We start from the raw sequence: 115,343 nt of genomic DNA on the forward strand, positions 1-115,343 counted from the left end.
AATCTACTGGTAAAGGAAAATCTGTCTCTTTATTTGTAAGTGCTCCAGAAGGGCAATCATTATTTCCTGTCCATGAGCAACCAGCTGCAGATCCTTTAATACATTGCTCATAACCTAGGTCATCTCGTTCACCTACGATAAGTGGCCATCCATAATTTTTACCTCCTACTAGAACATGAACCTCGTCATCTACTCTATCTCCATGCTCGGATTGAAATAAAGTTCCGTTACTATCAAAAACAATTCCCTGCGCATTTCTATGTCCATAAGTAAAAATATGAGATTGTACCTTATCAGAATCTGGGCGCATAGTATCCGCATTATTTGGTACTGGCGAATTAGAAAATGGATTACCTGCACTTCCATCAGGTACAGCAAATGGGTAAAATTTAGGATTATCAACTGGAATCGTTCCATCTAAGTTAATACGTAATGATTTCCCTTTATAGGCTGACCAATCATTTGCATTAACCGCAGCTTGTGTAGGTAATGCTTGCGACTGTACTAACTGACAGAAATTTTGAAATTGATTTGCTCCTAAATCACCAGAAGTGTAATAAATTTTAAGGTCTGGCCCTATTTTCATTCTACCAGAATTATGATCATTACTAGCATCCATTCCTTGGATGAGTACATTAGAAGTACCATCACTAATAGTTCCTGTAGTAGATGTGTTAGGTACTAATGTATTCGTTGAATTATCATATTCAAATCGTTCTATTCTTAAACTGCGATCTCTACCGTATGGAGATGAAGTATTAGAGTATGTATAAGCTAGGTAAACATAATTATTAGTCGTAGTCGTTATATCTGTATAAAGATCTGGATGTATAGCCATTCCCATAAGACCATCTTGTCCAGCTGCGCTATACACCTCATTATGAAGGTCTAACATTACGGTTTTTGCACCAGTATTAGGATCTATACGCACCACGCGTTCTCCGTTAGTAGCATCTGATGTATTATCTAGCGCTGCTCTTTCTGTAATCCACAAAAAGCCATCAGGTCCATAAGTAATTTCATTAGGATAAGAAACTAACTGATCCATGTTAGCCAACTTTGTAACTGTCCAGTTTCTACCGTTAGTTTCAGGATTTTGTGCTAGAGAAAAAATACTCCAACAAAATGCTAATACGAGTAAAGTTTTATTCATGATTTTATTTTAATTGATTAGGGCAATTGAAAAAAAAACTGCTTTTGTTTTTACTTACAATAGCAGTTTTCAAATTAATACTGTTTAGTTTACTATGATCTTTACAGATTTTTTAGTTCCTTTTACATCTATCTCAACAAGGTAAATGCCTGAAGAAACTTGAGGGATGTAAATACCGTTTTGTATGTTGGTAAGTTCGCTTTCGCGGAAGCTGAATAATGATTTACCTGAAAGGTCATATACATTCATTGCACTTACAGATTCTTGTAAATGATCTACATAAATCTTACCATCATTATTTAAATAATAAATATCTATTTGTTCTAAAGTCTCCTCGTCTAAGCCTAAAGTTCTTTGTTCAAAGACGATTTCAAATCTAGAACTGTTTTTACCATCTGCAGAAAGTGTGAAGTAATATTCTCCATTTCTTAAATCATGATAAGTATTAGTCTCGTTATCTCTTAAATATAGTTCTTGAGATGCAGAAATGTTAGCAATCTCCTTTGCACTTATCTTGTAATTAACTGTAGAAATTCCATGAACGGTTAATGGTACTACCTTAGAAGGTGTAATTTGATCAAAAGATCTTATTACAAAGTTTTTACCATTATAAGAGGTGTACATATCTGTATCTCTTAAAGCTTCAAACATAGCTCCATCATATCCATAATCTACTCCATCGGTAAGAAAATCTGCAAAACCTAAAACGATCTCTTTGGACGCTCCATTATCAGCTTCTAACTCTAATCTTAATATATCAATAGTCTCATCTTGATAATCAGATCTATCTGCTGTAGGTTGTGGTGAACCTGGTGCGCTTACAAATATACTTTCTCCTAAACTTTCTTGTTTAAAGACACGTTGCCCATTGTTAAAGTTCAATGTACCATTATCTGTTAGAGTTACAAAGAATCCTTGAGATACTGGTAAGAAAAATGTAGGGACTACTGTACCTACAGTTGTACCTCCTAAAGCTCCACTTCCTGCAATTTGTGTTGCATTTACTGTTGCCATTTTTGTTATAGTTGCATAACCACCTTCATAGTTTGCTAGTATATGGTCGGTACTACCGAATTGATCCCATAAGTAAACGGCACCATCTATAACACTTGCATTATCATCTATAAATGTACGTGCATCGATCGCACTAGGATAAGGATTACCTAATAATGAAGTAGTTAGATCTACAGTTGGATCACCATCGGTATCTATTGCTGTAATATTTATAGAACCGTTGTTAGGTTTACCTTCAAATAAATATTCTTGATCACCTACTGCTCCTGCCCCTTTCTGACTCCATCCATGACCTGCATCTATAGGACTAGTACCATCTATTCTTAACCAGTCTGCATATGAAACTCCATTATTAAAAGTATGTAACCATCTACCACTTATCGTTGTAGGAATTGTTACAGGTGGTGTTCTTACTCCTACACCAGTAATATTAATAAAGCCATCTGCATCTTGTAACATACCTAAATTAAAAGTATTGTTATTACTAGTTGTATTTTCAACTCCTACAGGAGAACTCCAGTAATTGTAACTAAACACATCACTTTTACCTTCTTGCCATCTCTTTAAACGACCAGCACTTGAAACATCTAAATCACTATCAATGGTTTGTACTAGTTGCGCATCTCCTTCTAGGTCTATTAAACCATTAAGAATTACATACCATTCATTCTCTAAATAATTACCATCTTCGACCATAATAGAAGCTGCAGCGTCTACTACAACACCTACTGTAGATATAATAACATCTAGTGTCGTTTCATGTCCTACTTTAATAATGGTGTAATCGTAGTTTTCAATATCTGCTGGATCCCATACTACGGTCTGTACAAAAGTTGCGTTATCAGATAACAATCCATCTTGAGCGGTAACATAAGGAATAGGTGCTGTTTGTGGCACTATCTTCTTCACATTATACATTCTTATATCTGTATTACTTGCAGCATCAAATACGATATCACCTTCTATACTGGCAAAGTCATAATAAACAGCAATATCATTCCATAAAACACTTGTGTTCTTAGGTAAGATCTTACCAGTAACTAGTGTTCCATTAGCTTCTATTTCTTGGTACATAAGTCTTCTTACATCAGCAATGTCTATACCTTTGTTGAATACCCTAATTTCATCTAAGAATCCTCTATAATAATTTGAAGATCCAGCCGTAGCTGAATTACCTACTGTAAAATGACTACCAGATGCCGTTGATAAAGCAGAGCCACCTGTAGCAATAGTAGCTTCTTCTACACCATTAATAAATAGTTTAAGATCTGTAGCACTATATGTTGCCGAAATATTTACCCACTTAATATTTGAAATAGTACCAGGAGAGGAAACTGTATAAGTGTTACCACCTACATCGATAGCAGTTACTATTACCCTACTCGCACTATCTAGAGAAATATTAAAATTCTCTTCTCCCATCACGGTTACATTTGTACCAGTATTTTCTGCAAGAACCCATGCCATAATAGTAGAACTACTTAGGCCAGCAGTTACAGGTGCAGGAGTTTGTAAATAATCATTTCTACCGTCAAAGAATATGGATAAATCATCATCTAGATCTATAGGCGCACCATAAATACCTGTATCAAAGTCGTTGTTACCATCATAAACACCATCTCTATCGGTGTCTACGCTACCATCTACTCTACCATCACCATCACCATCCTGACCTGCGTAATAGGAATTATCAATATCACTACCATTAGATAGATCATTTAAATTATCGTTACTATCTACATCTATATAATCAGGTATACCATCACCATCTGTGTCTAATGGAGGTGTGTAACCAATCGTACCATGATCATCAAAACCTGTATCATCATCATTTTCATCCAAAAGGGCTAATAATCCATCTCCATCAAATTCATCCGTATCTAATACTGTAGAAACATCCGTACCATCACCTTTACCATCACCATTGATGTCTAAATCACCAAATCCATCATATTCTAAAACATCAAATATCCCATCATTATCACTATCTAGATCCAAATAATCTGGAACTCCATCGCTATCCGTATCTACCGGTGTGTAGGATTCGTAAGCATCATGCAAACCATTTTCGTTAACATCCACCCAAACAGCACCTAAGGTTGTTCCATCTAAATCACTATCAACAATAGAAATCCCTGCAGGTCTACCTAACTCATAAACATTAGGTATACCATCGTTATCATTGTCTAAATCAATAACATCAGCGACACCATCACCATCCAAATCACATAACGACTGAGTAATTTTGATATCATCTAGTGCTAAATCATTTCCTAAACCACCTGGAGAATTATTTACCAGTTGGATTATAAAATCACTTTCTGATAAAATAACAGTAGTATTAAATTGAATCCATTCTGATAAAGAACCACAACCGTTTTGCGAGCCATCTGCACAACGCGTCACATCACCAGGATTATAAGTATCAAGTAAAACACTCTTATCTGAATTAAAGAAATTAACAGTTACATTAGGAAGAATTCTAGGTAATTCAAAACTAGAAAAGTCTGAATCCTGTCTATCAATATTTAACGCCCAGAACTCATAAAAAATTGGAGCACCTGAAACAGTACCTACTATTTCTGTTTCATAGAAAACTCCTGGATCAACATCTGCGTTAAAAATAGCCATCCTACCATTTACATCTCCTGGAGTATGGTCTTCACCATAATACCAAACATCTTCTGCCCAATCTGAAACATCTGGATTTGATGTACCTATATCCGTATTCCCATCATTATTACTTATTGAATAATGAACTGTATAATCTCCGTCATTAAGATTAGCTTCTGCATCACATTCATTCGGTCCTTGAACAATAGTACCATCTTCATAACAATAAGTAGTGGTAACACCTGGATTGGCACCATTAATAGTCACCCTATTTAAACCAGCAGCAAAAGTTTCATTTAAAAAAACAACATCTGCTATGCTACCGAGAGGACTTATTGAACAAGAGTTTTGTTCATCTACATCTCTTATCCCATCATTATCATCATCTACATCAATATTATCAGGAATTCCATCATCATCAGTATCCGGATAAATTTGCTGACCCTCACCATGAATTGCAAAAAGGAAAGGATTTTCATCTGGATCATTACTATATACTTCTACGGTACCATCATGTAAACCTGTTGTACGAGGAGAGAACAGAATCTCAAAAGTTAACGAACCACCAGAGGTTATAACTGATCCAGCAGGTGGTGCATTTACAATGGTAAATGAAGTTGCTGTACCAAGAGATAAAGCAACTGGTATTGCACCTAAAATCAAATCAGAAGTCCCATTATTAGATATTGTAAAAACATGTACCGCACCACCTATATTACTATCCTTGACCCCATAATCGGTATCGTCTGCCATAGAAGCAGTTAAAGTATTATGAGTAATATCAACACTATTACCTGACAGTGCTATATTAGTACCAGCAGTTGGTAACACCTGAATAAGATAATCTTCAAACTCTTCAGAATTCCCAGAAGTTGTCCCACAAGACTCTACACTAGCCCAATACCTTCTACTACCTACACGTAAAATCTTATTACCTACTGTTGCTCCATTAGGAATAGTAAAACTTCTTACAGCATATGGTACTGGCTCCGTACCTCCAGTACCATTAGTGGCATAAATATTATCACCTACCTCATTAAAACTTCCATCTCCATCAAAATCAATAAAAGCTGCCCATCCAGAACTACCATTACCGTTAAAGACATCTACATCTATAGTATAAGTTCCACCTGGTACTACATCGGCAGCTGGCAAACCTAAATAATCTCCATAACCTCCATCATCTCCAGTTGTGTTATCAATGTTTTGAGATTCTCCAGAAATTTGGACTCTAGTAATATAATGAACCTCCCAAGGCTGCCCCCTTTCATCTGAATCTGAAGTAGGTACACAAACGTTAGAAGTAACAGAAATATTAACAACAGCGGTATCACAATCTCCAAGAGAATCACACAACGTATAGGTGAAAGAATCTGAACCTATAAAATCTGTAGCAGGTGTATATTCAAAAACACCATCGGTAATTTCTATAACTGTACCTCCATTTGCCGTAGATAATGGCATTACCCCTGTACTGATACTATAATCATCACCATCTCCTCCATCCGTTCCGATCGCGTCATTTGTACTAACATCTATTTGACCTGTATTATTAAGCACAACAGTTAAATTATCATCCGAAGCAGCTGGATCATCCCCTGTAGGTATTGTAATTTCATAATCTTCAGTTTCACCATGATTATAATTAATAAAACAAGTATTTGATCCGTTATAATTATAACTGTCTTGTTCTAATATTAATCGCAACCTATAATCACCAGCAGCTAAAGCACCAGGAATCGCTATGGTAAAGTTTCTTGTAGTACCATTTTGAACAGTACCTGATGAATACAATCGTTCCGTCGCATCACTTAAAACACCATCGTCGTTAAGATCAAGAAACGCAACAACATTATGATTCATCCAATTAACACTAACAGTATTAGTAACAGATAAACTCATATTTGATCCAGGGATTGCTATTATTGAAAGGCCTGTATAATCCCTATAATTGACATTATTATTTGCATCTCCTATAGAAGTATTTGTTACACCATTGATAACAACTTCACTGATAAACAAATCTTGTTGATTTCCCCTATGTTGAGGAGTACAATAAGTTTGCCCTACAGATAAACTACTTGTGAATAAAAAAGAGATCATTAAAACCATTCTAATAAAAGAGACTTTAAACTCATTATTATTAGGTGGTAATATTTTATTTATTAAGTAAAGTTTATTCATAATACCAAATGTTAGAGATTTAGGGGACATTACAAATTTAATCTGGACACATTAATAATTATTTAAATAACAGAGATCCAAAATAAATATCGTTGAATAACCTATTAATCAGTTATAACACATAGCAAGTGATAGATACTATATGTCTTTAATCGGTTATTAATAATCATTGTAAATATAATTGATTACCAACTGTCCAGTTTTACCTATATTTTCCTACAATTATGTAACATTTTAACAAAAAAAAGCCTCGCGAGTAGCGAGGCTTAACATTTTATAAAGACTTTTTTAAGACTTTATGCTGTACTATAGATTAGGAATAACTAGTTCCTGACCTGGATGTATCACATCTGGATTATCTAGCAAACCAGTATTTGCTTCAAAGATTTGCTTGTACTTCATTGGGTCTTTAAAGTAATGCTTTGCAATAAGACTTAATGACTCACCACTCTTTACAGTGTGCTTTGTATAAATAGAATCATCGGCAACTTGAATATCAGCCATAAGATCTGCTGGGTTATCACCACCTACCTTTTTAATCTCGTCCCATAATAAATCCTTATCATATGGAGTTGCTGCTGTACCTCTTATTTCAATTTTATCACCATTCACCTGTACATCACCATCTTGAATACTTAGTTTTTCTCCTAAGTCTAGTACGCTTTGATATTTTGCTTTTACCATTGTATATTTTTGTTTTAGTTAATAATGTTAAAGTTAAGGATATTAATCGTTATTTCTAAATTTGTACCGATAAATAGATTTACATCGGTAAAATACATAAATAACCTACTAACTGTAATCATTCCGCTTTCGCGAAAGCGAAACTAAACGAACACCTCTCCTACTCCTACTCCTACTCCTTCATAGTAGTATAGACGTTATTCACGTCATCATCCTCATCTAGTTTATCTAGAAGTTTATCGATATCTGCGCGCTGCTCTTCGGTTACTTCTTTTTCTATAGTAGAAATGTATTCAAAATCTGAACTTAAGATTTCTATATTAAGTTCTTCCAGTCCTTTTTGTAGCGTACCATAATTTTGAAAATCTCCATAAATCATAATTCCATCTACAGAGTTGCTGTCTTCCTCATCCTTCTCATCAAAGAATAACTCTTCGGCACCGAAGTCTATTAACTCCAATTCTAATTCTTCTAAGTCTTGACCTTCGGCAGGGATTCTAAAATGACATTTATGGTCAAACATAAATTCCACAGATCCTGATGTCCCTAGGTTACCATCACTTTTTGTAAAATGACTACGCACATTTGCTACCGTTCTGTTATTATTATCTGTAGACGTTTCTACCAGTACAGCAATACCATGTGGTGCATAACCTTCAAAAAGTACGGTCTCAAAATTTGCAGTATCCTTATCAGTTGCTTTTTTAATCGCACGCTCTACATTTACCTTAGGCATGTTTACCGCCTTGGCATTTTGTATAACAGCACGCAGGCGAGAGTTAGAATCTGGATCTGGCCCACCTTCTTTTACAGCAATAACTATGTCTTTACCTATTCTAGTAAATGCCTTAGACATTGCACTCCATCTTTTCATTTTACGCGCCTTGCGAAATTCAAATGCTCTACCCATTTCTATTTAATTTTTAATAAGTTGTAAATATAAAATCTTGCAGCTATGTTTACAACCATAAATATCAAAAAGCAGCAATAAAACTGCTGCTTTTTGATATTTTATTATTCTATTGAGTCTCTAATTAATTCTTATATATAATAAGGACAGTCCTTTTAATAAAACGCTTTATCATTATCCTGCACGATGTGGTACATGAGTCTGTAAAAAATTAGCGCTTATTTCCCTCCACTCTTTGTAAAAAGTTTCTCTCCACACATTTGCCTCATGGATTGCCGTATTATATGCATCTGTTTTTGCCATAATGTTCTCTCTAGAACCAGTCTGGGCAACTTCCTTAATAACCTCTATAGGTTTAAGGTCTACCGTTACTTGTGTATTTAATTTCTCATTGTACTTAAACAGCGCTTTGTACAAACTGTCATCTGTACTGTAAGAATTAAATCTATCTAGTTGCGTAGTGTCGTATAGTTTTGATTTTAAAGCCTCTACATCATTACGATAGCTAGTAATATCTTTTTCATTTAAGCCCTGCCAGAAGTTTCTCTCTGCTTGTTGCAAACTAGAAAAAGCCAGCTGCAGCTCGTTATAATAATCATAAACCATAATAGTCTGTTTCATATTAAGAGCCAGTTCACTCGTGTTTTCTTTAATGATTAAATCGTGTTTATTTCCATAAACAGCAACCGCATCATTATAGTCGGCTCTTAACTTATACACCGCCTTTCTTATATTTTGTATAATTTGCAATTGATTTGTAGTAACCTTACTAACATCTTTATTCTTTAAAAGCGCTAGTAAGTCTTCTTTTACAATAGCCTGATTACCTTCTAGATAATTAATCATCGCTAGTTTTAAATCTGAATCAAAAGCATTTACCTTTTTCACCTTTGTAATACTATTGCGTATGGTGTTTTCTAGTTTTTTACGCTTTCCTTTTATGGCGATATCATCCTTAGAAAAAGTATACAGTCGCATGTAATCCCATACACTGGTGACTACCTTTTCATTTTGACCATCTATAAAGGTAAGGTAAGATTTTGCATCATTAGAATTTTGCGCTCTTACTTCGTTTGCCATAAAAACCAGCAACACAAAGAGGTAGCTTAATTTAAAAATGGATTTTGTAGGTAATTTCATGAATTGTGTTAACAATAATTAATAGAATAAATTATAATTTCAGAACAATAGTTGCGTTCTTTATGCTGTGATCTGATTTTAAACTAGCAATTTCTATACCGATATAGCACTGTTGATTTCAGTTTCGCTTTCGCGAAAGCGAGAACACCAAAAAAACCAATAATCAAAACTAACCCAAAAAACCAATTAAATGAAAAAAGTATGGATTCCTTACTTAGGAGCACTTGCGCTTACCATAGCCGCATGTGGACCTAAAGTAACCGACAACAAGACAAACACCCCACCGCCACCGCCTCCACCACCAACTTTACAAGTTCCTGCAGTTGCTGGAATGACAGAAGCCATACCTATGGATCCTAGTGTGCGCATGGGGACATTACCTAACGGTCTTACTTATTATGTAAAAAACAACGGTAAACCAGAAGATAAAGTAGAATTAAGACTTGCTATCAACGCAGGATCTGTTCTAGAAGATGACGACCAGCAAGGTCTTGCGCATTTTATGGAACACATGAATTTTAATGGTACGAACCATTTTGAGAAAAATGAATTAGTAGATTATCTACAAGGAATAGGTGTCAAATTCGGTGCAGATTTAAATGCTTACACCAGTTTTGACGAGACTGTTTACATTCTTCCTATACCTAGTGACGACCCAGAAAAGCTAGAACAAGGTTTTACTATTATAGAAGACTGGGCTGGCGGTGCAAAACTAGAAACAGATGCTATTAATGACGAGCGTGGTGTGGTACTAGAAGAATCACGTACTGGTAAAGGTGCGTCAGATAGAATGAATAAGGTTACTATACCGGTACAGTTCTATAATTCAAAATATGCCGATAGATTACCGATAGGAAAAGATGAAATTCTTAAAAACTTTAAACCTGAGGTTTTAAAAAGATTTTACAAAGACTGGTACCGTCCAGATCTTATGGCAGTAGTTGCTGTGGGAGATCTAGATGTTGCTGTTATGGAGCAAAAGATCAAAGATCATTTTGCTAAAATTCCTAAACCAGTAAATCCTAGAAAACGTCCTGTAATAGAATTACCTAATCACCCAGATACAAAGGTGGCTATCGCACAGGATAAAGAAGCAACATTTGCCAGTGTAAACATATCTTACAAGGATAAAGTAGCCTCTACTCCTACTCTTACGGTAGGTGATTATAGAGATGACCTAGTGAATGGGCTTTTCTCTTTTATGATCAACAACAGGTTACAAGAACTGACACAAAAGCCTAATCCGCCGTTTATATTTGGTTCTAGTAGTTACGGTGGTACAGTAGCAAGAAACAAGAATGCTTATTCTTCGTTTGCTGGTAGTGCACCAGATGGACAGCTTGCTGCTTTAAAAGCATTACTAGAAGAAAATCAACGAGTGAAGTTATACGGTTTTGGTCAGGCAGAACTTGATCGTGCAAAACAAGCTTATGGTTCTTTCTTTGATTCTTATTACAAAGACAGAGATAAACTAGAAAGCAGTCGTATAGTAGGACAGTATGTACAAAGTTATTTTTCTAAAGAAGCAGTACCAAGCATCGAGTGGAATTATAATAAGACTATGGAATTACTTCCTGGTATTAATGTAGAAGAAGTAAATGCAAAAATTAACGATTACATCCATGATGATAACCGTACTATCGTTTTTACTGGTCCTACCACAGACACTCCACCTACAGAGGCGCAAGTGCTTAAAGTAGTAAGTGAAGTTGCAGCTACTAAAGTTGCTCCATATGAAGATACAGAAGTAAGAGAGAGTTTAATTGAAAAACTACCTGCTGCAGGAAGTATTTCTAAGACTACATCTAACGATAAAGTAGGTACAACTACCTACACATTAAGCAATGGTGCTACAGTAACTGTAAAACCTACTGACTTTAAAAATGACGAGATTCTTATGAGCGCCTTCAGTTATGGTGGTACAAGTTTATACAGCGATGAAGATGCAAAGAAAACTGGACTAGCAAATGGTGGTTTAACACAAGCTGGTGTTGCTGGTATGTCTCAAACAGATATGTCTAAGTTTTTGACTGGTAAATTAGTAAATGTATCGCCACGTATAGGTTCTCTTACTGAGAGTTTTAGAGGTAGCGCTACCCCTAAAGACCTAGAAGTAATGTTTCAATTGATTCATTTATACTTTACCGATTTAAATAAAGATGACGAAGCTTTTGCTAGTTTTATCTCTAAGCAAAAATCTTTTATAGGTCGCATGATGTCAGACCCTAACACTTACTTCAGTAACGAGATTAATAAAATACGTTACGGTTCTAACCCTCGTTACTCAGGCTTCCCAACTGAAGAAAAATTTGATGAGGCAGACTATGATCTAGCTTATAAATTATATCAAGAACGCTTTGCAGACGCTGGTGATTTTCACTTTTATCTAGTAGGAAATATAGATAAAGCACAAGTAGAAGAATTCTCTAAGAAATACATCGCTAGTTTACCTGGTTTAAATTCTAACGAGAGTTACAAAGTAAACGACTGGAGAGAAGCAAAAGGTACACGCAAGAAAGTGGTTAAAAAAGGTACTGATGACAAGAGTAGCGTGAGAATAAACTGGAGTTATGAAGTACCAGCTTATAGCGCACAAGAAAACCTTGCTGTAGATGCACTAGGAGAAGCTCTTACCATTAAGATTATAGAAACGCTACGTGAGAAAGAAGGCGGTATCTATTCTGGTGGTGCACGTGGCTCTTTGAGAAAAACACCTTATCCAGCATTTAGTTTTGGTATCTCGTTCCCTTGTGGACCAGATAACGTAGATAAACTAGTAGATGCAACCATGAATGAAATCGATCTTATCAAAAAGAACGGACCTTCAGAAAAAGACTTGAATAAAGTAAAAGAAGGGTATTTACTAGACTATAAGGAAACGGTAAAAACTAACCGTTACTGGTTAAATGTTCTTGTAGATGCTGACGAAGATAAAAAAGACATCAATAAAGTATTAGAATATGAAAAAGCTGTAAACGCACTTACTGCAAAAGATATTCAAGATGCTGCAAACAAATATCTTACAAAAGATTACTTCTTAGCCATCCTAAAACCAGAGGATAAATAAGAACTAATTCTTAAAATTCAAAAGCCCATTTCAATTACTTGAAATGGGCTTTTTTTTATGCTTAAAAAATACTACCAAAACCCTTCCCTAACCCTAAAGGGTAGGTTTCTATTTATTAATTTATAAAAAATAGTGCAAGTCATTTTCCGCACCCTTTAGGGTTGGGGAACGGAAAATTTCAAGTCCTTTTTTCCGCATCCTTCAGGGTTGGGGAACCGAAAATTCTCAAAACAAGCCACAAAAAAACCGTCTAGAAAAATTCTAGACGGTTATCATATATAGTACAATGCTATATAAAAAGAATATTACTTCTCTTCTTTAAGCTTTGCTTCTTTCTTTAATTTTCTCTTTTCTAACAATGCTCCTGTAATCCAAAAAGGAATTACAAATGTTGTTAAAAATATCATTAACCAAAATCCTAAAGTTAGAATTCCTAAAAATGCTAAAAAGCCTAAGTATTGATCAAAATCGAACATGGTATCTCTTGTTTGCTGCAAAGATAAAGACTTGAACTTAATTATGAAAAAACTACACAGCATTTATTAACAAAAAACTGTTTATAACAGCCCTTATTCTATTAATTACTAGAATTAGTCAGGTTAGAGCGTTTATAATTACGCTTTCGCGCAAGCGGCACCTCCATCCTACTTGTTATTATTATCTATAATGAGATGGTAAAACAACGCTCAAGTTTTATATTTGTGAAAAATTCAACCACAATGGAATATAGAATAGAAAAAGATACGATGGGACAAGTAGAAGTCCCTGCAGATAAACTTTGGGGTGCGCAAACGCAGCGTTCTCGCATGAATTTTAAAATAGGTGCTCCTGGTAGCATGCCACTAGAAATTGTATATGGTTTTGCCTACCTTAAGAAAGCCGCTGCTTACACTAACCATGACCTAGGTGTTCTTACAGAAGAAAAACGTGATCTTATCGCACAGGTTTGTGACGAGATTCTAGAAGGTAAACATGACGACCAGTTTCCACTTGTGATATGGCAAACAGGTTCTGGTACACAGTCTAATATGAATGTGAACGAGGTGATCGCAAACCGTGCACACCAACTAGCTGGTAAAAAAGTAGGTGAAGGTGAAAAAACCATACAGCCTAATGACGACGTGAATAAATCACAGTCCTCTAACGATACCTTCCCTACAGGAATGCACATCGCCTGTTATAAGAAAGTGGTAGAAAACACCATTCCTGGTATCAAACAATTGCGCAACACATTACACAACAAGTCTATAGAATTTACCGATGTGGTAAAAATAGGTCGTACGCACCTTATGGATGCGACTCCATTAACACTAGGACAGGAATTTTCTGGTTACGTTTCTCAACTGGACCATGGAATCATCGCACTAGAAAACACACTAGCACATTTAAGTCAGCTAGCACTAGGTGGTACTGCCGTAGGTACAGGATTAAACACACCACTAGGATATGATGTAAAAGTAGCTGAGTATATCGCACAGTTTACAGAATTGCCATTTATAACAGCACATAATAAATTTGAAGCTCTTGCAGCACACGATGCTCTAGTAGAGACTCACGGTGCTTTAAAACAAGTAGCCGTATCACTTAATAAAATTGCACACGATATAAGAATGCTTGCTAGTGGCCCACGTAGTGGTATCGGTGAGTTAATCATACCTGCAAACGAGCCAGGTAGTTCTATCATGCCAGGTAAAGTAAACCCTACTCAGGCAGAGGCTATTACTATGGTATGTGCTCGCGTTATGGGTAACGACACAACAGTTACTGTAGGTGGTATGCAAGGTCACTTTGAATTAAACGTATTTAAACCAGTTATGGCTGCTGCGGTTCTAGAAAGCGCACAGTTAATAGGTGACGCATGTAGAAGTTTTGACGAGAATTGTGCCGTAGGAATTGAGCCTAACAAAGAAACGATCAAGTCTTTACTAGACAACTCATTAATGCTAGTAACTGCTTTAAACACTAAAATAGGATACTATAAAGCTGCAGAAATTGCAAACAAGGCGCACGAAGAGGGAACTACACTTAAGGCTGCTGCCCTAGCTCTAGAATATGTAACGTCTGAAGAATTTGACGAATGGGTAAAACCAGAAGACATGGTAGGTCACAGATAATATCTGTCTTACTTAAAACAGTTAAAAGCCGCTTCAATTCATGAAGTGGCTTTTTTTATGTGGTTCAGTTTCGCTTTCGCGAAAGATAGACACACAGCACCACTACCCTAACCTCCTAATTGATTCACCTCATTAAGGGAAACCGTAAATAAGAGATTAGAAATTTATTTAAATTGCTGGGGTTATTATTGTTAATTTAAGAATTGAATAATTTGGGAATGGTAGATTAAACAAAACGTTTTTTATTCTTACATTAACTAGTATTAAAACAATACCAACTTTACAAAACACGTATGACGGTTAAAGAAGCAATTTTAAAAAGTTTAGAAGACATAAATGGACTAACTAATTATATGGAAATTCACGATCATATAATTAATAAAAATTATTACGATTTTGGATCAGCAAAAACACCACCTGCAACCATATCTGCCTTATTAGGAGATTTTATCAGGAATGGAGATACCAGAGTTAAACGATTAAAACAATCAGGAGGAACTTATTCATATTACTTAACTAAAAATGAACAAGAAATCGGAATAGAGATATTATCCGGATCAACTGATACTTCTCCAATTAAAATAAATAAAAGCAAAGTAAAAACATACGCAGAAAGAGACTTACATAAACTATTGAGTAGCTATCTCAAAAACACAAAAATTTATTCTAAAACAATTTTTCACGAACACTCAAAAAATGGAAAAGATTCTAATCAAATATGGACGCATCCAGATATGATAGGAGTTAAATTATTAAACTTACAAACTAAGGTTAGTCAAAATTTTTTGAAATCAATAAATAGAGTAGATACTTTTAAATTAAGTTCTTATGAACTTAAAAAAGAGATTAATTCAGATTCAGAATTAAAAAAAGCATATTTTCAAGCTGTTTCTAATTCTAGTTGGGCTAACTATGGCTATCTCGTAGCTTATGAGTTTAGCGATAGTTTATCAGATGAAATGGAGAGGTTAAATCAATCATTTGGCATAGGAATTATTGAACTAAACGCTAATCCCTACCAAAGTAAAGTTCTATTCCCAGCTAACTACAGAGACCTTGATTTTAAAACAATTGATAAGCTCTGTAAAATAAATAAGGAGTTTGAACAGTTTATAGAGCAAACCGATCGATTAATGACAGCGCAAGAAAGATATTACAAATCAACTGAAAAAGAACTCGATGAGTTTTGTGATTCATATTTTGAAAAAGATACAGAAATAGAAAAATACTGTATAGATAAAAATATTCCTTTTGGAGATTAATCCATTAAACAACCCAACCACCATGAAAAAAATAATCTTTACCCTACTAGTAATCATAGCTGTTCAAACAAGTAACGCACAAAGCTCACAACTTACTGAAGATCAATTTAGAGAAAAAGTAAGTACTGAATTCCAAACTAGTTATAATAAGGCACTCACCTCTTTTGAAAACTCCATGGACTATGGTATGACCAAAAAGAACGAAAGCTGGAGTGTTTACGAGTTTGATAATAAAAGAATATTTAAAATAGAATCTAAAAAGAATAACACCACTTTTATAGAAACGTATTTTGAAGTAGATGGCCAATTGCGCTATGCTCAGGAAAAAGAAATCAGCTTTATAAACACACCAGATACTATAGAATGGAACTGTAAATATTTCTTAGAAAATGGCGCTATAAAAACCATCATGTCTCTAGGCCATGGAAAAACAGAAAGAGACGACTGGGATTCTAACGAGATATTAACTTTATATCAAAAGAGAAAAGCTTTATTAAAATAATCAGAAAAATATAAACACAAACCGCAAATACCCCACAAAAACAAGGGTGCCATATTAAATAAAACTACTTTAATCAAAACCACCCCTAAAATTATAAGGGTATTACTTTCATTATATGTAAAAAAGTTACAAATTACGCTCGTAACTTAAAGTTTAAAAAAAATGATTGTCGGTATTCCAAAAGAGATTAAAAACAATGAAAGCAGGGTCGGTATGACACCTGGCGGAGTTTATGAATTGGTTAAAAAGAAACACACCGTTTATGTGCAATCAAATGCTGGAGAAGGCAGCGGCTTTTTAAATTCTGATTACTTAAAAGCAGGTGCGATTATTCTAGATTCTATCGGTGAAGTGTATGCAATTAGTGAAATGATTGTAAAAGTAAAAGAACCTATCGCTGAAGAATACGACTTGATTCAAGAAGGTCAAATACTTTTTACCTATTTCCACTTTGCCTCTAGTGAGCCGTTAACAAAGGCTATGATTAAGGCAAAAGCTATTTGCATTGCTTATGAAACTGTAGAAGATACAGACGGTACACTACCATTATTAACTCCTATGTCAGAGGTAGCTGGTAGACTAGCCATTCAACAAGGAGCAAAATACTTAGAAAAACCAGTAAAAGGTCGTGGTGTTCTTTTAGGTGGTGTTCCTGGAGTAGCACCTGGTAAAGTACTGGTCTTAGGTGCTGGAATAGTAGGCATACAAGCTGCAAAAATGGCTGCAGGACTTGGAGCACATGTCACCATGTTAGATATCAACATGAAACGTTTACGCTATGTAAATGACGTCATGCCTCCACATGTGGTTACTGAGTTCTCTAACGAATTCAACATTAGAAAACACATTAAAACTCATGATCTAATCATAGGCGGTGTATTACTTAAAGGTGCCAAAGCTCCTAACCTTATCACACGCGACATGCTCAAAGAAATGCGACCAGGGACCGTAATCGTAGATGTAGCAGTAGACCAAGGTGGTTGTGTAGAAACTACCAGACCTACAACTCATGAAGATCCTGTATATATTATAGATGACGTGGTGCATTACTCTGTTGCAAACATGCCTGGTGCAGTACCATTTACGTCTACTATGGCACTGACTAATGTAACTTTACCCTACGTTCTAAAAATAGCAAATCTAGGCTGGGAAACAGCATGCGATTCTAACCCTAGTCTTAAAAAAGGACTAAATATCATATCTGGAACTATCGTTTACCAAGAAATTAAAGAGGCCTTTAATTGGAATTAATCAGTCATTAAAAAATAGAAATAGAGAGTATATTAAAGAAATCTAAATCTTAAAAAAAACGGTAAACAGATGCGTCCATCTGTTTACCGTTTTATAATTATAAAATCACACTTCCTTCTATCTTGCTTATAACAGCATTTGCAGCTGCTTTACCATTTAACATCGCAGCGTTAAGTGATCCATTACTCAATTGATCTCCAGCTAGAAAAACACTATCTGTAAGTTGTGTTTCTGACGCATTCATGCAATAATTTAAAGAATCTAGTTGTGGCAATGCTTTCTTTATATGATACAGTTTTACCAGTTCATTTGCCTTAATATGAGTCTCTTCTCTTAGTTCTTTTACCACACGCTCTGTAAGTTGCTGGTCAGATAATTGATGCTTTTTAATAACAGAAACGCTTATGATATTCCTGTGGTTATCAAAAACATCATTTAAAAAATGAAAGTTATTGATCAGTACATCATCGTTTGCTACTAGTCCTATAATAGCCTGATCTAATCCTGTATGATCGGTTTCAAAATACAGCACAGTAACTTGATGCCACGGCATGTTTTCATTAGGTAAATTAGGTACTAAATCTCCTGCTGGTGTAGCTACTATAGTATAATCAGACTTTATTTTCTCACCATTTTCTAGAGAGATTTCATTACCTATCACTGCTGTTACCTTGTGATTAAGATGCATAGAATCTTCAGGTAATTGAGCAGCCAGTTGTTCTGGTATAGCTTTGATACCGCCTGCAGGTATCGTTGCATTTCCTTCTGTAAACATTTTAAAGACAAATTCAAACATGCGACTACTCGTTGCTAGCTTTGTCTCTAAGAATATTCCTGTATAAAAAGGAGTAAAGAAACTAGCAATCATCTTTTTAGAAAATCCATAATTCTCTAGATAGATCTTTGTGGTAGTCTCTGGACTAGTAAATATGTCGTGTATTGATTTTTGTTTCAGCTTTCGCGAAAGCGAGTACACCAACCATTTATCTTTTAAAGATCCCACACCAGCCGTAATCGTGCTCCACAAGAAACTACTATCTCTAGTAGGATCGCCTAGTTTATGAGTTTTACCATCTTTAAATATTAAGGAACCTGGCACAAATTTGCGCAATTTTAGAGCCTCAATATCTAGAAATTCATTCACCGCAGGATAAGCATCTAGCATCACTTGAAAACCGTGATCTAATATCAATCCAGAAGTGGCATCACTGCTTACACGACCACCGACAAATGAATTTGCGTCATAAACAGTTGCTTTATATCCAGCGTTTTGCAATGTAACAGCTGCAGTAAGACCGCTTACTCCAGCGCCTATAATAGTAATATGTGGTTGGTTATCATTCATGATGTAAAAATAGTATAGAGTTTTATAATCTAAAGGATTTAATTAATGCTTAACAAAAAGAATTTTACTACAGACTATCTTTACTGTAAACCCAATTTTATGCCATTGCAAGATCAAGTAGAAGACATTAATATTTCTGATAGAATTACTAACACTACGTATTCTTATTATGAAAATTTCATCGATTTTCTACCACGGCTGGCTTTAGGTCTCGCTATTATCATATTGGGCGTTTTAATCGCTAGTTTTTTGGGTAGGTTTACCACCTCTAGCGTGATACGCAGGACTAAAGATCCTTTGATGAGTCGTTTTTTAGGTAAGGCGATACGCTTTGTATTTATCATCATTTTTATAATGCTCGCATTGAGAGCTGCAGGATTAGGTGATATAAGCGCCGGTATTCTTGCAACAGCTGGTGCTAGTGCCGTAGTTCTAGGGTTTGCCTTTAAAGATATAGGACAGAATTTTATAGCTGGTGTAATTCTTAGTTTTAACAGACCATTTGACGTAAATGATACAGTAGAAATCGGGAATAACTTTGGTCGTGTAAAAGCACTAGAATTTAGATATACAAAGCTTAAAACCTTTGACGGCAAAGATGTTTACATCCCTAATTCAGATGTGATAACGCAACCGGTAACTAATTATACAGAAGACGGTTTTTACCGTTGGGATTTTGTGGTAGGTGTAGATTATGACGATGATATTAACGAGGCAAAACAAAGCATCATGGACGCTTTAAACGCAGACCCTAAAGTTGTGACTGACGAAGATCATGTAAGTTATGTCATAGAAGACGAGCTAGCGACCAGCACCGTAAATCTTAAAGTGTTCTTTTGGGTAGACACCTTAGACTTTGGACGCGTTGCAAACACCACACGTGGCCGCGTGATAGGAAATGTAAAAAGAGCTTTAATGCAAAAAGGCTTCTATTTACCAGCAGATATTCAAGAAATCAAGCTGTATGGTCGTGATTCTGAACTACCTTTGTCACTTCAAGATAAACGTGTAAAAAAAGATGCTTAAAACATTCAAATATCTAGCTATAGTAGAAGGTTACTCCTTTTTATTCATCCTTTTTCTAACCATGCCTCTTAAATATCTAGGTGGTATTCTACTACCCAATAAAATTATGGGAATGGCACACGGTTTCCTTTTCCTTAGTTATGTGGTCATGGCCATAGTAGTAAGCCAGATCCTTAAATGGGATCTCAAAAAACTCTTTATAGTTCTTGCCATGTCTGTAGTTCCATTTGGAACTTTCTGGATGGAAAGAAAGTACTTAGAAGAAGACCTTAAAAAGGCTTAGTTTAATCAAAGCCTTTCTTTTTCATGCGCTCACTCTGGTATTCTACCTCAGTTTTACCGTGTGCAAGTGGTTTACCGTCTTCACCTAGATTTACTAGAATTATATTTTCTATAGTAATAATGGTGTCATAGGTCATTTTATTACGCACCACACACTTTAAATCGATAGAACTGGTACCAAATTTATTTACCTCTAGTCCTATCTCTACTATGTCACCAGTTTTTGCACTGGCTACAAAGTTGATTTCACTCATGTATTTAGTCACCACTTTTTGATTCTCGATTTGTATGATCGCATAAAGTGCTGCCTCTTCATCAATCCATTCTAATAATCTACCGCCGAAAAGCGTCCCATTAGGATTTAAATCTTCTGGCTTGATCCATTTTCTAGTATGAAAATTCATATTGTATAGGTTTATATTCAAAGATACATTTGATCTGCTTTAAAAACCTATTTTTGTACTATGAAACACATCTCTAGCCCTAATAATGCCGTTATACGACACGTAGAACAACTGCAACGTAAAAGCAAAGCTCGCAAAAAAGAAGGCCTTTTTATCATAGAAGGACAGCGCGAGATCTTACTAGCTACTAGAGGTAAATTTATCATGGAACAGATCTTAGTTTGCGGCCCTATCCTACTCGATACGAGTACGTTTACAGCGCAAGATGTGTACTCAAAATTAGAGATCCATCAGTCACCAGAAATTATATCTGTCACGCAAGAAGTCTATGAAAAGATGGCTTATCGTAGTGGTACAGAAGGTTGTATCGCTTTCGCGAAAGCGAGATCCCAACAATTAAATGATCTAGAACTAACCGACACACCATTAATCCTCATTGCCGAATCTACAGAGAAACCAGGTAATCTAGGCGCTCTATTAAGAACTGCCGATGCTGCCAAAGTAGATGCCGTAATCATAGCAAACCCTACGGCAGATCTTTTTAATCCAAATGTTATACGCTCTAGTGTGGGCTGTCTATTTACCATTCCTACTGCTGTGTGCAGCACAAAAGAATTGATAGGTTTCTTAAGTGATAAAAATATCGATTTATATGCCGCGACTTTGCAAAGTAGCGAGCGTTATGACCGGATAGATTATAGAAATGCCAGCGCCATAGCCGTAGGTACTGAAGCCACAGGACTATCAGAAGAAATGAGAGCCGCTGCAAAGGCAAACATCATTATACCTATGTCTGGCGAGATAGACTCCATGAATGTGTCTGTAAGTGCAGCAATCATGATTTTTGAGGCAAAAAGACAACGAGATTTTAAATAAGAATTTGACCTTACTTTTATGACACCAGCTACTGTATTTTATATCATTATAGGGATTCTTATTTTTGATTTTTTATTAGAACGTATTTTAGGTTTTCTCAACTACACCTGGTATTCAAAGCCTGTACCACAAGAACTTACTGATGTTTATGATGCTGCAGAGTATGATAAATCTCAAGAATACAAGAAGACCAATTTTAAATTTGGCTTGTTATCCAGCACCTTTTCCTTTATCGGTATGCTGTTGTTTTTATTCTTTAAAGGTTTTGCTATAGTAGATGAGATCGCAAGGTCTTATGCGCAAAATGAAATCGTCGTGGCTTTATTATTTTTTGGTATTATTATGCTGGCGAGTGAGATCATTTCACTGCCTTTTTCTATCTACTCTACCTTTGTGATAGAAGAAAAATTTGGATTCAATAAAACTACCGTAAAGACCTTCATTCTAGATAAATTAAAGGGTTATGTACTTACTACCGTTTTAGGCGGCGCTATTCTATCTTTAATTATCCTTTGTTATAACTGGGCTGGTGATAATTTCTGGTGGTATGTATGGATATTGATATTTGTGATATCGCTGTTTATGAATATGTTTTATGCAAAACTATTTGTGCCGCTTTTCAATAAACAATCACCCCTAGAAGATGGCGATTTAAAAAATAAAATAAGTGAATATGCAGCAACAGTAGGTTTTCAACTAGACAAGATTTTTGTGATAGATGGTAGCAAAAGATCTACTAAGGCCAATGCTTATTTCAGCGGTTTCGGTAGTGAGAAACGTGTGACGCTGTACGATACCCTAATAGAGCAATTAACCGAAGAAGAAATAGTGGCAGTGCTTGCTCATGAAGTAGGTCATTATAAAAGAAAACATATTATTTATAACCTTATCGCTGGTACGCTCACCACTGGTTTTACCTTGTGGTTATTTTCTCTATTTGTAGACAGTACCTTACTTTCTGAAGCGCTAGGTGTTGCTATTCCTTCTTTTCATATAGGTTTAATCGCTTTTGGCTTGTTGTATTCTCCTATATCTACATTAACCAGTATCATCATGAATTTGCTATCTAGAAGATTTGAATATCAAGCAGATTATTATGCAAAAAGCACTTTAAAAAAAGAACCATTAATAAGCGGTTTAAAAACACTTTCTAAAACTAGTCTGAGCAATTTAACTCCGCATCCTGCTTATGTATGGTTTCATTATTCCCACCCTAGTTTGCAACAACGTATTGCTGCCATGAAAAGCGATGTCGTTTATTAAATAATTCTATTTATCACCACACAAAACTAACAGCTCCTTTCCTTAGTTAAGGAAAGGTGGGTAAATCGCAGCGCAGCGCAGATTTGGTCGGAAAGGTTGTGCGGTGTTTTTTAGAATCTAGTTGCAGGAATATATTCTAAGTCTTGTGCAACTTTCCAGCATCGCATCAACCACTCCGAGGTTTTTGCAAAACCCCACCTCGCCTATTCTTAGGCGAGGTGCTTTCTTGCTTTTTTTATAGGTAAATAGTTGACAATTAAATAACAAAACTCAAAACTAACAGCTCCTTTCCTTAATTAAGGAAAGGTGGGCAAATCGCAGCGCAGCGTAGATTTGGTCGGAAAGGTTGTGCGGTGTTTTTAATAATCTAGATTTTGGAATAAGTTCTAAATCCAGTGTAACTTTCCAACACCGCATCAACCACTCCGAGGTTTTTGCAAAACCCCACCTCGCCTATTCTTAGGCGAGGAGCTTTCTTGTTTTTTTAAATAATATTATATTCTTTACTTTAATAATAAATCTGTAAAAAGGAAAGAACTAACAGCTCCTTTCCTTAGTTAAGGAAAGGTGGGCAAATCGCAGCGCAGCGTAGGTTTGGTCGGAAAGGTTGTGCGGTGTTTTTAATAATCTAGTTGGTGGAATAAGTTCTAAGTCTTGTGCAACTTTCCAACACCGCATCAACCACTCCGAGGTTTTTGCAAAACCCCAACTCGCCTATTCTTAGGCGAGGAGCTTTTTAAGGTAAAGAGTATGAGAATCTTATTTTTAATTTCAACAAATAATTAACGGTATGGTGTGCGGTATTGCTGTAATTTAAACGCATGAAAACATTTGATCTCCTACTCTATTTTACCATCGTGTCATTTGTATTTTTTGGCATTACTTGCTTGTTCTCATCGCACATGAGATTAGAATTTACCAGATTTGGATTGAGTATGTTGCAACGCTTATTAACTGGCGTTCTTCAACTTATAGGCGCCGCAGGTTTAATAGTAGGTATTTTTAATACGTACATAGGTATCGCAGCATCTGCAGGGTTGAGTTTATTGATGCTGGCTGGTTTTATGGTACGTGTAAAGATCAAAGACGGCGTTTATAAATCGTCGCCGGCTTTAATCTTTATGGTACTTTGTGGTATAATTTGCTATAAATTTATAGACATGCTCTAGATAAATATGATCGCTAGAGATAGTAGTAAAAATATTGCTGCTGGTACAGACTTTTTGATAGGGTCATTAATCTTAAAATGCATGACAATCGCCCCTAACATAAGAAGTGCAATACCTATGGCGCCAGTATATTCTACGGCTTTGTAATAAATAGAAATCAGTATTAAAACAGCAAAAAGACATTTCAACGTCCCTACTATCATCATGGCATTTTTTGATAAACCATAAGCAGCAAATTCTTCTTGCATGCTGCTCGCGTTTCCACCTCGCCATGGTGTCGATTTATCGCGGTTGATAAGCCACACGTTTAGTATGCTTAAACCGACTACTAATTTGATTAGTATTTCTGTGATTTCAATAAATTCCATGGTTGTTATTTTTATCAAAAATAATTACCAAATTCACAATAAATTAAAATATAATCTTAATAAGTATTTATTTAACAAGTGATTGTATGATTATTTCGCTTTCGCGAAAGCGGAACACTAACTATCTTAAAATTATTTAACAGACTGCTCTTCTAGAATAAGAATAGCAAATTTCTCACATGCGGTAAAGGTCTCCATGATATGATCCATAGTCGTACGTGGATTTATCAAACACATACGTAAAACGACCTGATTATTGAGCACGGTAGTCACTAGCAAAGATTCTTTGGACTGTATGATACGTTTAGAAATCTCTTGATTAAGAGCATCTATTTGCGCATCGTTTAAATCTAGTTCTATAGGGTTATACCTAAAGTTAATAATGGCAAGCGTGGCAGGAGAAACCACTTCCCATTTACTGCTTTTTCTAAGCATGGTTTCTACATCTTCGGCAATGTTGATGTTATAACTTACGGCTTTTCTAAAAGCTTCTAATCCAAAGGTTTTTAGTGACATATAAAACTTGAGCGCTCTAAAACGTCTGGTAAGCTGGATACCGTGGTCGTAAAAATTAATCTCTGATGTGTTTCCTTCTATATCTCTTAAATACTCTGGTTTTTCTACAAATGTATCGTGCAACCACTTGCTTTTACGGACTAATAAACAACCCATTTCATAAGGTTGGTACAGCCATTTATGCGGATCTATAGTAAGGGAATCTGCTTTTTCAATTCCTTTTAATGCCTTGCTGCCTTTTTGAGATAACATCGCTGCACCACCATATGCTCCATCGATGTGAAACCATAGTTTTTCTTTCTTGCAGATCACACCTATTTCTTCTAGCGGATCTACCGTACCGGTGTTAGTCGTACCAGCAGATGCTATAATGCAAAAGGGCTGTAAACCGCTTAAACGATCCTTAGAAATCGCGTTTTTAAGTTTATTAAGAGCCATTTTAAACTCTCCATCGGTTGGAATAATGCGTATTTGCTCTTTCTTAAAACCTATTACACGTATCGCTTTTACGTTAGAAGAATGCGCCTGGTCAGACATGTAGATAACGGCTTTAGAAAAGTCGTCGCCACACTTTTGTCTTCTTGCAGTAACTAGTGCAGTAAGGTTTGCCATAGAGCCACCGCTGGTAAAAATACCACCACCTTTTTTTGAAGGGAATTTAAAAAGTTTAAGCAACCAGTTCATGGTTACGATCTCTAACTCTGCCGCAGCAGGAGACGCTGCCCAACCACCAGAAAATATATTAAAACCTGTCGCAAGCGTGTCTGCCATGACGCTTACATAATTACTAGGTCCTGGAACAAAAGAATAAGATTTAGGGTGCGAGACTATGTTACTATTAGGCAAGACATGTTGGGTCACAAAGTCCAGAACCTGGTCTGGATCGCTAGGTAAATTAGGTACATCTTCTTGAAAGATATCGTCCATCTCCTTGCGGCTAGCTATTGCTACTGGACTTTTATCATTTTGTGTTGTAAAATGATCTACTAGAGTATCAATCACCTTATAACCGTAGGCTCTCATCTCTTCTTTACTCAATTCTAATTTATGCAAATTATCCATCTGTGTTGCTCCCTTTTAACGCTGCAAAATTACAAGTAATAGCTTATACAATAGGCATGAAAACAGCACGAATAACTGAATCGTACGCTTTCTCAATGAATGAAAAAATAGGCGTACGGATTATCATTTTTTGTAAAACAAGCTTAGATATTTAGTCTTAAATTTTAAGTTTCTTTATGGAATTGATGATGGTAAAATCTAGAGATTAAAATATTTTCAAATAATTATGGTTGATGATAACTTTTTAAGGATAAGAAAGTGCTTATTTAAAAGCATTTCTTATCCTTAAAGTTATGTAGAATAGTACAAGGTAACACTTACCAAATATGGTATTTAAGCAAGTTTTTTAAGCGTCTCTATAATCTCTTCTGGTTCTGAGCGTGTTCTATAATCGGCATTTACATAATTCCATTTTACGATACCGTCAGTTCCCAATATGAAAGTAGCTGGAATAGGTAAAACACTTGCGTTTCCATTATTGATCTTCTTTAAATCTAGACCGCGATCAACTCTCATGTGTTCCATTAAGAATTCTGGCACTTCCCAAGCGACACCATATTGTGAGGCAACTTGCGCATCCTGATCTGACAGTACGGTAAAGTCCATTTTACTAATCTCGTTCTCTGTCAACGATCCATCTGGCACTTCTGGGCTTATGGCTATTAATTGTGCACCTAGTTCGTGAATATCGCCTAGTCTGTCTTGTAATGCTCTTAACTGTAAGTTACAATAAGGACACCAGCTACCACGATAGAACGTGATCACAACTGGTCCTTTTTTTAATAAGCCTGCTAACTCTACGGATGCTCCTTGAGCATTAGGTAATTCAAATACTGGAGCTTTCTCCCCTATTTTTATTGCGTGTTTACCTAGTTCAAACTCTTTGGCATTTTCAATAATCGCATCTACGCCTTTCATAAATTCAGGGTTGTTTTTTCTACCCATGCCTATTTTGGCGTCTGTTAATTCTCTTAATGTGCTCATTGTATTAGTTTTTGATTCTAGGCAACTATTTATTCTATTTTATCGCTCAGAATAATTTTGAATATTATGTGCAAATTATAAAATTCTACTTTAGAACAAGTGCCATTAACAGAATCTTTAATCTATGTTCTAGTGGCTTAATTCACACTTGCTTTTTTCTTTTTATAGTTTCTTCCGTACCATAATAACACTCCTGTAACAGGTAAACTTGCTACTATTAAACTAACTAAAAAAGCAATGATTTTACCTACTATACCACCTATGGCACCTATGTGAATGTCGTAATTCATTCTCTGAATTTTATCTGCTACATCAGCATTTTCATATTTTCCAAAAACACTAGGTGTCTCTAATTCTTCTAAAGTATTTTGATCAAAGAAGCGAAAATCAGAATCATAGAATAAGCCTTCACTATTTGATACTTCTACATAAATGCTCTCTTGAGCAGAATTAGGATAATGCAATTCAAAACCTTCAGCTTCAGGATTTTCTTTTAATAATTTTACTATTAAATTATCCATAGGAACGACATTGTTATCTGTTAACTGATTGCCTTCATTTTCTGGAATAATAAAACGAGCTTCTTTTTCTCCTCCAGTAGAAATATAGACCACGTACTTTAACCAATCATAGGACATCATGGATCCTGTAAAAGCGATAATTAATGCAAGCGAACTTATATAAAAACCTACCACCGTATGTAGGTCAAAATTTTTTCTTTTCCATCGAGTGGTTTTTTTCCAATCAAATTTAACGCGTTGTTTAAGATTTTTACGCTTTTTAGGAACCCACAAAAAGAATCCTGAAATTATAATTAAAATAAAAATTAGGATGGACACTCCTACAACTTGCTCTCCTATCTCTTTAGGCAACCACAGACGCATATGGCCTTCTAGTATAAAGGCAAAAAAACCAGTCATATGATTATCAACTTGAATTACTTTACCTGTATATGGATTTAAAAACACACTTTGATAAAACTCTGGTTCTGCATCATAAAAAATAACTTCTATCGCATCATCATCTTTTTTAAACATTGTGCCGTGCACTGTATTTTCAGGAAAAACTTGTTCTGCATAGGTTTTTGCCTCAGTAGGTGTTAATATCGCTTTGTTTTGAGGTGTTACCTTTTTATAATCATCATATAGACTTTCTATCTCTTCTCTAAAAGTCCAGCAACAACCAGTTATCGCGACTAGAAAAACCACAAGACCTGTTGCAAGGCCTAGAATTTTATGCAATTGAAAAATGAATTTTTTAAATGACATGGACTTAAATTTATAAAGAGCAACTTCTTAGTATAGAAGTTGCTCTTATTAAATAATTAATTAAAATTGGTAAGAAATATTTGCTAGTAATGCTCTAGGCATTTGAGGATTAATGGTAGTCCATCCTGTATAATATTCTTTATTGAGAGCATTATTTAGTTTTAGGCTCACACGATATTTATCTGCTTCATAAAACACAGATGTATTAAAAATGGTATAACTAGGTAAGATAAATTCTCCTGTAGATAGATAGTTGATTGCAAAACGTTCACTAGCTCCATTAAAACCTAAACCTATTCCGAAACCATCTAAACTACCTTGTTGAAATTCATAGTTTGCCCAAAAATTATATAATGTTTCTGGTCCAGCTTCTAATGGTCTGCGATTTAATATTTCAAGATTATCAGTTTCTGTGGTTTCACTATCATTATTACTATAACCTGCTCTAATGTTTAATCCTTTGATTGGGTTTGCATTAACTTCTATTTCTAAACCTTTGCTTACAACTTCACCACCTTGAATTTTATTAAAAGGAGAAGATGGATCTGTAATGACACGATCTTTAACTTTGATGTCATAATAACTAATGGTCGCGTTTAAACGGTTATTGAAAAAATTAGTTTTGATACCAAATTCTAATTGATTTGCTTCTTCAGGATCAAAAGTTTGCAATGTCTGTGGACCAGTTCCTGGATCTCCTACTAATTGAGGTGCAACGTTTGTAAATCCATTTTGGTAATTTCCAAAAACAGATAATTTATCTTTTATAGGTTGGAAAACTAAACCAAACTTTGGAGATAATGTAGTTTGATCATAATCATCATCTGCATTAGCAATGTCACCTTCGTTGTCAAATCTATCTAGACGTAATCCTACCATCGCAGAAAGATTATCAGTTATATCGAGAACATCAGACACATAAATACTGTAAATACTATATCTAGACTTAAGATTACCTACTCCCTGCGTTGCTAGTGCCGCATCTACAGCCGATGTAGAAAGTGGATATGCCGTATCTTCTACAGCAGCTGTAAACGGATTATCACCATTTGAACCACCATCTGGTGTTACATTTCCATAAAAGGCAAAACCGGTGTTGTTATTTGTTTCAGTAGCATTTAAGTAATCCAGACCTATTACCATCCTATTTCTTAAAGATGCTATTTCAAAATCTCCAATGAAATTTTGTTGAATATCAGTAGTATGAGTGTTTGCATTTTGTTTACTGATAAATCTAGAAAATGTATCTCCTTCTAGAATACCAAAATCAAACAGGTAAGAATAATAACCAGTAGTCGATGTAGAACTTTTAGACAGTAAAGTTTGTGATTGCCATGTGTCCGATAATTTGTAATCCATCTCTACTCTATAATTTTGAGTAGGGTTTTCTAGAGTTAGATCGTTGCTTGTAAAGGATAGCTTATTATTATATCCTAACTCATCTAAATTAGAAGATGCAGATGGCGCACTTCTATTTAAGAATAAAAAGGTAGGGTTTGTTTGTTCTGCCTGAGTGATTTCTCCATAGAAAGAGAATGATAGTCTATTATTTACTTTATAAGATAAAGATGGGGCAACAAAAAATGATTTTCTAAAACCAGCATCTTGAAAACTTTGCTCTGTGGTGTAAGCGGTATTAATTCTAAAGTATAGATCATCTTCCTTACTCAAAGCTGTGTTATAATCACCTACTATTTGATTAAGTCCATAACTACCTGATGTAAAAGAAAGCTCTCCACCAGTACCTACGTATGGTTTTTTAGTTACTACATTGATAAGACCACCATAAGAACTTACTGCATTACCAAATAAGGTTGCAGACGGTCCTTTTAGAACCTCGATACGCTCAATGTTTGCAGGATTAATAGTACCATTAGTTAAACCTGGTAATCCATTAACTAGTTGAGGCTGTACAGAAAAACCACGTAGTGCATAATAACCTGCTCCATCACCACTACGACCTGTAGATGCCCATAAACGCTCTACACCTGTTGCATTTTTCAAAGCATCATCAAAATTTGTTACTACCTGTGATTCTAGTAATTCATTTGTTATGGTGCTGTATACTTGTGTATTTTCGATATCTTTTAAAGGAAGCTTTGAAACATAAGCGGTTTTCTTTCTAGAAAACTTATTGCGGCGTTCTCCTTCTATAACGACAGCATTTAAAATCTCGTTTCCTTCATATAATGTGATAGTTTTAAGTTGAACGTTTTGATTATTTGTGATAGAAACAAGAACTTCTTTAGTTTTAAAACCTATGTATGAAATAGAAAGCACATAATCTCCATTTTGAAGCTGGTCTATTTGAAAAGCTCCATTTTGATCTGTTTGTACACCTATCGAGGTATTTTTTATGGCAACATTCACTCCTAAAAGTGCTTCTTGAGTTTGATCTGTTACGGTTCCTGTTATGCTTACCTCTTGCGCAAAAATGACATTAGTAAATACTAATAAGGTTAAAATAGTCAGTAAGTTTTTCATTATTTTTATTTAGACTTAATATAGATAGTTAATTTTCGGCAAAAGTATCTACCAATATAGGACTGACCAAATTATTTATATTAAATCTAAATAAAGAGTTAAAAGAGCTTGATTATAAGAACTCTAATTTTAAAAAAGTCCTGAGAAGGAACTTAAAAACCACATGAATGCCTTGCATAGGATCCTATTTGAATCTAGAAAAAAAGCTCAAAGAATCGTGATGCGACTCTTTGAGCTTAGAATAAATTTATAGTGTAAAATTACTTGCCTAACTTAATTTGGAATTTTGTGGCAGTAAATGCTGCTTGTAAACCTCTAAGATTAGAATTAGACTTGTTCTTTTCAAACAGATTTTCTAGATATTCTATTTGGGTATCTAGATCTTCTTTTTGAAAAATTTGATATTTTAAAAGAATCAAGTTGGCCATTATTTGATCAGCAACACTGAGACCATCTTGCTTTAAATATTCCTCTATCGAGCTACGTACCTCAGAATCATTATCTGCTAACTCGTCAAATAAGAATGCGTTTGCTAAGTCTGATTTATTCATACTTAAATAATCGTTCTCACTAGACATATCCTTTCTATAGGTCATTTTATCACCGTTAAGAAAATACCATCTGGTATAAGAGTCATTTGATATTTTGATTTCTTTTTCAAATTTCTTATCCCTAGCCGTCCAGTTTGTAAAAGCAACTAAGAGTTCTGTACCATCTTCTTTCTTTAAAATGGCAAAACGAATCAAGTAGTTGTTTTCACCAGGTTTTTCAATTTCTATATCTAGATTATTATCTATAGAAACGTATGTTTTAAGAGCTGTAAGAATAGATGAGACTTCTTCTGGAGTTGCAGCAGGAAAGAGATTTTCTCTTAAAAACAAATCGATATAAAGGTAATGTGTCAGGTAGAAATCATCCATTTTAAGATAATTTGCCTCTTCTAAATGGTCTGTTTTAATAGTAATCTTCTCAGATTGTGCATATCCTGTATTTAAAAACAGGATCAATAGTAAAAAAGTAAAGGTTTTCATTTGTCTTGGTTGATTTTGAGGTTGGGTGGTTGTAAAAATACTCTATAGTTCTAGGGCATTAATTTTTTGGCAGTTTACTCTTTTGGTTCACTTTTCAAAAATTTAATGACAAAGTAAAGACTAAAGCACATAGATTATTCTGCCGGTACTCTAATCTTAGTTTCCTTAATAGACATCCTTGATTTGTTTAGAGTAACTGTAATTGGTTCTTCTTTTTGTCTATCGTATTCCACCATTTCATAAGTTTTCACTTCTTTGACTAATACGACTTTTACATCTACGTCAATTCCTTGAACTTGATTGTCGTTATGTAAACCAATGTAAAAAACTCCTTGTGTTAGATTTGAGTTTTTCCCATAAGCTGCAATACCTTTTCCCGTATCAAACTGTAAATAGGTTTGACCATTTATAAATTTTTCCGCATTTTCATGATCTGGTATAAATGAATAATAGACATCTTCTCCAATTTTAGGGATTAATAGATCTGTAATAGTTCCAACTGCTAATCCAGCAAGTGGCGTTCCATACATGGATGTAATTCCATTTGCTAATTCTCCAACGGATCTAGCGTTTTCTTTATATGCATCTTGTGCTTCTTGACCAACTCCAATCCAATAAGCCCAAGCTATAATTCTTTCTTCTTTAAGATCGCTAACTATTGGATTAGGTAGATCAACTCTTAAATACGAACTACTTCTGTTGTCATTGTAGTAAGAGTGTACACGTTGACTTTTATTCAATAAAAGGTCCTCAACATTTTCTGTACTTACTAATTCCTTAATACGCTCCTTAAATTTGATTGTTTTATAACCTGTTATACTATCAATTGTATAAGGCGTATAAATTGTATCTCTAAGAGTTTTCCATCTCCAATTGGTATTAAAATCCTTAGTTGTTTCATTAGCAGGGATTCTGTAAATTTTAATTTTACCAACTCTTTTAGTTAAGGAAGAACTATAGAACCTAAATTTATAAAGCCCATTATTTCTAATTTGAATCTGTTTTTTAACTATGTCTTTAACCTTAAAATCTGAAAAAATCTTATTATTTGGTAACTCAAAAATTTCAATTTCTTTAAGGTGTTTCCCTTTGACCATTTCAAAATCAAACTCAATAATATCTCCTTCCGCAAAACTAAAGAAGAGTTCCTCTGTTTCGTCAAAATTTAAAGAAATGGTCGATTCTGTTACTAAAATGGGATCTTCAGAAGCAAAAGAATATTGAAAAAATATAATAAGAAGTATTAAAAGTAATTTTTTATTCATAATTTTTGTTTAAAATCTTTGGTTATGGTTTGGTTAATGAAATGCAAAACTAAAAATAAGCTCTAAATTTTCGGATTAACACAGAGCCGAATTTTTAAATTTTACTAATTATTTTATTAAAGTTAGTTCATTGAGATTTTTATCAACTGACCATCTTTTGAATTTATCTAAAATATTTTTTCCTAATAAATTATCCGTTTCATTAGGCATTATTCCAAATACTACATCATGTAAGGTATGATCGCCTATTTTCATGACTTTGATATTCACTCTAGAACAAAACACTTCTGAGCCATCTGCTAGAATATAATAGCCATTTTCTAGATCTCTAATATTAAAAGTAGATGTTTCTTTAATCTCATTTAATACTTGTCGAGACATTATGGATTCACTAGCGCCAGAATCTAGAATAAATTCTACGCTTACATCATTGATTTCGCCATTCAAGTGATATGAACCATAATAATTTGATAATGGAATTTTAATGTGATCTAGATTAGCTTCTATATCTTTATTTAAAACTACTGCCCATAAACTCACAGACAAAGTAAAAAATACGATACTAATAGATATCCATTTTAAGAAAGTTAATGGTTGTCTTTGTTTAATGAAATTAGTCATTTCCATCTTGAATTTTTGTCACTATTTGATTGATATACTCGTCGTACCAAATGGTATCCATTTCTCCTCCTAAAAACTGAAATAATGGTTTTTGAATTCCAAATAACCATAGTAAAATGGCAAAGCAAAATTTAAAATAAATTAGAGCTATTATTAATGCAATAGGACGCAATAAAAATTTGATAACGAATATATGAGGTCTTAACTTTTTACAATTGGTAGACATACTTCTCATTTTAAATAGCACTTTAAAAATTGTACCATCAAAATAATATTCCGTAAAAATAAATAGTAAAGAATAAAATGCTACCGTTGCATAAGTAATGTTATCTGGCACATCTGGAGTGATAATTTTTACAAAAGAAATAGTCAGATAGATAATAGAAAAAAGCAAACTGTAATCGAGGATAAATATCAACGCTCTTTTTCTTAATTGAACCATTTCATATGTTGAATTAGGTTTTTCTAAATACTCAGTTTCTTGAATATTGAAACGTAAAAAAGGGTTCTTAATCTTCATTATAAATTTTTCTCTGATTATTTACAACAGTCTTTTGCTTAAAAGACAACTCTAAAAATAAGCGATATTATTCTCTTAGCTACTAACCTATTTACCATTTAAAGATCTTAAAAAATGCTTTTCTACAACCAATGTATTAAAAGATCTATTATTAATAAGAAATGGTCTTGTATTATTTATTCAATTCTAAATAATAAACTTTTGCAGATTCTTCAATTTCCTCATCAATAGCTCCGTCAAATTTGAAACTATGGGTACGCCATTCATTATCTGGCTTATAGAATTGAAATGTAAAGCGAACAGGTTGACGATCAAATTTCACTAAATAACTCATCAATACAAAACTGTCTGATAATCTCTTTTCTACGATTAATTCATAACCATAGTATTTGCCTACATAATCTTCATCTAGATTCTCTACTTGTTGTTTTAACTTTGTAATCGCGTCTGTGGAACGACTGATCCATTCATTATTAGAGTACAAGTGATCTAATGCCTTTGATGATCCTTCATTTTTGTATTCTGTGAAAAAAGTAGAAACTATCTCTTTAGGTGATTTTTGTCCTATACTAATAAAGGAAATGGCGAGAAAAATAAGCGTTAAGTAGGTTTTCATGTTTTGGTGGTTTTGGTATTTTGGTTCTTGGTTCTTGGTTCTAAGAATAAATTTGAAAATTTGAATAAAGTTGGTAAAATTTATTAAATAATCATAGTCTAGAGTAGTAATTTATGTTGTAGTTTACTCCTATGGATACCAGTTACAAACTGGCACTAGTTGAATAAATAATGTCTGACCGCTATAATCTATAAGTCATTAGTTTTCCATTACCAAAACTAGCTATCTGACCAATTCCTTTTTGATAATAATTTAAATATTCTCTTAGTTTAACGCTATCACGGTTTGCAATTTGAGTTGCTCTCATAACTAAAAGCTGACTATATTTTTTAGTTGGTGTTTCTAGATTTGCATTTAAATCCACTATTTCATATTCCCAAGACTTATCATTGTTATACCATGTAAAACCAACTTTAGGATCTTTAGGCATGATCAAATTATCACTATTGGATTTCTTATCGTAATACATAATATTTCCATTATCTGATCTATAAAGACTCTCAACAGTTTTACCCCAAGAATAACTAACTTGAAGAACTAAATACTTATTACCAATTTTAGATTCTGTTTTATCCAAATATTTATGTGAGATAAATGAATTTGAATCTACATAATTAAACCTTACATCTTTGGTTGGAATTGGGTGATAAGATTCTGAGTTATTATTGATAGATTCTTTTGAAGCACAGGAAAATAAAAGGAATGGAATAACAAGGTACAATAGGTTTTTCATGTTTTTTTGGTGGTTTTGGTATTTTGGTTCTAGGTTCTAGGTTCTAGGTTCTAGTAATAAATTTGAAAATTTGAATAAAGTTGGTGTAAATTATTAAAGAATCATAGCCTAGAGCATTAATTTTGTTGTGGTTTACTCCTATGGTTACCAGTTACAAACTTGCACTAGCAGCTTTATATACTAGAGCAGCAGGCGCATTCGTTTTTTAATCTTTCCATGATTTTGTTATACTTTCAAAATCTATACTGTCGAGCCATTCATTTTTCCATTTTTTCAAGTAAGGAATATCATTTGAAGATGGCTCATTATCACCGCACTTGTCAACTCTAATTATTGAAGGCATGACTGTTGCTTCACCTATTAATAGTGCTTCACCTGATTGTAGTGAAGGTAGTATGTCTGTTACAGAACCTAATGAATCTGGAAGAAGTCTTTTTACATAATTTTGATCATCAGGGTTTGTTAATCTCATAGCTATGAAATTGTTACATTGCGAAAAGATTGTTTCAGAAAGTTCAGAAGGTCGTTGACTGATAATGGCTAAGGATATACCATATTTTCTACCTTCTTTTGCAATACGTTCAATTGAAGAACGAGAAGATTTAAAACGTGCTAAATTGCTTTTTGGTACATATTTATGAGCTTCTTCATATACTAAAAGTAAAGGCATATCGTTGTCTCCAACTTGTTTTTTATAATAATATGAATAATCAAACAGTAATCTAGAAATTAATGAAACCGTAATACTGAGTACCTCAAAAGGAACACCACTTAAGTCTAATATTGTGACGTTAGATTTAGCATTTTTTCTACTTTCAGATTTAAAACCATAACCTAAAAACTGTCTTAAAGTTTCTTCAAAACTGATTTCTTTACTTTTATCACCAAAAAGAAATTGTCTAAGTCTTTGAGAATCTACTTTAGTATTTAATCTAGATACAAACTTATCTATTGATCCATCACTGAAAGAACCCTTTGAAATTCCATGACCTCCATCTTTACTGGCTCTTCTAGGTGAAGTATATTCATAGAGTTTTTTAAAATAATGTTGGTATTTATCTGAATCAGATTTGAATGTTTTTTGACCATCTGAGAATTGAATATCTAAATCATTTTCAGAATGTTTTGTTTCTTTTCTAAGGTTTTGAAGGCAAGTTAGTACTTCATCAATATCAAATTTTAAGGGGCTGTCAAAATATATTTTTGATTCTGAAGGGTTTTTATAAATTTTATTTTCAGTAATAAGTGTTCTTAAAAGAGATGATTGATTGTAATTATTATTATCTCCTGATTCTAGAAATAACTCCTCTAATTCGTCTCCATTAAGTAACCAATATGGAAGTGTTAAGTCGTTTATAGTAATGATATTTGATTCTGGAAATGCTGAATTATATTCTGAATGAATATCAAAAATTACTATATGAGAATTGTTTAATCCATTAAAATCAGATTTTTTTTCTTTAGTAGCATTTTGTAATACTTTAGCAGTTGTATGTGATTTACCTGAACCTGTAGAGCCGACAATAGCAAAATGTTTATTAAAAAATTTATTACCATTAACAGGTACGTCAATTCTTTCTTTTGATGAATGCGAAAGCTGTGCAAAGCAAAATCTTTCATAGTTACTCTCATTACTTCCGCTAGAATAAATAGCTTTGATGTCAGCTATTGAAGCAGTAGTGGCTTCTTTAGGAGGTAAGGCAATTGAATCACCACCTCTTCTAAAAACTCCATCTTCAATAGTACCTAAAGGATTAGCTTCAATTATATATTTTCTATCTCCACTTTCAGTTACTTCTATAAGAAAACTTTCAATAATGGCGATTAGTTTTATATCCGAACTTTCATTATCGGCTATCTGAATGTAAGAACCTACTTTAAGTTGTTCTGCACCTTTAAAAGCATTTAGATCGTCTATTTTAATTTTAACTTTATTTGGAAGTACTGCTATTACTTCACCGTTTACTTTTTGATCTTCCATTATATTATGTTTTTAATATGATCTATCTTTTGAACTTGAAATTTTAAATGTTTCTGAGTAAATGATATATTTTGAGGTGTTTCTAAATAGAACTGATAGATTTCTCCTGTTCTATCAAGGTTATTTATTATTTGATTTAAATCTGTTAATTCATTAATAAATTTATAAAATAGTTTATTTTCAAAAGTTGGTTTCTGTTCAATACTTGCTAGGTTAAAAGGAGCATTAAAAAAATCGTGTCCGTCACAAATTTTATGCCCATCATTTCTTAATTCCGTTTTTAATTCGATTAGTTTATTTGGTTCAATCCCATGAAGTAAAATATATGGAACAAACCTATCTGTAGTTGGAATAGCTTTTGTTTTGTTTTTGCTCCACTTATTTTTAAGAGTAAGGATTAAATCTTTTATAGAGGAAATTTCAGTTGAACTATTAACTTCTATAACAAAAAATCTTTCATGAGGTTCTATATTTAATTGACTTTTAAAAAATTGATTATGTAATATTTTAATTTGTTCGTCAATCGTTAATTCATCATTAAAAGCAGACTTAAAAACTATTTTTTTTCCATCTGAAATGAGTTTGTCTAATTGTGCTTTAGAACAACTTCTTAAGTCCTTTTTTGAGGGTTTATTGTTGATTACAATATCCAATAAGTGACTAGAAATTATTGAATAATAAATTTGTGCTTCTTCATTAGATTTGGAGTATTCAGATTTAATTTTTTCAATTACTTCTTTATGTTGAATACTGAAATCATGTGCATGAATTAATGTGAAGTTTTTAATAAATGAGTTTTTGTCTGAAGTACTATAATCATTTTTCTTATTACCTAATACTGAATCCAATTCAATAATAGAATAAATTTTCTTTTTTGGTGTAACACCTTTTAAGTAAATGTAAAGAATGAATCTTCTGGACGAGTCTAATATATATTGATCTAATAGTTGTAGTAGTGGTTTCTTAATTTTTTGTTTTTGCTGTGGAGCTGTATAAGAAGTATCATGAAATTTTACTTGCACAAAGTAATTGTCAAATTCATAATCTTGAAGTTGTTCTATTCGGATAGGTTTTGTGGGGTTATTAAATATTTCAATAATAGAACGATCAAATTGATATTTAAATCCTTTTATTGCGACATAGGCTCCATCCATAATAATATTTTTGAATTCTGTTTTTTTTAAATGATGCACAACGGCTGTGTATATGAAAAGTAGCGCTGAAAATAAGCGACAACTTTTCGGATTAAACTCAAGCCGAATTTTTAAATTTTTCTTATTATCTTTACTCAATAAGCCAAATTAAAAAATTTGGCGAGCTTGCAAAAGTTTCATTACTATTGGATTAAGCACTCATTGCCCTATTATTTTTATACGGTGTTACCTGCTGGCTTTTTTCGGAATCCAAAATATCCAGTTATTAGCGCAATTAACAAAATTATTCCATTTATAATCCAAAACACCCATTTATATTCACGTTCAATTAGTAAGTCATAAGAAGGACCAGGCACATCCACTTGAATTACTATTTTTAGTTTATTCGGTTTTGCGTTCGCATTTACAAATTTCAGTTTTAGTTCATATTCAGTATCTGATTTGCTTAAAAAACTATTGTTTTCATAAACTTCTATTGGTTTTCCTTTATGTAATATTTCGAGATTCGTTTCCATTGGAATCATAGAGTGAACCTCTTTGTACGAATTCGGATTATCTAAGCTAATTCCGATTTTGTATGATGATTCAAAGTCCGTTGAAAATTTTTCCGAAATATTAATTTCTTTTTCAAACGAGAACTTTTCATTAAATGCAGTTAATTTTCTGTTTGCTTTGTCAGGTATTAATGTTATGGTACAGTATATGGCAATTACTCCAAATATTATGCTAATTATTTTTGATGAAGTTCTTGTCATTCGCGATGTTTTTCAGCTTGAAGGTAACGTCTCCGTATATGAAACGTAGCGTGTAAATAGACACTATCGTTTCGGATTATACACGAGCCGAATTTTTTAATTTTTCTTATTATCTTTTTTCTCAATAAACCAAATTAAAAAATTTGGCGGACTTGCAAAAGTGTTTTTACCATTGAGTTAAGCAACTAATTGCTTTATTATTTTTAAACAGTGTTATGGATTGTTTTTAATTTAAAGAATTTGGAAATTCATCTTCAATTTTCTGTTCTATAGTTTTCTCTGTTTCTGTTGAGTTCATTTTTTCAATAATAGCTAATGTTTCTCTGTATTCAATTGCTTCAGGTAATTTAGTAAACTCAGCTTTTATTCCCGTTTGTTTAATTTGTTTTTCAATATCTTCTAATGTAACATTAAAAAACTCTTTTCGGTAATTTAACATATTAACTTTTTTGTCTTCAAAAGCTCGATGTAACTCCTTTTCTAAAGTAGGTGCTTCATCAGAATATATCATTGCGTGAATGTCAAATTTAAAGGGAACAGAAGCATCTCCTAATTCTTTTACTCGATCAGTTGGTTCAAGTCTTCGTGTCATTCCTATTTTATATATGTTTTCTCCAAATGAACCAATATTTGAAATAATATAAACGTGACCTCTTTTTGTTTGTTGAGCCATTGATAATGCTCTTTCTTTTTTCTCTTGTGCTTCTTTTAATTCAAGTTCTAACTTTTCAATTTGTGTTTGAAGTTTATCTTGTTTATCTCCTGTAAGTTTAGCGATTTCTTTTCTTGCCTTGTCTAAAGCAGATTGGTAATTTTTTTCTTCTTTTTCAGCTTCTTTTTGAGCTTTTTCAAACTCACGTTTTGCTTTTTCTTCTTCTCTTATTTGTTCTTGAATAGCTCTTAATTCTTCTTTTTCTTTTTGTTTCTTTAGTTGAAACTCGTGTTCAAGAATTAATTCTTTAATTTTTAAATCTAAAAATTCATTTTGAATTGAAATAGTAGAGCTTTTTCCTAATTTATTAATTGCTTCAAATGATTTTTTTATTCTTTCTTTCATTTGATTAACATTATTCCATTTTGCTTTGGAGATAAATGAATTACATTCTCCATTAAAAGCTCGTAAAACTAATTTTATATTTCGTTTTGTAGAAGCTCTACCTTTAGCTTCGCTTCCATCAACAGTCCATTTAGTTGCACATATACAAGCTGTTTCATCTTTTATCATTTCTTTTTGAAGCTGTATTATATTTTTTTGTTCAGCTCTATAATCCTCTGATTTTTCAAAATCATAAACAGGTTCGTATATTCCAAATTCAATTAAATCAAGTTTTGATTCATAAAGTCCAACTTCTTTCCTAAGTTTTTTATATGTTTCTAATGAATTTTCATATTTTAAACTTAATTCAGATAGTTTATTCTTAGATTTTTCGACTTCTGATAATTGTCTTTTTGTAAGTTGATTAAATTCTTTAGTTTTTTTCTCAACTTCTAAATCAATATCTATTATTGGTTTATATTTTTCTAATAGACTATTTAACTTTTTAATTTCGTCTAATTCCTTTTTCTTTATAAAATCAAATAATCCCATTATATTTTTTGAGTTAAATTATTCTGTATGCAAATTTTTTAATAGCCCATAACTGTTATATATAAACAATCTATTAAAAAACCCTATACTAACCCTACTACAAAGAATCTATATAAAAGCTTTTATTAAGAATGCGTCGCATTGATTTCACACGTTATTCTTAATTACAAGATTGCTCTATTTCTATAACAACCGTAAATCTAGGACTACCTGGAGAATGATCTTTACGGTATCCCGTAATGGTGGTTTATTTTTTTGGTATTCTTTTCGGTTCTTTACCTAGGTAACTATGTACCGGTCGCTACTACCTCGTGGTGTGCTAGTTATGGTGCTCTACTAGGTTTTTATTTGTTTGTAGTTGGGCATAAAAAAAACCAGCGATTTGGCTGGTTTTTTATGGAGTCTATATGTTGTGGTGGTGTTGGTTTTTATTTTGCTTTCGCGAAAGCGGAACCGTTATCCTACTTTTTATTTTACATGAACTTGTTCTTTTTCTTTTTACTTTTAAACAAGCCTGGCAGCTGATTATAATCTAAGAAGTATTGCACTTTTAAGGATATGGTGTGGTTAATAGGCTGGTCAAATAGGGTATTAAAACTGCTATTGAAATTTTCCATAGCCTGTGTGTCTCTATTAAATAACTGGTTTCTATACAGTGCGGTCATGAAGCTGCCTGGGGCAAACTGCCAGGAATAACTGAGGTCAAAATTCCAGGTACTGAAGTTGATATTAGGATCGCTAGGTAATGTGCTGGCGGTATATCCTGTGGTGCGGTCTAAGCGGCCGTTTTCTTTAAGGGAAAACAGACTGTCGTCATATTCTACAATACCCCAATAGTGTCGCAAGGTAAGGGAAAGTGTGTGGTAGGGATTAAAATTATAGCTGGCGTTAAGGGTTTGCTCTATTTCTATACGGTCGCGATCGCCAAAGATGACGTCTTCTCCTACCTGGGTGACGTAGCCTCTATTTGCTTTATAATATTCTCTATCAAAGAAATAACTGAGTACAAATTTATCGTTGAATCGCATGCGTGGTCCAAAACCAAACCAGTAATTCAGGTAGTTTCTATCTTTTTCTACAAAGCCTTCTATCCCACCGTTTGCGCTTATGGCTAGTTTTTTATTATCGTTAGAATTGAACCATATATTTGAGTTGGCTAGATTTTTAGTGATAAAGAAACTGCCTTCTTTTCTAGGTTCAAAATAATCGTATTGTTTGCCTGGCGAGAGGCTTAAACTGAAGCCGTAGTTATTAAGTGTAGTTGTGGTACCGTCTATATTACCGCCTAGTTCTAGTCCTGTAAAGGTACCAGGATTAGCCAGTCTGGTGTAATCTACATAGGTATTTACATAGATGTTGTTCCATTTTCCTTTTGGTTTAAAGGTGCGGTAGGTGGCATTGATACCAAAGTCGTTAAAGTTGTTTCTGAACTGAAGTCCAAGGTCGTTGATGTCATACTTAGCGTCTGCATAGCTGTGGTCAAAGTTATAACGCCAGTTGCCGCTTATGGTTTGTGCTCTAAAAAAGGTGCTGTAACCAGACTGTGTGCCAGTCTCTAGGTTTAAATGACTCATTTTTACCTGACCTTGTATGTTATAGGTATTGGTTTTATTTACAATATCTGCAAAGAGTGCGGTAACGTTTGCATCTCTAAAACCGCCGTTGCGTGTGGTGTTGGTATTTATGATACCGGCGCTGGAGTTTTTATTGAATTGCTGGTCTACGACTATGATGTTATAGTTAGTAAGCGGTTCTACGAGTTCTTCTCTACGTGTGCCAGTGATGGTGTTTTCTATGGTGGCATAGGTCTTATCTGTAATGCTATTAAAGAGCCCGATGCCCAGACCGTTTTTAGTCCTACCAGATACTTTTAAGGCGTTGAGTACTTTTACGGTTTCTGGATAGTCTATGACCTCTTCTATAGTGCTGGTGCTAGGAAATGCAGATGGTGCGCTACCGACACGTCTAGAAAAAAAGAGGTTTGCTTTACTGAAGAGGTCTACACCTTCTGTAAAGAACTGTCGTTGCTCTGAAAAGGTTTGCTCAAAGGGTCCTAAATTAAGAGAGACATCATCAAATCCTGCCTGACTGAAGTCTGGAATAAGGGTGGCGTCTAGAGTGAAGTTTTCTGTAATGCCGTATTTAACGTCTAGTCCTGCGTTAAAATCGGTCTGTGTGTTGCCGTCAAAACTGCGGCTTACTCCAGAGACAAATGGGTAAAAGGCAAGTCTTACTGGTGGTTTTAGGTTTTTGAGTCCTTTTAACTCGCCGTGGTAGAGTCCTATGTTTCCTTTAGTTGGGTCCAGCTCGTTCCAGGTGTATTGTGAATTGTTTCTTCTAAACCTGCGGTGGAACTGTATGCCCCATGTCTCTACGTTTTTATTATCAAATCGCAGGCAGCGGTATGGGATTTTCATTTCTAGAGACCAGCCGTCTTCATTGACTTGTACAGCACTACTCCACACTGCATTCCAGCCGAAATCTTCTCCTATACTGGGGTTTGCAATCGCGTCTGCCTGTGTGCCCGATGCAAATACAAAGAACTCGGTGTCGTTTTGTGCGTCGTTATTGGGGTTTACTACAAAGCCAAAGAAGTCTGATTGTGCAAAGTTATCTCTGCTAGAGAATTGCTTTGCGATTTTTGAAGGATCGTCATACAAATAAGCCGATACATAAATGGCGGTGTCGTCATAGGTCATTTTTACAATGGTTTTATTGTGTACCGAATCTGGAACACCCATGGTAGGTCTAAACTGAATGAAGTCTTTGGCTTCTTGTGCGTTTTGCCAAATGTCTTCGGTTAATTTCCCGTCTATTTTTATGGATGCTGTAGTTTTTTCTATTTGCAGACTTTTCTTGATTTGAGCAAAAGAAAGTGTGGTAAAAAGCAACAGTGAAATGGTAAGAATGTAATTTTTCATTATCTGATTAGGTTAGCTTTTTAAGGACGTCTGGTTTTAATCGATGTTACAGTTAAATGCTTCCTTTTATCTTAAATGTCTATAATTTCGGTAGGATACCGCGCTATTTGTAGGGATATTCTGTTATAATTATCATTTGTTCAAAAAAGTAACAGGAATAAACGTTAAAAGCGTAACAAAATGAATTCTAATACTCTATAAATAATCTTTATTTGTAGGAATAATTTTTTTTATTCTAATAATGATAAGTGCCCCTATTCTCGATAATGAATCAAAGAGACAAGCAGCTGTAGAAAAATACCGCTTGCTGGACACTATGCCTGAGGATAGTTATGATAATATCACATCTATAATCGCTAGTGTCTGTGATGCTCCTATATCTTTAATTACTCTAGTAGATAAAGCTAGAAATTTTATAAAATCTGGTCACGGAGTGGATATTACAGAGTCTGAGCGAGACATCTCTTTTTGTGGTCATGCAATAGCTAGTGACGATGATATCATGATCGTTAACGATGCACGTGAAGATGTGCGTTTTAAGGATAATCCACTACTTACCGATTTTAAAGCTATTTTTTATGCTGGCGTACCGCTAGTAGATGCAAACGGTTATAAACTAGGTACATTATGTGTTTATGACAACAAACCTAGAACACTAGTTGCACACCAGATAAAAGCTCTCAAAGCTATGGGCAAGCAAGTAATGCATCTTTTTGAAGAGCGTTACAAGACTTTTAAACTTCTTGCCATGCAGAAAGAACTAGAAGAGCGCAATGAAGAGTTAAAAGACTTTGCTGGAATAGTATCTCACGATTTAAAAGCACCGTTATCTAACATAATAATGATAACTAAGCTTTTAAAAGAAAGCGAGAAAAACCTATCACAACAGTCCATAGATTATCTAGGTTATCTGAGAGATAGCTCTAATAATATGAGTCGTTATATAGATGGTATTTTGCAATTTTACAGCAGTAACGAACTGGTTACCGAAGAATATGATAGCGTGAGTTATGTAGACACTATAGAAGACGTAATCGCCATGACGGTAAAAGATGATCATATCAAGATCAATTACATACCAGAATATGACACCACGTTATTAACTCATGAGGTTGCTTTAAAGCAAATCTTAATGAATTTAATGACTAATGCGATAAAGTATAATGATAAAGAAGAAACCCTTATAAATATTAACCTAGAAGAAAATAAGGAAGAATATATAATTACTATAAGAGATAACGGTAGTGGTATTGCTCCAGAGAATTTGAAATCCATCTTTAAGCTGTTTTATATCGCTACACAAGAAGATCGCAATGGTAAACAAGGTACAGGAATAGGACTGGCAACTGTTGCTAGATTAATAGACCACATGCAAGGTAAAATTACTGTAGATTCTCAACTAGGAGAATGGACAGAATTTAAAATAACCTTACCTAGAAAAGGAACTCTAGAAACTGCCTAAACTTCTTTAATTCCAAATAAAAAGTCCGTAATGCTATACGTATAGCATTACGGACTTTTTTAATATTAAACAAAATAGAATTAGACTTTAGTCCCGTCTTTTCTATATTCTACGTCCATATTTTTTCCTTTTTGTTTAAATTCTATATCGTAGAACTCACCTTGTGTAGCACTCATAACATGCTCTGCTTCTTGTATAATTCTATCAGGAAATTCTCTTTCTATTGCTTTTTGTATCGCTTTAGGGATTTCTTTGTCCTTGATAGAATTTTCTGTTTCTCTCCAAGTACCGTCTGCATGAAAATCTGCACGGTATTTCTCTCCATCTTTTTTAAAATGAGCTTCCCAATAGCCATGGTCGTCTAGTTCAAAATCTGGATCGTTTTCTCCTGGATATTTTGTTTCAAAAGCTTCTAGTACTACTTGAGGCACCTCGTTTGAAGACTGGGTCTGACAACTAGCACTAATCGAAATAAATAATAACGTAAATAATATACCTGTAAGTCTCATAATTATCTGTTTTTAATAAATTTACAGATAGATACACACACTTCTACTTAATACTGTATTAATATGTGTAATGAGATGTTAAAATAACAACAGAATTCTTACCAGCTTATAGGTCTGTAATCCTTCAAAAATTTACCACACCAGTGCTTACCAGTATTGATACCATCAAATAATGGATCCATAACACGTGCCGCACCATCTACTATATCTAGTGGCGGCTGGAAATCGTGAACTTCTTGTTTCTTTTTAGACAGCTGTACAGGATCCTCATCTGTAACCCAGCCCGTATCTACCGCATTCATGTAAATACCATCTTTAGCCAGTGTGCCTGCTGCGGTATGCGTTAACATGTTAAGAGCTGCTTTGGCCATATTAGTATGTGGATGGCGGTCTTCTTTATGGAACGTGTGGAACTTCCCTTCCATCGCACTCACGTTTATGATGTGTTTTTTACCTGTATTATCTTTCTTCATAATTTCAGAAAGACGGTTACAAAGTACAAACGGAGCAACAGAATTCACTAGCTGTACCTCTATCATCTCGGTAGTTTCTATCTCACCCAGTTTTAATCGCCAGCTATTGGTTTTTCTAAGATCCACTTGCTGTAAATCTGCATCGAGTTCACCTTCTGGAAAAACCTCTTGAGTTACTAGTGCTTTATCAAAACTATAAGGTATTTGAGATAATTTTGCACTTGCTCTTAAACCTATACCAGGTTCTGGACCGTGCCAGGTTACCGGCATGTTTTTATTAGGCGATGCGCCTGGAGTTAATTCTTGTAACTCATGTAAACATTTGTAATGATCTGTAAGCGTTTCTTGTGCAAATACAGGTAATTGCTCAAAAGTCAATTCTTCATTAGGCATTAAATGTGCATAAAATCCAGACGGTCTTCTTACTGTTTGCGCAGCGTTATTGATAAGAATATCCAGACGCTCGTATTTCTGTTCTATATAATTACAAAAAATCTCTACACTAGGTATGTGACGTAAATCCAACCCATGAATATGTAAATTGTGTCCCCATTCTTTAAAATCTTCTTCTTTAGAAAATCGCAAAGCACTATCATGTGGGAAACGAGTAGTTGCAATAACTGTTGCACCACCACGCAATAACATTAAAGTAATGTGGTAGCCTATTTTAAGTCTAGAACCGGTAATAATGGCTACTTGCCCTTTTACATCGGCATTTTGAAAACGTTTTGCATAATTAAAATCACCACAGTCGGTACACATCTGGTCATAGAAATGATGCAGTTTTGTAAACATGGTTTTACACACGTAGCAATTACGTGGTGATTCTAGCTCACCAGTTTCTTTTTGAGAAAGGTCTGCAGCGGCTAGTAATTTAGGAGCCGTAAAGATGGCATCTTCACGTGCACTTCTTATTCCTGTTTCTTTACGAGCATGTTTATCTCGTTCTATTTGTTTTCTTTTGGCAGCTTTTTTAGCATCCTTTTTACCGCGCTTGTATTCTTCACGAGTCGGTCTGGATAATTTACCTGCCGCTTTCATTAACGCGACACGCTGCTCTTCTGGTAACGCAAATACACTTTTAGGATCTTCAATAAACTTATTAAGTGTTTGAATACATGCTTCTATTTCTTGTATAGAAGTGTTTTCATTTTCTTGAGTTTTGTCCGTATTCATAGTGCATTTTTCTGTGTGCAAATTTAATGGTTATCACAACAATATGGAGCCCTATTTATCAGGATAATAGAAAGAATGGATATGTAGGTTCCGCTTTCGCGAAAGCGGAAACAAAATCAATTTAAGTAGACCAGTTAAAATCTGTAATTTACTATAGAAATTAGTGTGCTTACCTATTCTTAGGAGAAGGCTTGATGTCATCTTTACCTCTCTTTCTACTATTGATAAAATACACACCGGTAATCATAATCGCAGCGGCAATCAAGGATTGAGTGGTTACTTCTTCGTCCAAGAAATACCAACCTAGCAATAGAGCTACTACAGGATTTACATAAGAAGAAGTTGCCACTTTTTCTGTAGAAATATTCTTTAAAAGGAAATTAAATGCCGTAAAAGCCGCAATACTACCGAAAATAATAAGGCAAGCTAAAGCGATATAAGTAGGCTCTTGCCACGTCATAGGAGAAGACCAAGACTCGCTAAAAGCAAAACTAGCAATAGCCAGTATGACACTAGCCGCTATCATTTGATAACCAGTCGAGACAAAGAAATTAGTAGGTACATCAGCTTTGGCGACAAATAAACTACCTGCACTCCAACTTAATATACAACTGATAATCATAACAATACCAGTAATAGCCCCTTCTTTGGTCGTTATTTCATTCTGACTAACTAAGATATACATACCTACTAGCCCTAGAACAACACCTATAACAGATTTTGCTTGCAATGCTTTGCGTTGCACGAGTCGCATAAGTAACAGAATAAATAAGGGTTGCAATGCGGCAATAAGTGCTGCAAAACCTGTGTCCACATATTTTAATGCCCAAACAAAGACACCGTTACCATAACTAAGAAAAAGAAAACCTGCTAGTGTACAATTGAAAAATTGTTTTCTAGTAATGCTAAGGCTATACCCTAGTAGTTTTGCTATTATAAAAATGAGAATACCTGCAAGTGAAAATCGGATACTAGCAAGCATAAATGGTGGCAACTCGGTCACCGCCATTTTATTCCATAAATAGGTAGATCCCCAAAATACATAAGTGGAGAAAAAAGCAAGACCTATTAAAGCGGTTTTTCTATTCATGTAGACAAAGCTAATTCAATAATCTGTATAGAATGGATAAGTATCTATTAATGTTATCAAAAAAAAGGGCATAAAAAAAACCCATCTAAATTAGATGGGTTTTGTAAGAAATTTAAAGAATCGAATTAGTCGATTACTCTAACATTAACGGCGTTTAAACCTTTTTTTCCTTCTTTAAGTTCGAATTCAACTTTGTCACCTTCACGGATCTCGTCGATTAAACCTGTTACGTGTGCAAAATGTTCCTGACCTGATCCTTCTTCTGTGATAAATCCAAATCCTTTTGCGTCATTGAAAAATTTTACTGTACCTGTACTCATTTGTAATAATTTAAATTAATAATACTTCTTATTTGATTTCAAAAGCCGTGCCACAAGAGTATTCACCATGGAAAAGCTCGTTACAATCAGACAATAGAATAAAAAACTAAATAAGAAATCTCACTAATCTTTATGACCACATGTTCCAATCATACAGCAAAAATAATCTTTTTAATCAATGTAAAGCAATAAAAACATGAAATAGATTTAAAATTAGTAAAATAATAACAATAGAAACGACAAGCACCTCAACAACAGCTATTTAATTACTCTATAAAAGGTAACAAATGTGTATAAAAAAATAGCCATATCTCTATGGATATGGCTATTTATTAAAGTCTAAAATTTTAAAATCTTAAGCTTGTTGCTCTTCGTCTTTTTTAGACTTGCGGTATAAGTACGTTTCAAAGATATTACGCTTTGCAAATCTGTAACGGTTGTCTGCATTTATAAGTTTTTTGAAGATTTTTACATCTACTCCAAAATATTCATAAGTACTACCATCTGTAAAAACCACTTCTAGTACACGTCCTTTGTGGTCAAAGTCTTTTATACCAGTGTTAGAAATCGTTTCTTTATATTCTGATAGGTTAGCTTCCTTAGTTTCTGGAGCAATACTAACAAGAAAGTGGTAACCATCGATAATCGTTCTACTCATTACCTCTGCCTCTTCTTTCTTATCATCACCTTCCTGAAATTTATCAGGGTGCCATTCTTTAACTAGGTTACGGTAACTTTTTTTAAGTGCTTTAAGTTCAATGTCCTTTTCTACGTTAAACATTTTCTTATACTGATTAATACGCTTCATGTGCTCCTCTTTTTTAAGGCGGCGCAAAAATACATCTTTAATCTAGATGGAAAACATTAAAAACTAGAATTCTACAATTCCTTTTTAGGTAAAGTAGGCAGTTGTTGATTTTTAGTAGGCTTAACGACAAATGGTGTGAACCAGTCCCAAGTAATTCCTATTTTAAAACGAGCAAAATCGTCTAAAAAACGATAGTTATAATCGTCACGACCTATAGAAAATTGAGCTAAAATACCTAAATCACTATTCCATGGGTATAAAATACCACTAGTTTCTGACCTGTAAGGAACACTAGATGGATGTGAACCTATGGTATAATTAAATTGCTGACTAAGAGTGTACCTCATCTTTTTGAGATGTGAAGTAAATTCATAACCGAATTCTAACTGGTGACGTCCTAAAATATCTATGTCTTCTGGATTATAACCTCCAAAATCTGCAAAACCTAAAAACTTATTATGATACAATTGATAAGTAGCTGTAAAAGAATGAATCTTTTGAGGAATATTAACTTCATTAAATGTGTTGAAACGGTAGTTAACACTGAGCCTAGTTAGATTAGTAGAAAAGTTCCCTCCACTTCTGTTTAACAATTTAGCGAGATCTGTATCGTCTGTAAAACTGTTATACAATGCTATACTTTCTTCAGAATTATCATCAAACTCTGTACTAAAGGCACTTTCTGCCTGACCATTACTATAATGTCCAGATTCTATAGCTGCTGTAAAAAAATTATCTTCATTAGTTTTAATAATTTTTTGCCACCCTATTAATAGTTTATAACTAGGTGTTTTTACTGGTTTAGAATCTTCATTGTAAATTCTAAATTGAGGCTGAAAGGACAAATATACCGCATCGCCATTTGTAATCGTATCTTTATTTAACGCTTTACGCAGGTCATTATAGATACCATAATAAACTACTGGCCTAGCTTCTAAGAGAATTTCTTCATATTCATTATTTCCTAAACCTACCGATAAATCTGGCCTTATAGAAATAGGATAATATTCTTTGAATCTTCTATGCTTATCTCGCTGCGCGTAAGAAATGAAACTAGTTAAAAATAAAGCAATTAGTAAAATTTTATTCATAATTCAGTTTTTGGGGATAGAAAAATTAAAGCGTGTAAATTTAGTCAATGAAAGAGGCTTATTGCTATCTTTTAAAATGCTATTAACATTAACCTCAACAAAATCTGAATATCATTTATGAATAAAAAAAAAGATTCAGTCTTCATGAAAGCAGAATCTTTTAAATACGTTATAAAATCTATTTTTTTGCAAGTCTGCGCAATGCGACCCATTGTTTAAGCATTTCTCTAGAATCTACTGCTGGATATCCTAAAACGGTTTGTCCTGCTTTTACATCATTCATCACACCACTACCAGCGCCTATAGTTGCACCAGACTCAATAACTGTATGATCTTTAATACTGGCACTACCACCTATGATAACACCATCACCTAGTGTAACAGAACCTGCAAGACCACTATGACCAGCCATTATACAAGATCTACCTAAGATACAATTGTGTGCTATTTGAACCAGGTTATCGATTTTACAACCATCACCTACTATGGTAGAATTGAATTTTGCACGATCTACACAAGAATTTGCACCTATCTCCACTCCATTTCCTATTACCACGTTACCTATGTGTGGTATTTTAACCAGGCCACGACCATCGTCTGCTGGGCGGTAACCAAAACCGTCTGCTCCTATACTTACATTAGTATGAAAAATGCACTGCGCACCTATTTGAGAACGCTCTCTTATTACCGTACCAGACCAGACTACTGTTTGTGGACCTATCGTGGTGTCGTCAAAAACACTAACATTGTGGTACAATACCACTCCATCTCCCAAGACTACATTTTTACCTATGTAACAATGTGCGCCTATTTTTACACCTTTACCTACCGTTGCTGTTTTATCAACTACTGCGGTTGCATGAATATCGGTATCAAAAGCAGGTGTCTCTGGTTGAAAAGCTTCTAACAATCTCGCCATAGCAAGATCTGCATTTTTAACCTTGATAAAAGCACGATTATCTCCAGGCTGCAACTCTATATTATCATTAATAATAGCAACTGACGCATTTGAATCTGCCCAGAATTTTGCATATTTCTTATTTCCTATAAAAGTAAGATCGCTATTTGAGGCATTTCTTATCTCGTTAACACCTGTTACAGCATGAGTTGTGTTGCCTACTTGTTCTCCTTTTAAGATCTCGTTTATTTGTTCTACAGTAAATGAATGCATAAATAGTTAGTTGTTAAGTGGTAAATCTAAGTATTTATAAAAGAAAAGTAGCACTGTGTGCAGAAACTAGTCATAAAAAAAGACCGTATAAAACGGTCTTTTAAAATTAAACGATTTTGAAAAATCTAATTTTTTAAGGACTCCATATCAATTACAAAACGATACTTCACATCATTATTTTGTACTCTCTCAAAGGCTGTATTGATTTCATTTATATCAATCATCTCCACATCGGACACGATGTTGTGCTCTGCACAAAAATCTAACATCTCTTGTGTTTCTTTGATACCACCTATTAAAGAACCAGCAAGATTCTTTCTTCTTAAAATAAGATTTGCTCCATGTATATTCTCTAGAGGCTCTATCGCACCTACCAGACACATCGTACGATCTCTTTTTAACAATGCTAGGTAAGGATTTACATCGTGACCTACAGGAATAGTGTTAAGGATAAAGTCAAAGGAATTTGCGTGAGCGCTCATCTGGTCTGCATCTTTTGAGATAATTACCTCATCTACACCTAGACGTCTCGCATCTGCCGCTTTACTCTCGCTAGTGGTAATCATAATGGTTTTTGCCCCCATGGCAACGGCAAATTTAATTCCCATGTGACCTAAACCACCTAAACCTATAATTCCCACCTTTTCACCTTCTTTTACATTCCAGTGTTTTAATGGTGAGTATGTGGTAATACCTGCACAAAGTAATGGAGCTACTCCCTTTATATCCAGTTTTTCTGATACCGATAGAACAAATTCTTCTCTCACGACTATGCTTGTCGAGTAACCACCTAAAGTATGGCCACCTATAAACTTATCTTTACTATTATATGTACTGGTAGAACCATTCTCACACCACATCTCCATATCTTCTTCACAAGCGCTGCAAGTCTGGCAAGAATCTACCATACAACCTACACCTACTAGATCACCTATTTTATACTTAGATACTTCATTACCTACTTGAGTAACCCTACCTATAATCTCATGACCTGGTACGATAGGATATTTTGCATTTCCCCAATCGTTTTGTTTAGCATGAATATCACTGTGGCAGACACCGGTATAAAGTATATCGATTTTTACATCATTCTCGTTAAGATCGCGACGTTTAATAGTGATTTCTTTAAAATCGGCCTCTTTACTTTCTGCTCCGTATGCTTTTACTTCTTGCATTTTTTATATTTTAAATACCTCCTTATCGGTACTGGTATTGTGGTTATTATTTAGTTTTGCAAAACTAGCCAGAAATACGTTTTAAATGGGTTAATAACGCGTTAAAGCATTAGTTTTTTGCTATTAAAATTTATGAAAATTCCGCTTTCGCGAAAGCGGAACACATCTAACTACACTCTTCTACTGTATCTTTACCTACTTAATACAAATTTATGCTACACATAGTTCTCATAGAGCCAGAAATTCATACCAATACTGGTAATATAGGTCGTTTAAGTCTGGCTACAGGTTCTCACTTACACCTAGTAAAACCATTAGGTTTTGAACTAAGCGATTCTAGATTAAAAAGAGCAGGACTAGATTATTGGCAACATATAGAATTAAGCATCTATGAAAATGCTGATGAGTTTTTTGAGAAAAACAAAGATCGATCTATGGCATTTTTGAGCAGTCATGGAACTAAGGATTATACCGATATACCATTTGAAGAAGGAACGATGATTATCTTCGGGAAAGAGTCTAAAGGTTTATCAAGTGATATTACTGATAGATTTAAAGAACATCTCTATAAAATCCCACAATACAGCGAGCATATACGCAGTATTAACCTAGCAAATGCGGTAGCTGTTATTACTTATGAAGGTTTGCGCCAATTGCGATAAATAAAAAACCCAACCATTTCTGGTTGGGTTAAATTTTAAAATTGGTAAGCGTCTATTGGTTAGATTCCATTTGCGCTTCTCTTCTCATCTCTTCTCCTGCTACTATTCCTATCTCTACTCTTCTGTTTTGCGCTCTACCTTCAGCAGTTTCATTAGTTGCTTTAGGAGAAGCCTCACCGCTGTAAGTCATTGCTATTCTATCGCTAGAAATACCATGTGTGGCTAAATAATCCCTAACACTCGCAGCTCTTTTTCTAGACAATTCAAGGTTGTAATCTTCGGCACCCTGACTATCTGTATGACCTGCAACAAGCACTTCTGTACCAGGATAGTTATTCATTACATCTAACAGCTTATTAAGTGTAGTTTGTGAGTTTGCATTCAATAACGACTGATTTGTAGCAAACTTTACTCCACTACCTTCATCAAAAGTTACTACTATTCCTTCTCCTACTCTTTCTACATCTGCACCTGGTAAACTAGCTTCTATTTCTTTGGCTTGCTTATCCATATTGCGACCTATTAAGTTACCAGCGATACCACCTATTGCAGCACCTACTACAGCACCTTCAGTCTGGTTATCTCCATCGCCTACATTATTTCCTATAATTAAACCTAGAATAGTACCACCTGCAGCACCGATTACGGTACCTTTTTGCTGACTATTGCTATTTTTAACTGCTCCACAACTTACTAATAAAGCAGCTGCGATTACTATTGTGATTATATTTGATTTCATAATTTTAGTTTTAATAATTGTTTTTGACAAAGTTCATATTTACATAAACCGTCTCTCCATTTACACTAGCCGGTATACTCCAGGTCATGTTAGATTCATTTGCCCTGGTAATTTCTAGTTGATAGCCCGCATTAGATTCTGATTTATATTTTGTGTCTGTTATTTTAAGTAACAAATCTCCTTTTATCATTTCTTTACTGCCTGGTACATCCCATATAAAATATCTTTCACCTGTTGAACAATTTGCATTATTGATGTTATATGTACCTCTATTATTGTTAGCTACAAAGTTCCAATTGCTACCCTCAAAACAACTAGCAGCAACATCTTGCAATAGCGTAGATTTAAATTCTCCTACTCCATCATAAGTAACACTCTCTATAATCCAATTACCATCTATAACTCGTGTAGTCTGTTTTACCGCATTAGTTGTAGAACAACTGGTAATCGCAAAAACTACAAGCAACCCTAAAAACAAAATCTTCTTCATAAATATTAATTTTATGCGATATTATCATTTATATAATCTGACATGAGTTATAAAGTTCTTAATTAACAAAATTTACCAATAGACTTAACAGAATCCGATCGAAATCAAAAAAAAATCCAACCATAAATGGTTGGATTTTTTAAATCTAAACTTGGCTTACTCTTATTTTAGGGAAATCTTTCTTTTAGGCTGTGGTAATGCTTCTTCCTTCTTAGGAAGCGTTATCAATAAAACGCCATTGTTATATGAAGCATCTATATCATTTTGATTTACCGTTTCTGGTAAGTTAAAACTTCTTTTAAATGATTTCTTACCAAATTCTCTTCTCGTAAATTTAAGAGCAGCGTCTTCTTCTATTTTTTCTACTTGTGAAGCAATAGTAAGAACATCTTTATCTACTTCTATCTGTACCTCATCTTTTGAAAAACCTGGGATACTTAATTCTAATAGATAACTCTCTTCTCTCTCTGCTACATTAATCGATGGTACGAAAGATTTTGCAGTCTCTGTTGTACCTCCTAAATAATCGTTTTTAAACATTTCATCAATAAGTGATGGTAACCAATTGTTTGCTGTTGTATGTGCTAATTTCATAATACTAATTTTTAATTGTTATGATTCAGCTTATTCAAACAGGATACCAAACAATAAAAGCGACATAATGTCGCTTTTAAATGATTTGAAAATGACTAAATGTCATTAATTACTATTTCTTAGGTGTATTTGCATCAATTCTGACGGTGGTATTTCTCCATGTGGATATTTAAGCATGGTTTGCAATAATGCATCTACAGTCGTTTTTCTAAATCCGTATTGTAAAGCTACTTCATGTAATAGTTGTAACTCTAACTCATCTACATGACCATCAATATGCATCATTAACATCATTCTATGAAAATGAACTATACGCTTAGTATAATCCTTAGGCGGCATAGTTGTTAACTCTTCTGGATGGTTAATCATATAATCGATCTCTTCTTCACTTAAATCCATACGTTTTCCTACCGATGTTATAAAGCTCACCTCTTCTTTCTTTAGATGGTTATCTGCATGTGCCATTAGGATTAACTCGCTTATAATGTGTCTCTTTTCTTCTGTAGTGTAGGTCATGTGATATGATAATAATATGTGAAAATACATATTTATTAGGATTAACTTAACCACATTACTCTTACTTTTAAGAATATGAATTCGATTTTTATAAGACTCAAGTCCTTTTTCAACACAATTACTGGTAGTATTGCGTTTTACCCATCTTTTTATGCTGTAAGTGCTATTTTATTCGGTTTATTCATGAAATGGGCCGAAGAAATGAATGTTTCCAGAGCTTTTCAAGAGGTTTTCCCATCTCTCATCATAAACGACGTAGATACCGCAAGGAGCATTCTATCTACTTTAATAGCTGGTGGTATCTCTATGTTGGTCTTTACCTTTTCTATGGTGATGCTTTTATTGAGCCAGGCCGCGGCTAACTACTCACCTCGTGTTCTACCCAATTTAATATCTAATAGAAAACACCAGTTTATTCTTGGGGCATTTCTAGCAACCATTCTATATAATATAATAACAGTGATAGGTATAGATCCATCTGGTAGCGACTACCATCTTCCAGGACTATCGGTATTGATAGGTATTATAAGTGCCTTTGTAGCACTAGCAGCTTTTGTTTACTTTATTCACAGTATTTCTTCTAGCATACAAATCAATAATATACTAGAAAACATATATAATAAATCTAGTAAACGACTACAGATTCTTATAGAACAACAATCGTCACAAGATCAATTTCCCGATACTAGTGAATGGCATACGTATTCAACTAATAGAAGTGGTACAATACAAAACATAAGTGTAGAAGGTTTGAAAAAATCATGTGAGACTTGTAAAACTAAATTTGAAATGCTCACCACCAAAGGGAAATACATTCTAGAAGGAGAAGCTCTTTTTAAATCTGAAATAGAATTAAGTGATACACAATTAACTGAAGTGCATAAAAATTTTAATTATTCAGAATCTGAATTAGTAAGTGATAACTATGCCTTAGGATTTAAACAAATTACAGAGATAGGTATTAAAGCCATGTCACCAGGTATAAATGATCCAGGGACTGCTATAGACACCATTGATTACCTAACTGACTTAGTGCGTTTAAGAATGCTCAAAAAAGATCACAACATTGTACTTAATGAGGATAAAGATGCTCTTATAATGTTAAACACCACAAAATTTGAAGATCTTATCTATGATATTTTTGCGTCTTACCGCAGGTATTGCAAAGAAGACCTATCTGTAATGGATAAACTGCTGCAATTATTCTCTCTTTGCATGGGTAGAGAAACCTGTGAGCCGTCTTATTACACTACATTACACTTACAGGCACAATTACTTATTCACGATGTCGAAGAATCTATTTCAAACTCTCACGATCTCGATCGATTAAAAACACAATTTGAATCCATAGAAACTCAATACCATCAATTATCTAGTAATTGATCTATTAAGTAAGTATCCATTTAAAGCCTTATCCATGTCTGGGTTCTGTAAAAAATGGCAATATATCCTCGTACTTTTAATAGATTAGGGTTATCCTCATCCAGCCATATTTTACAGGTATATGTTTTACCATTTTCTGGATCTAGAATATCACCTCCCTTATATACGTCTCCTTTTTTATTAAGACCCTGTATAATTTCTAGTCCTAGAATCGGTGCATCTTTCTGTTCTCCTTCACAGTTGATACATAATGCATTTTTAGGCGCATTCTTATCTAGTATTTTAGCAACTTTTCCATAGATCTTTCCATCTCTTTCATAGATTTCTACATGAGCTTTTACCACGCCAGATTCATCGTCTATGGTTTTCCATGTACCTGTAACTTGTTGTGCATCCGCTTTCGCGAAAGCGAGAACACAAAGAACTATAAAAACTAGATTTTTCATTTAATGAGAATTAAAAAGCCTATGTAAATTACATAGGCTTTCATTTATTAATAAGTCGCAGATAGATTATTTACCTAACATACCGTCTTTAAGATCATCATCTGCAGGGTCTTCACCTAACCAGATACCGAATAAACCTTTCTTAAATTTTAATCCAGCGATAGTACCTAAGTCTTTACCGTTTTTAGAAACTTTAGTTCCTGTTCCTGGAGCATAAGCGATTTCAAAATGATCACCCTTTACGATTGCTTCACTAAAAAGACCGATAAATTTATTGATTTCAGATTGAATAGCTGCTCTTTCACTATCGGTACAGCTATCGCCGAAACCATCTTCTACAGCACTTTTCATTTTACTTTGTGTTACTTTACTATCTGTAATGTCCAGGGTAATTGCCATAGCCTGATCTGCACTTACTAGAGTAGATCCATTACTACTCTTTGTTGTAGTGTATAAAGCACCTACATAAAGTTCAAACCATAATTTCTGTCTTACACCAGCTCCATTTAAAGAAAGCTCTTGACCAGATACAGTTAAGTTTTTTTCTATAGATACGCCTTCGATAGTTTGCTGTGCAGTTGCAGTATATGTTCCTAAAAGAGCCATAACTGCTAAAAGTAATTTTTTCATTTTTAAATATTTTAGTTCTTAAATATACTACACAGATTTCAAATTCCGTGCCTTTAATGATCTAAGTGATGCATTTAATTCAAATCCTAGTAATAAAAGATTAGAATTGAGCCATATATAAACCATAAGAATAAGTAACGCCCCTATCGATCCATAGATCTCGTTATAAGAAGAAAAGTTATCTATATAAATACCGTATAGATATGAGAATATTATAATTAAAAATGTGGTTACTAGCGCGCCTATAGATAAAAAACTACTGGTTCTTCCATCTTTTGTACCGGTGTAATAGAGCGTACATATAAACATGAATAACATGATTATTAAAGTTACATACCTCAATAACTTAAGCCATATCTCCATAGAATCTTCGGTCATGAAATCTCTACTGCGCAATTCTGATATCCAGTATTCTACCACACCAGCTAATACAACACCTAGAAAAAGAAAGACAACTAACATAATAGAAACAGCAATGGCTACTACATACTGTCTAAAGAAACCACGGTTTAACTCTGAATGAAAGCTGCGCTCAAAACCATTAAATATCGCATTGATACCGTTTGCCATTAGAAACAAAGAGGTTAAAAATGCTACGGTAAGTAAACCGCTATTCCCTTGTAAAGCAATTTCTTTAAAAATGTTATCAAATGCACCTGCTGCCTGTGCCGGTAACAAATCATTTACAAAGAGTAATACCTCTTCTTGAAAATTATCTATTTCTATAAAAGGAATTAAGTTAAGTATAAATAGAATAAAAGGAAACAGCGCCATGAAAAAGCTATAAGAAATAGCACTAGCACGGGCAGAAAATGCTCCTTGAACAATACCTAAGTAGTAGGTCTCGCATAAATCCCAAGCGGTCATTCCTTCAAATCCAGGAAGTTTCCACTTGTCAATTAATGCCACTATCCATGATACGACAGGTATGCGGTCTACTATCTTTTTTACTTTACTCATGTACCGCTTTAAGACTTAAATCTAGATTATACACACTATGGGTAAGCGCACCACTAGAAATAAAATCTACACCACATTCTGCATATTTTCTTGCAGTATCTTGTGTTATACCACCACTACTTTCTGTCAGACATTGATCACCTATTAACTCTACCGCTTTTCTAGTATCTTCATAATTAAAATTATCTATAAGAATGCGGTAAACACCGTCATTAGTAAGAATTTCTTTAATCTCTTCTAGATCTCTAGCTTCTACGATAATTTTAAGATCGCGATTTGTATCTTTTAGATATTGTTTTGTTTTCTGAATGGCTTTTGAAACACCGCCAGCAAAATCAATGTGATTATCCTTGAGCATTATCACGTCGTATAATCCATATCTGTGGTTAACGCCGCCACCTATTACTACCGCCCATTTTTCTAGTATACGTATTCCAGGTGTGGTTTTACGAGTGTCTAGAATCTTTGTTCCTGTACCTTCTAATAGGTCTACAAATAATTTAGTTTTTGTAGCAATCGCACTCATACGCTGCATGGCATTCAACGCCAGACGCTCTGCTTTTAAGATGGATTGTGAAGAACCGGTTACATAAAATGCCTCGTCACCATATTTTACAGGGCTACCATCTTCTATTCTAACGTCTATCTGTAATGTAGGATCTACTTCTTTGAATACCGCTTTCGCGAAAGCGACACCTGCCAAAATCCCATCGTCCTTAACTAGCAATCTTGCCTTACCTACAGCTGTAGCAGGTATACAGGACAAACTACTGTGATCTCCATCACCTACATCTTCTCTCAATGCATTTTGGATAATGCGTTTAATTTCTTCTTGTGCTTCTTTTGAATTGTAGTCCATCGTGTTTATTTACATATCAAAAATAAGGCATTCCTTTATTATGTTAGAATATTTGGCCCATGCTTTTCATAGTTCACTCAATCAAATGGGCAGTTCACTCATTTAAGCTATAAATTAATGCTTAAAGGTTAGAAATTGTATCAAAATTAAACGGCATGTTAATTGAGAATCTTATTTCTCTACAAAACCTAACCTTATGAAAAAGTACTGCAATACATTTCTCGCGTTTTTATTCTTATTCTCACTTTACACTACTGCACAGCAATCTCCTGTTCTTAAAGTAGATGATAAAGAAGTAGGTCTCTCAAAATTAGATATAAATATTAAGGTCACCGGTAACCGAGTGGTAACTACTTTTGATATGTTGTTTTACAATCCTACTTCTCAAATACTAGAAGGAGAGCTTAATTTCCCACTAGGTGATGGTCATGAAGTGTCGCGTTTTGCGCTAGACGTAAATGGTAAATTAAGAGAGGCCGTAGTGGTAGATAAAGAATTGGGACGTATAGCCTTTGAAGAAGTGGTGCGTCGCGGTGTAGATCCTGCATTATTAGAAAAAGGAACAGGAAATAATTATAAAGCACGCATCTATCCTATTCCTGCAAATGGCCATAAACGTGTAGTTCTAGCCTATGAACAAGAACTTACCTATGAAAATGAAGCACATTATTACCAGCTACCGCTAAGATTCAAGAACACTATAGACGATTTTCATTTGAGAATAGAGTTTCTAGACCAGTCTAAAAAACCTGTATTAGTAGATGGACAGTTATCTGGGTTAAAATTCACTGACTGGCAACATAATTATGTGACCGACCTGAGATTAGAAAAATTTAAGGCAGATACCAACCTTAAAATCAAAATACCTACAGATATTCAAAATGATCAACTAATGGTATCTGGAGATCATTTCTATTATTACCAGACATTTTCTAACTTAAAAAAGAAACGTGCCTCTATGAAGGAAGTAACTCTTTTATGGGATGCATCACTATCTATGAAAGATCGTGAGATAGAAAAAGAGCTCGCTTTTTTAGATCTTTTCTTTAAAGAAAATCAAGATATTAAAGTAAACCTAGAGATTTTTAGTAATAAAATAATGACCAATTTATCTGGTGTTAAAATTAGAAATGGAAAATGGAATAATATAAAAGAGATCTTAAAAAATCAAACTTATGATGGTGGTACAGATTACGGCACAATAGTTAAAACACCTAAAACAGATGCTTACCTCCTATTTACAGATGGTTTAAAAACACTGAGCAATTCTGACTTTTATCCAGATGCACCAGTATTTGTGATTAATAGTTTAAAAAAATCTAATACACCATTATTAAAAGAATGGGCTCGAGCATCTAGTGGTAATTACATAAATCTTGTTACTTATGATACTGCAGCTGCTTATGATATGATTAAATATCAGTCGTTAGAATATTTAGGTTATGCGTCAAATAATAAGCAAATAGAAATATTACCTAGAGCGACTCAGTTTATTGATAATAACTTCAGTCTTTATGGTAAAAATGTAAATGCAGGAGAATCTATAGATCTACTTTATGGATATAATGGAAAGGTAACCTTAAGAAAAACCATTAAAATAAGTAAGGATTTAAATAACCAAAACCAGATTAAAAAATACTGGGCACAGCAAAAAATCGCAGAGCTTGCCTTAAATAAAAAAGAAAATAAAAAAGCAATAACAGATCTTGCTGTACAATACCAACTTGTTACTGATTATACATCTCTTATTGTTCTAGAAGATATACGTGATTACCTAAGGTATAAAATAGAACCGCCTGCCGAATTAAAGCAGGAATACGATCTAGCCATCGCACAAATGAAAAGAGATTCTATAGCTATGGCAAATAATAAGGATAAATCAAAAAAAGAGTTGATTGAAATATCTCAAAATGATAATGAAGATCAAACTCCACCGCCTAGTCAACCTAATTCAAATATTGTAAAAAGATTACAAGGTCAGGTACCTGGACTTCATGTTGAATCAAGTTCTGGACATCCAGGAGCTAATAGTAATGTTAGCTTGAGAGGTGTTGCCACTATAACTCAAAATACAGAACCTCTATTTATTGTTAACGGCGTTGCTGTTAGCGAATCTGGTTTCCGAAATATTAATCCTGATAACATTTCAAATGTTCAGGTAATAAGCGATGCATCATCAAGTGCTATTTATGGAAACCGTGGAGCTAATGGCGTTGTCATGATCACAACAGATCAAGAAGTAGAAATTAATTCAGAGGACTATAACGGTGTTCCAGCCATGCAAGCTCCAAGATCGTTAGAAACAGAGCCAGAGTTAGATGAAATAGTTGTAGTTTCAAGGCAAGATGAGAACACTGGCAGAACCAATAGACAGAATCGATTTAGAGCAGAGCAAGAACGTAGAAAGCAAGTATTAAAACAGCTGGTAGTATCCAATAGAAAAGTGCAAGTTCCTTATTTAACAGCATTAAGAGCTACTAATAGTGTAGAAGAAGCTTACCAATTGTATTTAACAAATAGAGAAGATTATAAAGAACAGCCTGCGTACTTTATAGATGTAGCCAACTTTTTCAGAGAAGAAAGAAACAATACCCTTTTTGCAGACCGTATTCTATCTAATGTCGCAGAGATTGATTTTGACAATTATGAATTGCTAAAAGTTTATGGTTATGAGTTAGAAAAGCAAGCTAAACTATATGAAGCGATTTTTATCTTTAATCGTGTATTAGAATTGCGCCCAGAAGATTCTCAATCCTATAGAGATCTCGCGATTGCATATGAAACTGCTGGACTTTGTAATAAAGCATATGCTTTATACCACGATATTATTACTGGTGAAATCTATGAAAATGGAAATCGCAGAGTATTTCCTTCTATGGAAAGCATCTCTAGGACAGAGCTTAAAAGGCTAGCAAGCAAATACCAAGACGATTTAAAAGATGTAACAGTAAATAAAGAACTATTAAAAGAAGAAACCTATGATCTTAGAATCTTAGTAGACTGGAATCATAACGATACCGATATAGATTTACACATCGTAGATCCTAATCTAGAAGAATGTTTTTACAGTCATCCTAATACAAAAATGGGCGGACAGTTAAGCAAAGACATGACTCAAGGTTTTGGTCCAGAGCAATTCACACTCGCTAATGCCAAAAAAGGAGATTATTACATCAAAGTAAAATACTATGGAGATCGTTATCAAAAAGTAGAGAATCCTACTTTTATGAAAATCACACTAATCAGAAATTATGGGAGACCTAACGAAACTAAAGAACTTAAATTAATACGTTTAACACACAAAGACGATATAGAAGTCGTTGCAAAAATTACATGGTAATCTTATTATATTTACAGGTAATTACTTTCTGATCAATGAATAATCAAAATTTAACTCTAGAGTACATTTTCAAAAATAGAAAGCTATTAAATAATAATAAAGGCGATGTATTTGAGATTTATGAAGAATGGTTCATGTTGAATACAAGAAATAAAACTCTAAATTTTGAGTTAGAACTTTTCTTAGAGGAGATTATAATAAGTAAAGACCTAGATAGATATCGATTTGCTCTTTTCACTATACAAATTCATCCTATAGATTTTTCAAAACAAGATAAACATTTTGAATTATTATTTATAATTGCTAATTCTTTAATTACAAGTTTAAAAGATAATGAGCAAAGAAATAATTTATACTGGGTTTTATACATACTAACTGATAACTGTATACATCATTCTGATGAATTAGACGAAGTAGTAAAAAGGAATCCTTCGTTAATTCCTGAATTTTTGAAATCAATTAGTAAAATCAAATACGATCCTAACGATGGCCAATCAGATATTGCTTTAGCAGTAAGTCATTCTGTAGGTTTAATTTGGCATCTTCCGATCAATAATAAAAGAAAGAAAATCATTGAAGCTTTTTTAAATCACTATGATGACAGTGTTGTAGAAGAAGTAAGAGAGCTTATAAGTCATTTAAAGAATGATAATATGTACTAATTAGTTATTAAATCTATTTTGATAATTTAAACTAAAACACTTTAGCTTTGCAACATGAAAATTACACTTCTCGCCGTAGGTAAAACAGACGATTCTCGCATAGAACAACTCACTCAAATGTATGTAGATCGATTAGGTCATTACATTAATTTTGATCTTGAGATCATACCAGATCTTAAAAAGACTAAGAATCTAAGCGAAGACCAACAAAAGAACGAAGAAGGAAAATTGATCTTAAACAAGCTAGAAAAGAGTGATTTTGTAACCATTCTAGATGAAAAAGGCAAGAAGTACACCAGCATGCAATTTGCCGAGTTGATCAATAAAAGAAGTGTTTCTGGTTTAAAGAGATTGGTATTTATAATCGGTGGTCCTTATGGTTTCTCCCCAGACGTTTATTCTAGAGCTAATTCTAAATTATCCTTAAGTGACATGACTTTCTCTCATCAAATGGTCCGTTTATTTGCTGTAGAACAAATTTACAGAGCATTTACCATTTTGAGAAATGAACCTTATCATCATGAGTGATCAGCTAATTCATTAATAAATTATTACAAATTTGAAAAATTTACTATTCCTAATATTATTTTTAAATGGAGCCTTAAATTGCTTTGGACAACATGGAATTGAATTTCAATTTGAAATACAACCTATTAATAATGAACTATCAATTTTTAAGGATAGTACAATTTATGATGTAAGAGGTGTTATTTTAAACACAAGTGATACAGACTTGTATTTTTTATCAGAATCATGCAATGGGCTTGCTTATTATATCAAATCAAATTCTGAAAACGTTGAAAATTATGTAACCTTAAATTGTAATGCTAGCTGGCCTGAAAAAATTATGATTAAACCAGGTTCTCAATACCTTTTTAATACAAATATCAGAATGAAAAAAATTGTTGATGATATAAATTTAGATTTAAAGCTTTTTTTACTAATTCCTTCTACAGATGTTAAAGGAAAATCCATATTTGATGTTCAAAAAGAGAATATTTTTTACACTTTAGACTTGAAAGGTAAAAACATTAAAATTTAAAAGATTTCCGCTAGACTATGGACACTTTACGAATATAAATTTTCAATAGCTGTATCCTTAAACTTATCATTCCATTAAATTAAAACTTTACTTAAAATCTTGCAAAACCGCTTCATACCTATTCCTTCCTAGCTTATTTTTGTAAGACTTTTATGAGAAAAATATCTAACAAAACGATTCAGGATTTAGAGTTTGATGTAGTCCTACAACAAGCTAGTGCTTATTGTATTACCGAAGATGGTAAAACTGCCATTACTACTTTAAAACCTTTTACAAAACGCTTCTTAATAGAAAGAGAACTAGCCTTTACTAATGAGTATTTATGGTCTTTTTCTAGCGAGCATAGCATACCTAATCACGGCTTTGATCTGATAGAAAAAGAGCTACAGTTATTAGGCATCGATAACAGTACCCTGGATAAAGAAAGTATAAGAAGACTAGCCGTATTACCACGTACCGTAAACGAGCACATTAAATTCTTTAAGAAACTACAAGAGTTTTTCCCACAATTATACAAGCGTCTAGAACACATTACTTATAACGATATGATACCTACACAGGTAGATCTCGTTATGGACCGTTTTGGTGATATTAAAAATGACGCATCACCACATTTAAAAAACATAAGACGCGAGATGAATACCGTGCGAGGCCAGCTTAACGGTAGCTTTGGTCAGGCACTAAGTCATTATGGACAACTGGATTATCTAGATGAAATAAGAGAATCTGTAGTAGAAAACCGCCGTGTACTGGCCGTAAAAGCCATGTACAGACGCAAGGTAAAAGGTAAAATGATGGGTAGCTCTAAGACTGGAAGCATCTCCTACATTGAACCAGAACGCGTGTTAACGCTTTCGCGAAAGCTGTCAGAATTAGAAATAGAAGAACTAGAAGAAATCCAGAGAATTCTTAAAGAACTGACTGATTTTTTACGTGCCTTTATCCCAGAATTTGAAGAGTACAGAACCTATCTTACTCATACAGACGTCATAGCTGCAAAGGCTAAATATGGTCGTAAAATAAAAGGATGTTTACCCATGATGGTAGACCATCAAGAACTAGAACTGGTAGACGCTTATCACCCTTTATTATGGGTTGCAAATAATGAGCGTGGTGAGACTACCTATGCGCAAACCATAAGACTAGCTCCAGATAATAGAATTATAGTTATTTCTGGACCTAACGCAGGTGGTAAATCCATTACTTTAAAGACTATAGGTTTACTTCAATTAATGATACAGACTGGTATGTTAATACCGGTACATGAAAAAAGTAGAATATGTGTTTTTGAGCACGTACTTACAGACATAGGTGATAATCAAAGTATTGATAACCATTTAAGTACGTACAGTTATCGTTTAAAAAACATGCGCGGTTTTCTTAAAACGGCCAACGATAAAACGCTTTTCTTAATCGATGAATTCGGTACAGGATCTGATCCAGAATTAGGTGGCGCCCTGGCAGAAAGTATGCTAGAAGAATTAAACAGCCGCAAGTCCTATGGTATCATTACCACGCATTATACAAATTTAAAGATGCTTGCAAACGAGTTGCCAGAAATGACTAATGCAAACATGCTCTTTGATTCTAGAACTTTGGAGCCTATTTATCAGTTACAATTAGGTGAGGCCGGTAGCTCATTTACCTTTGAAGTAGCACAAAAGAATGGTATTCCTTATTCATTAATTAATAAGGCAAAGAAAAAAGTAGAACGAGGCAAAATACGTTTTGACAAGTCTATCGCAGCTTTACAGAAAGAAAGATCTAACCTGCGACGCAATAATGAGAGCCTACAAAATAAAGAGGTAAAAGCAACGCAGCGTGCTAATAAACTAGAAGATACACAAGAACGTGTGCAGCAAAAACTGCAAGATTTTCAAGAACTCTATGACGGTTACCAGCGTTATATTCAACTAGGTAAAAAATTTGATGGCCTGGCAGAAGCTTTTGAAAACAACAAAAAGAAAAAGCTATTACTAGACGAGCTTATGAAGCTGGTCATTACAGAAAATGTAAAACGTAAACCTGCAAAAAAAGAGGCTGCTCCTAACCGCAAAGCTGTAAAACAACAAAAAGGGAAACAAAAACAGGTAGAACACGAAGTAATACAAAAGGTTCAAAAAATAAGAACCGAAAAGATAAAAGCCAAAGTATCTCAAGTAAAAGAAGAAAAGGTACCAGATGTAGTCTTAAAATTAAATGACCGCGTGCGACTTTCTGGTTCTAAATCTATAGGTACCATAGACCAGATTGAAAAAGGAAAAGCAACGGTTAATTATGGCTTTTTCACGACTTTAGTTGCTCTAGAACAACTAGAAAAAGTAGGGAAATAAATGGAACGCAATCATGATATAGTATTATTTGATGGGGTTTGCAATCTTTGCAATAGTGCCATCTTATTTATTATAAAACGTGATAGAAAGGATCGTTTTAGATTTGCACCATTAGATAGCGATATTGGAAAAGAGTTACTTTCTCAACATCATATGGATTCTTCTAAGATAGATTCTATCGTATTGGTTAGTGGTGATTCCGCTTTCGCGAAAGCGGATGCCGCATTAAACATTGCAAAACATTTAAATCATTTGTGGCCAATACTCTACGTGTTTAAGATCGTACCTAGTTTTATATCTGACAAAATTTATGATTTTATAGCTAGAAATCGCTATAAATGGTTTGGTAAAAAAGAGAGTTGCATGATTCCTACACCAAATTTAACATCTAAGTTCCTATAGAAACTCTTCTAAACGTTAATTATTTAACGGTTTGATAGTATATTTAGCGCAAATATATTTACGTGAAAAATTTTTGGCCTGGATTATTAATATTCCTACTCTATTGCATGGGCTGCCTACTTGTATTGGGTTATTTCTTAGGTGATTTAAAAAGCGATGGTGTGCATGTACCAGCGTTAAATGATACAGTAAATAAAAGCACCTCTATTTCTACAAATCCTATTGAGATTACCTCTTTAAAACCAAAAGAAGAAACAACTTTTAAAGAAGACCTAAATACAATAGATACTGTAGTTGTAAAACCTAGTATCGTTACAAATGATTCTGTAAGTCTTTCAACTAAAACAGACACTAAAAACGATTTAAATATAGAACAAACCTCTACCGAATATGAGGCATTACCGTTCTCTGTATTTAATGAAGCAAAAGAAGTGCTCGTACCTTGTAATCTATTTGCTTTAATTTATGAAAATCGCAATAAAGTAAAAATTCCATACGGTTGTATAAATTATGGCGTGGAGATCAAAAAAATATTAAGTCTACACAAAGAATCTTCACTTACCATTACCGGTTATAGCTCTCCAGAAGAACCGTCTACTCTAGGTAAACAGCGTGCAGAGTATCTAAAAAAGTTACTGGTAGGAATAGGTATCGATAGATCTAGATTACATACTAATGCTTCTTTTCAAGATATCAATTATGTAAATGGTAAAGCAAATGGTGGTATTTTAATGCGCATAAACAATAGCGATTCCTTACCTATTACTTCTAGTATTTCTACTGCGCCTGCAAATAAAGAAATAACTGTCCAGACTACACGACCTACTGGTCCTTATGCTTATAAGAAATTCACCTCTGGTTATCAAGGAGATTACTTTTATGGGAACCAGTCTTTTACTTCTTATGTAAGTCAAATTAAAACCTATCTTAAGGATAACCCAAGTAAGAAAATTGAAATATATACTTATACAGATTCTGTAGGTAACGCTATCGATAATATGTCTATATCAAAAGCAAATTCTGCAACAGCGCAACGTATAGTTGCTCAATCTGGTATACCTGCTTATAAAATTAAATCAATATCTATGGGTGAAAAAGCCGTAGATGCCAGCGGTAGTAGTAAGTGTGTTATTTTAAAAGTTAAATAAAGTAGTTATGGAATTTATAGAAAATAACAGCAGTCTACTTCTGGTCATTTTTTTAATGATGTTAGGCGCATTTATAATAGGTTTTCTTTCTGGAAAATCTGGTATAGATACTACTGCTGCCGTTGTGAACAAAGAGTATACTCAAGAAAAGACTATTACCAGCACTATTACTACAGCTAAGAACACGATTACAAATCCAGATGACACCGACTTGCATCGTGTAGAAATAGCAGATATAAGTGAACCTGGTAAAATAAGAGCTATGAAAACCAGAGAACGTGCTGGTAGATTGAGCCAAGAAGTAAAAACGGAAATGGCTAATAAAACGATAGACTTCTCTAACATAGGCATAGGAGATAAATCACAAGCAGATGATTTTAAAAAGATAGTAGGCATAGGCAGCTTTGTAGAAGAGAAACTAAATACAATAGGTATTTATAATTACTCACAACTAGCTCAAATGACTGATGCAGATATCAATGCAATAACTAAAGTGATTGAGTTTTTTCCTGGTAGAATACACCGCGACGACTGGAAAGGACAGGCTAGAGATTTAATGACAAGTAAACAGAGCAGTACGGAAGTATAACTTTAAATACATCTACTTATTAAAATCAAGTACAAAATAAACAAACTCTATGGATACCTACTAATAGGGCTAGTTTTCTCATTACTAGGTATCTCAAACTTATTCTATCAAGATAACATCTGGTGGACGCATTATATGCAACTATTATTTGGGTTATTATTTATAAGCTATTTTCTATACGGCTTATGGGGTCAGTATCTTACTATACAAAGTAACACCATCGGTAAGCTAAACTCCTTTGGGATTCCTATAAAAATGAATCTAAGCGATGTCATCTGGATTAAAAAATTCAATAAAGATTACACCTTAATTACCGAAGATAAAGAGTTTAAAATTAAAACAGACTGGATAGAAAAGTCCTCACTTTTAAAATTAAATAATGTGTTGCAGCAACTGGATTTACCTGTAGACAAAACTCCTTTTCACAGTAAATAGAAAGTACTACTTTTCTGTTTTCTTATTTTGCCAGTAATAGTAAACTCCTACTAGCTCGGTGAGAAAGCCTATTATTATCATACCCTTTGCTCCTAATATCTCAGTAAGGTACATGACAACACCTAATAAAACTATGATGCTGCCTAGAGCGATCATATAAATAGATCCTTTTTTATTCATACGGTAAAAATAAAGCCTTCTCGATAATTACCGAGAAGGCTTTGTAATAATTTTAAAATTCTGAATCTAGAAACTAAATCCTACTTGAAAACTGAACCTCAGTCCATCTTCTCCAGTAAATAAATTAAATGTGGCACCTATTGCATTAGAACTGTTTACCCAAAAACCACCACCGAAATCATTATGCCATTTATCACTACTCTCACCATCTTGCCACACACGACCTACGTCTGCTCCACCGAATATTCCAATTTGCAACGGTACAAATCCTGTCTTAAACTCGTTAAAACTATATCTTACATCTGCACTACCAGCAAGAGCACTCTCTCCAGAGAATCGTTGTGTACGATAACCTCTTAAACCATTATTTTGTCCTACTTGAGCACTTTGATAAAACTGGTAATCGTCACCTATATTAAAAGTAGCTTGTGTAAGCGTTTTAAGAACTAGACTACGGCTGCGGTTTAATGCATTATAGAAACCTAGTTTAGGTTTAATAAAACCAAATGTATTTCCTAAGTCATCTTTATCTGCATTTATTCCTGCTACTATGTCAAAAATCATCCCTCGTGTTGGGTTCAATTTATTATCATAACTCTCATAATTGTAACCTCCATTTAATTCTAAGAACCACTTACGTTCAAAAAACTCAGGATCTTCCTCTGGCGTAGCAAATTGAGTTTCTAAGAATCTACCTTCATCTTCTTCTATTTCAAAACTCTGTATTTCTATTCCTCCTTTTACGTTAGAACCGTACTCACCTTTATAGCTTACACCTACTCCACCAGAGATCTCACTTAATCTCACACGATTAAAGTCAAAGTCTAAATCATCGTCTAGGTTTACCGTTTCATTTCCAAAACCGAAGAAATTCTCTGCAAACGTTGGGTTAGAGAACCTTGCTTTTACCGTAAGATTCATTTGATTAAATACACCTGCAAATGTTCCATTATAGTTGATATCAAAACCTTCTGTAGCAAAGTAATAACCTGCTCTTATTTGATGTACTCTAGTATTAGGGTTGCGGTTAAAGCCGTTTACAGTAAATGTATTTTGAACACCTATTTTAAAACCATCATCTGGATTAAAGCCTATAGCTGGTGTTAGTACATTTGATTTTAAAATACTCTTGCGTGGGTCGTACAAGTTTCTGTTATAACTGTCAGATAATCTAACTCTAGCACCGCCTTTATCTGTAAAAGTGTTCTTCTTAGTTTTATGATCATAAATAGAAATAGACTTTCCATTTTCTAGGTTATAAATATCATTATTTTGTCCACCTATGATTCTAACTTTTATACGGTCTTTACCACTTCCTACGGCCTCTATTATATCATCATCATCTAGTGCATATACCCAGATCTCTTTTGTGTCCTCGGCAAGGAATAAACGATCTACAACGACATCAGCTTTTTTACCATCTTTATTTCTATAAATAGTTACTCTAGTCTTTCCGTCTTCCACTCTATCTACAACTACAAAGTCATCCTTATCTGTACCTGTTACAATAGCTAGATCTGATAAATAGTCATAATAACGCTCAGCAATTTTCACAATATTACCACGACGTATTTTCATGTTATTGATAATCTTCTGTGTGGATTCATCCGGATAAATTTCGGCAGGAAGTTCCTTAAACGCAGCTTCTATAGCCTCGTCACTTAAATTATCTTGTATAAATTGTGCTTGTTCTATCCACATGTCTCTGTCTGCTTCTTGAGCAAGACTGCGGTCTAGGTAAGATGCTGCACTATTGAACCATTTTACATTATCTAACTCTTCGTCATAAGTAGCAAACTGTTTAGTTATACCTATCATAGTTCTTAAAGTTGCAAATAAAGCACCGTCAAAGTTAGAAAACACCTGATCCCTATCTCTAGGAATAGGTTTAAATGTACTGTTTCCATCCTTTTTAAACTGTGCCCATCTCCATTGATCCTGGTGTCTGTCCCAATCTCCTAGCAACATATCAAACATACGCGCTCTCACAAATGCTTCTTGATCTATTTTGTATTTTTCGTCCTCTCTTATTTTCTCAAAAATATCTGCGGTACTTTCTATATCGTCAGATTTCCCAAAACTAGCAATGTCTTTTTGATTCTCTTCTGGTCGTTCTACAAGCATATAAAGCTCGTCTCCATAATCGTTATTGTAATTTCCTAAAGCCTCTTGTTTAGGCACAAAATAAATTTCTGGATTGGTATGATACACGCCTATGGCATCACTTAATTTAGGCAATGTTAATGCCGCATATGGATGGGCAGCGGTATAGAAGTCAAAAAGAAGATCTTCGGCCGTCGTATCTTCAAAAGATTCTGCTACGGTGTTTTCTTTAAAAACTGTAGTCTGTAAAAACTGTACGGCACTTTTCTTAAGTGCTCTTAAATTGTATTCTTTTCCATCTTTTGCAACGAGTCTCAAAGAGCGAGTTTGGTGACCACCACCAGCTCTTTCTACTACTAGCCCACCTTTTAAGGTATCTAAAATTGCAACTTTTGCATTGATTTTAGTTCCGTAAAGATCTCTATATTTATTACCCCAAACAGATTCAAACACTGCGCTTTTTTCTACTCTTTCTTGATCGTATATACTCGCTTTCGCGAAAGCGGGATACTCATCTGGCAATGTCTCTAAATCAAACTCTACTGGTTTTTTAATAGCCTCATAAGTGAAAAGCAACTTTTCTTTTCCATTCTCAAAACCATAGTATCGCACCCAGCTACTGCCATCTTTCATAACATCTAGTCGAGCAAATCCCATACCACCGTAAGAAAATAAACCGTCATTACTTAAGGTTGCATAACTCTCCTTTGCACCACTACCAGAAACTATCTGTCGTATTCCATCATTTTCTATGTACTGTAAAGTATGCTCATGACCACTAGCAAAAATTATTCTAGGCGCAGCAGATGCTCTCGCTAGCGTAGTAATTCTATTAGTCATTTCTTGATATCTCTTATTCTGTTTATCTTGAGCACTAACACCACCACTAGTTCTAATTTGTGTGGCTAGTGAACCTAAAATAGGAATAGGTAATGCAGACTGTGATGGATATAAATGCTTAATTGCTGCATACTGCCCACCGTGTACACCGTTAGTAAATAATGGATGGTGTAATGCAAAAACTATAGTCTTATCCTGATTTTTCTTTAACTCGCCTTCTATCTCTAAGAAAAATTGCTCTCTTGTCTTAATTTGATCGCAGTTATCATTAATAGTTGGGTGATCATCCCATTTTGCAAGATACCACTGGCTGTCTACTATAATAAGTTGAATTTGCTTATTAATGTCAATACTATTAATAGGACAACCTACTTTAGGTTCCCAAATATTTTTATTATCCAGCGCCTTTTCTATGTAATCTTTTTCTCTATTTACATTATCTAGTCCTTCATCGTACCAGTCGTGATTACCTGGTATAAAAACTGTAGAACCTTGAAATACTTTTGCCACATCTATTTGAGCATTCAGATGATTTTCGGCTACAGGTCTAAACTCGGTATCCTTTTCTGGCATTCCTACTGGATAGATATTATCACCTAAAAATATAAGATGATCATTCTCTGTTTTTTGAGATTTAATATAACTTTCTAGCGCTATTAAACCATCACTTTTACCACCTATGGGAGACTTACCTACATCACCTATAAGATAGAACGACTTTTCTATTTCTAGCCCAGAAGGGAATTGCTCTTGAATCTCTTCTTTATATTGAGCTTTAAAACTGGCACATCCAGTAATAATTATTGCTATTAATAATAAAAGAATGTTATTTTTAGTCATAAGTTTGAGAATCATATTAATTTTAGCCTAAACAATAGGAATGAGCGATATTTTAAAAATTACTGACGATTTTGTATTAAATCTGTTAAAAAACCATCTCGATGAAAAATATGTGTATCATAATTATACACATACTCGACGAGTTGTTAAAAGTACACAGGAAATAATCGACAATTCTGAAATCAATGTTAAAGAGCAAAAAGGACTTCTACTTGCAGCATGGCTGCACGATACCGGTTATATTAAAGGTGCTGAAGGACATGAAGAAGAAAGCGCGCGCATCGCTGAGGAGTTTTTAAAAGAACAAAATGAAGATCAAAACTCTATAGACCTTGTTAAAAGACTTATTCTAGCGACTAAATTTAGCGGTGTTCCTGAATGTCCTCTAGAAGAAATTATTAGAGATGCAGACGCATCACACTTTGCTAAGGATTATTATAATGAAACTAGTGAGTTATTAAAACGCGAGCTTAAACTAAGAGGTCGCGACTATACTGGTAAACAATGGCGCAAAGAGAACATAAAGGTTTTTACTGAAAAGCACCGTTATTACAGTGCTTATGCGATTAAAAACTGGAATACCGCAAAAAATAACAACTTACTAGATCTTATTAAAGCCAAAAAGAAAAAGAAAAATAAGATTGAAAAGGAACAGGTAAAAGTAGATCTTAAAAACCAGAGTCCAGAAAGGGCTATACAGACTCTTTTTAGAACCACGTTACGTAATCACATCAAGTTAAGTGATATTGCAGACACTAAGGCAAACATACTGCTGTCGGTAAATGCTATTATCATATCTCTAGCTCTAGCAAACATTATCCCTAAACTGGATCAAATATCTAACCGTCATTTATTATGGCCTACTCTAGTTTTGATATTATTTTCTGTTGCGAGCATTGTTCTTTCTATTATGTCTACACGTCCTAATGTAACGAGTGGAGAATTTACAGATGAGCAAGTTCAAAAACGCGAAGTAAACCTACTCTTTTTCGGGAATTTTCATAAAGTCCCTTTTAAGAGATATGAAAAAGCAATAATGGGCTTACTAGATAATAAAGAAGAAGTTTACCAGTCTTTGCTTAAAGACTTATGGTTATTAGGTCTGGTATTGAACAGAAAGTATACTTTATTAAGATGGACGTACACCATCTTTATGGTAGGTATCATAACAAGTGTAATCGCTTTTATACTAGCGTTCTACACAACAGATTTTGAACAATTTACAAATGCAATTCCTTAACAAGGTCTTCATAAGTAAGTGTCCCACTGGCTACCTTCACGTCATAAAGTACATTTACTCTTAACGCTTTTAATCCTACAACACCTTGAACATCTTCTAGTTCGAGGTGTTCTATTTCTTTACCTAAAAGATTATTGTACTGTAAGAAACTAATATAACGCATGTACTCACGTTCTGTTTCTTTGTTCGTATAAACGATAGCGATTTTACCTTTTTGGGTAATACGCTCATCGGTTCCTTTAATATTAGCTTTATCTATACGCTTTTTGATCACCTCATAACGCGCATTGTAAGCACCATCTACATCAAAACGTTTTTCATCAATACGGTATCTGATGCTTAGTGTGTTATCAAAAACTAAAATCATACTAGCCGCCTCTATTACGGTAGGCAAATTTTCTTGAACCGAATAGAATTTGTTCTCCATCTCTATCATGGTCTGTAATTGCCATAATCTCAAGTTGTATAAATAAACAACATTAAATTCTTGATCTACAGCAACACTACTACCTACATAAATATTATGTTCTACACCATCGGTTTTAAAACGCTCAAAAAAGTGAGGGAATATTTCTTGAGCTTCTAACTGTCTTCTATCTATACATGCAGACAGCGATTCATTAATCGCTTGTACTGTGTTATCATAATCGTTTCTAGTTTTATAAATAACACCACTAGATTCGTCTATTTCTAATTGATAATCACCTACCATCTCTACAATTTTAGGAGATAATTGCATGAGGTGTTCCATTACAGGATTTATTTCTTCTGTAAGCAACTTAATGATATCTCTTTCAGAATTTGCATCTATACTGCCGCTTTCTAATTCTTTGCGATATTCTAGTACACGATACGAGATTTGATCGTAGATGGGTAATTTTTCATACGCTTTCGCGAAAGCGAATATTTCACAAACCTTATCGAGTTGATTAAGTAAATCAAATTTAATAGCCTCGTTGCGAGCGTCACTACTACCTACTATATCAATCTGGCCGTATAATGGATGTACATCTTCAAATTTTACATCCTTAAAAGATTCACTTTGAGAATTGCGAGCACGAGCTTTTAATATTCTACGAGCTTCTCTCTCAAATTTCCATTGTACACTAGAATGTATAGAAGTACACTCTGTCTGTATTAACGCTTTTACACTGTTTTCATATTCCTGCTCTGTACGTATCAAAGCTGCTTTAATATAGCCAGCAATACTGTCTATTTTTATGACATTAAAACTGTTAAGAGCAAATTTCTTTTTACTGACTATTTCTAGTATTCCTATTAACTTTTTTGACTTTGTAATAGGATAAAAAATAGCACTTTTAATATCGTTTTTAAGCAGATTATCTGTTAGAAATTTATTTTGAATTTTTGCTCCATAATCTTCTACATCAGTGATAACTAACGGCTCAAATTCTTCTATTAAGAGTTGATAACTATGTGCACAAAGAGCGTTATCACAGTGTTTCTCATGACTGTCTGCAAGTAAAAAACTTTCTGAATCGTGATAACCTACAGACTCAAATGTTTTATCATAATTATCATAAGACGTAAATCCTACACGTAGATTTTCTAAGTTAAAAATGTTTCTAAAAATAGATTCCATTTTTTCTGTCTGGTCCTTCTTACTATTAGTAGAATCTAAGAGAACCGTTTTTAAGTCAGAAATTGCGGCATCCATAGTAACGTCAGTAAAATTAACGATACCAAAGCCATTAAAAGTATAACTACCTTTAGGAAAACCTTTTTTCCATAACTCTTCATCATCAGGAGATCTAAGGAGGTTTTTTATGTCTTTTTCAGATAATCGATAACGTTCATCGTTTAATTCTATATCTACAAAATCTGCATTATAAGCGACGCGATATGTTCGGTTAACACCATTTGCGTCAGGTATTTTTATTAATATAGGTCTACCTAAATCAATAGATTTACCATATAACTGATTAAGTATAACACCACAAGACATTCTAAAAGTGTCAAATGAGTTATCTGTCATGATGAGCAGCTTAAAATCTTCTCCTGCATCTTTAAATATATTTTTAAGACGCTCTGTTTTATTAAATAAAATATCAGAAAACGGTATGGTTGCTGCTTTTATCTCATTAAGAGTTAGGGCTGCTGGAAAAAGATCTGAGAGTAAAACATTAATAGACTCTTTATGTATAGCAAGCTCATCTTCTTGAATACCATTAACAAGCTCTTCATGCTCATCTACATATTGAAGTACAGACGAGATGTATAATTTCTTAAAATTACTCTCTTCATGCTGTAAACGAGTGACATACTGATCTACAACCTTTTTAAAGGTTAAGTTCACATTCATATATCCACCGTCGTAATTTCTTCTCATATTACAAAGATACCTTATCTCTTTAATCACCATAGATTATGGTGTTAATTTTTGATTTCTTTAACCAGTACTTTACACATAAATCAATTATTTTAGCTGAAAATCCAATTTCATGAAGTACGCACTGATTCTTTTCACCTTTTTTGCCATAAACCAATGTAATGAAAAAGCAAAAGAAACGCATTTTATAGATGGTAACGCACCTGGAGTAGCAAACGGTATGCGTGTTTACATGAATGCACTGGATGAAAACGGTCGTTCCATTCCTGTAGATACCAACATTGTAATGAACGAGAAATTCTTCTTTGACAAAAAAGAAGAATTAGAATCAGAACAAATGAGGTTCCTTACCATAGATGGTAGTGAGGGAAACATCGTTCTTTTAATTAAAAATGAAAACATCCAGGTAAACGTAAAGAAGGATTCTTTATTTGCTAGTGAAGTAACCGGTAGTGCCTCTAACAAGGCTCTAGAAGATTTTAAATCTAAACAAGCTGCGTATACTGTAAAAGCAAAGTCTTTTAATACACAAAGATCTACAGCTATGAAAAGTCAGGATGTAGAATCCATGACTAGTGTTAATAATCAATGGATGGCGGCAGAGGTAGATTTTAAATCGTACTCTACAAATTTAATAACCACTAATAATAAGAGTATCGTTGCTCCTATGATTTTAGGTGAATTACTTAAAAACAAATTAGTAGATTCTAAAGGTGCTCGTGAACTTTACAACACCTTTGACCCTAGTATTCAAAATTCTTTAATGGCTACTAGAATTGATATGTATTTAAGTAAGGAAGAGTCTGTTGCTATAGGAGCAAAAGCCCCTGACTTTGAAGGAGCAGATCCTGATGGTAAAATGATTAAACTTAATGATGTATTAGGTAAAGTTACTTTGATTGATTTTTGGGCTTCCTGGTGTGGTCCATGTAGACGTGAAAATCCTAATGTGGTTGCCGCGTATAACAAATACCAAGACAAAGGTTTTAACATCATAAGTGTATCACTAGATCGCCAAGGTGGTGAGAGAGCATGGAAAGATGCTATTATAAAAGATAAAATGGACTGGAATCACGTTTCTAGGTTGCAGTATTTTGGACCGATAGCAAAATTATATAATGTAAATGCCATTCCTTCTACCTTTTTATTAGATGAAAATGGAATTATTATAGAGACCAATCTTAGAGGACAGCAATTACACGATAAACTAGAGGAGCTTTTAAACTAAGAGAATCTGTGCATCTAGCGATTTCCTGTAAATCGCATTAAAATAAACAATACAATTATCGCGGCTAGTAAACCTATCGCGGTGACAGTATTGGTATACACTACATCAAAATTATAGATTAAGGTAAGTATAAAACCGGCTACTGCTCCACCAAAATGAGCATCGTGCCCTATATTATCGTTTAATTTTTTCATTCCATAGAAGGAGTATATTAAGTATCCAATTCCAAAAACATAACCTGGTACAAAATATATAGTCATTCCTGGATCTAGAAGAATACCGCTATAAATAATTCCTGAAACCGCACCACTAGCACCTAGCGCGCTATAGTGATACTCATCTTTGTGAAATAAATAGCTCAAAAAATTACCTCCTAGAAGACTGACTAAATAAATAATTAGAAATTTTATATCGCCTAATTCCCTGACTACTGCACCAGAAAAGAAAAACAGTGTCAACATGTTAAAGAAAAGATGACGCTGGTCTGCATGCAAGAAACCACTCGTAAAAAAGCGCCATTGCTCACCTCTCTCTATTCCAGCAATATTGAAAAGGTATTTACTTCTAAAACTATAATCTTGAAATCCTTTGAAGCTAATAATTAAATTAGCAGCTATTACAACTATAGTGACTATATCTAGATTGTACATGTTTAAATTTATAAGATACAAGATAGTATATTTGTTTAAAATTCATAGATGCAAGCCTTGGCTTTTTACCTTATATACCCCATTCTTTGGGTGATCTCTAGATTACCTTTTCCTATAGTCTATTTAATAAGTGATTTCTTCTACTTTATCACCTATTATGTAATCGGTTACCGCAAAGAGGTTATTAGGAATAATATCAAAACTGCTTTTCCAGAAAAGGACGATAAAGAGATCACTAGGTTAGCTAAAAAAAGCACCCAACACTTTTGCGACATTTTTATAGAGATGATAAAATCTATGGGAATGAGTAAAGAATCTATGAAAAAGAGATTTACTTGTAGCAATCCTGAAATGGTTAACGCTTTCGCGAAAGCGAAACAACCCATAATAATAATGTTCGGACATCAAGCTAGTTATGAATGGACTATGGTTCTAGATGACGTGTTAGATTATAAAGTTTATGCGGTATATAAACCTCTTAAAAATAAGAAGTTCAATGACCTAATAGTTAACATAAGAAAAAAGTTTAATAGTGAAATGGTAGCAATGAAAAAAGCTACGGCACTTATGAGCAAATCTGTAGAAAATGAAGCAGCATTATTTGCATTAATTGCAGACCAATCTCCTAAAGCTGGACGTGCACAATATTTTACTAATTTCTTTAATAAACCTAGTGCTGTTTTTAAAGGCGCAGAGCGTATTGCTATAGAGCACGGTACTGCAGTAGTATTTCTTAAAGTAAAGAAAGTTAAACGAGGTTATTACGAGACGGAATTTGTGACCATATCAAAAAATGGATCAGATACAAAGGACTGGGAAATAACCGATAAATTTTTCCAGTTGCTTGAAGAACAAATCGTCAAGCAACCAGAATATTATTTATGGTCTCACAAGAGATGGAAATCTACTCTTGAGAATACTAAGCGTGCTGTTGAGCTATCACCTCTAATTCAGCAATAAAACGATCTGCAAGATCATCTGCTGTTTTTTGAGATGGTGCTTCTGTATAGATACGTATAATAGGTTCTGTATTTGATTTTCTCATGTGTACCCACTGGTCTGCAAAATCTATTTTTATACCGTCTATGCTTGTTACCTCTTCGCTCTTATATTGAGTATGAATATCTTCTAAAATAGCATCTACTGGCATTCCTTTTACCAGCTGTACTTTTTTCTTACTCATAAAATAAGATGGGTAACTAGCTCTTAATTCACTTACTTTCATTTTCTTTTCTGTAAGTAAAGAGAGAAACATAGCAACACCTACTAATGCATCGCGACCGTAATGAGAATCTGGATAGATAATACCACCATTACCTTCTCCACCTATAACAGCGCCTTGATCTTTCATTTTTTGAACGACGTTCACCTCTCCTACTGCAGCAGCATAATAGATACCACCGTGCTTTTCTGTCACATCTCTCAATGCTCTGGAAGAAGAAAGGTTAGAAACGGTATTACCTTTATTATGTCCTAGAATATAATCTGCACAAGCTACAAGTGTGTATTCTTCTCCAAACATTTCTCCAGTCTCATCTACAAATGCCAGCCTATCCACATCTGGATCTACCGTTATACCAAAGTGTGCATTATGTGTTTTTACCGCTTTACATAAATCTCCTAAATGTTCTTTAAGAGGTTCTGGATTGTGAGGGAAATGTCCTGTTGGATCGCAGTACAACTCTACCACTTCTACTCCTAGCGCTTTACATAGTGCAGGGATAGCAATACCACCTGTACTATTTACACCATCTACAACAACTTTAAAACCTGCCGCTTTTATAGCGTCTATTTGTGTAACTGGCATATCCAGCACCATTTTGATATGTCTGTCGATATAATTTTCTATGACTTCTACCGTTCCTAGATCATCAACATCTGCATAACTGAAATCCTCTTTCTCTGCAGAATCTAGTATTTTCTGTCCTTCAGCACCGTTTAAGAATTCTCCTTTATTATTTAATAATTTTAAAGCATTCCATTGCTTAGGGTTATGACTTGCTGTTAAAATAATACCACCATCGGCATTTTCATTAGGCACAGCCAGTTCTACTGTAGGCGTGGTACTTAAACCTAAATCAACAATATGGCATCCCATACCTATTAAGGTATTTTGCACCAGTGACTGTATCATCGCACCACTTATTCTAGCATCTCTACCTATTACAACTTTAGGGGCTGATTTTCCAGAATTTTCTTTGATCCATATAGCATATGCACTGGCAAATTTTACAGCATCTAGTGGTGTAAGGTTATCGCCAGGTGCACCACCTATGGTACCACGTATTCCTGATATAGATTTTATAAGAGTCATTATATATTACTTTACATTTACAACAAAAGTAATCTTTCTAAAAAGCAATCCCCAATTAAGCCTATGAATTATCTCGCTCACATATATTTATCAAAAGAAGACAAAGAGTTAAGAATAGGAAATTTTATAGCAGATTCTGTCAGAGGTAAAAACTTTAGCATGTTTCCTGATCGTGTGGCACAAGGAATTATACTGCATAGACATATTGATACTTTTACAGACACACATCCTATAGTACGACAAAGTAAGGATTTAATAAGAAGTGAATATGGACACTGGAGCAGTGTAATAGTAGATATTTATTACGATCATTTTCTAGCTGCAAATTGGTCTGATTTTCATAACCAGCCTCTAAATGAATATGTGCAAGGTTTTTACAAGGACTTGCATGATAGTTATAGTATTTTACCTGTTAAAGTTCAGAAATTCCTACCTTATATGGTAGAGCAAAATTGGATAAATAGTTATGCAACTGTAGATGGTATTTCTAGAATTTTTCATCAAATGAATGAAAGAACTAAAGGAAGAAGTAAAATGAACTTTGCTCCCATAGATTTAATGAAGTATTACAATGAACTAGAGCGTCATTTCAGAGCGTTTTTTGAAGATCTAGAGTTTCATGTTAAGCAACGTATGTTAGAGTTGTAAGAAAGCAAGCGTTTTAAAACGTATCTCTTTAATTTGGAGATTACTTTAATGAAAATATGATTTTGTTTACAAAAAATGAAAACCATTACTAACTTTCTTTACTTTACTCTTTTAATCATGCTCGGTACCAGTTGCAAACTGGCACTAGCGGTTGTCTATACTGGCGCCAGCAGGAGACAATATATTTTACCATAAAATCTCAAATTTTAATCCTAGTAGTTTCGGCAATTTCAAGATCTGTACTTAACTGGAGGTATTTAGCTATAGAGGATATACTGTAACTAGTATTGTTTGAATTCAATTTAAATTTAAGGGCTTCACTTGCTCGGAAATCATCATTTATATGAAATTTATTAATCGTATAATAATAGTTTGATTCTATGTCTATTTTTAAAAAAAAAGAACTTTTTAAATCTAAACTTTCTCCATTTATCGAAGTTAGTTCACTGACCTCTGGGAAATTTTTTATATGATCCGTGCTAATCAAGATATTATTTTCTTTAAATAGTTTCTTATCTATTACCAAATAGCTATCAAATACTCTATTCAATTTATCTTGATCAATAGTAAATTTTTTAATTGGTATTTTAATCATTTCATTATTAAGCTTAAAATAATTAGTTTTTTTAGAATTTGACACGAACTCTAAAAATTTATTTTCTTGTATATAAGTACCGTAATTCTTAAAATGTGGGTCTATATATGATGTTTTGCTGTATACCATTAAATGTTCTTTAAATTGACCATTTTTATACACTACTAAAAAAGCTTTGTTATCAAAATAATCATCTTGTTTAAAAAGTGCTTTATATAAATAAAATGATAAACCTTCAATAGTATCAATCCGACCAATCCCATAAAAATTTAAAGATTCATCTAAATTTTCATGTCTAATCCCTTGTTGATCATCGGGAAATATATTATTTAATTCTGATTTTTTAATTTTATTATAATGACTCGATTCCATTAATAAATCATCAATTAAAACATGATTGATATTTGGAAATAAATTTTCAATGTTTTTCCCTAACCAATTTTCATAGTTCTGAGCATTTGTTAAAAAAAAATTAGATAATAAAAATATTGGAAATAAAAAATTAATCTTTAAATTTTTCCATGGGTTTAAGTCCCCTTTTTGCACGTTTTTCATTTACTGTCTTTAGTTTGTCAGCGTTATATTTCTCCTTAGTAATTTCATTATCCTTTTTCTCACCTTGATGTGTTACAGATTTTAAAATATGACTAGTATTTTTAGTTTCTTCCACTAAAACAGGTACAATATCCATACTTATATTTATACCGTTTAGATTCGAAGAATCATCTATCAATATCGGTTGTTGTAAGGATGTAGATTGCATTAAATCAACTTCTATGCCTAACATTTCTAAGTGAGATTTAATTTCTTTGATCTTATCAGATGACACATCTTCTGCTGTAATAGTCATATAAGAAACTAATGAATACGATTCCAACGTAACATCAGAAGTTACTTCAAACTCTCCTACAAATCTTTCACCCAAAATAGTAGCCTTGTCGTATTCTGTTGTTGTACGAGTTTCAGTCACTCCAATTTTTTTGTTTAGTTCTTCTTTCCTAATATCTATTCTTGACTTCACAATAGAACTTATATTATCTAATAATTTGGAAGGATTATTATAAATACCGTTAAAAAATGGATCTACCATCCTTGGATCAGCTTGAAAATAATTATTGCCTCTAATAGCAAACCTATGCGCTGTTGTGATATTATCATAGTTACCAAAAGATAATGCCGCTTGAGACAGAGAAATATTTTGCTTTACTACTCCGAATTCAACCATCTCGTCATATTCAACCGTAATCACATATTCTGGTGGGCAGCCCCAGCATTTTTGATATTGATCTCTTTTTACAGTAAATTCAAGACCTTCCAATTCAATACCATCAATAACTCTATTCTCACTGAAAGCATAAGGGCTATTCCAAGAATATTGTTTACTCAAAGGGTCAACGGCAAAAAATCTCATAAGTCGCGGATCATGCATCCTATACTTGTAGTTATAGGAGTTTCCTTCTCCTTTTATTTCATCGTCTTTTTCCTGCCCTTGAAATCCGTATCTATAAGAATCGCTATCTACACTACCGTGGCGGTTAGGTAGTAGCATACCGCCGGGATAGTAATCATTAACCAAAACTTCATTCCATAACATTTCCCAATAATAACAAAAAAAAGGGCTGTCTTGCGACAGCCCTTTTCATACATTTTTTTGAAACTAACTAGTGACTAGTTGTTGATCAAACGGAATTCAGTACGACGGTTTGCTCTGTGCTCACGCTCAGTACAAGAAACACCATCAGCACATCTGTTCTTTAAACGAGTCTCACCATAACCGTTAGCTACGATACGAGATGCGTTTACACCTTTAGAGATAAGGTAGTTTGCAACAGACTGTGCACGTCTTTCAGATAGAGCTTGGTTAGAAGTTCTAGATCCTTTAGAGTCAGTATGAGAAGCAACTTCTACTTTAGAACCAGCAGTACTGTTAAGAGCAGAAAGAAGTTTAGCGTCGATTTCTCTTTTGTCAGCAGCAGTTAATGTAGAGCTACCAGTTGCCCAGTTGATCGCAAGACCATTGTACTCAACTAATTTACAGTCTACCTCAGACCATACAGTAAGACCACCTTTAGAAACTAATCTCTCACGAGATACAGACTTAGATGTAGAAGGAACAACGTTTTCAGTTGTAGAAGCATCAGACTTTAATACAGTCTTAGTAATGTTAGCATATTCTGCAGGAATTTCAATTTCTTCAACTCTAGCTGGTTGATCAACAACACGTACAGTATAAGTACCTGACTGCTCAGCTACTGGAGTACGGTTAAAAGATGCATCACTTGCAAGAGTAGTTAAAGATACAGTAGTATACTCAGCTGGGTAACCTTTATAACACCAGTAACGACAGTCATCTGGGTTAGAAGAAGTACATTCTGCTGGTGGTACTGAACTCATTTCCCATTGTGCATAAGCTGGCTTCACCTCTACAGTTTCAGTAGTTTTACCAAAAGTAGCTGGAGTAATAGAAATAGTAGAACCTGCTTGTTTCTTAAGGTAAGTTCTAGTTTCAGTCTTATAAGTTGCAGGAATTACTCTTAATTTCTTAGAAGCTTCTTTTACAAGAACTCTTTCTGTAACAGTTTCATAAGTTGCAGGAACAACTTTTAACGTCTTATAAGCTGGTGTTGCCACTAAACTTATAGTTTCATTTTCATAAACGTCAGGCGTTGTACAACGTACATAACATTTACCTGGCTCTGGGTTAGTAGGTAAATCTTGAGCAAAAGCAAAACTTCCTGCCGCGATAGCTACTAAGGATAGTACTAATTTTTTCATTTGGAATAAATTTGATTAATAATTATGGTTCAAAGGTCTTTTAAATTTAGAGTAATCCAATTAAATACCTAGTAAAAATAACCCCTCTTAGATGAAAGCACTAATATTATCGATGAAACACATTTTAACAGTGTGTCTTATAGTTTTGTTATAAAATTCTTAAATAATTGGATTACCGCAATATGATCCTTATGAGTGTAGTCTAAATGCGTTACTAATCTCAATTTACCTTGCCCCATATTACTAATAATCAAATCATTACTACTACAGTAATCCATTACTTGCAATTCATCTTCTACTTCAAAGATCACTATATTAGTCTCTACCTCTTCTACTTTGATAACATAAGGTAATGTTTTAAGTACCTCTCCTAATTCTTTGGCTCTATCATGATCTTGTTTTAATCTATCTATATTATGGTCTAATGCATAAATAGCTGCTGCTGCCATATACCCTACTTGTCTCATGCCACCACCTAGTACTTTGCGCACACGCATCGCTTTTTTCATGATCTCCTTCTTACCAGTGAGAACGGTCCCTAGCGGTGTCCCCATTCCTTTAGAAAAACACACAGAAATAGTATCAAATATTTCTCCATATTCTTTTGGATCCTGACCGGTCGCTACCAGAGCATTCCATAAACGAGCGCCATCTAGGTGCAGTCCTAGATTATGGTCGTCACACACTTTTCTTACCTCCTTAAATGTGCTCATATCATAACAAGCACCGCCACCTTTATTGGTTGTATTCTCTAAACAAACTAACGTTGTTAAAGCACTGTGATAAAAATCTGGCGGATTTATAGCCTCCATTACCTGAGCTGCCGTAACCATACCACGATCGCCATCTAATAATCTACAAGAAACACCACTATTAAAAGAAGCGCCACCACCTTCATAATTAAATACATGAGCATATTTATCACATATCAATTGCTCTCCTGGTTGCGTATGCATTTTTATAGCAGCCTGATTTGCCATACTACCAGTAGGAAAAAACAAGGCATCTTCCATACCGAACATTTCTGCAACACGTCTCTCTAATTCGTTAACCGTAGGATCTTCCTTATACACATCATCTCCTACTTCCGCTTGGAACATGGCTTGCATCATTTCTTTGCTAGGTTTTGTTACGGTATCACTTCTTAAATCTATCATATGTTTATGTTCTAGTTACGCTTTCGCGAAAGCGAGATAAAAATAATATCTATACCATATATATGTATCTATAATGGCAAAGAATTTAATTCTATTTTTGCAATCGCCGAAAATAGAACTATGATTACTGCCGAACAGGTTAAAGAATTACAAGAACGTGTTGAAAAACTGAAGGATTATCTACAAATTGATGCCAAACAAATTGAGATAACTAACCTAGAAGAGAAGACCTTTTCACCAGATTTTTGGAATACGCCCAAAGATGCAGAGGTCATCATGAAACTATTGCGTACTAAAAAGCAATGGACTACAGATTATGCTACCGCAGTAACTCTTACAGAAGATCTTGAAGTACTCTTTGAATTCTTTAAAGAAGGTGAGGCTAGTGAAGAAGATGTAATGGCAAAGTACAATGCCACTAATGATCTAATTGAAAAGCTAGAGTTTAAAAACATGCTTTCTAACGAGGGTGATGACATGAGTGCCGTCCTACAAATTACTGCCGGCGCTGGTGGTACAGAGTCTTGTGACTGGGCAGAGATGCTTATGAGAATGTATATGATGTGGGCAGAGAAGAATGGTTATAAGGTTAAGGAACTTAACTTTCAGGCAGGTGATGTGGCCGGTATTAAAACCGTTACTCTAGAGATAGAAGGTGATTATAGTTTTGGCTGGTTAAAAAGTGAAAATGGTGTACATAGATTGGTACGTATATCTCCTTTTGACTCTAATGCAAAACGACATACCTCTTTTGCGTCTGTATATGTCTATCCTCTTGCAGACGATTCTATAGAAATAGACATTAACCCAGCAGATATTAATTGGGATTTTGCTAGATCTAGTGGTGCTGGTGGTCAAAACGTGAATAAAGTAGAGACTAAGGCCATACTTACTCACCACCCATCTGGTATAGTAATTCATAATTCTGAAACGCGCTCTCAACTAGAAAACCGTGAAAAAGCGATGCAAATGCTCAAATCACAACTTTTTGAAATAGAATTGCAAAAACGTAATGCCGCGAGACAAGAGATAGAAGCTGGTAAGATGAAAATAGAATGGGGTTCTCAAATACGTAATTATGTATTGCATCCCTATAAACTTATTAAAGATGTGAGAACAGGACATGAAACTGGTAATACAGACGCTGTTCTTAACGGTGATATAGACGCTTTTCTTAAAGCTTTCTTAATGGAAAGTAGTAAAGAAAAGCCTAGTGACGAGCTTTAACGTAACTTTAGCAAAGTCTGATTAACCCTTCAGATAGATTTGCCGTCTTAGAAGAAACTTTAAGATTGTTATGAAAAAAATTATTACGTTACTCTTGTTGTTAACGGCGACATTGGGTTATTCACAAAATTCAAATCCCATTACCATTAAGGGTAAATTAGTAGATAAAACTTCTGGTGAGGCGCTAGAATTTGCTACTATTTCATTTATTAGTGCTACTCCTGATAAATCTCCACAAGGTGGTGTTACTGACCTAGATGGTAATTATCAATTTAATGTTACTCCTGGTACTTATACTATTAAGTGGGAATACATCACTTTTAAAAGTCTTATTAAAACAGGCCAGGTTATTGACGCAAATCAAGATTATGGAACTATCGCTCTAGAACAAGACGTTGCAGAGTTAGATGGTGTACTGATCGTAGCAGAAAAAACTACTGTGGACATACGTCTTGATAAAAAAATCTACAATATAGGTAAGGATTTAACTGTACGTGGTGGTAGCGCAAGCGATGTGCTAGATAACGTGCCGTCTGTATCTGTAGATGTAGAAGGTAATGTCGCATTGAGAGGTAATGATGATGTTACTATTTTTATAGACGGTAGACCGAGTGCTCTCGTAGGATTTAACGGTGCAGAGGCATTAAGACAAATTCCAGCAGATGCGATTGAAAAAATAGAAGTTATAACAGCACCTAGTGCAAGGTATGATGCAGAAGGTACTGCTGGTATCTTAAATATAATTCTAAGAAAGAATAAACTTTTAGGTTTTAACGGTACCCTGCAATTAGATACTGGTTATAACCCACAATTAGGTCTTTCTTTCAATGGTAACTACCGTACTGAAAAATGGAACTTTTTCACCAACACTGGTTTTAGATACAGAGAGACTCCTGGTAACTCTACAACAAATACAGAATATCCAGTCGGTACAGCATTAAATACGTTTGTGAATGAAGAGCGTGATTTTGACCGATTAGGTAGAAACTTCTTTACAAGTCTAGGTGCTGAGTATTTTATAAATGACCAGTCTAGTATAGTTGCAAACATCGTTTACCGTCTAGGTAATGATGACGATGTGAACACAAACGTTATTGAACGTCTGGATGAAAATGGAAATTTAAATGAAGCTACCACACGTGTAGAGGCTGAAGCTGAAGACGATACTAGAGTACAATACTCTCTTGATTACAAGAATGATCTAGATGATAATGGTCAGAAAATTACAGCTAGTATACAATATTCTACTTCTATCAGTGATCAAAATGCAAACATTCTAGAAACTGAAACTACTACTAACACAATTAATGATGTAGAACGCACATTTACTGATGAAGATGAGCAAAATGCTACAGCGCAATTTGATTATGTTTTACCTATAGGAGAAGACACGCAGTTTGAGGCTGGTTATAGAGGTAACTACCGTGATATTAGCAACTCTTTTTTCTTAGAAGAAATAGCACAAGATGACTTACCTAATGGACCGCTACTTCCAGATGCTGGACTTAACAATACCTTTGATTACGAAGAGTTAGTAAACGCAGTTTATAGTCAGTACGGTAAAGAATTTGGTAAATTTTCTTTCCTTGCAGGTTTAAGATTTGAGCAAACTAATGTTACTATTAAACAAGCTACTAGTAATACAGAAGATAAGAAAGACTACAGCAGCCTCTTCCCTACTCTTAACTTAGGATATGAGTTACAAGACGGTGAAAATATTACTTTAGGGTATAACAGACGTGTAAGAAGACCTCGAGGACGTTTCTTAAACCCTTTCCCAAGTAGATCTAGTGAGTCTAACGTGTTTCAAGGAAATGTAGATCTAGACCCTACTTTTACTAATTCCATAGATTTAGGTTATTTAAGAAGATGGAGTAAATTTACTTTTAATACCTCTATCTATTATAATCGTAGTGATGATAACTGGGAATTTATTCAAGAAGACACAGGTGCTGTAACCGATAATGGTGACCCAATCATAAGACGTACACCAGTAAACCTATCTACACAAGAACGTATAGGTTATGAATTAACTATGATGTACAGACCTTTTAAATGGTGGACTATTAATACAGACTTCAACTTATACAGAGCAACTACGGATGGAGATTTTGGAGGTCAAAATTTTGATTTTGAAAACACTTCTTACTTTGCTAGACTAAATCAAAAATTCAGTATCCCATCTGGAATTGATCTGCAGACTAGATTAAATTATCGTGGTGCTTCAGAAAATGCACAAACGACTACCGATGGTATTTTTACTATGAATCTAGCAGCAAGTAAAGACATTTTAGGTGACGATGCTACAATATCTCTTAACGTAAGTGATTTATTTAATAGTCGTAAAAGACAAAGTACTACAATCACTGACGACTTCACAACAGACAGTGAATTTCAATGGAGAGAGAGACAAGTGAATTTAAGCTTTGTGTATAGATTTAATCAAAAGAAGAAAAATGCTCGTAATGGCGGTACCAACGGTGGTGGCGGTGAGGATTTTGAATTTGAAGGATAAACCTTAACTTCTTTTAAGAACATATCGCATTTAATTAACAATATATAAACTTAACCAATAATTTAACTAGTAGATATTTGTAAAAAATTAAATCAATTATGAAAAAAGTATTTTTTACAGTGATGTTAGTAATAGGTGCAGTAGCCATGAGTGAAGCACAAGAAGTTTCTAAAAATGCGATAGGAATACGTACTGGTGATGGTGACGGTTTTGGTACTGAAATTTCTTACCAAAGGGCTTTAAGCGATAACAATAGATTAGAAATAGATCTAGGTTATGAAAGTGGAGATAATTTTGATGGTTTTAAAGCGACAGGATTATACCAGTGGATGTGGAACATAGAAGGTGGTTTTAACTGGTATGCAGGTGCTGGTGGTGGCTTAGGAACTATTAGTCTAGACGACGATTTCCCTGGTAGAAACAATTTTGATGATGATTCTGAAACTTTCATTTTTGCGGCTGGACAAGTAGGTATAGAATACAACTTTGATATTCCATTACTACTTTCTCTAGACGTAAGACCAGAGTTTTACTTTGGTGATTTTAGAGATGGAAATGATCTAGATATCGCCTTAGGAATAAGATATCAGTTCTAGAACAGACGTATGATAAACATACTAAAAACGGCGATCATTTCTGATCGCCGTTTTTTTTTGTGGTATATATTTCCTGTTACTATTTAACAGTCACCTTTATGGAGTCTGCAGGCTGGTTAGCTAGTAGTACTATTCCTGGCGTGGTCATTCCCATGGTTACCATATCTTGTGGTGCAGGAGATTGAGTATAAATTATATATTTGACTACTTCACTCTTGTTCACCTTTACTTTGGTAAAAGAAAAGCCTCCGGTAGATTTCTGCCCCATTGCAGCAACGATAACAGACTGCTTTTTAAAATCTATAACCGGTAGTTCTAAATGTGGTGATCTCGTTTCATTTAATTGCTCATAAAGTGCTACTAACTCTTTTTCATTATCAATCACATAAGCACTTTCTTCTGTAATATTAGTAATGCTTTCTTTAAGAATAGTAATAAAATCCTCACCGCCAGATTTAAGAGTCTGGTTCACTAATTCTTTTTTGCTACAGCACGAGCTTAGACTAATTAGGCTTAGTGCCAGCAAGCACGTTTTCATATAATTTTTCATATTGTGGTATTATATTTAGTATGTCGTATTGTTCCGCTTTCGCGAAAGCGGCATTCTTAAAATCACTTAAAACCTGATCATCTTTTAAGATCTTAATAGCATTTGCAGCCATCTCATCTACATCACCCACATTACTTGTAAAACCAGAAACACCATCTTCATTCACCTCTGGAAGACCACCGGTGTTAGAAGAAATAACTGGTGTGCGATTTGCCATAGCTTCTAGCGCTGCGAGTCCAAAACTTTCTTTTTTTGAAGGCAATAAAAACAAGTCCGAAAAGCAAAGGATGCGATCTATTTCTGTACTGTTTCCTACCCACTTAATTTTCATTTTTAAGCCTGCTTTATTTGCATATTCTTCTGCAGCAAATCGTTCTGGGCCATCACCTACCATAATGAGTATAGAAGGGATTTCTTTTTGAACCTTCTCAAATATTTTGATAATATCCATCACCCTTTTAACTGGGCGCATGTTAGATACATGAGTGATAATGCGCTCTTCCGGAAAAGCCATTACGGACCTGTCACAATCCTTAAACTCGGTCTTATACAAAGACATATCTATAAAATTAGGAACTACATCTATCTCCTTCTTTATATCAAAAAGCTTTAATGTATCTCTCTTTAAACTAGCTGATACAGATGTAACCGCATCACTATTATTAATACTAAAAGTAACCGAAGGCTTATAAACAGGATGGTTACCTACCAGCGTAATATCTGTACCATGCAAGGTAGTCACCATAGGTATGATTATGCCTTGTTCTTTTAACATTTGTTGCGCCATGTAACCTGCATAAGCATGCGGTATGGCATAATGTACATGAAGTAATTCTATGCCATATTCTTGAACTACATTAACCAGTTTACTAGATAATGCAAGGTCATAGGGCTGGTAATGAAATAAAGGATACTCTTCTACATTTACCTCATGAAAGAATATATTTCTAGATAACAACTCTAGTCGTACCGGTTGTTTATAAGTAACAAAATGGACTTCGTGCCCACGTTGAGCGAGTGCGGTACCCAACATGGTAGCAACTACTCCACTACCACCGAAGGTAGGATAACAAACTATAGCTAGTTTCATTAGTATATTTTTAGTCTATGATCGAGTCATAGATTATTTGCTGTATGTTAGTTCTTATATTTTCTTTAATGATAAACCTGTTTCCAGCATCTGGATGCACGCGGTTAGATAAAAATACATAAACTATTTCTTCTTCAGGATCTGCCCAGGTGTAAGCACCGGTAAATCCACTGTGACCAAAACTACTTTTACCTACACAACCACAAGTAGGTCCAGATACTTTTAATTGTGGTTTATCAAATCCTACACCACGTCTCACATCGTTCTCACAGTAATAACAGGTATTAAATTTATCTATGGTTTCTGGTGTAAAATACTGTCTACCACCATAGGTACCGCCTTGCATGTACATTTGCATCATTTTTGCCACATCATTTGCTGTAGAAAATAATCCTGCATGACCACCTATTCCGCCCTGCATGGCAGCACCTTGATCGTGCACATAACCATGTACGAGTTGTCTTCTAAAAAGGGTGTCATTTTCTGTAGGAACAATTTGATTCAAAGGAAATTTATCGCGTGGTAAATATCCAGTACGATTCATACCCAGAGATTCATAAAAATGATTCTGAGTTAATTCATCAAGATTTTTATTATAATGCTTTTCAATATATTTTTTCATTAAGTAATAAGGAAGATCACTGTACTTATATTCTAGCTTTTTTCTTAAATCACTTGTTTTAATACGATTAAATATCGTGTCTTGTACCTGTATATTTGTGTACATTCCATTTGCCACCTGTATATCAAACCCTTGCTGCGGTCCATTACTGTAGTATTTAGACAACGGCAGTTTAGTTAATGAATCTAGCGTGTAGATATAAAACGGTATCCATGGCTTAAAACGACCATAATGTGACAGCATTTGTTTTACCGTGATTTGTTCTTTATTAGAACTAGTCAAGTCTATATCTAATTTAGAAATAGAATCGTCTAGAGATACTACATGAGACTCTTCTAACTCCATAACCAGCGGTAATGTTCCCAGAATTTTAGTAACCGATGCGATATCGTACACATCACTCTCATTTACTTTACTTTTTTTATTATAAGTATGGTAACCATATGTTTTATCTAGAATCACTTTACCGTGTCTAGCCACTAAAATTTGCATTCCTGGCGCTCCTTTTCCATCTATGGTATACTTAGCAATACTATCTATTTTTGCCACCATACGAGAGTCTAACCCAACACTAGATGGATTATGTCCATAAGAAAGACGTTTTACATTCTTAACCTTTATACCATCATTAACATTAAATAATCCAGAACTTACTGGCAATGTACCTACAGCATCTCTCGCGCCAAAAATAATTTGCGCACTCACCTCTTGACTCATTTTGCTATTTTGATAAGACATGACTATACCTTCAAAATTTTCGGTAGTTTTTATCTGATCTAGCATATAGGGTCTCACAAAACCATCAAAAACTACATCGTGTTTTCTCGCTATTTCATACAACCACGTTAGCTCGTGCTGTTTTAATCGATATGATTTCCATGGATTTGCATTACTTCTATGCAGCCCTATAATAACCGTATTGTATTTTTCTAGCATAGTAAGCAGTACATCTAACTTATCTGCTACTACCTTATCGACATTAGTATACCTATTCAATTCTTTAAAAAACACATCTCCACTATCATCTCCTAATTCTACATAAGCGATTTTTTTAGTTTCTAGATTTTGAAGAGGTAAGATATTATTCTTATTTTTCAGTACTGTAATTGCCTTAGATATAGCATTTTCATACACCACGTCATCTTGCTCTGTATTTAAATCCTTTACTAGATTAGAAATAACAATAGGCTTATATTCATGAAGACCTACCACATACTTAGACATTAAAATTTTCTTTACAGAATAAGCTAGTCGTTCTTCTGTTACATCACCGCTGGCGATAGCCTCTGTAATTTTTGCGATGGACTTCGGTATATTTTCAGAAATAAGTAGCACATCATTACCAGCTTTAAAAGCTGCAAGATCAATCTCTCCAGGTGCGCTGAAGTTACTTGCACCCTTCATATTAAGAGCATCAGTAAAAATAAGACCGTTAAAACCTAATTTAGTTTTCAATATATCAGTCACTACTTTGTGACTAATGCTTGTAGGATAACCAGCACGAGGTTCTAGACTAGGTATATTTAAATGTGCTATCATCACACTAGCCATACCTTCCTTAATCAACTTTCTATAAGGATATAATTCTACACTATCTATACGCTCTGCACTAAAATCTACCGTAGGCAACGTCTTGTGACTGTCTTGATCTGTATCTCCATGACCAGGAAAATGCTTTGCACAAGCTAGTGTACCAGTACTTTGCATTCCTTTCATAAAAGCACCAGCTTTATCCGTCACATTGTACATGTCTTCACCAAAACTTCTATTCCCTATAATAGGGTTCTTAGGATTTGTATTGATATCTACATCAGGAGCAAAATTGATATGAACGCCCAGTCTTTTACAGTGCTCACCTATACGCTGTCCCACTTCATAACTAGAAGTATTACCTGGCGTTGCACCTAGCGTCATATTCCATGGAAAAGCATACGTATCTTCTAGACGCATGGAGAGACCCCATTCTGCATCCATTGCGATTAACATTTTAGTCTTAGATTTTGCTTGTAACTCGTTAGTTAAATAGGCTTGTTCTACAGGACTACCTTTAGAAAAAATAACACCACCTATTTTATGTTTCTCTACCAGATTGCGCACATGGTCTTCATGAGCTTTTCCTTTATTAGAAAACATATCTACCATAAACAGCTGCCCTATCCTTTCTTTTTGAGATAGACTGTTATAAACACTATCTACCCAATGCATTTGGGCGATAGAATCTGCAGCAATAAGAGGCTTGTTATTAGTTAATTGCGCTTGTGATGTGTACGCTTTCGCGAAAGCTAACACTACCAAAAGCAATGATGCATTTTTAAATTTCATATAATATATCCAGAATTTTAAATAAGGAAACCAAGAATCGTTCCTTACTCGAAAGATACCGAAAAACAAAAGGACTGCATAAAAAAACCAGCTTAAAAGTAAGCTGGTTTTTAACTGTTTTATGAACTAAAATTATACCTTAAAGACACTCACAAGTGCAACTATCTCCTTCAAAAAAATCACTGCTGTGATGATAACTCGCAATACCGTCTGGACAGATAAATTGTGCTGTTTCTAAACACTCTTCAGAACTTTTAGTATTCAGGTAACTGAAACTAACTGTCGATATCATAATCAATATCATGGAGATCGCTATAACCACTTTAAATTTATCGATAAAGGCGATTACTCTAGTCATAACAAAAGGTGTTTTCTAGAAAAATCTAGAATGCCAGCTATCGCTTGCCGGTATTTCCCAGTGTTCTTTATATTCTCCTACTGTTTCTACTAGATTATTAAAAACTATGGTTTTAGGAGAAACCGATTTTGCTTTACACATTTTTTTAAAATCTGCTAGATCTTTATGTGCGACATACTGCCCATTTTTAAAAGTAACATTCATCTTATCCATTAAATCCACACGATATGCTTTTTCAATAGACTGTATAAAACGCACACTTGCATCTATAGAACAACCTGTCGCACCAGCCTCTGACTGGTCCAGACCTATCACTATAAATCTATTATATGGATAGTCTACACCTGCTCTAAGATCTTTACCATGAGCAGTCCACTTCTGTAAAAAATTATCCATTTGTGGTTTTAGCTCATTGATCTCATCAGTGGTAAAAGGTCTATTTGCTTGGTAAATCCATACTCTAGCATCGTCTGGAAGATCTTTGAAATTTGCGTGCATAATTTATTTTTTTGCTTTTAAAGTAAAGTAACTCATTAAAAATAATAAAACCCCAAACAAAAGAGAAGAGAGCAAAGAAGCCTTGAGGTTAAAGGGCTCGTCATCAAAAAAGTAATCATACGACTCCATAATACAAGTAAATATTACCGTAACCGTAATGGTATAAATCAATCTCGCTTTAAGAGATGCTCTATTCTGTTTATTTGTAAACATTACTTTTTCTTTTTATTTATGGAATAACCAGAACTAAAAAAGCCAAAGATAAACATCGCTATGAAAAAGAAAATGTAGTATCCCCAATCAAAGTCTGCCATATCAAAAACGGTAAATATGATGTAACAAAATAAAGTAGTTAAACCAGAGCTTAATAATGCGTAGATAAAACGTGTCTTTACTGGCACTCTATCAAAGTTAAATAAACTCATTATTTTTTATTTTTACTGCTATTTCTCATGGACCACCATATAATACCAGCTACTAATAAACCGAACATTATAAAATCTACAGCAAACTTGAGAATGCTAAAACCTGTGTCTTCAGTAATTTGATAAAATATAGACATGATTATGGCATACACTAGACCACCGAATGCTCCTGATAATACGATGCTTTTATAATCTAATTTCTCTTTCAATTACTCTTCTATTGTATCAATTCTATCCAGAACTAACATGTTGCGGTATTCCCTTATACGTGGGTCATAAATATCGAGTTCCATTGCGGTAAATACATAAGATTTCTTACCCTTTACAGCGTCTTCTAGTAACTCGTCATTATCCACATAAGTAAGCCATAAAACTTTATGCCTGCGGCCGTCTTCATCTTTTATTTCAAAAGAGGTGAATTTCTTATCGTCAGATTTTACTATTTTACCTGTAAACTCGATGTATTCTTGCTCATCGTATTCTTCTTCTTCAGATGATACTTGTGCTTGTCTAACATCTCTAGCTATCATCATAAAAATAGGTAAAGCCTCTTCACATGTTGATGCTAGTGTTACACCTACCTGCTTTCCTATGTTAAGAGATTTCTGCGGATTTGTTATATCAAGTCCTTTTTCATTAAAATATTCCTGATCATTTGAATACACTTGCATGATACAACGACCAAATTCTAATTCTGCTTTTTCTCTTGTATCAAGACCTTCTTTACCTTCAATACATTCACAAACACCATTAGATAGTTTTGTTATTGCTTCTTTGTCAAATTCCTGTGCATTTACAACTACTGTTGCAAGAAATGCGATACTAAGTAATAATAAATTTCTCATTTATAAATCTGCTGCGCTTGCTATTAATTCTGCTACATCCATTACTTCTACCTGACCTTCTTTTTCTACCGCCTTAACACCGTCTGTAATCATTGTGTTACAGAAAGGACATCCTGCAGCAATAATCTCTGCACCAGTATCTACCGCTTCTTCTGTACGTTCTACGTTTATGTCTTTATTACCTTCTTCTGGCTCTTTAAACATTTGTGCACCACCAGCACCACAACATAAACCGTTGCGACGGCTGCGTTTCATTTCTATAAGTGCCGCATCTAGTTTTTCAATTAAATCACGTGGCGCTTCATAAATATCATTTGCACGACCTAGATAACATGGATCGTGATACGTGATTTTCTTACCTTTAAATTTCCCTCCTTCTATGGTTAATTTACCGTCTGCGATTAAATCTTTAAGAAAAGAAGTGTGGTGTACTACTTCATAGTTACCACCTAATTCTGGGTATTCATTTTTAAGCGTATTAAAACAGTGTGGACATGCCGTTACTATTTTTTTAATACCATATCCATTCAACACCTCGATATTCATCATGGCTTGCATCTGGAATAAGAACTCATTACCAGCACGTTTTGCAGGATCTCCAGAACAACTTTCTTCTGCTCCTAAAACTGCAAATTCTACACCTGCCTTATTTAAAAGCTTTACAAAAGCCTTTGTTATTTTCTTTGCTCTATCATCAAAACTACCGCTGCATCCTACCCAGAACAAAACCTCTGGTTGTTTGCCTTGCGCTATAAATTCTGCTGCTGTAGGTACTACTAAATTATTACTCATATCTTAAAAATTAAGAATCCAAACAGTATGAATTCAGAATAGGTATAAATTTTTATTATTAATTAGAGGGATCTCGCTTTCGCGAAAGCGAATCCTACAAATTATTTATGGTTTTTAAAAACCTCTATAGTCACTTCTTTTTCTACCAGGTGTGTAAACTCACCTGTATAACGTGTCGCTCTTACCATGTGGTTATCTATCCAGTGGTAATTACCACCTCTAGGTTTACCCATTAATAAACTATGAAATTTAAATCCATGTTTATTTAACCAGTCTGTAGTCACCTCGCGGTGTTCTTCTGTTCTAGAAGTAAAGAAGCAAATCACATGACCTTGATCATACCATTCATTAAGCGTTTTTAAAGCATCAGGAAATGGTGCACAAGTCGCCATTCTTTCTGGTTCTTCATTAGGCACATCTTCTGTAATGGTACCGTCTATATCGATTAAATAATTCTTTACTCCTTCTGGAAGTACTGGACTAGCTAGAGATCCATCTTCATTAAGGGCTTCATTAAACTGTTCTTCACTCATAATTTACTCTTTTGACCAGTTTAAACGGTCCATTTGGTTATACGGCCATGGCGCACCATTGTTCTCTATGTTACCCATAGTAACATTAAGTTCTGTAGGTGCCGCACTATTTTCTAATACTAAATATCTTCTCATCTCCATTATGATACTTAATGGATCGATACCTATAGGACAAGCCTCTACACATGCGTTACATGTAGTACAAGCCCATAATTCTTCTGGTGTGATGTAGTCGTTTAATAAGGTCTTACCGTCATCTTTCCACTCACCTTCTTTATTAATTACCGCACCTACATCTTCTAGTCTATCACGAGTTTCCATCATGATTTTACGCGGGCTTAATTTCTTACCAGTAATATTTGCTGGACATTCTGACGTACAACGTCCACATTCTGTACAGGTATATGCGTTAAGTAATTGTACTTGATCGAGATCAAAAATATCATTTGCTCCTAGCGCTGCAGGAACTTCGTCTGCCTCACTTGGATCTGGTGCTGCAAATGGATCTGCATCTGGATCCATCATCATTTTTACTTCTTTAGTAACAGCCTCCATGTTAGTCAACTGCCCTTTAGGAGTAAGTTTTGCAAAATATACATTTGGAAACGCAAGCATAATGTGTAAATGCTTAGACCAGTACAAGTAGTTTAAGAAAATAAGAATACCTACGATGTGCAACCACCAGCAAGTTCTTTCAATAATATGTAAAGTTTCAAAACCTAGACCATCAAATAACGGCGCTATAAAACCACTGATAGGAAAACTACCTGCGTTGATATAATGTAATGCTGCCTCGCTAGTAAACTGTCCTGCAAGAACACCTTGTTGTATGGTTAAGTCTGCTGCGTTCATGATTAAAAACAACGACATTAAAACTACTTCAAAATAAAGAATATAGTTCGCATCATTTTTAGGCCAGCCTTTAAGCTCTCCCATAATGAAACGTTTAATGTTCATTACATTTCTTCTTATCCAAAAAACGATAACCGATGCTAGAACTAAAAATGCAAGGATTTCAAACGTTGCTATCAAGAAATCGTACACACCACCTAAGAAAGGAGCAAATATTCTATGCTGTCCTGTGATACCATCTATGATAATCTCTAGGACTTCTATGTTAATAATCACAAAACCTACATAAACTACTATATGCAAGAAACCAGCAACTGGACGGCGCACCATTTTAGATTGCCCTAAAGCGATACGTGCCATTTGTGCAAATCGTTCTCCTTTACGGTCAGAGCGATCTACTTCTTTTCCTAGCTTAATATTGCGAATCATTTTTTTAATATTGCTCGCAAAAAATCCTACTCCAGCAATAAGGAGTAATGTAAAAATAATATTAGGTATATATTCCATGGTCAATTATTGATCTCTATCTTCTGGTTTTTCATACTCTCCAGGCTTTTTTCCAAATACAGAAAAATGCACATAACGCTTAGGATTCAATTTGATATCCTGCATCAACATTTCTGCCTGTCGTGTGGTTCTTTCTAGGTTGTTATAAAGTTTATCATCGGTCATTAATTTACCGAGACTTCCTTTACCTGATGCTACATCGTCTAGAACTACATTAAATTTAGAAATTGCATTTTCTAATTCTTTTACCGTACCAGCTATTTCTACTTGTGCTAGTGTGTCAGATATAGCGGCAAAGTTTCTGGTAGTCACATCTAGATTCTTAATCGTACTATTAAGTTCTGTTTTGTTATCGGCTAGTAAAGAGCTTGCATTTTTAGAAAGTCCTCTTATTTCTACAAGCGTTTTATTTACTTCGTCTAGGCTGTTAGTAATCGCAAGTCTAGTATCTGGATTTAGTGTTTGATTTACTGCAGAAAGAACAGAGTCTGCATTAACAATCATGCTTTCTATCTTATCCTTTAAAGGTAAAAATTCTTCCATAACCTTACCCTGTAATCCCTCGTCTGTACTAGATTTAAGAGTATCACCAGGTTGCGCAGGTCTTGCTTTACTTTGATAATTAGGTACAATCGCTAGTGCTTTACCACCTATAATACTGGTGCTGTAAACAGAAGCTACACTTTCTGAAGAGAATTTGAAAGATTCATTTACATGAAACTTAACCAGCAATCTACCAGAACTGTCTAAAAAGTCTATGTTATCGATATTACCGACACGTAAACCGTTAATAGTCACTGGTGCAGACGACGTAAGTCCTTCTACATTATCATACACGGCATAGAAGGAACGATCATCACTCAAAAGATTGCGACCTTTTAAATATTGATACCCAAAAATAAAGAGTGCTATTGCTCCTACGGTAAGCATTCCTACTTTAATTTCCTTTGAAAATTTCATTTATATCCTTTTCTACGAAGGTAAAGATACGGCAAGCTTAATTTATATGGACTAACATTTTTTTATGAGTTATCACAACCTGCGACGTTCTCCATTCTCATAAATCACGATAAACGCTGACTTATAACCCTTTACGATTGCTTTTTTGCGTAAATCTGACGCCTCTTTTAGGCTAGAAAAATTACCAGTAAAGTATCGATATATACCTCCATCCTTCTCTCTAGAGATTTCTGGCAGCTTATTAAAGTTGTAGGACTTTGCTTCAAGTCTCTTACTACTCGCACTTATTTGCACCTTATAAATAGCATTACTAGCGGCTGGTTTTATAACCGTAGGACTAGAAGTATCTATTTGTTCTACTTCAAAAAGGTTGATATCTCTATTTTTTTGATAATCCAGTACCGCGTCATAAATAGATGCTGCTACTTTTTTCTGTCCAGCGCTGCTTTTAAGAAACGTACGCTCCTCTTTATTAGTTAGAAAACCAGTCTCTATAAGGACACTAGGCATATAAGAAAGTCTCAGTACGGCAAATCCTGCTTGCTTCACACCTCTATTCTTACGCTTTAAATCTTCGGCAAATCGTTTTTGAACGTTTGCACCCATTTCTATACTATTATCCAGGTATTCTTCTTGAATCATAAGATTAGTAGCAAAGCTAGATGGATCATTGGGGTCAAAACCCACATACTTTTCCTTATAATCTTCTTCTAATAAGATAACAGAATTCTCTCGTTGTACCACTTCTAGATTATCTGCATTTCTATGTATTCCTAGCACCCATGTTTCATTTCCTTTGGCCTGTGTTGCCGCGGCAGCATTACAGTGTACCGACACAAAAAGGTCTGCTTTTGCATTATTTGCTATGTCTGCTCGTTGATATAATTCTAGAAATTTATCTGTCGTACGCGTGTAAACCACTTTAATATCGGCATGCGACTCGAGTTGTTTTCCCAGTATTTTAACAACTTTAAGCGCTATATCCGACTCTTTTGTATTGGCTACAAATTTACCAGAGTCCTTACCACCATGGCCTGCATCTAGTACAACGGTAAAAACCTTTTTAACATTAGTTTTTGTAGAATCGATGGGTATATTTGCAATCGATAACACTGGTATAATAATTAAGGCAATAATAAGATATAACTTCGTTTTCATATTAAACTTATGAGTTGTGAATGTGTTGTTTATTAATTCGCTTTCGCGAAAGCGTAATTATCAAAAAACGCTTAAAATTTATATGTAGTTTTGACATTTCAAAAACCAGACCATTTCTAACAACGAAAATAGTACAACCTAGATTGCATTTACATTTAAAGCATATAATTTTTTTAACGCTCTTTTTATTAAGTGCTGCTACTGCAATAGCACAAGAGCTACCAGAAACTGGTACACCTATACCAGCACCAGCGCCACAACCTACTGAAAAAGAAGCAGAAAAAAAGCCTGCCAAAACTGTGGTTGATATAGAAGACCTTAAAAAAGAGAACGACACCGTCGTTAACGATTCTATAAAAAAGCCCAAAGCAGTTCTAGAATATGTAGTAGAATCTACCGCAAAGGACTATAAACGCATCGATAGAAGAGCAAATACCGTTACCCTTTATAACGAGGCAAAAATCACTTATGGAGACATTACCATAGAAGCCGGTACCATAATTATTAATAACAATACTGGTAATATAACAGCCTATGGTATCGTGCAAGATTCTCTAGGTTACACACAAAAACCGGTCTTTACACAAGGTACCAATGTGGTTAAACCAGACTCTATAGTATTTAATAAAGACTCTCAAAAAGCGCTTACCTATAATTCTAGCACCACGCAAGGAGAGTTTAATGTCGTGGCAGACGTGACTAAAAAGGTAAACGATTCTGTTTTCTACATGAAAAACGCACGTTTTACCACTTCTAAGAATCCAGATAATCCAGAATATTATTTCCTGGCACGTAAAATAAAATTTGTCCCAGGTAAAAAGATCGTCACCGGTCTGGTAAACATGTACATTGCAGATGTGCCTACACCGCTAGGTTTACCCTTTGCTTATTTCCCTATGACTACAGAGCGCAAGAGTGGTGTCGTTATCCCATCCTTCGGTAACAACAACACGCAGGGATATTTTTTACAAAACGGTGGTTACTATTTTGCCGTTAACGACTACATGGACCTTACCGTATTAGGAGACTATTTTACAAACGGTAGTTATGGTGCACGAGTAGAGAGCAATTACCGCGTGCGGTATAAATATAACGGTAGTTTAAGATTCCTTTTTGAAAACCAACTGCAAAGCGAGCGTGGTTTTTCTGACTTTTCACAAACCTCTCGTTACAACATTAACTGGCAGCACTCACAAGACAGCAAGTCCAGTCCTAGTTCCACATTTAGCGCCAGTGTAAACCTGGGTAGTAGTGAGTTTTATAGAGAGTCCTTTAACCAGATCAACCAGAGCGCCACACTAGTAAACAACCTGAGCAGTTCCATATCCTATTCAAAATCCTTCAGTGGAGAGCCGCAAGTAAATTTGAGCGCCAGTATAACACAAAACCAGAACACCAACACAGACGTCGTTAACCTAACCCTACCTACTCTACAAGGTAGTGTCTCAAGAGTCTATCCATTTGCACCCAAAGAAGGTGTAAAAAAAGGAGTGATTCAAAATATAAATTTACAGTACAATTTAAGAGGTGAAAATCGTATTACCACAAATGGAGACGATTTCCTGACAGAAAAAATGTTTGACAACGCCGTTTCTGGTTTACAACACAGCATACCGATAGCGACTAACTTTAAAGCAGGCTACTTCAGTTTCAGTGCCAATGCCAACTTTCAAGAAAACTGGGTGTTTGAAACCTTCAGACAGAAATTTGTAGAAGATGAAGACGGTGTTTTTGAAACCGTGACAGACACCATAAGCGGTTTTGACGCATACCGCACCTATAGCTATGGAGCCAGTGTAGGTACTACCGTTTATGGTAGCTGGAAATCAAAAAATCCAGAATCAAAAATCCAAGCCATACGTCACATCATACGTCCTAATTTAAGCTACAGTGCAAATCCTAGTTTTGAGCAATACTACGACCGTATATTAACAGAGCAAGGTCTAGACGCTCCTAGCGAAGAAGAGCAATTCTTCAGCCGTTTTGAAGGAACCTTGTTCGGTGCACCAGGACGTAATTTTTCTAGTAGCGTTAGTCTAGGTATACAAAACAACATAGAGGCCAAAGTGCGCGATCGCGATTCTACAAAAACCGATCTACGCAAGGTACAAGTACTTAAATCACTATCCTTTAACACCTCATACAATATTGCAGGAGATTCCCTTAACTGGAGTCCAGTTACCCTACGTGGTGTCATACCCATAACTAAGAACATAGACCTTAACTTTGACGCAAATCTAGATCCCTATGCCCTAGATAATAACAACAACCGCATCGATACCTTTAATATAGATAACGGCGGTAGTTTATTTAGACTTACACGAGCAGGAATACGTACCAGTTTTAAACTGAGTAGTGAAGACTTTAAAAAAGGCGATAAAGACAGTGATAAAGAAAAATCTAATGAGCGCACCCAGCAAAATGGTGGTCGCGATGACGACCTCTTCGGCCAGTCCATAGACTACAGTCGTGAGCAAAAACAAGAGCCCCTAAAGCAAGACGTAGACGTAAATAAAGACCGCTATAAATTTGATTTACCGTGGTCACTCAACTTTGCCTACACCATGACCTATAACAACGCACAGCGCCAGAACGAGATCAACCAGCAAAGTCTTATGGTAAGCGGTGACCTAGAACTGTCCCCACGATGGTCCATAGGTGGTAACACCGGTTATGATTTTGCAAATAAAGGTGTGTCTTTTACCACCCTACGTTTTCAGCGCGATCTAGAAAGTTTTACCATGAGTTTTAACTGGACACCTATAGGTACCAGTAACAGCTGGTTCTTCTTTATAGGGATAAAAGCAAGCGCCTTGAGCGATATTAAATGGGACCAGCGCAAACAGCCAGACCCAACATTTTAATACCCCAATAAACGGCAGCACCTACCCTACAGTCTAGACACATAAAATAACTATACTATAGATACCGCTTGCGCGAAAGCTGAACATCTAACCAACACATTACAACACAACACACACTTATAAGACCAACCAGATGCGTTGGTCTTTTTTAGGTCTAGAAATGAAAGAAGCTCTAGCCGTTATTAAACGTTTAATAATAAAAAATTCTTATATACACCTAAAACCGCAATACATAAAATGTCACAAAAAAGTTCTTATATACAACCCATATGGCAGGGTTAGTTAATGGTTTTTTACTAAATTGCTTATATATAACAGTTGTGCTTAATGCCGAAAAAACCGAATGCCAGAAATCGAAAACATAAAACAGTTTGCACTTTTAGAGGAATTTGAAACCTCTGACAAGTTGATTAAATTAGGTTTTGGCGAACTTCAAAACATCAACCTCAATAACGACTTTTACTTCCTTCCTTTTCAGCTTTTATCACAAGGATTTGAAAGATTTATGAAAGCCTACATTTGTATAGGACATTATCATAAACATCAAGAGCTACCAAATTTTAGATATCTTAAAAACTTAGGACACGATTTAGAAAAGTTACTAAAGGAAATAATAGACAATTATTACTTCGACTTCGATAGACCACAATTTGATATAGACAATGAATTTATCCTTACGAATTCAAATTTAAAAGAACTTCTTTTTATTCTTTCTGAGTTCGGGAAATTAGCAAGATATCATAATTTCGACTTGATTACTGATAATACACGAATTGGAATTAATACAAGAAAATTATGGGAAGATTTTGAAAATAAACTTCTTGACAAAAAAGACTACGAAAAACTAATGAACTTCGACTTAAATCACGAAGTTTATCAAAAAATAACGAATCATATTATTATCATATTTGAGAAGTTTGTTTCTGCATTATCAAGACAATTTATTTTTAAATGTTTAGGACAAAAAGGTTTGCAATTATCTGCAACAACAGTTTTTGACTTTGGTATGTTATACGATAAAGATTTCGGAAAGAAAGATTATAGAAGTCAAACTACAAGATATAAGCAAACACCTAAAAAAGAACATAAAAGAACTGTAATTGACGAATTACAAAGAAATATAAATCCAAATTATAAGTCGAGAAAAATAAACAAAACTGAATATGATGGAGATTGGCCTTTTTACGCTGACGAAGTAATTATCGAATGTAGAGAAAACCATTGGTGCATTGTAACGATTGATGGTTTGGACTTTGCTTTGAATGGTTCTGCAAGCGGACGATATAAATTGGAATTTCCTCACGATGCAGGAAGAGCAATTTTAGGAAAAAGCGTATCTGAATTTATAAAAATGGCTTTCGATTTGAACAAGGAATAAAGCACTAAGCACAACAGTGTATAAAAAACATAGGGCATTTGTGGCTTAACCGAAAGTTTGGGCATATTAATGAAGTCCGCTAAATATAAAATTTGGCGTTTATAGTAGAAAAGATAAAAGCAAAATATTTATATTTAGCTAAGTGATAAACTGAAACGATAGTGCTTATTAACAGCCCTACGATTTCTTATACTGAACGTTGCCACCAATTAAAAAAAACATATGGGATTAGATATGAGACCTATGGGAAAACCGAAAAAAGGTTTTGAAAAGAGGTTTAAAGAAATATTTGAAATGGTTAATTCGGATAATATCCCTAAACCAAGTTTGATTGATAAAATACGTGGGAAAAAATATCCGACGAAAGATGAATTAATTAAAGAATGGTTAGAGAATATAATTACCACTTATGAGACTATTAAAGCACCAATAGTTGGAAAAGATAAAGAAGCTGACAAGTGGCTACAAGAAAGATATGATGAGTTGGAGGAAAAGCCGTCATATGAAGTGTTTTTATCAGAGCATCAAGGCTATTATGTAATCCCTTTAGCAAAAGAACAAGATGGAGTTCCTTGCTATATAGCATTAGGTCAAGATGAAAATGTTTTTAGAGGTCAATTCCTAACTGATTGTGTTGATTTAATCGGAGAAGATTTAGTTAACGAAGCTTGGGAAACTAAACTTGCCGAAGAATCTCTCGATTATGGAAAAAGATTGATGAAAATTGCGGACAAGATTGCGACTGAGAATAATCTTGAATATTTAAAAGACCAGAAACTTCCACCTGAAGTAGAAGAAGACCAAATCGAATGGAAATTACATATCGTTTATTCCTTAGCCAAATGGTTGATTTTTTACGGACGAAACGGCCACGGATACGAAGCTGATTTCTGATAATAACTGGTGGCAACAACGTATATAGCTCATAGCTAGTCATTTGATTAATCGAAGTTAAGGTATATTTGCTAGTCCGCCAAATTTTTTAATTTGGCTTATTGAGAAAAAATAATAAGAAAAATTAAAAAATTCGGCTCGTGCTTAAACCGAAAATAATTTTATAATTTGCACGCTACGAGCCATATACAGAGACGTTACCCACCATTTGAAAAAAATCTGATGATAAAGAAAATTTTGATTTTATTAATATTCGCAACTGCTACAAGTTGTATCGGACAGAATGTTGTCGACAGTCTAGAAACGAAAGCAAAGAACAATCAAATTCCTGAAAAGTGGAATATGGAACTTTTCAATAACGACAAAAAGTGGTTAAAAGATACAAATTCAAAACCAATAAATTCGTTGGCATTTCCAGTTGAGAAATATGAATATTATGTTTTCAATAAACCATTCAACTTTGAAATTGATAACTCTCATTTTTCTGGAATATCATTTGGAGAAAATACAGGCGGAAAAGAGGACAAGTTTATTTTCAAACACGAACTGACAATAATTTTTTATACAAAGGAAAAAGATTATCAAGTAAATGGAGATGTTTCTTCACGAAATTTTCCATATCTGACAATTCAAGGCCAACTCGAACTGAATAATACTTACAGTTTTGTTGGAATTAAAAGTCCAGAAGATGCTGGATATTTGATTTTAAACTTAAAGTCCTTTGATTTAAGATTTGGTCAAACAATTATTATTTTCCCGAATAAAGACAATTCATTCCTTTATTTACAGTCTGATGAGAAACCAGTTACAGGCGAAGATTTTAATGAATTTATTGACAGAGTTAAAAATGATGATAGAATTGAAAAAATGATTGATAAAGTTAGTGGATAAAAACGGTGGGTAACACCGTATAAAAATAATAGGGCAATTAGCGCTTAATTCAACTGCCTGTGCATTTTTGCGAAGTCGCCAAATTTTTAAATTTGGCTTATTTAGACAAAAAGATAATAAGAAAAATTTAAAAATTCGGCTTGTGTTTAACCGAATAGTAACTGTCTATTTTCAGCCCTACTATTCTTATACAATTCCGTTGTAAATAATTATGACCAACCATACTTAATGAAAGAAATTTACGAACCAAAATTTGTAGAAAAGTTATTTGATAAAATGTCGAGTTCTTATACAAAAGTAAACTACATAACGTCATTTGGATTTAGTGAAAGATGGCGAAGACAATGTGTAGAGGAAATTGAAATCGAAGGTGGAAAAGTTGTTGTGGATTTAATGACTGGAATGGGAGAATGTTGGAAATATATCCTAAAGAAATCGGATAGTAACTCAAAATTAATTGGACTTGACTTTTCATCTGGAATGATTGACCGAGCTGAAAAAAGAAAAGCAAAATTCAGCGAATCTAAAATAGAATTACTAAAAGAAAATGTATTTGATAACTCAATCGAAAACGAATCTGTTGATTATGTAATATCTGGCTTTGGATTAAAGACATTTAATGATGAACAACTTTTAAATCTTGCCAATGAAATTGACCGAATTCTAAAACGAAATGGGCAATTTTCATTAATTGATGTTTCAATACCAAAAATTGGAATTTTAAAACCGTTCTATATGTTTTACTTAAAGAACGTTATTCCGATTTTAGGAAAAGTTTTTTTAGGAAGTCCAGAGACCTATAAAATGTTAGGTATTTACACACAAGAGTTCGGGAATTCTAAAAATGTATTTGAGATTTTTAAGAGAGTAAATTTTGAAGTTGAGTACATTGAATATTTTTTCGGTTGTGCTAGCGGAATTAAGGGCGTGAAAAAATAACTATTTACAACACTATATATAGCAAATTGGGCGATTAGTGTTTAACCGAAAGTACATTGTCTATTTGCAAAGTCGCCAAATCTTTTGATTTGGTATTAAAAGAGAAAAATTAAAACAAAATACAAAAGATTTGGCTTGTAGCTAAACCGAAAGTAATTGCTTATTTTCTGCCCAACTTGCCATATATTTAACGTTGGCAATAATATAAAAATGACGCTCGAAACGATATACGAAAAAGCAAGTGGAATAATTGGAATTGACGGAATGACTGTCAACGAAAGACTTTATGTTTCAGGATTAATGGATATTTTTGACCAAGCAAAAAAAAATGATAAAGATTTAGCGAAAACAATTCTCAAAGCACTAAAAGTTGACTTAAAGTCAATCGATAAAATAGTTTGATAATGGAATATAGTATTCAAGACAAAAGAGAATTAAATCAAGCTGAAATTGAGTTTCTGACTTATCTATTTGAAAAAGAAAAAACAGAATGGACTGACTTAATCAAAAACCTGAAAGTAATTGCGAGATGTGGTTGCGGAAATTGTCCAACCATAATGTTTGGGAAAAATTTTGAATCTAAAGTTCAGGAAAATGAAAATTTAAAAATTGACTATACTGGAAAAGGTAAAAACGGAGAATTAATTGGAATATCTATATTCGGAACTGACCAAATGCCGACTGAATTAGAATTTTACTCAATAGATGGAGAATCTGATATTATAGAAATTCCGAAAATTGACACTCTGAAATCTGTAAAGGAAAAACAAACTGAATAAAAAATACTATTGCCAACAAAGAACTGTGGTAAAAAACAAGCGAATTTCACTTAATTTCTAACCAGTACACTTCTATATCCGTCATCATATATTAATCCTGATTTTGCTATAGCAAAAGCCTGTTTTAAGAGCTTATTACAGACAGCTATTAAGGCTAGTTTTTTACTCTTTCCTTTGGCTACTATTCGATCGTAAATTGCCTTGCATGCTTTGTTGTATTTACAAGCATTAAAACTGCACATAAACAGTAGGTTTCTTAGCTTCTGGTTACCTATTTTACTTATTCATGCTCTTCCATTTATACTCGTTCCGCTTTGCCTTATTATAGGCGTTAATCCAGCATAACTGCATAGCTCATCACTTACATCGTGCATAATTAATTGCTGGCTTCTCGCCTACTTACGAAAATCCTCGCGGACTTTCTTGGTCGGTTATTATTTACTAAATTAGTTGCTTAAACCACGCAACAAACCATATACAAACACGTTGCCATTAATTTAAAAAAACAATCATCCAATTGAAAAAAGAAAAGATAATTGACTTTGGAATATTAGCGTTACGCTGGTATTTGGTTTTCTATATGATTAATTATGGTTGGAGTAAATTAACTTTAAGCCAGTTTGGAGTTTACGACCCATCAATATTGGAACATCCAATTAAGGATATTGATAGTTTTTATGTTGCTTGGCATCTATTTGGAAGAAGTACTTTTTTCAATGTTGCAACTGGAATTTTGGAAATTATTGGCGGAATACTATTGATATTTAACAGAACAGTATTGATTGGGGCTTTAATAGTTTTATCAATCTTGGCTCAGATTTTAATTATAGACATAGCTTTTACAACAGCTGTTCAAGGTTTTGCACTTCCCATTAGAATTGGAGGAATGATTTTAGCTGATTTATTAATTTTATATTATTACAGAGACAAGATTATTATTGCTTGGGAAAATTTAACGAGCGGAATTACGACAAAATTCAAATACAAATGGTGGATATTTTTAATCCTTCCAATCGTTGGTTTTTTAATGGACTTTGTTTTTGCTATTCTTACAATGCCGTTTAAGCTATTATTGAATTGGATTGCGGAATAAAACTAATGGCAACAACGTATATAGCTCATAGCTAGTTATTTACTGAATCGAAGTTAAGGCATATTTGCTAGTCCGCCAAATTTTTTAATTTGGCTTATTGAAAAGAAAAGGTAATAAGAAAATTAAAAAATTCGGCTCGTGCTTAACCGAATAGTTATCGCTAATTTGCACGCTACAAGCGATATACAAAACCGTTAGCGTTCATGCGAAGAATGCACCCTGACGCATAATGATTGGTTTATTTTGAATAAGTTATAGATGGGATTATTAAAATGGTTATTAGGAGCCGAAGAAAATAAAAATGAGAGGCGCAAAAAAGTTTTTATAAGTTTTGCGATTGAGGATATTGAATATAGAAATTATTTAGTTGAACAAGCAAAAAAGAAAAACTCACCATTCTACTTCATTGATATGTCAGCAAAAAAAGCTTGGAAACAAAGTGAATGGAAGAAGAAATGTAGAACAAAAATTAAGCAATGTGATGGTGTAATCGCACTATTAAGTAAAAAAACACATCTTGCTGGAGGTGCAAGATGGGAAATTCAATGCGCTAGAGAAGAAGGAGTAAAAATTATAGGAATGCATATTTTTAAAAATAACAAAGGAGCTATTCCGACAGAATTAAAAGGCAAAAGAGTAATTGAATGGAACTGGAATAACTTAGAAAAATTCGTTAATAATTTATAAATAATTTTAAAAATAAAAACTAAATATTATGGCAGATAAAAAAGTTTTATTCATTGCATTTGCAATAGAAGATGTAAATCAAAGAAGTTTACTAAAAGGTCAATCACTTCATCCAAGGTCACCTTATGAATTCATAGATATGTCTGTGAAACAGGCATACGACAAAGATTGGCAAGCTAGAGTTAGAACAAGAATTAGACGTTCTGATGGAGTTATTATTCTTGTAAGCAAGAATTCTCTAAAATCGACTGGCCAAAAATGGGAGATACAATGTGCGAAAGATGAAAGGAAGAAAATTTTAGGCATTTATGCATATTCCTATGATCGTACTAATATAGTAGGTGTAAACACCAAAGTGTGGTCAGATACTAACATAAGTAACTTTATAGACACTCTTTAATATAAATTATAATGTTAAAAAAAGCACTCGTAATAGGAATAAACAATTATCCAAACCACCCTCTTAAAGGAGCTGTTAACGACGCTAAAATCATTTCTGAGTTACTACAAGTTAATGGAAATGACACAACTAATTTTGAAGTAAAAACCCTTTATGATGTTGGTACGAAATCTGAATTATTAACTGAAATTTCGAGTTTTTTTGAAGTTAGTGCTGATATGTGCCTTTTATATTTTGCAGGACATGGCTATGTAAATGAATTAGGCGGCTTTTTAGTAACGCCTGATCACAAAAGATATGATGAAGGAATTGACATGAATTATATCTTAAAATTAGCCAATAAATCAGAAATAAGAAACAAGGTAATTATTCTTGATTGTTGTAAAGCAGGAAGTTTTGCCATGCCTGTTGAAGATGGAAGTATAACACATATAAAAACGGGAACTTCAATCCTTACATCCTCAAGAGAAGATGAACCATCAAAAGAAATAAATGGTCATGGTGTTTTTACAAATCTTTTAATAGAGGGTTTAAAAGGAGGTGCAGCAGATGTTAGAGGCCAGATTTCCCCAGGTGGTTTATATGCTTATATTGATCAGGCTTTAGGTGTCCACGAGCAGAGACCTGTTTTTAAAACTAATGTAACTGAGTTTGTTGAATTAAGAAGTGTAATTCCTCAAGTTCCACTTAGCACTCTTCGAAAACTAACTGAATATTTTCATTCTCCTTCAGATAGCTTGCAACTAGATCCCTCATTTGAGGATACCAACTCAAATGATGTTGATCATAAAGTAATAGAACCTTACGCTAACCCAGTAAATGTAGCAATTTTTAAGAATCTTCAAAAATTAGAAGGTGTAGGTTTAATAGTTCCAATTGGTGAAGAGCATATGTATTTTGCGGCAATGCATTCTAAAGCGTGTAAACTGACTTCTTTAGGACATCATTATTGGAGATTAGTTCGTGAAAGTAGAATATAAATGTAAAAACATGAAGGGGTATAATATTCATTTTTTAGGTAAAAACAATGTGGTCGAAATACCTGATTGCAAGGAGTGTATTCATGACATTGCAATTAATAAAGAAACCGCGAAATATGAATTAGATTATATCTATTATAGTGTAATACAAAGTAAGAGCAGAAGAGTTCCTATTATTAGTGCAAGTAACATTTATAGAACTAAATTCGAGAAAGTTGCCAGAGCAGGTAATTTTAAAGGAGATAAAAGGATTAGTAAGGGCGAGCAACTAACGTCTAATGATTATAAACAATTCAATAAAATTAAAGCAGCGACCATTGAAAAAGGTCATATGACTAAAAGAGAAGATGTTCAATGGGATATGAATGGAAATAAAGATGAAGCAAAAAATGCAGCAATAAGCACATTCTTTTATCCTAATGCTGCACCACAACATGATTCTTTAAATAATGGGCCTTGGAAATATTTAGAAAATTCTGTTATTATAAAAGGTAGAGTTCCTAAGCCAATAAAAGTATCTGTCTTTACTGGCCCTGTATTAGATGATTTAGACCCTGAATTTAAAGAAAAACTTTATGACGGTTCAGTTTTCAAAATTCCTGTTCTATTTTGGAAATTAATCTATTACTTGAAGGAAGATGGCAATCTTTATAAAGCAGGTTTTTTAATGGGACAAATTAATCCATTAAGAAAAGATAATCTGATTGATGAGATTGGTTTTCGAGAGTTTGGAGTGGAAGAAAAAATATCTTCGCTCAAACCGTTTCTCGAATTTAAGGAGGATGAAAATTATCAAGTTCCTGTTTCGTTAATTGAAAAACTTACAAAATTAAAGTTTCAAGCTGCTATTGACCTTCATGCAAATATCAAACCATCAGTTTTAAAATTAGAAGAAGTCCAAATCAGAAGTTTTGAAGAAACAACACTTGATCAAGGAATAAGCTATGAAATTAATGGTTTATTAGTATAATAAAATAATCATAAAAATGATAAACGTATTTATTTCGCATCCAACTCCATACAATGAACAACAAGAT

Annotated in this window: 105 protein-coding genes and 1 pseudogene (2 of these 106 only partly in view); 42 read left to right on the forward strand and 64 right to left on the reverse strand. The window is 34.2% G+C overall.

All coding sequences use genetic code 11. From position 1 onward, the window contains the following. The 5 genes from LY01_RS06415 to LY01_RS06435 all read right to left on the reverse strand — a co-directional run. A protein-coding gene (locus LY01_RS06415) for a PQQ-dependent sugar dehydrogenase (RefSeq protein ID WP_104514999.1) crosses the window boundary here: on the reverse strand, window positions 1-1,153 show its beginning. Its footprint begins 3,110 nt before the window's first position; the window shows 1,153 of its 4,263 coding nt (coding positions 1-1,153); it begins with the start codon at window positions 1,151-1,153; the stop codon falls past the left edge of the window. Between the two features lie 84 nt (window positions 1,154-1,237). Then, window positions 1,238-6,964 carry a GEVED domain-containing protein gene (locus tag LY01_RS06420; protein WP_170034533.1) on the reverse strand — a complete coding sequence of 1,909 codons (5,727 nt, stop codon included), beginning with the start codon at window positions 6,962-6,964 and terminating at the stop codon, window positions 1,238-1,240. Between the two features lie 306 nt (window positions 6,965-7,270). After that, entirely contained in the window at window positions 7,271-7,648 is a 378-nt protein-coding gene (locus tag LY01_RS06425) for a LysM peptidoglycan-binding domain-containing protein (RefSeq protein WP_104515001.1), read from the reverse strand. 172 nt (window positions 7,649-7,820) lie between these two features. Continuing rightward, the gene (locus tag LY01_RS06430) at window positions 7,821-8,558 is read right to left on the reverse strand and encodes a YebC/PmpR family DNA-binding transcriptional regulator (protein ID WP_104515002.1); all 738 of its coding nucleotides are present in this window, start codon (window positions 8,556-8,558) and stop codon (window positions 7,821-7,823) included. 174 nt (window positions 8,559-8,732) lie between these two features. Next, window positions 8,733-9,698: a hypothetical protein gene (locus LY01_RS06435; protein WP_146080374.1), complete on the reverse strand. Its 966-nt coding sequence runs from the start codon at window positions 9,696-9,698 to the stop codon at window positions 8,733-8,735. A 190-nt stretch (window positions 9,699-9,888) separates the two neighbouring features. Here LY01_RS06435 and LY01_RS06440 point away from each other — a divergent pair, with 190 nt between their 5' ends. Beyond that, window positions 9,889-12,765: a M16 family metallopeptidase gene (locus LY01_RS06440; protein ID WP_170034535.1), complete on the forward strand. Its 2,877-nt coding sequence runs from the start codon at window positions 9,889-9,891 to the stop codon at window positions 12,763-12,765. Window positions 12,766-13,070: 305 nt separating this feature from the next. Here LY01_RS06440 and LY01_RS15110 read toward each other — a convergent pair whose 3' ends face one another. Further along, window positions 13,071-13,241, reverse strand: a complete 171-nt coding sequence (locus tag LY01_RS15110; protein WP_170034537.1) for a hypothetical protein — start codon at window positions 13,239-13,241, stop codon at window positions 13,071-13,073. A 243-nt stretch (window positions 13,242-13,484) separates the two neighbouring features. Here LY01_RS15110 and fumC point away from each other — a divergent pair, with 243 nt between their 5' ends. From fumC to ald, 4 genes are all read left to right on the forward strand, one after another. Beyond that, entirely contained in the window at window positions 13,485-14,879 is a 1,395-nt protein-coding gene (gene fumC / locus LY01_RS06445) for a class II fumarate hydratase (RefSeq protein ID WP_104515004.1), read from the forward strand. Between the two features lie 293 nt (window positions 14,880-15,172). Further along, window positions 15,173-16,141, forward strand: a complete 969-nt coding sequence (locus tag LY01_RS06450) for a hypothetical protein (RefSeq protein WP_104515005.1) — start codon at window positions 15,173-15,175, stop codon at window positions 16,139-16,141. Between the two features lie 22 nt (window positions 16,142-16,163). Continuing rightward, a complete protein-coding gene (locus LY01_RS06455) occupies window positions 16,164-16,643 on the forward strand; it encodes a hypothetical protein (RefSeq protein WP_104515006.1) in 480 nt (159 codons plus the stop codon). A gap of 162 nt (window positions 16,644-16,805) precedes the next feature. Next, on the forward strand, window positions 16,806-17,894 hold the full coding sequence (gene ald, locus LY01_RS06460; RefSeq protein ID WP_104515007.1) for an alanine dehydrogenase: 1,089 nt from the start codon (window positions 16,806-16,808) through the stop codon (window positions 17,892-17,894). A 97-nt stretch (window positions 17,895-17,991) separates the two neighbouring features. On the opposite strand, the gene LY01_RS06465 is transcribed toward ald, so the two are convergent. Further along, the gene (locus LY01_RS06465) at window positions 17,992-19,239 is read right to left on the reverse strand and encodes a protoporphyrinogen/coproporphyrinogen oxidase (RefSeq protein WP_104515008.1); all 1,248 of its coding nucleotides are present in this window, start codon (window positions 19,237-19,239) and stop codon (window positions 17,992-17,994) included. 99 nt (window positions 19,240-19,338) lie between these two features. On the opposite strand from LY01_RS06465, the gene LY01_RS06470 reads away from it, so the two are divergent. Beyond that, a complete protein-coding gene (locus LY01_RS06470) occupies window positions 19,339-20,265 on the forward strand; it encodes a mechanosensitive ion channel family protein (protein ID WP_104515206.1) in 927 nt (308 codons plus the stop codon). Beyond that, window positions 20,258-20,548 (forward strand): DUF3817 domain-containing protein, encoded by a 291-nt coding sequence (locus LY01_RS06475; RefSeq protein WP_104515009.1) that lies wholly within the window; start codon window positions 20,258-20,260, stop codon window positions 20,546-20,548. The genes LY01_RS06470 and LY01_RS06475 overlap by 8 nt, the downstream gene beginning before the upstream one ends. A 1-nt stretch (window position 20,549) precedes the next feature. Here the strand turns inward: LY01_RS06475 and LY01_RS06480 are convergent, their stop codons facing one another. Continuing rightward, complete coding sequence (locus LY01_RS06480; RefSeq protein WP_104515010.1) at window positions 20,550-20,951, reverse strand: acyl-CoA thioesterase; 402 nt, start codon at window positions 20,949-20,951, stop codon at window positions 20,550-20,552. Between the two features lie 60 nt (window positions 20,952-21,011). Between LY01_RS06480 and LY01_RS06485 the strand changes: the two genes are divergently transcribed. The 3 genes from LY01_RS06485 (at window position 21,012) to LY01_RS06495 (ending at window position 24,259) form a co-directional block, all read left to right on the forward strand. After that, window positions 21,012-21,827, forward strand: coding sequence for a TrmH family RNA methyltransferase (locus tag LY01_RS06485; RefSeq protein WP_104515011.1), 816 nt, complete (start codon window positions 21,012-21,014; stop codon window positions 21,825-21,827). Between the two features lie 18 nt (window positions 21,828-21,845). Next, window positions 21,846-23,090, forward strand: a complete 1,245-nt coding sequence (locus LY01_RS06490; protein ID WP_104515012.1) for a M48 family metallopeptidase — start codon at window positions 21,846-21,848, stop codon at window positions 23,088-23,090. An 821-nt stretch (window positions 23,091-23,911) separates the two neighbouring features. Further along, window positions 23,912-24,259, forward strand: coding sequence for a DoxX family protein (locus tag LY01_RS06495; protein ID WP_104515013.1), 348 nt, complete (start codon window positions 23,912-23,914; stop codon window positions 24,257-24,259). On the opposite strand, the gene LY01_RS06500 is transcribed toward LY01_RS06495, so the two are convergent. The 16 genes from LY01_RS06500 to LY01_RS06575 all read right to left on the reverse strand — a co-directional run bounded on the left by LY01_RS06500 (window position 24,256) and on the right by LY01_RS06575 (window position 44,126). Then, window positions 24,256-24,627, reverse strand: a complete 372-nt coding sequence (locus LY01_RS06500; protein WP_104515014.1) for a DoxX family protein — start codon at window positions 24,625-24,627, stop codon at window positions 24,256-24,258. The two genes, LY01_RS06495 and LY01_RS06500, sit on opposite strands and share 4 nt — an antisense overlap. 132 nt (window positions 24,628-24,759) lie before the next feature. After that, complete coding sequence (locus LY01_RS06505) at window positions 24,760-26,205, reverse strand: pyridoxal phosphate-dependent decarboxylase family protein (RefSeq protein ID WP_104515015.1); 1,446 nt, start codon at window positions 26,203-26,205, stop codon at window positions 24,760-24,762. Between the two features lie 333 nt (window positions 26,206-26,538). Further along, complete coding sequence (locus LY01_RS06510) at window positions 26,539-27,189, reverse strand: peroxiredoxin-like family protein (protein ID WP_104515016.1); 651 nt, start codon at window positions 27,187-27,189, stop codon at window positions 26,539-26,541. Window positions 27,190-27,326: 137 nt separating this feature from the next. Beyond that, window positions 27,327-28,457: a PepSY-associated TM helix domain-containing protein gene (locus LY01_RS06515; protein WP_104515017.1), complete on the reverse strand. Its 1,131-nt coding sequence runs from the start codon at window positions 28,455-28,457 to the stop codon at window positions 27,327-27,329. A 60-nt stretch (window positions 28,458-28,517) separates the two neighbouring features. Further along, entirely contained in the window at window positions 28,518-30,941 is a 2,424-nt protein-coding gene (locus LY01_RS06520) for a TonB-dependent receptor (protein WP_104515018.1), read from the reverse strand. Window positions 30,942-31,201: 260 nt separating this feature from the next. Beyond that, a complete protein-coding gene (locus tag LY01_RS06525) occupies window positions 31,202-31,972 on the reverse strand; it encodes a hypothetical protein (RefSeq protein ID WP_104515019.1) in 771 nt (256 codons plus the stop codon). 134 nt (window positions 31,973-32,106) lie between these two features. Beyond that, window positions 32,107-33,237, reverse strand: coding sequence for a hypothetical protein (locus tag LY01_RS06530; RefSeq protein ID WP_104515020.1), 1,131 nt, complete (start codon window positions 33,235-33,237; stop codon window positions 32,107-32,109). Between the two features lie 108 nt (window positions 33,238-33,345). Beyond that, a complete protein-coding gene (locus LY01_RS06535; protein ID WP_170034539.1) occupies window positions 33,346-33,777 on the reverse strand; it encodes a retropepsin-like aspartic protease family protein in 432 nt (143 codons plus the stop codon). Window positions 33,778-33,850: 73 nt separating this feature from the next. Next, entirely contained in the window at window positions 33,851-34,378 is a 528-nt protein-coding gene (locus LY01_RS06540; RefSeq protein ID WP_104515022.1) for a hypothetical protein, read from the reverse strand. 172 nt (window positions 34,379-34,550) lie between these two features. Then, complete coding sequence (locus LY01_RS06545; protein WP_104515023.1) at window positions 34,551-34,994, reverse strand: hypothetical protein; 444 nt, start codon at window positions 34,992-34,994, stop codon at window positions 34,551-34,553. A gap of 181 nt (window positions 34,995-35,175) precedes the next feature. Then, window positions 35,176-35,727, reverse strand: coding sequence for a hypothetical protein (locus LY01_RS06550; RefSeq protein WP_104515024.1), 552 nt, complete (start codon window positions 35,725-35,727; stop codon window positions 35,176-35,178). 205 nt (window positions 35,728-35,932) lie between these two features. Next, entirely contained in the window at window positions 35,933-37,708 is a 1,776-nt protein-coding gene (locus LY01_RS06555; protein ID WP_104515025.1) for an ATP-binding protein, read from the reverse strand. Continuing rightward, window positions 37,708-39,000, reverse strand: a complete 1,293-nt coding sequence (locus LY01_RS06560) for a hypothetical protein (RefSeq protein ID WP_104515026.1) — start codon at window positions 38,998-39,000, stop codon at window positions 37,708-37,710. The genes LY01_RS06555 and LY01_RS06560 overlap by 1 nt, the downstream gene beginning before the upstream one ends. A 77-nt stretch (window positions 39,001-39,077) precedes the next feature. Beyond that, on the reverse strand, window positions 39,078-39,617 hold the full coding sequence (locus LY01_RS06565; RefSeq protein ID WP_104515027.1) for a hypothetical protein: 540 nt from the start codon (window positions 39,615-39,617) through the stop codon (window positions 39,078-39,080). A 226-nt stretch (window positions 39,618-39,843) separates the two neighbouring features. Further along, window positions 39,844-41,205 carry a DUF4041 domain-containing protein gene (locus LY01_RS06570; RefSeq protein WP_104515028.1) on the reverse strand — a complete coding sequence of 454 codons (1,362 nt, stop codon included), beginning with the start codon at window positions 41,203-41,205 and terminating at the stop codon, window positions 39,844-39,846. Between the two features lie 473 nt (window positions 41,206-41,678). Further along, a complete protein-coding gene (locus LY01_RS06575; protein WP_104515029.1) occupies window positions 41,679-44,126 on the reverse strand; it encodes a DUF5916 domain-containing protein in 2,448 nt (815 codons plus the stop codon). Between the two features lie 241 nt (window positions 44,127-44,367). On the opposite strand from LY01_RS06575, the gene LY01_RS06580 reads away from it, so the two are divergent. Further along, entirely contained in the window at window positions 44,368-45,588 is a 1,221-nt protein-coding gene (locus LY01_RS06580; protein ID WP_104515030.1) for a sensor histidine kinase, read from the forward strand. An 80-nt stretch (window positions 45,589-45,668) separates the two neighbouring features. Here LY01_RS06580 and LY01_RS06585 read toward each other — a convergent pair whose 3' ends face one another. The 8 genes from LY01_RS06585 to LY01_RS06620 form a co-directional block, all read right to left on the reverse strand. After that, window positions 45,669-46,097: a PepSY-like domain-containing protein gene (locus LY01_RS06585; protein ID WP_104515031.1), complete on the reverse strand. Its 429-nt coding sequence runs from the start codon at window positions 46,095-46,097 to the stop codon at window positions 45,669-45,671. A gap of 98 nt (window positions 46,098-46,195) precedes the next feature. After that, window positions 46,196-47,746, reverse strand: coding sequence for an SDR family NAD(P)-dependent oxidoreductase (locus tag LY01_RS06590; RefSeq protein WP_104515032.1), 1,551 nt, complete (start codon window positions 47,744-47,746; stop codon window positions 46,196-46,198). A 169-nt stretch (window positions 47,747-47,915) separates the two neighbouring features. Then, window positions 47,916-48,836: an EamA family transporter gene (locus LY01_RS06595; RefSeq protein WP_104515033.1), complete on the reverse strand. Its 921-nt coding sequence runs from the start codon at window positions 48,834-48,836 to the stop codon at window positions 47,916-47,918. A 125-nt stretch (window positions 48,837-48,961) separates the two neighbouring features. After that, window positions 48,962-49,156: a cold-shock protein gene (locus LY01_RS06600; protein WP_015363839.1), complete on the reverse strand. Its 195-nt coding sequence runs from the start codon at window positions 49,154-49,156 to the stop codon at window positions 48,962-48,964. Between the two features lie 355 nt (window positions 49,157-49,511). Further along, window positions 49,512-49,964, reverse strand: coding sequence for a KTSC domain-containing protein (locus tag LY01_RS06605; protein WP_104515034.1), 453 nt, complete (start codon window positions 49,962-49,964; stop codon window positions 49,512-49,514). Between the two features lie 71 nt (window positions 49,965-50,035). After that, the gene (locus LY01_RS06610; RefSeq protein WP_104515035.1) at window positions 50,036-51,055 is read right to left on the reverse strand and encodes a hypothetical protein; all 1,020 of its coding nucleotides are present in this window, start codon (window positions 51,053-51,055) and stop codon (window positions 50,036-50,038) included. A 178-nt stretch (window positions 51,056-51,233) separates the two neighbouring features. Next, complete coding sequence (gene lpxD / locus LY01_RS06615; protein ID WP_104515036.1) at window positions 51,234-52,226, reverse strand: UDP-3-O-(3-hydroxymyristoyl)glucosamine N-acyltransferase; 993 nt, start codon at window positions 52,224-52,226, stop codon at window positions 51,234-51,236. Window positions 52,227-52,351: 125 nt separating this feature from the next. Further along, complete coding sequence (locus LY01_RS06620) at window positions 52,352-53,401, reverse strand: NAD(P)-dependent alcohol dehydrogenase (protein WP_104515037.1); 1,050 nt, start codon at window positions 53,399-53,401, stop codon at window positions 52,352-52,354. Between the two features lie 212 nt (window positions 53,402-53,613). Between LY01_RS06620 and LY01_RS06625 the strand changes: the two genes are divergently transcribed. Then, entirely contained in the window at window positions 53,614-54,063 is a 450-nt protein-coding gene (locus LY01_RS06625; protein ID WP_104515038.1) for a tRNA (cytidine(34)-2'-O)-methyltransferase, read from the forward strand. 52 nt (window positions 54,064-54,115) lie between these two features. On the opposite strand, the gene LY01_RS06630 is transcribed toward LY01_RS06625, so the two are convergent. The 4 genes from LY01_RS06630 to LY01_RS06645 form a co-directional block, all read right to left on the reverse strand. Further along, window positions 54,116-54,802: an OmpA family protein gene (locus LY01_RS06630; RefSeq protein ID WP_104515039.1), complete on the reverse strand. Its 687-nt coding sequence runs from the start codon at window positions 54,800-54,802 to the stop codon at window positions 54,116-54,118. Between the two features lie 10 nt (window positions 54,803-54,812). Beyond that, on the reverse strand, window positions 54,813-55,292 hold the full coding sequence (locus LY01_RS06635; protein WP_104515040.1) for a lipocalin family protein: 480 nt from the start codon (window positions 55,290-55,292) through the stop codon (window positions 54,813-54,815). 162 nt (window positions 55,293-55,454) lie between these two features. Continuing rightward, window positions 55,455-55,886, reverse strand: a complete 432-nt coding sequence (locus tag LY01_RS06640) for an Hsp20/alpha crystallin family protein (RefSeq protein ID WP_104515041.1) — start codon at window positions 55,884-55,886, stop codon at window positions 55,455-55,457. Between the two features lie 105 nt (window positions 55,887-55,991). Beyond that, a complete protein-coding gene (locus tag LY01_RS06645; protein WP_146080375.1) occupies window positions 55,992-56,432 on the reverse strand; it encodes a tellurite resistance TerB family protein in 441 nt (146 codons plus the stop codon). A gap of 45 nt (window positions 56,433-56,477) precedes the next feature. Between LY01_RS06645 and LY01_RS06650 the strand changes: the two genes are divergently transcribed. Further along, window positions 56,478-57,785, forward strand: a complete 1,308-nt coding sequence (locus LY01_RS06650) for a DUF2254 domain-containing protein (protein WP_104515043.1) — start codon at window positions 56,478-56,480, stop codon at window positions 57,783-57,785. A 20-nt stretch (window positions 57,786-57,805) separates the two neighbouring features. Here the strand turns inward: LY01_RS06650 and LY01_RS06655 are convergent, their stop codons facing one another. From LY01_RS06655 to nadC, 4 genes are all read right to left on the reverse strand, one after another. Next, window positions 57,806-58,231, reverse strand: coding sequence for a DUF2147 domain-containing protein (locus LY01_RS06655; RefSeq protein ID WP_104515044.1), 426 nt, complete (start codon window positions 58,229-58,231; stop codon window positions 57,806-57,808). Between the two features lie 66 nt (window positions 58,232-58,297). Continuing rightward, window positions 58,298-58,861: a chalcone isomerase family protein gene (locus LY01_RS06660; protein WP_104515045.1), complete on the reverse strand. Its 564-nt coding sequence runs from the start codon at window positions 58,859-58,861 to the stop codon at window positions 58,298-58,300. A 27-nt stretch (window positions 58,862-58,888) separates the two neighbouring features. Next, complete coding sequence (locus LY01_RS06665; protein ID WP_104515046.1) at window positions 58,889-59,821, reverse strand: YihY/virulence factor BrkB family protein; 933 nt, start codon at window positions 59,819-59,821, stop codon at window positions 58,889-58,891. After that, on the reverse strand, window positions 59,814-60,680 hold the full coding sequence (nadC, locus tag LY01_RS06670) for a carboxylating nicotinate-nucleotide diphosphorylase (protein ID WP_104515047.1): 867 nt from the start codon (window positions 60,678-60,680) through the stop codon (window positions 59,814-59,816). Before nadC ends, LY01_RS06665 begins: the two co-directional genes overlap by 8 nt. A gap of 196 nt (window positions 60,681-60,876) precedes the next feature. Here nadC and LY01_RS06675 point away from each other — a divergent pair, with 196 nt between their 5' ends. From LY01_RS06675 to LY01_RS06715, 9 genes are all read left to right on the forward strand, one after another. Continuing rightward, on the forward strand, window positions 60,877-64,020 hold the full coding sequence (locus tag LY01_RS06675) for a VIT domain-containing protein (RefSeq protein WP_104515048.1): 3,144 nt from the start codon (window positions 60,877-60,879) through the stop codon (window positions 64,018-64,020). Window positions 64,021-64,055: 35 nt separating this feature from the next. Then, window positions 64,056-64,682 carry a hypothetical protein gene (locus tag LY01_RS06680; protein ID WP_104515049.1) on the forward strand — a complete coding sequence of 209 codons (627 nt, stop codon included), beginning with the start codon at window positions 64,056-64,058 and terminating at the stop codon, window positions 64,680-64,682. Between the two features lie 54 nt (window positions 64,683-64,736). Continuing rightward, entirely contained in the window at window positions 64,737-65,210 is a 474-nt protein-coding gene (rlmH, locus tag LY01_RS06685) for a 23S rRNA (pseudouridine(1915)-N(3))-methyltransferase RlmH (RefSeq protein ID WP_104515050.1), read from the forward strand. A gap of 31 nt (window positions 65,211-65,241) precedes the next feature. After that, the gene (locus LY01_RS06690) at window positions 65,242-65,724 is read left to right on the forward strand and encodes a hypothetical protein (protein ID WP_104515051.1); all 483 of its coding nucleotides are present in this window, start codon (window positions 65,242-65,244) and stop codon (window positions 65,722-65,724) included. Between the two features lie 152 nt (window positions 65,725-65,876). After that, window positions 65,877-68,057 carry an endonuclease MutS2 gene (locus LY01_RS06695; protein WP_104515052.1) on the forward strand — a complete coding sequence of 727 codons (2,181 nt, stop codon included), beginning with the start codon at window positions 65,877-65,879 and terminating at the stop codon, window positions 68,055-68,057. Then, window positions 68,058-68,459, forward strand: coding sequence for a thiol-disulfide oxidoreductase DCC family protein (locus LY01_RS06700; protein WP_104515053.1), 402 nt, complete (start codon window positions 68,058-68,060; stop codon window positions 68,457-68,459). Window positions 68,460-68,521: 62 nt separating this feature from the next. Continuing rightward, window positions 68,522-69,607, forward strand: coding sequence for an OmpA family protein (locus tag LY01_RS06705; RefSeq protein ID WP_146080376.1), 1,086 nt, complete (start codon window positions 68,522-68,524; stop codon window positions 69,605-69,607). Between the two features lie 7 nt (window positions 69,608-69,614). Next, window positions 69,615-70,196 (forward strand): hypothetical protein, encoded by a 582-nt coding sequence (locus LY01_RS06710; protein ID WP_104515055.1) that lies wholly within the window; start codon window positions 69,615-69,617, stop codon window positions 70,194-70,196. 135 nt (window positions 70,197-70,331) lie between these two features. Further along, complete coding sequence (locus LY01_RS06715; protein WP_104515056.1) at window positions 70,332-70,631, forward strand: hypothetical protein; 300 nt, start codon at window positions 70,332-70,334, stop codon at window positions 70,629-70,631. Between the two features lie 6 nt (window positions 70,632-70,637). On the opposite strand, the gene LY01_RS15115 is transcribed toward LY01_RS06715, so the two are convergent. Both LY01_RS15115 and LY01_RS06720 read right to left on the reverse strand, forming a co-directional pair. Continuing rightward, window positions 70,638-70,811, reverse strand: coding sequence for a hypothetical protein (locus LY01_RS15115; protein ID WP_170034541.1), 174 nt, complete (start codon window positions 70,809-70,811; stop codon window positions 70,638-70,640). A gap of 66 nt (window positions 70,812-70,877) precedes the next feature. After that, the gene (locus LY01_RS06720; RefSeq protein WP_170034543.1) at window positions 70,878-74,594 is read right to left on the reverse strand and encodes a metallophosphoesterase; all 3,717 of its coding nucleotides are present in this window, start codon (window positions 74,592-74,594) and stop codon (window positions 70,878-70,880) included. Between the two features lie 40 nt (window positions 74,595-74,634). Between LY01_RS06720 and LY01_RS06725 the strand changes: the two genes are divergently transcribed. After that, window positions 74,635-75,834 (forward strand): Pycsar system effector family protein, encoded by a 1,200-nt coding sequence (locus LY01_RS06725; RefSeq protein ID WP_104515058.1) that lies wholly within the window; start codon window positions 74,635-74,637, stop codon window positions 75,832-75,834. Here LY01_RS06725 and LY01_RS06730 read toward each other — a convergent pair. Next, window positions 75,815-78,184 (reverse strand): GAF domain-containing protein, encoded by a 2,370-nt coding sequence (locus tag LY01_RS06730; protein WP_104515059.1) that lies wholly within the window; start codon window positions 78,182-78,184, stop codon window positions 75,815-75,817. The genes LY01_RS06725 and LY01_RS06730 overlap by 20 nt on opposite strands. Window positions 78,185-78,296: 112 nt before the next feature. Here LY01_RS06730 and LY01_RS06735 point away from each other — a divergent pair, with 112 nt between their 5' ends. Then, entirely contained in the window at window positions 78,297-79,412 is a 1,116-nt protein-coding gene (locus LY01_RS06735) for a TlpA disulfide reductase family protein (protein WP_104515060.1), read from the forward strand. Between the two features lie 14 nt (window positions 79,413-79,426). On the opposite strand, the gene LY01_RS06740 is transcribed toward LY01_RS06735, so the two are convergent. Continuing rightward, window positions 79,427-80,062, reverse strand: coding sequence for a rhomboid family intramembrane serine protease (locus tag LY01_RS06740; protein ID WP_104515061.1), 636 nt, complete (start codon window positions 80,060-80,062; stop codon window positions 79,427-79,429). Window positions 80,063-80,110: 48 nt separating this feature from the next. Here LY01_RS06740 and LY01_RS06745 point away from each other — a divergent pair, with 48 nt between their 5' ends. After that, on the forward strand, window positions 80,111-81,022 hold the full coding sequence (locus LY01_RS06745) for a lysophospholipid acyltransferase family protein (protein ID WP_104515062.1): 912 nt from the start codon (window positions 80,111-80,113) through the stop codon (window positions 81,020-81,022). On the opposite strand, the gene glmM is transcribed toward LY01_RS06745, so the two are convergent. Beyond that, window positions 80,982-82,376 carry a phosphoglucosamine mutase gene (glmM, locus tag LY01_RS06750; protein WP_104515063.1) on the reverse strand — a complete coding sequence of 465 codons (1,395 nt, stop codon included), beginning with the start codon at window positions 82,374-82,376 and terminating at the stop codon, window positions 80,982-80,984. The two genes, LY01_RS06745 and glmM, sit on opposite strands and share 41 nt — an antisense overlap. Window positions 82,377-82,439: 63 nt before the next feature. On the opposite strand from glmM, the gene LY01_RS06755 reads away from it, so the two are divergent. Beyond that, window positions 82,440-83,024 (forward strand): acyl carrier protein phosphodiesterase, encoded by a 585-nt coding sequence (locus LY01_RS06755; RefSeq protein WP_104515064.1) that lies wholly within the window; start codon window positions 82,440-82,442, stop codon window positions 83,022-83,024. Window positions 83,025-83,223: 199 nt separating this feature from the next. Here the strand turns inward: LY01_RS06755 and LY01_RS06760 are convergent, their stop codons facing one another. The 4 genes from LY01_RS06760 to LY01_RS06775 form a co-directional block, all read right to left on the reverse strand. After that, window positions 83,224-84,174 (reverse strand): hypothetical protein, encoded by a 951-nt coding sequence (locus tag LY01_RS06760; RefSeq protein ID WP_104515065.1) that lies wholly within the window; start codon window positions 84,172-84,174, stop codon window positions 83,224-83,226. Then, a complete protein-coding gene (locus tag LY01_RS06765; protein WP_104515066.1) occupies window positions 84,122-85,213 on the reverse strand; it encodes an RHS repeat domain-containing protein in 1,092 nt (363 codons plus the stop codon). The genes LY01_RS06760 and LY01_RS06765 overlap by 53 nt, the downstream gene beginning before the upstream one ends. 74 nt (window positions 85,214-85,287) lie before the next feature. Beyond that, on the reverse strand, window positions 85,288-86,394 hold the full coding sequence (locus LY01_RS06770) for an OmpA family protein (protein ID WP_104515067.1): 1,107 nt from the start codon (window positions 86,392-86,394) through the stop codon (window positions 85,288-85,290). A gap of 137 nt (window positions 86,395-86,531) precedes the next feature. Continuing rightward, window positions 86,532-87,551: a threonine aldolase family protein gene (locus tag LY01_RS06775; protein WP_104515068.1), complete on the reverse strand. Its 1,020-nt coding sequence runs from the start codon at window positions 87,549-87,551 to the stop codon at window positions 86,532-86,534. 120 nt (window positions 87,552-87,671) lie between these two features. Here LY01_RS06775 and prfB point away from each other — a divergent pair, with 120 nt between their 5' ends. The 3 genes from prfB (at window position 87,672) to LY01_RS06790 (ending at window position 91,889) form a co-directional block, all read left to right on the forward strand. Next, window positions 87,672-88,778, forward strand: coding sequence for a peptide chain release factor 2 (prfB, locus tag LY01_RS06780; protein ID WP_104515069.1), 1,107 nt, complete (start codon window positions 87,672-87,674; stop codon window positions 88,776-88,778). A gap of 70 nt (window positions 88,779-88,848) precedes the next feature. Then, window positions 88,849-91,293, forward strand: a complete 2,445-nt coding sequence (locus LY01_RS06785) for an outer membrane beta-barrel family protein (RefSeq protein ID WP_104515070.1) — start codon at window positions 88,849-88,851, stop codon at window positions 91,291-91,293. A 98-nt stretch (window positions 91,294-91,391) separates the two neighbouring features. Next, window positions 91,392-91,889 carry a hypothetical protein gene (locus tag LY01_RS06790; protein ID WP_104515071.1) on the forward strand — a complete coding sequence of 166 codons (498 nt, stop codon included), beginning with the start codon at window positions 91,392-91,394 and terminating at the stop codon, window positions 91,887-91,889. A 79-nt stretch (window positions 91,890-91,968) separates the two neighbouring features. On the opposite strand, the gene LY01_RS06795 is transcribed toward LY01_RS06790, so the two are convergent. The 14 genes from LY01_RS06795 to LY01_RS06850 form a co-directional block, all read right to left on the reverse strand. Next, window positions 91,969-92,361 carry a protease complex subunit PrcB family protein gene (locus LY01_RS06795; protein ID WP_104515072.1) on the reverse strand — a complete coding sequence of 131 codons (393 nt, stop codon included), beginning with the start codon at window positions 92,359-92,361 and terminating at the stop codon, window positions 91,969-91,971. Between the two features lie 31 nt (window positions 92,362-92,392). Then, window positions 92,393-93,529: an N-acetyl-alpha-D-glucosaminyl L-malate synthase BshA gene (bshA, locus tag LY01_RS06800; RefSeq protein ID WP_104515073.1), complete on the reverse strand. Its 1,137-nt coding sequence runs from the start codon at window positions 93,527-93,529 to the stop codon at window positions 92,393-92,395. Between the two features lie 10 nt (window positions 93,530-93,539). After that, complete coding sequence (locus tag LY01_RS06805; protein WP_104515074.1) at window positions 93,540-96,473, reverse strand: glycoside hydrolase family 3 N-terminal domain-containing protein; 2,934 nt, start codon at window positions 96,471-96,473, stop codon at window positions 93,540-93,542. 139 nt (window positions 96,474-96,612) lie between these two features. Next, window positions 96,613-96,831, reverse strand: a complete 219-nt coding sequence (locus LY01_RS15000) for a hypothetical protein (protein ID WP_146080378.1) — start codon at window positions 96,829-96,831, stop codon at window positions 96,613-96,615. A 15-nt stretch (window positions 96,832-96,846) separates the two neighbouring features. Then, window positions 96,847-97,329 (reverse strand): ABC transporter ATPase, encoded by a 483-nt coding sequence (locus LY01_RS06810; protein ID WP_104515075.1) that lies wholly within the window; start codon window positions 97,327-97,329, stop codon window positions 96,847-96,849. Window positions 97,330-97,332: 3 nt separating this feature from the next. Further along, the gene (locus LY01_RS15005; protein WP_146080379.1) at window positions 97,333-97,542 is read right to left on the reverse strand and encodes a hypothetical protein; all 210 of its coding nucleotides are present in this window, start codon (window positions 97,540-97,542) and stop codon (window positions 97,333-97,335) included. Beyond that, window positions 97,542-97,754, reverse strand: a complete 213-nt coding sequence (locus LY01_RS06815) for a hypothetical protein (RefSeq protein WP_104515076.1) — start codon at window positions 97,752-97,754, stop codon at window positions 97,542-97,544. The genes LY01_RS15005 and LY01_RS06815 overlap by 1 nt, the downstream gene beginning before the upstream one ends. After that, a complete protein-coding gene (locus LY01_RS06820) occupies window positions 97,754-97,963 on the reverse strand; it encodes a hypothetical protein (RefSeq protein ID WP_104515077.1) in 210 nt (69 codons plus the stop codon). Before LY01_RS06820 ends, LY01_RS06815 begins: the two co-directional genes overlap by 1 nt. After that, window positions 97,964-98,599, reverse strand: a complete 636-nt coding sequence (locus LY01_RS06825) for a hypothetical protein (protein ID WP_104515078.1) — start codon at window positions 98,597-98,599, stop codon at window positions 97,964-97,966. Further along, window positions 98,600-99,391 (reverse strand): (Fe-S)-binding protein, encoded by a 792-nt coding sequence (locus LY01_RS06830; RefSeq protein ID WP_104515079.1) that lies wholly within the window; start codon window positions 99,389-99,391, stop codon window positions 98,600-98,602. Window positions 99,392-99,492: 101 nt separating this feature from the next. Continuing rightward, complete coding sequence (locus LY01_RS06835; protein WP_104515080.1) at window positions 99,493-99,924, reverse strand: LNS2 domain-containing protein; 432 nt, start codon at window positions 99,922-99,924, stop codon at window positions 99,493-99,495. 3 nt (window positions 99,925-99,927) lie between these two features. Beyond that, a complete protein-coding gene (locus tag LY01_RS06840; protein WP_104515081.1) occupies window positions 99,928-101,283 on the reverse strand; it encodes a (Fe-S)-binding protein in 1,356 nt (451 codons plus the stop codon). Between the two features lie 6 nt (window positions 101,284-101,289). Further along, a complete protein-coding gene (locus tag LY01_RS06845) occupies window positions 101,290-102,243 on the reverse strand; it encodes an MlaD family protein (RefSeq protein WP_104515082.1) in 954 nt (317 codons plus the stop codon). Between the two features lie 72 nt (window positions 102,244-102,315). Then, on the reverse strand, window positions 102,316-103,401 hold the full coding sequence (locus LY01_RS06850) for an N-acetylmuramoyl-L-alanine amidase (protein WP_104515083.1): 1,086 nt from the start codon (window positions 103,399-103,401) through the stop codon (window positions 102,316-102,318). 143 nt (window positions 103,402-103,544) lie between these two features. Between LY01_RS06850 and LY01_RS06855 the strand changes: the two genes are divergently transcribed. The 7 genes from LY01_RS06855 to LY01_RS06885 all read left to right on the forward strand — a co-directional run bounded on the left by LY01_RS06855 (window position 103,545) and on the right by LY01_RS06885 (window position 111,146). Beyond that, the gene (locus tag LY01_RS06855) at window positions 103,545-106,265 is read left to right on the forward strand and encodes a putative LPS assembly protein LptD (protein WP_170034545.1); all 2,721 of its coding nucleotides are present in this window, start codon (window positions 103,545-103,547) and stop codon (window positions 106,263-106,265) included. Window positions 106,266-106,608: 343 nt separating this feature from the next. Beyond that, window positions 106,609-107,643: a hypothetical protein gene (locus tag LY01_RS06860; protein ID WP_104515084.1), complete on the forward strand. Its 1,035-nt coding sequence runs from the start codon at window positions 106,609-106,611 to the stop codon at window positions 107,641-107,643. A gap of 222 nt (window positions 107,644-107,865) precedes the next feature. Continuing rightward, the gene (locus tag LY01_RS06865; RefSeq protein WP_104515085.1) at window positions 107,866-108,537 is read left to right on the forward strand and encodes a hypothetical protein; all 672 of its coding nucleotides are present in this window, start codon (window positions 107,866-107,868) and stop codon (window positions 108,535-108,537) included. A 222-nt stretch (window positions 108,538-108,759) separates the two neighbouring features. Next, entirely contained in the window at window positions 108,760-109,428 is a 669-nt protein-coding gene (locus tag LY01_RS06870) for a hypothetical protein (RefSeq protein WP_104515086.1), read from the forward strand. A gap of 228 nt (window positions 109,429-109,656) precedes the next feature. Further along, window positions 109,657-110,367, forward strand: coding sequence for a class I SAM-dependent methyltransferase (locus LY01_RS06875; protein ID WP_104515087.1), 711 nt, complete (start codon window positions 109,657-109,659; stop codon window positions 110,365-110,367). Between the two features lie 210 nt (window positions 110,368-110,577). Further along, window positions 110,578-110,769, forward strand: a complete 192-nt coding sequence (locus LY01_RS06880) for a hypothetical protein (RefSeq protein ID WP_104515088.1) — start codon at window positions 110,578-110,580, stop codon at window positions 110,767-110,769. A 2-nt stretch (window positions 110,770-110,771) separates the two neighbouring features. Then, complete coding sequence (locus LY01_RS06885; RefSeq protein ID WP_104515089.1) at window positions 110,772-111,146, forward strand: hypothetical protein; 375 nt, start codon at window positions 110,772-110,774, stop codon at window positions 111,144-111,146. A 50-nt stretch (window positions 111,147-111,196) separates the two neighbouring features. Here LY01_RS06885 and LY01_RS06890 read toward each other — a convergent pair. Then, window positions 111,197-111,502 (reverse strand): annotated as a pseudogene (locus LY01_RS06890) (transposase); the annotation flags it as partial. 161 nt (window positions 111,503-111,663) lie between these two features. Here LY01_RS06890 and LY01_RS06895 point away from each other — a divergent pair. The 6 genes from LY01_RS06895 to LY01_RS06920 form a co-directional block, all read left to right on the forward strand. Continuing rightward, window positions 111,664-112,239, forward strand: coding sequence for a DoxX family membrane protein (locus LY01_RS06895; RefSeq protein WP_104515090.1), 576 nt, complete (start codon window positions 111,664-111,666; stop codon window positions 112,237-112,239). 258 nt (window positions 112,240-112,497) lie between these two features. After that, entirely contained in the window at window positions 112,498-112,926 is a 429-nt protein-coding gene (locus tag LY01_RS06900; RefSeq protein ID WP_104515091.1) for a TIR domain-containing protein, read from the forward strand. A 28-nt stretch (window positions 112,927-112,954) separates the two neighbouring features. Further along, window positions 112,955-113,326 (forward strand): TIR domain-containing protein, encoded by a 372-nt coding sequence (locus tag LY01_RS06905; protein ID WP_104515092.1) that lies wholly within the window; start codon window positions 112,955-112,957, stop codon window positions 113,324-113,326. An 11-nt stretch (window positions 113,327-113,337) separates the two neighbouring features. Next, window positions 113,338-114,306 (forward strand): caspase family protein, encoded by a 969-nt coding sequence (locus LY01_RS06910; RefSeq protein WP_104515093.1) that lies wholly within the window; start codon window positions 113,338-113,340, stop codon window positions 114,304-114,306. Window positions 114,307-114,316: 10 nt separating this feature from the next. Further along, entirely contained in the window at window positions 114,317-115,276 is a 960-nt protein-coding gene (locus tag LY01_RS06915) for a DNA/RNA non-specific endonuclease (protein ID WP_146080380.1), read from the forward strand. A gap of 16 nt (window positions 115,277-115,292) precedes the next feature. Beyond that, window positions 115,293-115,343, forward strand: partial view of a hypothetical protein gene (locus tag LY01_RS06920; protein WP_104515095.1) — the beginning only. 444 nt of this gene lie beyond the right edge of the window; 51 of the gene's 495 nt are visible here — the first part of the coding sequence; its start codon is at window positions 115,293-115,295; the stop codon falls past the right edge of the window.

Origin of the sequence: Nonlabens xylanidelens, assembly GCF_002934445.1 — a bacterium.
GTDB classification, from domain to species: Bacteria; Bacteroidota; Bacteroidia; order Flavobacteriales; family Flavobacteriaceae; genus Nonlabens; species Nonlabens xylanidelens.

Excerpts from the sequence above, each read along its gene's own strand:
- LY01_RS06420 (WP_170034533.1), bottom strand. The coding sequence starts at position 6,964 with ATGAATAAACTTTACTTAATAAATAAAATATTACCACCTAATAATAAT.
- LY01_RS06425 (WP_104515001.1), bottom strand. The coding sequence starts at position 7,648 with ATGGTAAAAGCAAAATATCAAAGCGTACTAGACTTAGGAGAAAAACTA.
- LY01_RS06430 (WP_104515002.1), bottom strand. The coding sequence starts at position 8,558 with ATGGGTAGAGCATTTGAATTTCGCAAGGCGCGTAAAATGAAAAGATGG.
- LY01_RS06435 (WP_146080374.1), bottom strand. The coding sequence starts at position 9,698 with ATGAAATTACCTACAAAATCCATTTTTAAATTAAGCTACCTCTTTGTG.
- LY01_RS06440 (WP_170034535.1), top strand. The coding sequence starts at position 9,889 with ATGAAAAAAGTATGGATTCCTTACTTAGGAGCACTTGCGCTTACCATA.
- LY01_RS15110 (WP_170034537.1), bottom strand. The coding sequence starts at position 13,241 with ATGTTCGATTTTGATCAATACTTAGGCTTTTTAGCATTTTTAGGAATT.
- fumC (WP_104515004.1), top strand. The coding sequence starts at position 13,485 with ATGGAATATAGAATAGAAAAAGATACGATGGGACAAGTAGAAGTCCCT.
- LY01_RS06450 (WP_104515005.1), top strand. The coding sequence starts at position 15,173 with ATGACGGTTAAAGAAGCAATTTTAAAAAGTTTAGAAGACATAAATGGA.
- LY01_RS06455 (WP_104515006.1), top strand. The coding sequence starts at position 16,164 with ATGAAAAAAATAATCTTTACCCTACTAGTAATCATAGCTGTTCAAACA.
- ald (WP_104515007.1), top strand. The coding sequence starts at position 16,806 with ATGATTGTCGGTATTCCAAAAGAGATTAAAAACAATGAAAGCAGGGTC.
- LY01_RS06465 (WP_104515008.1), bottom strand. The coding sequence starts at position 19,239 with ATGAATGATAACCAACCACATATTACTATTATAGGCGCTGGAGTAAGC.
- LY01_RS06470 (WP_104515206.1), top strand. The coding sequence starts at position 19,339 with ATGCCATTGCAAGATCAAGTAGAAGACATTAATATTTCTGATAGAATT.
- LY01_RS06475 (WP_104515009.1), top strand. The coding sequence starts at position 20,258 with ATGCTTAAAACATTCAAATATCTAGCTATAGTAGAAGGTTACTCCTTT.
- LY01_RS06480 (WP_104515010.1), bottom strand. The coding sequence starts at position 20,951 with ATGAATTTTCATACTAGAAAATGGATCAAGCCAGAAGATTTAAATCCT.
- LY01_RS06485 (WP_104515011.1), top strand. The coding sequence starts at position 21,012 with ATGAAACACATCTCTAGCCCTAATAATGCCGTTATACGACACGTAGAA.
- LY01_RS06490 (WP_104515012.1), top strand. The coding sequence starts at position 21,846 with ATGACACCAGCTACTGTATTTTATATCATTATAGGGATTCTTATTTTT.
- LY01_RS06495 (WP_104515013.1), top strand. The coding sequence starts at position 23,912 with ATGAAAACATTTGATCTCCTACTCTATTTTACCATCGTGTCATTTGTA.
- LY01_RS06500 (WP_104515014.1), bottom strand. The coding sequence starts at position 24,627 with ATGGAATTTATTGAAATCACAGAAATACTAATCAAATTAGTAGTCGGT.
- LY01_RS06505 (WP_104515015.1), bottom strand. The coding sequence starts at position 26,205 with ATGGATAATTTGCATAAATTAGAATTGAGTAAAGAAGAGATGAGAGCC.
- LY01_RS06510 (WP_104515016.1), bottom strand. The coding sequence starts at position 27,189 with ATGAGCACATTAAGAGAATTAACAGACGCCAAAATAGGCATGGGTAGA.
- LY01_RS06515 (WP_104515017.1), bottom strand. The coding sequence starts at position 28,457 with ATGTCATTTAAAAAATTCATTTTTCAATTGCATAAAATTCTAGGCCTT.
- LY01_RS06520 (WP_104515018.1), bottom strand. The coding sequence starts at position 30,941 with ATGAAAAACTTACTGACTATTTTAACCTTATTAGTATTTACTAATGTC.
- LY01_RS06525 (WP_104515019.1), bottom strand. The coding sequence starts at position 31,972 with ATGAAAACCTTTACTTTTTTACTATTGATCCTGTTTTTAAATACAGGA.
- LY01_RS06530 (WP_104515020.1), bottom strand. The coding sequence starts at position 33,237 with ATGAATAAAAAATTACTTTTAATACTTCTTATTATATTTTTTCAATAT.
- LY01_RS06540 (WP_104515022.1), bottom strand. The coding sequence starts at position 34,378 with ATGAAGATTAAGAACCCTTTTTTACGTTTCAATATTCAAGAAACTGAG.
- LY01_RS06545 (WP_104515023.1), bottom strand. The coding sequence starts at position 34,994 with ATGAAAACCTACTTAACGCTTATTTTTCTCGCCATTTCCTTTATTAGT.
- LY01_RS06550 (WP_104515024.1), bottom strand. The coding sequence starts at position 35,727 with ATGAAAAACCTATTGTACCTTGTTATTCCATTCCTTTTATTTTCCTGT.
- LY01_RS06555 (WP_104515025.1), bottom strand. The coding sequence starts at position 37,708 with ATGGAAGATCAAAAAGTAAACGGTGAAGTAATAGCAGTACTTCCAAAT.
- LY01_RS06565 (WP_104515027.1), bottom strand. The coding sequence starts at position 39,617 with ATGACAAGAACTTCATCAAAAATAATTAGCATAATATTTGGAGTAATT.
- LY01_RS06570 (WP_104515028.1), bottom strand. The coding sequence starts at position 41,205 with ATGGGATTATTTGATTTTATAAAGAAAAAGGAATTAGACGAAATTAAA.
- LY01_RS06575 (WP_104515029.1), bottom strand. The coding sequence starts at position 44,126 with ATGAAAAATTACATTCTTACCATTTCACTGTTGCTTTTTACCACACTT.
- LY01_RS06580 (WP_104515030.1), top strand. The coding sequence starts at position 44,368 with ATGATAAGTGCCCCTATTCTCGATAATGAATCAAAGAGACAAGCAGCT.
- LY01_RS06585 (WP_104515031.1), bottom strand. The coding sequence starts at position 46,097 with ATGAGACTTACAGGTATATTATTTACGTTATTATTTATTTCGATTAGT.
- LY01_RS06590 (WP_104515032.1), bottom strand. The coding sequence starts at position 47,746 with ATGAATACGGACAAAACTCAAGAAAATGAAAACACTTCTATACAAGAA.
- LY01_RS06595 (WP_104515033.1), bottom strand. The coding sequence starts at position 48,836 with ATGAATAGAAAAACCGCTTTAATAGGTCTTGCTTTTTTCTCCACTTAT.
- LY01_RS06600 (WP_015363839.1), bottom strand. The coding sequence starts at position 49,156 with ATGAGTACAGGTACAGTAAAATTTTTCAATGACGCAAAAGGATTTGGA.
- LY01_RS06605 (WP_104515034.1), bottom strand. The coding sequence starts at position 49,964 with ATGAAGCGTATTAATCAGTATAAGAAAATGTTTAACGTAGAAAAGGAC.
- LY01_RS06610 (WP_104515035.1), bottom strand. The coding sequence starts at position 51,055 with ATGAATAAAATTTTACTAATTGCTTTATTTTTAACTAGTTTCATTTCT.
- lpxD (WP_104515036.1), bottom strand. The coding sequence starts at position 52,226 with ATGCATTCATTTACTGTAGAACAAATAAACGAGATCTTAAAAGGAGAA.
- LY01_RS06620 (WP_104515037.1), bottom strand. The coding sequence starts at position 53,401 with ATGCAAGAAGTAAAAGCATACGGAGCAGAAAGTAAAGAGGCCGATTTT.
- LY01_RS06625 (WP_104515038.1), top strand. The coding sequence starts at position 53,614 with ATGCTACACATAGTTCTCATAGAGCCAGAAATTCATACCAATACTGGT.
- LY01_RS06630 (WP_104515039.1), bottom strand. The coding sequence starts at position 54,802 with ATGAAATCAAATATAATCACAATAGTAATCGCAGCTGCTTTATTAGTA.
- LY01_RS06635 (WP_104515040.1), bottom strand. The coding sequence starts at position 55,292 with ATGAAGAAGATTTTGTTTTTAGGGTTGCTTGTAGTTTTTGCGATTACC.
- LY01_RS06640 (WP_104515041.1), bottom strand. The coding sequence starts at position 55,886 with ATGAAATTAGCACATACAACAGCAAACAATTGGTTACCATCACTTATT.
- LY01_RS06645 (WP_146080375.1), bottom strand. The coding sequence starts at position 56,432 with ATGTATTTTCACATATTATTATCATATCACATGACCTACACTACAGAA.
- LY01_RS06650 (WP_104515043.1), top strand. The coding sequence starts at position 56,478 with ATGAATTCGATTTTTATAAGACTCAAGTCCTTTTTCAACACAATTACT.
- LY01_RS06655 (WP_104515044.1), bottom strand. The coding sequence starts at position 58,231 with ATGAAAAATCTAGTTTTTATAGTTCTTTGTGTTCTCGCTTTCGCGAAA.
- LY01_RS06660 (WP_104515045.1), bottom strand. The coding sequence starts at position 58,861 with ATGAAAAAATTACTTTTAGCAGTTATGGCTCTTTTAGGAACATATACT.
- LY01_RS06665 (WP_104515046.1), bottom strand. The coding sequence starts at position 59,821 with ATGAGTAAAGTAAAAAAGATAGTAGACCGCATACCTGTCGTATCATGG.
- nadC (WP_104515047.1), bottom strand. The coding sequence starts at position 60,680 with ATGGACTACAATTCAAAAGAAGCACAAGAAGAAATTAAACGCATTATC.
- LY01_RS06675 (WP_104515048.1), top strand. The coding sequence starts at position 60,877 with ATGAAAAAGTACTGCAATACATTTCTCGCGTTTTTATTCTTATTCTCA.
- LY01_RS06680 (WP_104515049.1), top strand. The coding sequence starts at position 64,056 with ATGAATAATCAAAATTTAACTCTAGAGTACATTTTCAAAAATAGAAAG.
- rlmH (WP_104515050.1), top strand. The coding sequence starts at position 64,737 with ATGAAAATTACACTTCTCGCCGTAGGTAAAACAGACGATTCTCGCATA.
- LY01_RS06695 (WP_104515052.1), top strand. The coding sequence starts at position 65,877 with ATGAGAAAAATATCTAACAAAACGATTCAGGATTTAGAGTTTGATGTA.
- LY01_RS06700 (WP_104515053.1), top strand. The coding sequence starts at position 68,058 with ATGGAACGCAATCATGATATAGTATTATTTGATGGGGTTTGCAATCTT.
- LY01_RS06710 (WP_104515055.1), top strand. The coding sequence starts at position 69,615 with ATGGAATTTATAGAAAATAACAGCAGTCTACTTCTGGTCATTTTTTTA.
- LY01_RS06715 (WP_104515056.1), top strand. The coding sequence starts at position 70,332 with ATGCAACTATTATTTGGGTTATTATTTATAAGCTATTTTCTATACGGC.
- LY01_RS15115 (WP_170034541.1), bottom strand. The coding sequence starts at position 70,811 with ATGAATAAAAAAGGATCTATTTATATGATCGCTCTAGGCAGCATCATA.
- LY01_RS06720 (WP_170034543.1), bottom strand. The coding sequence starts at position 74,594 with ATGACTAAAAATAACATTCTTTTATTATTAATAGCAATAATTATTACT.
- LY01_RS06725 (WP_104515058.1), top strand. The coding sequence starts at position 74,635 with ATGAGCGATATTTTAAAAATTACTGACGATTTTGTATTAAATCTGTTA.
- LY01_RS06730 (WP_104515059.1), bottom strand. The coding sequence starts at position 78,184 with ATGAGAAGAAATTACGACGGTGGATATATGAATGTGAACTTAACCTTT.
- LY01_RS06735 (WP_104515060.1), top strand. The coding sequence starts at position 78,297 with ATGAAGTACGCACTGATTCTTTTCACCTTTTTTGCCATAAACCAATGT.
- LY01_RS06740 (WP_104515061.1), bottom strand. The coding sequence starts at position 80,062 with ATGTACAATCTAGATATAGTCACTATAGTTGTAATAGCTGCTAATTTA.
- LY01_RS06745 (WP_104515062.1), top strand. The coding sequence starts at position 80,111 with ATGCAAGCCTTGGCTTTTTACCTTATATACCCCATTCTTTGGGTGATC.
- glmM (WP_104515063.1), bottom strand. The coding sequence starts at position 82,376 with ATGACTCTTATAAAATCTATATCAGGAATACGTGGTACCATAGGTGGT.
- LY01_RS06755 (WP_104515064.1), top strand. The coding sequence starts at position 82,440 with ATGAATTATCTCGCTCACATATATTTATCAAAAGAAGACAAAGAGTTA.
- LY01_RS06760 (WP_104515065.1), bottom strand. The coding sequence starts at position 84,174 with ATGAAAAACGTGCAAAAAGGGGACTTAAACCCATGGAAAAATTTAAAG.
- LY01_RS06765 (WP_104515066.1), bottom strand. The coding sequence starts at position 85,213 with ATGTTATGGAATGAAGTTTTGGTTAATGATTACTATCCCGGCGGTATG.
- LY01_RS06770 (WP_104515067.1), bottom strand. The coding sequence starts at position 86,394 with ATGAAAAAATTAGTACTATCCTTAGTAGCTATCGCGGCAGGAAGTTTT.
- LY01_RS06775 (WP_104515068.1), bottom strand. The coding sequence starts at position 87,551 with ATGATAGATTTAAGAAGTGATACCGTAACAAAACCTAGCAAAGAAATG.
- prfB (WP_104515069.1), top strand. The coding sequence starts at position 87,672 with ATGATTACTGCCGAACAGGTTAAAGAATTACAAGAACGTGTTGAAAAA.
- LY01_RS06785 (WP_104515070.1), top strand. The coding sequence starts at position 88,849 with ATGAAAAAAATTATTACGTTACTCTTGTTGTTAACGGCGACATTGGGT.
- LY01_RS06790 (WP_104515071.1), top strand. The coding sequence starts at position 91,392 with ATGAAAAAAGTATTTTTTACAGTGATGTTAGTAATAGGTGCAGTAGCC.
- bshA (WP_104515073.1), bottom strand. The coding sequence starts at position 93,529 with ATGAAACTAGCTATAGTTTGTTATCCTACCTTCGGTGGTAGTGGAGTA.
- LY01_RS06805 (WP_104515074.1), bottom strand. The coding sequence starts at position 96,473 with ATGAAATTTAAAAATGCATCATTGCTTTTGGTAGTGTTAGCTTTCGCG.
- LY01_RS15000 (WP_146080378.1), bottom strand. The coding sequence starts at position 96,831 with ATGACTAGAGTAATCGCCTTTATCGATAAATTTAAAGTGGTTATAGCG.
- LY01_RS06810 (WP_104515075.1), bottom strand. The coding sequence starts at position 97,329 with ATGCACGCAAATTTCAAAGATCTTCCAGACGATGCTAGAGTATGGATT.
- LY01_RS15005 (WP_146080379.1), bottom strand. The coding sequence starts at position 97,542 with ATGTTTACAAATAAACAGAATAGAGCATCTCTTAAAGCGAGATTGATT.
- LY01_RS06815 (WP_104515076.1), bottom strand. The coding sequence starts at position 97,754 with ATGAGTTTATTTAACTTTGATAGAGTGCCAGTAAAGACACGTTTTATC.
- LY01_RS06825 (WP_104515078.1), bottom strand. The coding sequence starts at position 98,599 with ATGAGAAATTTATTATTACTTAGTATCGCATTTCTTGCAACAGTAGTT.
- LY01_RS06830 (WP_104515079.1), bottom strand. The coding sequence starts at position 99,391 with ATGAGTAATAATTTAGTAGTACCTACAGCAGCAGAATTTATAGCGCAA.
- LY01_RS06835 (WP_104515080.1), bottom strand. The coding sequence starts at position 99,924 with ATGAGTGAAGAACAGTTTAATGAAGCCCTTAATGAAGATGGATCTCTA.
- LY01_RS06840 (WP_104515081.1), bottom strand. The coding sequence starts at position 101,283 with ATGGAATATATACCTAATATTATTTTTACATTACTCCTTATTGCTGGA.
- LY01_RS06845 (WP_104515082.1), bottom strand. The coding sequence starts at position 102,243 with ATGAAATTTTCAAAGGAAATTAAAGTAGGAATGCTTACCGTAGGAGCA.
- LY01_RS06850 (WP_104515083.1), bottom strand. The coding sequence starts at position 103,401 with ATGAAAACGAAGTTATATCTTATTATTGCCTTAATTATTATACCAGTG.
- LY01_RS06860 (WP_104515084.1), top strand. The coding sequence starts at position 106,609 with ATGCCAGAAATCGAAAACATAAAACAGTTTGCACTTTTAGAGGAATTT.
- LY01_RS06865 (WP_104515085.1), top strand. The coding sequence starts at position 107,866 with ATGGGATTAGATATGAGACCTATGGGAAAACCGAAAAAAGGTTTTGAA.
- LY01_RS06870 (WP_104515086.1), top strand. The coding sequence starts at position 108,760 with ATGATAAAGAAAATTTTGATTTTATTAATATTCGCAACTGCTACAAGT.
- LY01_RS06875 (WP_104515087.1), top strand. The coding sequence starts at position 109,657 with ATGAAAGAAATTTACGAACCAAAATTTGTAGAAAAGTTATTTGATAAA.
- LY01_RS06880 (WP_104515088.1), top strand. The coding sequence starts at position 110,578 with ATGACGCTCGAAACGATATACGAAAAAGCAAGTGGAATAATTGGAATT.
- LY01_RS06885 (WP_104515089.1), top strand. The coding sequence starts at position 110,772 with ATGGAATATAGTATTCAAGACAAAAGAGAATTAAATCAAGCTGAAATT.
- LY01_RS06900 (WP_104515091.1), top strand. The coding sequence starts at position 112,498 with ATGGGATTATTAAAATGGTTATTAGGAGCCGAAGAAAATAAAAATGAG.
- LY01_RS06905 (WP_104515092.1), top strand. The coding sequence starts at position 112,955 with ATGGCAGATAAAAAAGTTTTATTCATTGCATTTGCAATAGAAGATGTA.
- LY01_RS06910 (WP_104515093.1), top strand. The coding sequence starts at position 113,338 with ATGTTAAAAAAAGCACTCGTAATAGGAATAAACAATTATCCAAACCAC.
- LY01_RS06915 (WP_146080380.1), top strand. The coding sequence starts at position 114,317 with ATGAAGGGGTATAATATTCATTTTTTAGGTAAAAACAATGTGGTCGAA.